At 48.9% G+C, this 115,343-nt stretch carries 96 protein-coding genes and 1 riboswitch (1 of these 97 running past the window's edge); of the genes, 44 read left to right on the top strand and 52 right to left on the bottom strand.

The window, feature by feature from the left end:
* Positions 1–423 carry the 5' portion of an ATP-dependent RNA helicase HrpA gene (gene hrpA / locus Q4491_RS04170; protein ID WP_303454947.1) on the bottom strand. It extends 3,501 nt beyond the left edge of the window, so the window shows 423 of its 3,924 coding nt (coding positions 1–423); it begins with the start codon at positions 421–423; its stop codon lies off the left edge, out of view.
* 198 nt (positions 424–621) lie between these two features.
* Here hrpA and Q4491_RS04165 point away from each other — a divergent pair, with 198 nt between their 5' ends.
* From Q4491_RS04165 to Q4491_RS04155, 3 genes are all read left to right on the top strand, one after another.
* Positions 622–1,083 carry a TerB family tellurite resistance protein gene (locus tag Q4491_RS04165; protein ID WP_192017140.1) on the top strand — a complete coding sequence of 154 codons (462 nt, stop codon included), beginning with the start codon at positions 622–624 and terminating at the stop codon, positions 1,081–1,083.
* A gap of 333 nt (positions 1,084–1,416) precedes the next feature.
* Entirely contained in the window at positions 1,417–3,105 is a 1,689-nt protein-coding gene (locus Q4491_RS04160; RefSeq protein WP_192017141.1) for an NAD-dependent malic enzyme, read from the top strand.
* Between the two features lie 203 nt (positions 3,106–3,308).
* Positions 3,309–3,995, top strand: coding sequence for a vancomycin high temperature exclusion protein (locus Q4491_RS04155; RefSeq protein ID WP_225445316.1), 687 nt, complete (start codon positions 3,309–3,311; stop codon positions 3,993–3,995).
* 59 nt (positions 3,996–4,054) lie between these two features.
* Here the strand turns inward: Q4491_RS04155 and Q4491_RS04150 are convergent, their stop codons facing one another.
* The 4 genes from Q4491_RS04150 to Q4491_RS04135 all read right to left on the bottom strand — a co-directional run bounded on the left by Q4491_RS04150 (position 4,055) and on the right by Q4491_RS04135 (position 8,137).
* Positions 4,055–4,702, bottom strand: coding sequence for a glutathione S-transferase family protein (locus Q4491_RS04150; RefSeq protein ID WP_192017143.1), 648 nt, complete (start codon positions 4,700–4,702; stop codon positions 4,055–4,057).
* Between the two features lie 14 nt (positions 4,703–4,716).
* A complete protein-coding gene (locus tag Q4491_RS04145; protein ID WP_192017144.1) occupies positions 4,717–5,919 on the bottom strand; it encodes a YbfB/YjiJ family MFS transporter in 1,203 nt (400 codons plus the stop codon).
* A complete protein-coding gene (locus tag Q4491_RS04140) occupies positions 5,909–7,732 on the bottom strand; it encodes an FAD/NAD(P)-binding protein (protein WP_303454937.1) in 1,824 nt (607 codons plus the stop codon). Before Q4491_RS04140 ends, Q4491_RS04145 begins: the two co-directional genes overlap by 11 nt.
* 279 nt (positions 7,733–8,011) lie before the next feature.
* Positions 8,012–8,137, bottom strand: coding sequence for a hypothetical protein (locus Q4491_RS04135; RefSeq protein WP_255557964.1), 126 nt, complete (start codon positions 8,135–8,137; stop codon positions 8,012–8,014).
* 431 nt (positions 8,138–8,568) lie between these two features.
* Here Q4491_RS04135 and Q4491_RS04130 point away from each other — a divergent pair, with 431 nt between their 5' ends.
* Complete coding sequence (locus Q4491_RS04130; protein ID WP_192017146.1) at positions 8,569–9,939, top strand: DASS family sodium-coupled anion symporter; 1,371 nt, start codon at positions 8,569–8,571, stop codon at positions 9,937–9,939.
* Positions 9,940–10,080: 141 nt separating this feature from the next.
* Here the strand turns inward: Q4491_RS04130 and Q4491_RS04125 are convergent, their stop codons facing one another.
* On the bottom strand, positions 10,081–11,058 hold the full coding sequence (locus tag Q4491_RS04125; RefSeq protein ID WP_303454931.1) for a Gfo/Idh/MocA family protein: 978 nt from the start codon (positions 11,056–11,058) through the stop codon (positions 10,081–10,083).
* Positions 11,059–11,307: 249 nt separating this feature from the next.
* Here Q4491_RS04125 and Q4491_RS04120 point away from each other — a divergent pair, with 249 nt between their 5' ends.
* The gene (locus Q4491_RS04120; protein WP_218384818.1) at positions 11,308–12,390 is read left to right on the top strand and encodes a ketoacyl-ACP synthase III; all 1,083 of its coding nucleotides are present in this window, start codon (positions 11,308–11,310) and stop codon (positions 12,388–12,390) included.
* Between the two features lie 158 nt (positions 12,391–12,548).
* Here the strand turns inward: Q4491_RS04120 and Q4491_RS04115 are convergent, their stop codons facing one another.
* From Q4491_RS04115 to Q4491_RS04095, 5 genes are all read right to left on the bottom strand, one after another.
* Positions 12,549–13,811: a DEAD/DEAH box helicase gene (locus Q4491_RS04115; RefSeq protein ID WP_303454927.1), complete on the bottom strand. Its 1,263-nt coding sequence runs from the start codon at positions 13,809–13,811 to the stop codon at positions 12,549–12,551.
* A gap of 105 nt (positions 13,812–13,916) precedes the next feature.
* Positions 13,917–14,831, bottom strand: a complete 915-nt coding sequence (nagK, locus tag Q4491_RS04110) for an N-acetylglucosamine kinase (RefSeq protein ID WP_192017149.1) — start codon at positions 14,829–14,831, stop codon at positions 13,917–13,919.
* A gap of 142 nt (positions 14,832–14,973) precedes the next feature.
* Complete coding sequence (locus Q4491_RS04105; RefSeq protein ID WP_303454923.1) at positions 14,974–15,702, bottom strand: tRNA-uridine aminocarboxypropyltransferase; 729 nt, start codon at positions 15,700–15,702, stop codon at positions 14,974–14,976.
* Between the two features lie 80 nt (positions 15,703–15,782).
* Positions 15,783–17,831 (bottom strand): methyl-accepting chemotaxis protein, encoded by a 2,049-nt coding sequence (locus Q4491_RS04100; RefSeq protein ID WP_303454920.1) that lies wholly within the window; start codon positions 17,829–17,831, stop codon positions 15,783–15,785.
* 245 nt (positions 17,832–18,076) lie between these two features.
* Positions 18,077–18,430: a DUF3802 family protein gene (locus Q4491_RS04095; RefSeq protein ID WP_027252261.1), complete on the bottom strand. Its 354-nt coding sequence runs from the start codon at positions 18,428–18,430 to the stop codon at positions 18,077–18,079.
* 291 nt (positions 18,431–18,721) lie between these two features.
* On the opposite strand from Q4491_RS04095, the gene Q4491_RS04090 reads away from it, so the two are divergent.
* Positions 18,722–19,081: a glutathione S-transferase N-terminal domain-containing protein gene (locus Q4491_RS04090; protein WP_192017152.1), complete on the top strand. Its 360-nt coding sequence runs from the start codon at positions 18,722–18,724 to the stop codon at positions 19,079–19,081.
* A gap of 168 nt (positions 19,082–19,249) precedes the next feature.
* On the top strand, positions 19,250–20,386 hold the full coding sequence (locus Q4491_RS04085) for a ParB/Srx family N-terminal domain-containing protein (RefSeq protein ID WP_192017153.1): 1,137 nt from the start codon (positions 19,250–19,252) through the stop codon (positions 20,384–20,386).
* Between the two features lie 42 nt (positions 20,387–20,428).
* On the opposite strand, the gene Q4491_RS04080 is transcribed toward Q4491_RS04085, so the two are convergent.
* The 7 genes from Q4491_RS04080 to Q4491_RS04050 form a co-directional block, all read right to left on the bottom strand.
* The gene (locus Q4491_RS04080; protein ID WP_192017154.1) at positions 20,429–20,806 is read right to left on the bottom strand and encodes a TonB-dependent receptor; all 378 of its coding nucleotides are present in this window, start codon (positions 20,804–20,806) and stop codon (positions 20,429–20,431) included.
* A gap of 181 nt (positions 20,807–20,987) precedes the next feature.
* Entirely contained in the window at positions 20,988–21,758 is a 771-nt protein-coding gene (locus Q4491_RS04075; RefSeq protein ID WP_192017155.1) for a GNAT family N-acetyltransferase, read from the bottom strand.
* Between the two features lie 55 nt (positions 21,759–21,813).
* On the bottom strand, positions 21,814–22,452 hold the full coding sequence (locus tag Q4491_RS04070) for an HAD family hydrolase (protein WP_192017156.1): 639 nt from the start codon (positions 22,450–22,452) through the stop codon (positions 21,814–21,816).
* Between the two features lie 44 nt (positions 22,453–22,496).
* Positions 22,497–22,877, bottom strand: a complete 381-nt coding sequence (locus tag Q4491_RS04065) for an STAS/SEC14 domain-containing protein (protein ID WP_303454908.1) — start codon at positions 22,875–22,877, stop codon at positions 22,497–22,499.
* 169 nt (positions 22,878–23,046) lie between these two features.
* Positions 23,047–23,583, bottom strand: coding sequence for a GNAT family N-acetyltransferase (locus Q4491_RS04060; protein ID WP_218384682.1), 537 nt, complete (start codon positions 23,581–23,583; stop codon positions 23,047–23,049).
* A 274-nt stretch (positions 23,584–23,857) separates the two neighbouring features.
* Positions 23,858–24,304 (bottom strand): YaiI/YqxD family protein, encoded by a 447-nt coding sequence (locus Q4491_RS04055; protein ID WP_192017158.1) that lies wholly within the window; start codon positions 24,302–24,304, stop codon positions 23,858–23,860.
* Positions 24,305–24,406: 102 nt separating this feature from the next.
* A complete protein-coding gene (locus Q4491_RS04050; protein ID WP_192017159.1) occupies positions 24,407–26,002 on the bottom strand; it encodes an ABC-F family ATPase in 1,596 nt (531 codons plus the stop codon).
* Positions 26,003–26,612: 610 nt separating this feature from the next.
* Between Q4491_RS04050 and Q4491_RS04045 the strand changes: the two genes are divergently transcribed.
* Positions 26,613–28,052 (top strand): glyceraldehyde-3-phosphate dehydrogenase, encoded by a 1,440-nt coding sequence (locus tag Q4491_RS04045; protein ID WP_218384684.1) that lies wholly within the window; start codon positions 26,613–26,615, stop codon positions 28,050–28,052.
* A gap of 112 nt (positions 28,053–28,164) precedes the next feature.
* Here the strand turns inward: Q4491_RS04045 and Q4491_RS04040 are convergent, their stop codons facing one another.
* The 9 genes from Q4491_RS04040 to Q4491_RS04000 all read right to left on the bottom strand — a co-directional run bounded on the left by Q4491_RS04040 (position 28,165) and on the right by Q4491_RS04000 (position 41,292).
* Positions 28,165–28,944, bottom strand: a complete 780-nt coding sequence (locus Q4491_RS04040; RefSeq protein WP_303454897.1) for a hypothetical protein — start codon at positions 28,942–28,944, stop codon at positions 28,165–28,167.
* A gap of 267 nt (positions 28,945–29,211) precedes the next feature.
* On the bottom strand, positions 29,212–31,440 hold the full coding sequence (locus Q4491_RS04035) for a TonB-dependent receptor (protein WP_192016633.1): 2,229 nt from the start codon (positions 31,438–31,440) through the stop codon (positions 29,212–29,214).
* 160 nt (positions 31,441–31,600) lie between these two features.
* The gene (locus tag Q4491_RS04030) at positions 31,601–32,917 is read right to left on the bottom strand and encodes a lysine N(6)-hydroxylase/L-ornithine N(5)-oxygenase family protein (protein WP_192016632.1); all 1,317 of its coding nucleotides are present in this window, start codon (positions 32,915–32,917) and stop codon (positions 31,601–31,603) included.
* 16 nt (positions 32,918–32,933) lie between these two features.
* Positions 32,934–34,682: an IucA/IucC family siderophore biosynthesis protein gene (locus Q4491_RS04025; RefSeq protein ID WP_303455096.1), complete on the bottom strand. Its 1,749-nt coding sequence runs from the start codon at positions 34,680–34,682 to the stop codon at positions 32,934–32,936.
* Entirely contained in the window at positions 34,682–35,605 is a 924-nt protein-coding gene (locus Q4491_RS04020; protein WP_303454891.1) for a GNAT family N-acetyltransferase, read from the bottom strand. Before Q4491_RS04020 ends, Q4491_RS04025 begins: the two co-directional genes overlap by 1 nt.
* Positions 35,598–37,376: an IucA/IucC family siderophore biosynthesis protein gene (locus Q4491_RS04015; RefSeq protein ID WP_218384693.1), complete on the bottom strand. Its 1,779-nt coding sequence runs from the start codon at positions 37,374–37,376 to the stop codon at positions 35,598–35,600. Before Q4491_RS04015 ends, Q4491_RS04020 begins: the two co-directional genes overlap by 8 nt.
* A gap of 230 nt (positions 37,377–37,606) precedes the next feature.
* Positions 37,607–39,589: a Fe(3+)-hydroxamate ABC transporter permease FhuB gene (gene fhuB, locus Q4491_RS04010; protein ID WP_192016628.1), complete on the bottom strand. Its 1,983-nt coding sequence runs from the start codon at positions 39,587–39,589 to the stop codon at positions 37,607–37,609.
* A 20-nt stretch (positions 39,590–39,609) separates the two neighbouring features.
* Positions 39,610–40,503, bottom strand: coding sequence for an iron-siderophore ABC transporter substrate-binding protein (locus Q4491_RS04005; RefSeq protein WP_303454884.1), 894 nt, complete (start codon positions 40,501–40,503; stop codon positions 39,610–39,612).
* Positions 40,504–40,524: 21 nt separating this feature from the next.
* The gene (locus Q4491_RS04000) at positions 40,525–41,292 is read right to left on the bottom strand and encodes an ABC transporter ATP-binding protein (RefSeq protein ID WP_303454882.1); all 768 of its coding nucleotides are present in this window, start codon (positions 41,290–41,292) and stop codon (positions 40,525–40,527) included.
* A 187-nt stretch (positions 41,293–41,479) separates the two neighbouring features.
* Here Q4491_RS04000 and Q4491_RS03995 point away from each other — a divergent pair, with 187 nt between their 5' ends.
* The gene (locus Q4491_RS03995; protein ID WP_303454879.1) at positions 41,480–42,703 is read left to right on the top strand and encodes an MFS transporter; all 1,224 of its coding nucleotides are present in this window, start codon (positions 41,480–41,482) and stop codon (positions 42,701–42,703) included.
* A gap of 334 nt (positions 42,704–43,037) precedes the next feature.
* Here the strand turns inward: Q4491_RS03995 and ppsA are convergent, their stop codons facing one another.
* Entirely contained in the window at positions 43,038–45,401 is a 2,364-nt protein-coding gene (gene ppsA / locus Q4491_RS03990) for a phosphoenolpyruvate synthase (RefSeq protein WP_192016624.1), read from the bottom strand.
* A gap of 221 nt (positions 45,402–45,622) precedes the next feature.
* Here ppsA and Q4491_RS03985 point away from each other — a divergent pair, with 221 nt between their 5' ends.
* Together Q4491_RS03985 and Q4491_RS03980 are read left to right on the top strand one after the other, a co-directional pair.
* The gene (locus tag Q4491_RS03985; protein WP_192016623.1) at positions 45,623–46,456 is read left to right on the top strand and encodes a pyruvate, water dikinase regulatory protein; all 834 of its coding nucleotides are present in this window, start codon (positions 45,623–45,625) and stop codon (positions 46,454–46,456) included.
* 291 nt (positions 46,457–46,747) lie between these two features.
* Complete coding sequence (locus Q4491_RS03980) at positions 46,748–47,500, top strand: hypothetical protein (protein WP_303454871.1); 753 nt, start codon at positions 46,748–46,750, stop codon at positions 47,498–47,500.
* A 278-nt stretch (positions 47,501–47,778) separates the two neighbouring features.
* On the opposite strand, the gene fruA is transcribed toward Q4491_RS03980, so the two are convergent.
* Genes fruA through fruB form a run of 3 tightly spaced genes read right to left on the bottom strand, consistent with a single transcriptional unit; the run spans position 47,779 to position 51,668 of the window.
* Positions 47,779–49,512 (bottom strand): PTS fructose transporter subunit IIBC, encoded by a 1,734-nt coding sequence (fruA, locus tag Q4491_RS03975; RefSeq protein ID WP_303454868.1) that lies wholly within the window; start codon positions 49,510–49,512, stop codon positions 47,779–47,781.
* 17 nt (positions 49,513–49,529) lie between these two features.
* Positions 49,530–50,519 (bottom strand): 1-phosphofructokinase, encoded by a 990-nt coding sequence (gene pfkB / locus Q4491_RS03970; RefSeq protein ID WP_237794439.1) that lies wholly within the window; start codon positions 50,517–50,519, stop codon positions 49,530–49,532.
* Complete coding sequence (gene fruB, locus Q4491_RS03965; protein WP_237794440.1) at positions 50,520–51,668, bottom strand: fused PTS fructose transporter subunit IIA/HPr protein; 1,149 nt, start codon at positions 51,666–51,668, stop codon at positions 50,520–50,522.
* Between the two features lie 301 nt (positions 51,669–51,969).
* Here fruB and cra point away from each other — a divergent pair, with 301 nt between their 5' ends.
* Positions 51,970–52,953, top strand: a complete 984-nt coding sequence (gene cra / locus Q4491_RS03960) for a catabolite repressor/activator (protein WP_303454859.1) — start codon at positions 51,970–51,972, stop codon at positions 52,951–52,953.
* A 58-nt stretch (positions 52,954–53,011) separates the two neighbouring features.
* On the opposite strand, the gene Q4491_RS03955 is transcribed toward cra, so the two are convergent.
* From Q4491_RS03955 to rsuA, 9 genes are all read right to left on the bottom strand, one after another.
* Positions 53,012–53,269, bottom strand: coding sequence for a bacteriocin immunity protein (locus Q4491_RS03955; protein WP_225445246.1), 258 nt, complete (start codon positions 53,267–53,269; stop codon positions 53,012–53,014).
* A complete protein-coding gene (locus Q4491_RS03950; RefSeq protein ID WP_303454855.1) occupies positions 53,250–55,640 on the bottom strand; it encodes an S-type pyocin domain-containing protein in 2,391 nt (796 codons plus the stop codon). The genes Q4491_RS03955 and Q4491_RS03950 overlap by 20 nt, the downstream gene beginning before the upstream one ends.
* Before the next feature lie 185 nt (positions 55,641–55,825).
* Positions 55,826–56,989, bottom strand: coding sequence for a lipocalin-like domain-containing protein (locus Q4491_RS03945; RefSeq protein WP_303454852.1), 1,164 nt, complete (start codon positions 56,987–56,989; stop codon positions 55,826–55,828).
* The gene (locus tag Q4491_RS03940; RefSeq protein WP_303454849.1) at positions 56,989–59,454 is read right to left on the bottom strand and encodes an ABC transporter permease; all 2,466 of its coding nucleotides are present in this window, start codon (positions 59,452–59,454) and stop codon (positions 56,989–56,991) included. Before Q4491_RS03940 ends, Q4491_RS03945 begins: the two co-directional genes overlap by 1 nt.
* Positions 59,435–60,106 carry an ABC transporter ATP-binding protein gene (locus tag Q4491_RS03935; RefSeq protein ID WP_237794445.1) on the bottom strand — a complete coding sequence of 224 codons (672 nt, stop codon included), beginning with the start codon at positions 60,104–60,106 and terminating at the stop codon, positions 59,435–59,437. Before Q4491_RS03935 ends, Q4491_RS03940 begins: the two co-directional genes overlap by 20 nt.
* Positions 60,107–60,476: 370 nt before the next feature.
* Positions 60,477–61,847 carry an MATE family efflux transporter gene (locus Q4491_RS03930; protein WP_303454842.1) on the bottom strand — a complete coding sequence of 457 codons (1,371 nt, stop codon included), beginning with the start codon at positions 61,845–61,847 and terminating at the stop codon, positions 60,477–60,479.
* Positions 61,848–62,049: 202 nt separating this feature from the next.
* A complete protein-coding gene (locus Q4491_RS03925; protein WP_218384718.1) occupies positions 62,050–62,706 on the bottom strand; it encodes a DUF2913 family protein in 657 nt (218 codons plus the stop codon).
* Positions 62,707–62,743: 37 nt separating this feature from the next.
* Positions 62,744–63,934: a Bcr/CflA family multidrug efflux MFS transporter gene (locus Q4491_RS03920; RefSeq protein WP_192016600.1), complete on the bottom strand. Its 1,191-nt coding sequence runs from the start codon at positions 63,932–63,934 to the stop codon at positions 62,744–62,746.
* 336 nt (positions 63,935–64,270) lie between these two features.
* Complete coding sequence (gene rsuA, locus Q4491_RS03915) at positions 64,271–64,960, bottom strand: 16S rRNA pseudouridine(516) synthase RsuA (protein ID WP_192016599.1); 690 nt, start codon at positions 64,958–64,960, stop codon at positions 64,271–64,273.
* Positions 64,961–65,240: 280 nt separating this feature from the next.
* Here rsuA and Q4491_RS03910 point away from each other — a divergent pair, with 280 nt between their 5' ends.
* Both Q4491_RS03910 and Q4491_RS03905 read left to right on the top strand, forming a co-directional pair.
* Positions 65,241–65,735 carry an N-acetyltransferase gene (locus Q4491_RS03910; RefSeq protein ID WP_027252305.1) on the top strand — a complete coding sequence of 165 codons (495 nt, stop codon included), beginning with the start codon at positions 65,241–65,243 and terminating at the stop codon, positions 65,733–65,735.
* A gap of 106 nt (positions 65,736–65,841) precedes the next feature.
* Positions 65,842–67,581, top strand: coding sequence for a DEAD/DEAH box helicase (locus tag Q4491_RS03905; protein WP_303454830.1), 1,740 nt, complete (start codon positions 65,842–65,844; stop codon positions 67,579–67,581).
* Between the two features lie 74 nt (positions 67,582–67,655).
* Here Q4491_RS03905 and Q4491_RS03900 read toward each other — a convergent pair whose 3' ends face one another.
* Positions 67,656–69,812 (bottom strand): TonB-dependent hemoglobin/transferrin/lactoferrin family receptor, encoded by a 2,157-nt coding sequence (locus Q4491_RS03900; RefSeq protein ID WP_303454828.1) that lies wholly within the window; start codon positions 69,810–69,812, stop codon positions 67,656–67,658.
* A 347-nt stretch (positions 69,813–70,159) separates the two neighbouring features.
* Here Q4491_RS03900 and rplY point away from each other — a divergent pair, with 347 nt between their 5' ends.
* Positions 70,160–70,438, top strand: coding sequence for a 50S ribosomal protein L25 (rplY, locus tag Q4491_RS03895; protein WP_192016596.1), 279 nt, complete (start codon positions 70,160–70,162; stop codon positions 70,436–70,438).
* An 88-nt stretch (positions 70,439–70,526) separates the two neighbouring features.
* On the opposite strand, the gene Q4491_RS03890 is transcribed toward rplY, so the two are convergent.
* Positions 70,527–70,778: a DUF1289 domain-containing protein gene (locus Q4491_RS03890; RefSeq protein ID WP_303454823.1), complete on the bottom strand. Its 252-nt coding sequence runs from the start codon at positions 70,776–70,778 to the stop codon at positions 70,527–70,529.
* Between the two features lie 449 nt (positions 70,779–71,227).
* Here Q4491_RS03890 and Q4491_RS03885 point away from each other — a divergent pair, with 449 nt between their 5' ends.
* The 5 genes from Q4491_RS03885 (at position 71,228) to Q4491_RS03865 (ending at position 76,358) form a co-directional block, all read left to right on the top strand.
* A complete protein-coding gene (locus Q4491_RS03885) occupies positions 71,228–72,319 on the top strand; it encodes a TRAP transporter substrate-binding protein (RefSeq protein WP_192016594.1) in 1,092 nt (363 codons plus the stop codon).
* 76 nt (positions 72,320–72,395) lie between these two features.
* Entirely contained in the window at positions 72,396–72,920 is a 525-nt protein-coding gene (locus Q4491_RS03880) for a TRAP transporter small permease subunit (protein WP_192016593.1), read from the top strand.
* Positions 72,921–72,930: 10 nt separating this feature from the next.
* A complete protein-coding gene (locus tag Q4491_RS03875; protein WP_218384723.1) occupies positions 72,931–74,214 on the top strand; it encodes a TRAP transporter large permease subunit in 1,284 nt (427 codons plus the stop codon).
* 139 nt (positions 74,215–74,353) lie between these two features.
* Entirely contained in the window at positions 74,354–75,748 is a 1,395-nt protein-coding gene (locus Q4491_RS03870) for a cache domain-containing protein (protein ID WP_303455094.1), read from the top strand.
* Positions 75,717–76,358, top strand: a complete 642-nt coding sequence (locus Q4491_RS03865) for a response regulator transcription factor (protein ID WP_303454816.1) — start codon at positions 75,717–75,719, stop codon at positions 76,356–76,358. The genes Q4491_RS03870 and Q4491_RS03865 overlap by 32 nt, the downstream gene beginning before the upstream one ends.
* On the opposite strand, the gene Q4491_RS03860 is transcribed toward Q4491_RS03865, so the two are convergent.
* Complete coding sequence (locus Q4491_RS03860; protein WP_303454813.1) at positions 76,355–78,793, bottom strand: DNA polymerase II; 2,439 nt, start codon at positions 78,791–78,793, stop codon at positions 76,355–76,357. The genes Q4491_RS03865 and Q4491_RS03860 overlap by 4 nt on opposite strands.
* Positions 78,774–79,547, bottom strand: a complete 774-nt coding sequence (locus Q4491_RS03855; protein ID WP_192016589.1) for a nucleotidyltransferase domain-containing protein — start codon at positions 79,545–79,547, stop codon at positions 78,774–78,776. The genes Q4491_RS03860 and Q4491_RS03855 overlap by 20 nt, the downstream gene beginning before the upstream one ends.
* 208 nt (positions 79,548–79,755) lie before the next feature.
* Here Q4491_RS03855 and Q4491_RS03850 point away from each other — a divergent pair, with 208 nt between their 5' ends.
* Positions 79,756–80,082, top strand: a complete 327-nt coding sequence (locus tag Q4491_RS03850) for an HI1450 family dsDNA-mimic protein (protein ID WP_192016588.1) — start codon at positions 79,756–79,758, stop codon at positions 80,080–80,082.
* Positions 80,083–80,142: 60 nt separating this feature from the next.
* On the opposite strand, the gene emrD is transcribed toward Q4491_RS03850, so the two are convergent.
* The 4 genes from emrD to Q4491_RS03830 all read right to left on the bottom strand — a co-directional run bounded on the left by emrD (position 80,143) and on the right by Q4491_RS03830 (position 85,152).
* Complete coding sequence (gene emrD / locus Q4491_RS03845; protein WP_192016587.1) at positions 80,143–81,351, bottom strand: multidrug efflux MFS transporter EmrD; 1,209 nt, start codon at positions 81,349–81,351, stop codon at positions 80,143–80,145.
* Positions 81,352–81,648: 297 nt separating this feature from the next.
* A complete protein-coding gene (gene ribA, locus Q4491_RS03840; protein WP_192016586.1) occupies positions 81,649–82,248 on the bottom strand; it encodes a GTP cyclohydrolase II in 600 nt (199 codons plus the stop codon).
* A gap of 271 nt (positions 82,249–82,519) precedes the next feature.
* The gene (locus Q4491_RS03835; protein ID WP_303455092.1) at positions 82,520–83,815 is read right to left on the bottom strand and encodes an alpha/beta fold hydrolase; all 1,296 of its coding nucleotides are present in this window, start codon (positions 83,813–83,815) and stop codon (positions 82,520–82,522) included.
* 131 nt (positions 83,816–83,946) lie between these two features.
* Complete coding sequence (locus Q4491_RS03830) at positions 83,947–85,152, bottom strand: patatin family protein (RefSeq protein WP_303454801.1); 1,206 nt, start codon at positions 85,150–85,152, stop codon at positions 83,947–83,949.
* A 365-nt stretch (positions 85,153–85,517) separates the two neighbouring features.
* On the opposite strand from Q4491_RS03830, the gene Q4491_RS03825 reads away from it, so the two are divergent.
* The 5 genes from Q4491_RS03825 (at position 85,518) to panP (ending at position 90,652) form a co-directional block, all read left to right on the top strand.
* Positions 85,518–86,144, top strand: a complete 627-nt coding sequence (locus tag Q4491_RS03825; protein ID WP_192016584.1) for a hypothetical protein — start codon at positions 85,518–85,520, stop codon at positions 86,142–86,144.
* A 386-nt stretch (positions 86,145–86,530) separates the two neighbouring features.
* Complete coding sequence (locus Q4491_RS03820) at positions 86,531–88,012, top strand: sodium-dependent transporter (RefSeq protein WP_192016583.1); 1,482 nt, start codon at positions 86,531–86,533, stop codon at positions 88,010–88,012.
* 2 nt (positions 88,013–88,014) lie between these two features.
* Positions 88,015–88,113, top strand: coding sequence for a MetS family NSS transporter small subunit (locus Q4491_RS03815; protein ID WP_120510723.1), 99 nt, complete (start codon positions 88,015–88,017; stop codon positions 88,111–88,113).
* Positions 88,114–88,352: 239 nt separating this feature from the next.
* Positions 88,353–88,865, top strand: coding sequence for a hypothetical protein (locus Q4491_RS03810; protein ID WP_192016582.1), 513 nt, complete (start codon positions 88,353–88,355; stop codon positions 88,863–88,865).
* A 125-nt stretch (positions 88,866–88,990) separates the two neighbouring features.
* Complete coding sequence (panP, locus tag Q4491_RS03805; protein ID WP_303454787.1) at positions 88,991–90,652, top strand: pyridoxal-dependent aspartate 1-decarboxylase PanP; 1,662 nt, start codon at positions 88,991–88,993, stop codon at positions 90,650–90,652.
* A 55-nt stretch (positions 90,653–90,707) separates the two neighbouring features.
* On the opposite strand, the gene hutZ is transcribed toward panP, so the two are convergent.
* Complete coding sequence (gene hutZ, locus Q4491_RS03800; RefSeq protein WP_192016580.1) at positions 90,708–91,253, bottom strand: heme utilization protein HutZ; 546 nt, start codon at positions 91,251–91,253, stop codon at positions 90,708–90,710.
* Positions 91,253–91,735: a heme utilization cystosolic carrier protein HutX gene (gene hutX / locus Q4491_RS03795; protein ID WP_192016644.1), complete on the bottom strand. Its 483-nt coding sequence runs from the start codon at positions 91,733–91,735 to the stop codon at positions 91,253–91,255. The genes hutZ and hutX overlap by 1 nt, the downstream gene beginning before the upstream one ends.
* Before the next feature lie 388 nt (positions 91,736–92,123).
* Here hutX and Q4491_RS03790 point away from each other — a divergent pair, with 388 nt between their 5' ends.
* The 12 genes from Q4491_RS03790 (at position 92,124) to Q4491_RS03735 (ending at position 105,072) form a co-directional block, all read left to right on the top strand.
* A complete protein-coding gene (locus Q4491_RS03790; protein WP_303454783.1) occupies positions 92,124–92,960 on the top strand; it encodes a hemin ABC transporter substrate-binding protein in 837 nt (278 codons plus the stop codon).
* Between the two features lie 85 nt (positions 92,961–93,045).
* On the top strand, positions 93,046–94,050 hold the full coding sequence (locus tag Q4491_RS03785; protein WP_192016643.1) for an iron ABC transporter permease: 1,005 nt from the start codon (positions 93,046–93,048) through the stop codon (positions 94,048–94,050).
* Positions 94,047–94,868: a heme ABC transporter ATP-binding protein gene (locus Q4491_RS03780; RefSeq protein WP_192016578.1), complete on the top strand. Its 822-nt coding sequence runs from the start codon at positions 94,047–94,049 to the stop codon at positions 94,866–94,868. The genes Q4491_RS03785 and Q4491_RS03780 overlap by 4 nt, the downstream gene beginning before the upstream one ends.
* A gap of 436 nt (positions 94,869–95,304) precedes the next feature.
* Entirely contained in the window at positions 95,305–96,309 is a 1,005-nt protein-coding gene (locus Q4491_RS03775) for a substrate-binding domain-containing protein (RefSeq protein ID WP_303454780.1), read from the top strand.
* A gap of 213 nt (positions 96,310–96,522) precedes the next feature.
* Positions 96,523–96,622, top strand: a riboswitch (cyclic di-GMP riboswitch).
* Positions 96,623–96,753: 131 nt separating this feature from the next.
* Positions 96,754–97,368 (top strand): TfoX/Sxy family DNA transformation protein, encoded by a 615-nt coding sequence (locus tag Q4491_RS03770; RefSeq protein WP_192016576.1) that lies wholly within the window; start codon positions 96,754–96,756, stop codon positions 97,366–97,368.
* A 197-nt stretch (positions 97,369–97,565) separates the two neighbouring features.
* Complete coding sequence (locus Q4491_RS03765; RefSeq protein ID WP_237794454.1) at positions 97,566–97,958, top strand: hypothetical protein; 393 nt, start codon at positions 97,566–97,568, stop codon at positions 97,956–97,958.
* Between the two features lie 90 nt (positions 97,959–98,048).
* Positions 98,049–98,660 (top strand): carboxymuconolactone decarboxylase family protein, encoded by a 612-nt coding sequence (locus tag Q4491_RS03760; protein ID WP_192016574.1) that lies wholly within the window; start codon positions 98,049–98,051, stop codon positions 98,658–98,660.
* A 15-nt stretch (positions 98,661–98,675) separates the two neighbouring features.
* On the top strand, positions 98,676–100,898 hold the full coding sequence (lpdA, locus tag Q4491_RS03755) for a dihydrolipoyl dehydrogenase (RefSeq protein ID WP_303454774.1): 2,223 nt from the start codon (positions 98,676–98,678) through the stop codon (positions 100,896–100,898).
* A 41-nt stretch (positions 100,899–100,939) separates the two neighbouring features.
* Complete coding sequence (locus tag Q4491_RS03750; protein WP_237028875.1) at positions 100,940–102,088, top strand: ABC transporter substrate-binding protein; 1,149 nt, start codon at positions 100,940–100,942, stop codon at positions 102,086–102,088.
* 57 nt (positions 102,089–102,145) lie between these two features.
* On the top strand, positions 102,146–103,840 hold the full coding sequence (locus tag Q4491_RS03745; protein ID WP_303454771.1) for an ABC transporter permease: 1,695 nt from the start codon (positions 102,146–102,148) through the stop codon (positions 103,838–103,840).
* Positions 103,806–104,462 (top strand): ATP-binding cassette domain-containing protein, encoded by a 657-nt coding sequence (locus tag Q4491_RS03740; protein ID WP_192016571.1) that lies wholly within the window; start codon positions 103,806–103,808, stop codon positions 104,460–104,462. The genes Q4491_RS03745 and Q4491_RS03740 overlap by 35 nt, the downstream gene beginning before the upstream one ends.
* The gene (locus tag Q4491_RS03735) at positions 104,455–105,072 is read left to right on the top strand and encodes a CDP-alcohol phosphatidyltransferase family protein (protein WP_303454767.1); all 618 of its coding nucleotides are present in this window, start codon (positions 104,455–104,457) and stop codon (positions 105,070–105,072) included. Before Q4491_RS03740 ends, Q4491_RS03735 begins: the two co-directional genes overlap by 8 nt.
* Positions 105,073–105,149: 77 nt before the next feature.
* On the opposite strand, the gene Q4491_RS03730 is transcribed toward Q4491_RS03735, so the two are convergent.
* Complete coding sequence (locus Q4491_RS03730; RefSeq protein WP_237794457.1) at positions 105,150–105,410, bottom strand: hypothetical protein; 261 nt, start codon at positions 105,408–105,410, stop codon at positions 105,150–105,152.
* Positions 105,411–105,622: 212 nt separating this feature from the next.
* The gene (punR, locus tag Q4491_RS03725; protein ID WP_218384744.1) at positions 105,623–106,525 is read right to left on the bottom strand and encodes a DNA-binding transcriptional activator PunR; all 903 of its coding nucleotides are present in this window, start codon (positions 106,523–106,525) and stop codon (positions 105,623–105,625) included.
* A gap of 131 nt (positions 106,526–106,656) precedes the next feature.
* On the opposite strand from punR, the gene punC reads away from it, so the two are divergent.
* The 6 genes from punC to Q4491_RS03695 form a co-directional block, all read left to right on the top strand.
* Positions 106,657–107,871 carry a purine nucleoside transporter PunC gene (punC, locus tag Q4491_RS03720; protein ID WP_192016567.1) on the top strand — a complete coding sequence of 405 codons (1,215 nt, stop codon included), beginning with the start codon at positions 106,657–106,659 and terminating at the stop codon, positions 107,869–107,871.
* A gap of 203 nt (positions 107,872–108,074) precedes the next feature.
* The gene (locus Q4491_RS03715; protein WP_237794458.1) at positions 108,075–110,540 is read left to right on the top strand and encodes a bifunctional diguanylate cyclase/phosphodiesterase; all 2,466 of its coding nucleotides are present in this window, start codon (positions 108,075–108,077) and stop codon (positions 110,538–110,540) included.
* Positions 110,541–110,620: 80 nt separating this feature from the next.
* Positions 110,621–110,965, top strand: coding sequence for a hypothetical protein (locus Q4491_RS03710; RefSeq protein ID WP_027252341.1), 345 nt, complete (start codon positions 110,621–110,623; stop codon positions 110,963–110,965).
* A gap of 247 nt (positions 110,966–111,212) precedes the next feature.
* On the top strand, positions 111,213–111,449 hold the full coding sequence (locus Q4491_RS03705; RefSeq protein WP_192016565.1) for a YdcH family protein: 237 nt from the start codon (positions 111,213–111,215) through the stop codon (positions 111,447–111,449).
* Between the two features lie 236 nt (positions 111,450–111,685).
* On the top strand, positions 111,686–112,918 hold the full coding sequence (locus Q4491_RS03700) for an OFA family MFS transporter (protein WP_303454745.1): 1,233 nt from the start codon (positions 111,686–111,688) through the stop codon (positions 112,916–112,918).
* An 837-nt stretch (positions 112,919–113,755) separates the two neighbouring features.
* A partial coding sequence (locus tag Q4491_RS03695) for a thrombospondin type 3 repeat-containing protein (protein ID WP_303454743.1) occupies positions 113,756–115,343 on the top strand: 1,588 nt, incomplete at its 3' end.

Raw genomic sequence — 115,343 nt, 5'->3', positions numbered from 1 at the left:
CCTACGGGGCTGAGTGTGGCCTATGGTTCCCGTGGTGCCCAGCCCAAGTTCGAGACAGATTTTAGGTAGCTGAGTGGTTTTACCTGAGCCGGTTTCACCCGCAACAATCACGACCTGGTGCTCGCTGATCGCCTTCGCAATGTCCTCTTTCTTCTGACTAACAGGCAACTGTTCAGGATAGGTAATCTGAGGACAGCTGCGGCGCCGGATGTCTACCGCTTGCATTGAGCGTGCGATATCCATAGCGATTTCATCGAATACCGTATGGCGAGCCTGTTCATTCTTTATCTTAGCGGCACCCTGCACTCTTTTGTGCAGACGGAAACGATCGCGGATCAGGCAATCTTTCAGTGCGGCTTTTAATGTTTTTTCATTATTGCGAACCTCGGTCCGCTCAGATTGAGACTTTGTAGACTGAGTCAAGTGATTTCCTGCTTGTATCAGTTGGTCGTTCAGGCTGAATGCAAGTCATCAAAAGGCCTGAACAAACGCATCATAAAACTGCCGCGATTCTAACACATAGTTTATCTTTCATCAGGCAGGCTAAAACTATCCCTTGCATTTTTTCTGCGAGCACTGCAAAGATAAAAGTATGACTGAGGCTGTTGAAAGGAAATGATTATGTTCCAGCAATTACGCGTACTCTTTCGTCAGGTAATGAATGAAGGTAGTGATGATGGCGCGGCGGTTGATACCCCATCCCTTCACCTGGCGATGGCTTCACTGCTCTGTGAAGTCGCAGATGCCGATCACAGCAGAGACCCCAGCGAGGAAAGTGCAAAAGTCCACCTGTTAGTCAAATTGCTTGAAGTGGATGACACACAAGCCAGAGCCCTGCTGCACGAAGCTCAAACCCGCAGTGAGCAGTCTGTGTCGGTTTTTGAATTCACCAATAAGCTGCGCTCACTGTCTGCGGAAGAGCGTTACCGCTTAATCGAAGCCATGTGGCAGGTCGCTTTTGCTGACGGCATTTTAGACCCGGTGGAAGAAGCCGTTATCCGCCAGGTTGCAGAGCTGATCTATGTTGACCATGCCACTTTCATTAAGGCTAAACTGTCCGCTCAGGCAGGCGCTTCCGAGTGATTCCTTTATGGAATGCCTAATACAGAAGACGGATAATGTAAATCGGGTGATTTTGGGGTAAATTTCTGATAATCACCCGCCATTCCAGTTAAATTCGCCAATAAAACACAACAACTCAGCTAATATAAGCCACAAACAGCCATTATCACCTGATAATGGCTTACTTTATCTCGCATTTTCCTTCATCAATAAGACATTCAACAAAAGTTGAAAATGTTGATCATTTTAACAAAATTTTTGAACTTTCTCTTTGAATATAACGAGTGATAGGTCTACGATGTGCCATCAATAAGAAGAAATGCCAAAATTTCAGCCAAAAACAGAGTCTATTGCATGAAAGACGATAAAAGACCCCTATATATCCCCTACGCCGGACCGGCCCTGCTAGAAACTCCTCTACTTAACAAAGGAAGTGCATTTTCTGTCGAAGAGCGAATGTTCTTCAACCTCGAAGGTTTGTTACCAGAAGCGATTGAAACCATTGAAGAACAGGCAGAACGTGCTTATCAGCAGTACCTGAAATTTGACAATGATATGGATAAGCATATCTATCTTCGCAACATTCAGGATACCAACGAGACACTGTTTTACCGACTGGTTGAAAGCCATATCACTGAGATGATGCCAATCATCTACACCCCGACTGTCGGTGCGGCATGTGAGAACTTCTCTAATATTTACCGCCGTGGTCGTGGGCTGTTCATTTCTTATCCGAACCGTGACCGCATTGAAGATATGCTCAACAATGCTTCCCGCCATAATGTCAAAGTCATAGTCGTGACTGACGGCGAGCGTATTCTTGGTCTGGGTGATCAGGGCATCGGCGGCATGGGTATCCCAATTGGTAAGCTGTCGCTCTATACCGCCTGTGGTGGTATCAGTCCGGCTTATACCTTGCCGGTTGTGCTGGACGTGGGTACCAATAACCCGCAGCGTCTGTCTGACCCTATGTACATGGGCTGGCGCCATACCCGTATTACCGGTAAAGAATACGAAGACTTCGTAGATAACTTCATTCAGGCAGTTAAGCAACGCTGGCCAGATGCATTAATCCAGTTTGAGGACTTTGCACAGAAAAACGCCATGCCTTTGCTGGATCGCTACAAAGATAAAGTCTGCTGTTTCAACGATGATATCCAGGGTACTGCTGCTGTAACTGTGGGTTCCCTTCTGGCAGCCTGTAAAGCGGCCGGCAGTAAACTGTCTGAACAACGTGTCGCTTTCCTGGGTGCAGGCTCTGCCGGGTGCGGTATTGCTGAAGCGATTATTGCGCAAATGGTCTCTGAAGGTATTTCCGATGCACAGGCACGCAGCCAGGTTTACATGGTAGACCGCTGGGGTCTGCTGCTTGACGATATGCCTAATCTGGTTAACTTCCAGAAAAAACTGGTGCAAACACGTAAGAGCATCAGTGAGTGGGAAACTGATGACAGCAATATTTCCCTACTGGACGTAATGCGTAACGGTAAACCGAACATACTGATCGGGGTATCCGGTGTACCGGGCCTGTTCAGTGAAGAAGTGATCCGTGAAATGCACAAGCATTGTGAACGTCCGATCATCTTCCCGTTATCCAACCCGACCAGCCGTGTAGAAGCCATGCCTGCTGATATCATCCGTTGGACGGACGGTCAGGCTTTGGTTGCCACCGGCTCGCCGTTTGAACCTGTTGTTTATAACGGTAAAACCTACCCGATTGCCCAGTGTAACAACAGTTATATCTTCCCTGGCATTGGTTTGGGCGTGCTGGCTGTTGGTGCCCGCCGCGTAACCGATGAAATGCTGATGGAAAGCAGCCGGGCACTGGCGGAATGTTCCCCCTTAGCCATTAACGGCCGTGGCGCTTTGCTGCCACCGCTGGAAGATATCCAGAATGTGTCTCGCTACATCGCTATGGCAGTGGCGAAGAAAGCAGTTGAGCAACGCAAAGCACCGAAAAACACCGAAGAGCGCATTAAAGAGAAAATTGATGCGAACTTCTGGGAACCGGGCTACCGCCGATACAAGCGGACATCGTTCTAATTATTCGCTTTTTTGATGAACAAACCCGCTACTGGCGGGTTTTTTATTTTTCAGCCTGCCATACTGATGATTTTCACGACAAGTATGACCTGATTTTTACACAACATTATCAACGGATTAAGGTACACTTAAGGCGTTAAGCAACCGTTATTTTTGCGTTTTGGGCCTCTATGAAGCTACCTACATTTCTGCGGTATACCGTCATGCTGATGATTGTACTGTTCGGATTCTTTCTGATACTCGACAGATGGGTAGCAGCGACGACGGCTGATCGTATCTATACCCAGATAGATCTCATCCCTGCCCGCACCGTTGGTCTTGTGCTGGGAACGAGTAAATACATAGCCCATAATCTCAATCCTTATTACAACTACCGGATGGATGCCGCGGTTAAGTTGTACCGGGAGAAAAAGGTCCAGATCTTTCTGTTAAGTGGTGATAACGCGCACCGTTCATACAACGAGCCATGGACTATGAAACGTGATTTGCTCAAAGCCGAGATCCCTGACGAAGTCATTGTGCTCGACTATGCGGGTTTCCGGACGCTGGATTCAGTTATCCGGGCTAAAAATGTGTTTGAAGCTAATAGTCTGGTCATTATTACCCAGCAATTCCATTGTGAACGAGCGCTGTTTATTGCCAGTCACAAAAATCTGAATGCCATCTGTCTGGCCGTTCCGGAACCTCGCGGATTCGCCGGATTCAAAATTCGGTTAAGGGAAGTGTTTGCGAGAGTAAAAGCCATACTGGATCTGTACATTCTGAACGAGCAGCCCCGCTTTCCCGGCCCCAAAGAGCCCATATTTACCAAACCGCCTCTGCAGCAAGTACAGCCTGAGCAGCCGACTTACTCAGCACCATTATCTCCTCTTCTTATCAACACGATCTGAGTTCAGACACACTGCCTGAGCAGTGTGTCTGTTTCTGTGTATACCGCAGTTGCCTTCAGCTAAACACCCGCTGAAATGAGTGTTTTAAAGTCCGGTTTTGCCGCTAATCGCTCTAAACTCACTGTCTGCAGCACTTGTTTGAAGGGAGAGTTTTCAAGGAAGAAGGCAATATTATCGCCCGCTGCATCATGAAAAATCTCACTATGGCGAAATTGCACGTACTCAACAGCCACATGGAGATAAAGTGTGGCCAGATTAGGTTGAAACAACACATCTTTTCCGGCGCTTCCTGCCTCTGCTTCCAGTTTTTGCAATGCTTTAACCAGTCCGGTTTTCCCCCGCTGGCTGAGTGCATTGTCTCCCTCAACAAAGCGTCCTAGCGCCACAGTTCTGAATGCTGACTCCATCATAGTTTTTGCCAATCCCATTACAGAAATCTCAAGGGCACTCTGGCTATCCACGGCGAGTAAGGCTTCGGGTTGATATGTTGCAATCAAATACTGGCAGATACATAAGCTTTCACTGAGCGAGACACCGTCATTCAGCGCCAGCGCAGGAATAATACAAAAAGGATTGACCTGCTCTAACTCTTCGGGAGATTGCCAGGGATCAACCCACATTAGTTGCAAAGCATCGCACCGGGACAGCAATGCCGTTGCTGTAACAACCCTCGAAAACGGTGAGGTTTCATTCAAGTAAAGTTTCATAGTCATTCCCTTGTTCAGGATACAGATTGCGAGACAGGTTCGCTTCCCTGTTGAGGAGGCGTGAAAAAGATACATGCAATTGATACAACTAGCGCGCAAGCACTAACGGCAAACAGAATATAGTACGAGGAAAGATGAGCGGCATAATATGCCATGATAAAACCCACCACCCCTTGAGAAATAGCAAAGGACAAGGTCATTGCGCTCCAGGCTTTGGTATGCAGTTCATAGCCGACAGATTCCAGTGTATAGGTCGAAACCAAAGTGACAGTGCCCGGTGTGAAAATACCCACCAGCAGAGAGGAGAAAAACAGCGCTAATGGGTGAGTACTGATTAAGGGAAGCGAAACACCCAGTGCCTTCAAAGAAAAAGCAATTAACAACGAGCGCCTTACTCCTGCATGATCACCAAGAAAACCCGTTAAAACAGGGCCGATTGCGGCTCCAATCCCGAACGTTGCCCAATAGAGCCCGCCACTGACAAACGACATGCCAAGCTCACGCACTATATAATCCACCCAAAAGAGAGTATGAGGCAGGTAGCCGATGGCATTAAAGGTATAGGCCAGCAAGATGAGTAGTACTGTCATCCCTTGCGGTCTGGACATGTTCCGGAAGGTTGCCGGAGCGGAACGACTGCCGGATAGCGGCTCTGTTGCTCCCCAGGCATTCCATGTCAGCACAGTAGTCACAAAAGCCACAACCCCCATTCCTATCCATGCAGAAACAACACTGTGATAGATAAGAAGCGGAATCAGTGTCCCGGATAACATGGCACCCAGGCCAATACCGGAAAACACCACGCCGCTGACACGAGTTTTGACCTTAGCGCTGTGCATTCTCACAATGACCGGCGGTGCGAGCACCATCAGCATGGCACCTGCGACGCCTGCCAGAGTGCGCAACACGTAAAACCACGCGAGAGGTGCGTCCTGAAACGCACAACCCAGATAGCTGATACTGCTTACCAGCATGGAGACTCGGATAACCTGGCCGACAGTAAAATACCTGATCAGAAAATTGGCTGCCGGCGCACCAAATATGTAGCCGATTAACGTTGCCGCTCCCAGATAAGTGGCGTCTTCCACCCTAAACCAACCGGCTTGTATCAGGGCTGGCATCAGAGCGATATAAGCAAAACGCCCAATGCCATTACCAATCAGTGTTGCCCCAAGGCCTGCGAAACTGTATCGGTTAAATATCGGATTACTCTGCATAGGAAAGTGCTCTTCGATTTTCAGCCATCAACGCAAAGAGCTGGTTTACAGCCTTTCCGGCATCCACAATAGCCGTAGAGTTCACGCCCGGTCTTGGAACAATAAACGTATAAAATTTATTGCCTTCCGTTGGAATACCAAGTGCCCACATATTGTCGTGAACACTGCCATCTTGGCTAATCACTTGCATTGTCTTAGTCACATCAATCCCGCCTGGATGATACTTACCGTTGTAATACAAACGCGTAAAACCTTTAGAGAGCAATTGTTTCCACAGTGCCGTTCCATCGTCTTTAGGGCTGTGCATCGAAATTTTTGCATGGACTAAAATATCAGCCCGTCGTTCATATTCAGGCCATACAGAAGACTGAAGCACTATCTGTTTACCCTCAGTATCCACTACAACATTGGGCGCAGGTCCCAAATCGAGATGTAAAATCCCACACTCTACCAGTGCCAACATCTCTTCCAGGCGCTCTTTGGGCGGGCCTACAGCTATCCGGTTCATAATTGGAATAAACACTGCATCTATCCAACGGTGAGAGTCTTCCGTCAATCCTTTGAAATCAATAGTGTCACGGATTAAATCCCTAAGATCACGTAAAACATCGCTGGCAGATTTTATTGGACTGTTCACATTTCCCCGCTGTGCTTCAAACAAATCATGTTCAATAAAAGTCAGCAGCCATTTCCCATACGCTTCTTTAGAAGAAAGTACTTTCATTGGTATTGGGGAAATTAGTCTTTGCCACGAAAATCTATCTTCCGGTTTAATTGTTCTGTTTATCAGCTCAACCCGTTTAGGCGGCAATGAAAAGAAATAACTGTTGCAGAATTTTTGTGATTCAATCGCTCCATATTTATCACGTACGTAAGCTTCATAATACGCATATTCCATGTCGTTAATTAAGAGTGGGAGTACGTCTTGGATGAAGTCTATAGAGCCTTTAACACGAAGCTTTCTCACCACATCAGCAGTCAAAAACTTTGCCTTGTATTGAGCAGAAGCGCCCTTTTGGTTAGTCGCTCGACCTGACAAAGGTAAGCCTGTTCGTGAATAAGCAATGATCTGTGGTTCATGCCCGGATGGGGCATACGCTAATCGGCCGTTATCAGAGCGGATAAACTCGCCTCCTCGACCTACCGTAAGCTCTGCCACAACGTCGCACATTGTCAACCCCATGCCTTTCACAGCAACGGTGTCGCCACATCGAATTTCTGATAGCTTTTCTTGAATCGGGTACGGGTCACAAATTTCTAAACCACTTTGTTCTTCTGCCAACTCGGGCTTAGTGTGCCCAGTTGTAATAAACACATAATCCAGTTTATGCCTAGTCTCATCTTCTGTTTTTACTGACCAGCCACCGTCAGATTCTTCAATATCCACAACCTCAAGAGGAATATAAGATATATTCAATCGGATTGAAGCAAATTCAAGAATGTAGTTAAAGACCCAGTTAAGGTATTGCCCGAACAGTTTTCGAGAGTAGTAACCGTCAGGATGTACCTCATCAGGGATATCTTTAGAAGGTCGCTGCTCACATAACCACTGATAAAACGTTGGTCCTGAGAGAATATTGCCAGCCTCAACGACAGAGTCATCTGCAAACATTGTGATTTGTTCTGCAACAGTATTAACTAACAAGTGATTAGGCTGATCTGTGGTATGGCATCCGGATCCAGGTAAATACGGGTCAAATATCAACAAATTAATTTCTGCGTCGATATTATTCATTGCTGAAGCAACAATCCTCTCAACAACACCCAGCCCTCTAGGGCCCACACCAATAACACCAACATTATTTACAGACAACTCAGCATCCTCAACAAACCATTAAGCAACAATTTTTATATACACATTGTGCATACATTGTTAACAAAGTGTCAAGTAATTACTCTAATTGGATGATATTGTAAAATTAAGTATCGAGAAGACAACTAAGGCCAAGATTGCTGCAGCGAACCATCACCACCGTCATAGGCGGTGGTGATGGGGATAACAGTAAAAAAACAACCCAGCCAAACTGACTGGGTTGTTGTGCATTTCGCTACGATGAAACAATACTGTTATCTCAATGATAAAACCGACTTTTTATTCCTTGCGCTGCCCCTTGTCAGGCAGTGAATACTGTCTCAGCATTTTCATACGTACGCGGCTCAAATGCTGCTGTGCTTCTTCCTGAATACGCTTCTTAAATGCTTTTTTTGTCGATGTCATTATTTGTTAACCTAGCTTGTTTTTTGTTCTATAAACCGCCGGCCGAAAGCCTAAGATCGATGGGCTTATTCAAGCACCAAGACCAAGCACCAGAAGATAATTGACCCGACCAGCTATCGCAAGCCAGACATAAGCAATTTTTTACCTGTGTTTGCTCATGCCTTGTTATCAATACATCGAACTCTAGTAAAGACAACATCGCCTGTTTTGTCATCGTCTCTACTCAGGCGAGCAGAAACATAATGGGTAGATTCCCACACATTCAAAAATCATGACCTCACAAAAGCCATGACAACTCAGCCCACACGTCACATTCGCGTTAACAAAGTATAAAAAAAATGCAACATTTCAGTTCGGCAGCACAACAGAAGCGAAAAACGCCTCGTGCCAAACCTACACCATAATTACAGTCAATCTGAAAGGAACCCAATATGACAGCCTTAGCACTGACACTTAAACAGTGGCTGTTTGACCGGAACAGCCTGATACTGCTTGCAGATATCGCCCTATTTTTCGTCCTGCTAAATACATTACCTGTTGAAAAAGAAGTAGCAACGGGTCTGAGTATTCTTGCTTTCGTCGCCGTACTCTGGCTGACAGAAGCGGTTCATGTCAGCATCACAGCACTACTCGTCCCCTTGCTGGCGGTCGGTTTTGGCGTTTTCAAAACCAACCAAGCGCTGGGTAACTTCTCCGATCCCATCATTTTCCTGTTTTTGGGTGGTTTTGCTCTTGCAGCTGCTTTGCGCAGTCAAGAATTGGATCAAGCCATCGCAGATAAAGTGCTGGCGATGGCGAAAGGAAAGATGTCTGTCGCCGTTTTCCTGTTGTTCGGTGTGACCGCTGGCCTGTCTATGTGGATCAGCAATACAGCAACAGTTGCTATGATGTTGCCTCTGGTGTTGGGTGTACTGGCTAAAGTGGATGCCAAAAACCAGCGTAACACCTATGTCTTCGTACTATTAGGCCTTGCTTACTGTGCCAGCATCGGTGGGATTGCCACTGTTATTGGTAGCCCGCCAAATGCCATTGCTGCCGCCGAAGCCGGACTGAGCTTTACCGATTGGATGGCCTTCGGCTTGCCTACCGCACTCGTATTGTTACCTTTGGCGATTGGCGTACTGTACTTCCTGCTCAAACCAAACCTGAACCACACTTTCGAGCTGAATCACAAACCAGTTGAATGGAACAATGGGAAGAAAATCACCCTTGCTATCTTTGCAATAACCGTTGTGCTGTGGATTTTCAGTAAACCCATCAATGGTATGTTAGGCGGACTGAGCAAGTTTGACACTCTGGTCGCGCTGTTTGCTGTCGCTCTGTTGGGTGCATCACGCGTCGTAAAATGGAAGCAGATTGAAAAAACAACCGACTGGGGTGTGTTGCTGCTGTTCGGTGGTGGTATCTGTTTGAGTAACGTACTGAAAGAAACCGGTACCAGTATCTTTCTGGCTAACAGCCTGAGCGGCTTCCTGGATCAGGCTGGCCTGCTGCTCACCATCCTGGTTGTGGCCGCTTTCGTGGTATTCCTGACCGAATTTGCCAGCAACACCGCCAGTGCGGCCTTGCTTGTCCCTGTTTTCGCTTCTGTGGCAGATGCTATGGGTATATCGCCAGTGATTCTTTCCGTGTTAATTGGTGTTGCCGCCTCTTGCGCTTTCATGCTCCCTGTTGCGACGCCACCTAATGCGATTGTATTTGGTTCTGGTCATATCAAACAAAGTGAAATGATGCGCGCCGGCGTTTATCTGAACATTGTTGCCATTGCTTTCCTTACTATGGTGGCTTACCTGTTCTGGTAAACGATTGCGCTGACAACCCTTATAATAATAACAATAGCAAAGCCAATCTCTTTTTCCCGGTGGCCAATTGGCCACCTTTTTTTTATTAACCTTTTTATTAACCTTTTTATTAAGCTTATGTTATCAAGCTGTGTTATTAACCTAGGAGTCAGCCGGATACCTTATACCGATAATCTCTCTGGCAACCGTTATTATGGTGTGTACGATACGGCTACGCTCCAGACCCGAGTGATAATAATCTTTACCTTCGATCAAACGTGCAAACTCCGCAGCTTCATACTGCATGGTATTTTTTGCCTGAAATCGTGACAGCGTCACATCAGATTCATCTCTGCGATGAATAACAATATTGCGGCATTCTGCTATGGTATCAATCACTAATGTCCCCAGCTCTCCTTGCAACTCGCAAGGTATCTTACTGTCACTCACTTTAGAGTGAGTAATGACGGTATCGAAATCACCGTAATGCAAAACCAGAGTACCATGAGCATCCACCCCAGAGTCCAGCAACGTACCTTGAGCCGTGAAGCTCTGAGGCTCACCGAACAATGCGATAGCGACACTCAATGGATAGATACCGATATCCATCAGTGAGCCATTAGCGAATTCAGGATTAAAGGTATTCGGGTTGTCACCGTTGAGATACTTATCATAACGGGATGAATACTGACAAAAACTGAAATACGCTTTACGCAGCCGTCCGATTTTACTCAGGCTGTTTCGCACCACGGCAAAGTTAGGGTTGTATGTCGTTTTCAGCGCCTCAAACACCACCACATTCTTCGCCTGAGCCAGTTCAATTAAAGCCTCAGCTTCCTGAATGTTGGATGCCATAGGTTTCTCAACCATCACATGTTTTCCGGCACGGATAAAGATTTCAGCCTGAGAGGCGTGAAAAGCATTGGGGCTGGCAATATACACAGCATCTATGTCATCACTGTTTGCCATTGCTTCAAGGTCATCAAAACAACGTTTAATCTGGTGCTTTCGCGCAAAATTTTCAGCACTTTCCATTGTTCTGGAATAGACAGCGACAGGATTGATCTTCCCTGTTTGCTGGGCTGCCTCTATAAAACTGTCAGTGATCCAATTTGTACCGACCGTTGCCACTCTTAACATTTGCCCAGGTTCCTCTCTGCCACTTTGTTTATTTCATTATGCACACAGGAAAATTCGGGTAAACGCCAAGGGTTTGATGATGAGCACAAATCCCTGCTTTGATAGCTTGGAGTCCGTTAGAGCTTGAAGTAAGATAACAGGCTGACTCAATGGGTTTTCACCGATGTTCCTGCATTTTCCCGTAGAGAAAGCAACCGAATTCATATTTTTGCAATTTTTATTTGCCTAAAAGTATAACCAGAACAGAGAATCGCTATGTACCACGCCGAAATCACTGGTTGGGGCAAGTGCCTGCCGCCAGCTATTCTGACTAATGATGAACTCAGCCAGTTTGTCGAAACCGATGATGAATGGATCCAGTCCCGTACCGGGATTCAGGAGCGCCGCATCAGCCACGTTGATACCTCGAAGCTGGCAGAGGTAGCCGGAGCCCGTGCACTGGCAGCCGCTGGATTAACAGCCAGTGATCTGGATTTAATCATCATCGCTTCCTGCTCACCTGACACACTGATGCCGAATATTGCGTCCAAAGTCGCGCTGGATCTGGGTGCCAAACGTGCCGCAGCGTTCGATCTGAACGCCGCTTGTACCGGTTTCATTTACAGCCTGGAAACCGCCACACGCCTGATTCAGGCCGGTAATTACCGTCATGCGCTGGTTATTGGTGCAGAACGTTTATCCTGGCTGATCGACTGGAGCAAACGCGACACCGCCGTTCTGTTCGGCGATGGTGCAGGCGCAGTGATCATCAGCCGTACTGAAGAAAAACTTGGCCTTCAGGAAGCGCAGCTTGGTTGTGATGCTGAAGGCCGTGATGTGCTGGCCATTCCTGACTTCGGCACGTCTATGGATCGCTTCAATCCGGATCCGGGTCACTTTACCTTTAACTTCGTTGGCCGTGAAATTTTCCGCCGCGCGGTACGGGGCATGGGTTCTGCAGCCAGTACAGTGCTGGAACGTGCTCAGTTAAACAAAGATGAGATTGATGTAGTCATTCCCCATCAGGCTAACAAGCGTATTATTGAAGCCCTGTGCGATCACACAGGCATTCCGCTGGAAAAAGCTTTCGTCAACATTCATCGCTACGGCAATACCTCTGCCGCGACTGTGCCAATTGCATTGTGTGAAGCGGTTGAAGAAGGATTCATCAAGCCCGGTAACACCATATTGTCGGCAGCATTTGGTGCCGGCCTGACCTGGGGGGCCTGCCTGATTAAATGGGGGCAGCGGGTAACGCCTGTCGCGCAATCAGATGCCGAACTGCCGCCTTGTGAGAAAACAGCGCGCGAGATTATGCAAAACGCGATTGACCACTGTACTGGTGTGAAATAATTACATTCTGTCAGCCGCAGTAAATATCCGCCTTCTGAGAAAGCAGCTTTAAACAATGACCACCGCCATAAGCGGTGGTTTAGGGGCGACAATTAAAAAGCCACTTAGTCACTAAGTGGCTTTTTCGCCTCAATGGGCAAATTCTAACGCTTGGAATTCTAACGTTTGGATGACTGACGCTTACCTCTGCCGTGATGCACTTTTAGCTGCTTTTTCATGCGGCGTTTATCGGCTGAACGGCCTTTAGGCGCGTGTTCAGGAGGCGAAATAGTCGGATTAGGCTCATAACCTGCCAGCCATTCTTGTGGTAAGCGCGTATCCAGCAGATCTTCTATCGCCTTTAACGCCCATTCTTCGTCCAGGCTCATCAGCGATACAGCCAGACCTTCACTGCCGGCACGACCGGTGCGTCCGATCCGGTGAACATAGTCTTCCGCTTTAAAGGGCATATCAAAGTTCACGACATACGAGAGCTGTTCTATATCCAGCCCTCTGGCTGCCACGTCGGTTGCAATCAAGGCCCGCACTTTTCCTGATTTAAAATCATCTAAAGCGCGCTGTCTTGCCCCCTGGCTTTTATCACCATTAATGGACGCAGCTTTAATACCATCCAGCTGTAATTCCTTCACCAAGGCATCCGATCCCTGTTTGGTTTTGGTAAACACCAGCACCTGTTGCCAGTTACGTGAGCCAATCAGATAAGCCAGTAATTCGGCTTTACGGTGTTTATCAACCGGGTAGACAATCTGCTGCACGGTTTCTGCAGTGGTATTGGCAGGGGTGACTTCGATGACAGAAGGATCCTGCATCATCTTATAAGCCAGGTTCTTTACTGCTTTCGAGAAGGTGGCAGAAAACAGCAAAGTTTGCCGCGGCGCTTTCATTCGCCTTAAAATACGCTGAATTTCATCCTGAAAGCCCATATCCAGCATACGGTCCGCTTCATCAAGCACCAGATATTCCACCTGACTGAGATCGATATTACCGACATGCGCGTGATCCAATAAACGTCCCGGGGTGGCAACGACTATCTCGGGGTGATCTCTGAGAGCTTTGGTCTGCATATTCATGCTGGTACCGCCATACACAGCCACAGATGTGAGAGGTAAAACAGCACAGAAGGCGTCCATGTTGTCCTGTACCTGCTGCGCCAGCTCTCTGGTCGGTGTCAGAATCAAGGCTCTGACTGGCGCGCCCTTACCCAGCCCCTGATTCTTAGCGGTTTGGCTGAGCATCCGATCCAGCATCGACAATCCGTAAGCAGCGGTTTTTCCTGTTCCTGTCTGTGCTGCAGCCAGCACATCCTTTCCCGCCAGCACAGCAGGGATCGCCAGTTGCTGTACCGGAGTCGGTTCTGTAAAGCCTTGCGTATTGATCGCTGAAAGAATTTCAGCCTGTAGCCCTAACTTGGAAAACGCCATACCGCTGCCTTGATCACGAAAAAGCAGGGATTCTATCCCCTGTTGCGGTGAGTTACCAATAAAAAAGCACCCTTGCGGGTGCCTTCAGCATAATAAGGGTATGGTTCAGACCGTTTCGATATTCAGGAAAGCCGCGCCACGGACACCGCCCGCATCGCCATGTTTGGCTTTGATGATTTTAGGTGCGCGGGCCACCGACAGCAGGTGCTTAGGCAAACGCTTTGGCAACTCATCATACAAGAGTTCGAAATTGGACAAACCGCCGCCCAGAACAACCACATGTGGATCCAAGCCTGTCAGCAGATTACCCAGACAAATGGCCAGCAGTTCAACAAAACGTTCAACATGCTCAACGGCATTCGCTTCACCTTGGTTGTAGTGTTTGATTATCTCAACCGCCGGGACTTTCTCTCCAAAATAATGCGCATAAAGCTGTTCAAAACCGCGCCCGGACAGATAGTTGTCAATACACCCTTTGTTGTCACAGCCGCATTGGAATAGAGGGGCTTTCTCACCCAGGTGAAACCAGGCATCAATGGGTAGACGCGTATGGCCCAGTTCACCGGCGACATGGTTTTTACCGGAAAACACTTTTCCGTTAAACACTAAACCACCGCCAAAACCCGTGCCCAGAATCAGCCCCAGCACAGACGGTTCATCACGCAATGCTTCATCCCATGCTTCAGACAAAGCAAAACAGTTTGCATCGTTATCAATACTGACAGTACGGCCAAGACGGCTTTCAAGGTCTCGACGCAGGTGGCGGCCTTTTGCAGCAGGGATATTGGACGTCAGCACTGTGCCATTTTCGGCGTCTTCCATACCTGGGATACCGATACCAATTTTCCCTTTACAGTGAAAACGTTCATCCGCTCTACCGATCAATTCCACCAGCGTCTCAATTAACGCCTCATAATCATCACCCGGCGTAGGTACACGTTCAGTGGCCACACGCTCAAGTTGTTCGTTGAAAGCACCAAATTCAATTTTAGTGCCTCCTACATCGAAGCCGTAATACATCGTTGTCTCCATTATTTTGCGCTGCAAAAATTATCCATTTATCAGCATATACAGACTGTGACACAAACCATATTTAGCAGTGTATCAATCAGCGCAAGCGCACAATTATATTAAGTAAGCAATGCAAAGCTGAAAAGCACGGTTACACACAAGCTTCGGAGAGCACCGCCTGCTTTAGGCGCGCCAAAGCCGAGTCTTCAGGCAAAGACCGGTTTAGTTTTCCGACCATATAATTTTCTCTGAATACATCAAACCAGAGATCCAGCATTCGGGCATTTTCCTGCTCACCGAAACCGGCCACGATCCGGGCCGCGACTTCTGCCGTACCCAGCTGATTGTCCTTGGCCGCTTCCCTTACCTGATAACGTGAACGTGACTCAGGCGTAATTGACAGCATAGGAAATTCGTTCAGATACGGGCTTTTACGAAACATTTTTTTCGCTTCAGACCAGCTTCCGTCAAGCAAAATAAACAATGGCCGTTTGCCGGCCGCAGGCACAACCTTGCTTGCGACACGCTCTGGGGTACCGTATTCCGCAGGAAAAATCACATAAGGTTGCCATTGGGGATCAGTCAGCACCGCAAGCATGGCGGGATCAGGCTCAGTTCGAGACCAGATAAATGCAAAGGTATCGATAAAAAGATCGGCAATCAGCCTGCCGGTGTTACTGGGCTTCAGAACTTCATCATCATACATAATCAGCATGAAAGCGGCGTCAGACTCAATCTGTGGTTTATGGCTGCAGATACAAAGGTGGGCTCTGAGCATGCAGAACTGACAACGCTCAACTTTTCCACCCCGTGCCAGAAATGGCCGTGTTGAACGGGCAAGACGCATTTCATACAGGTTATGAACAGCGTGGATACGCATAGCTAGACTACCAGGGAAAGAAAAAACGCCAGCATTCTACTGGCGTTAGTGACCCGGTGACAAGTCTATGCCTGCGGTTTCTAAACGGCAGGGTCCAGAATTTTATAGCGCGTCAGCATCTGGCTCTGCTCCCGCGCAATGTCAGACACAGTTCTGGCTTCCTCTACCAGCGTCGATAATTGCTGATTGTTGAGGCTGGCCTGGCTGGCGACTTCCTCAACACTTCGGCCCACTTCCATGGAAGCATTTTCCTGTTGTTGTGTGGCAGCAGAAATCGTGATCACTTTATCAGTAATCCGGGCAATGGCGCCTTGTATACTCTGAATAGCCGATTCAACCTCGCCACTCAGATTAATGGAGGCTGTCATTTCGCTACGGCTTTCCTGCATTGCCGTGTTCGCCTCTTCTGCCGCCTGGTGCAGCTCGGCGATAGTCCGGCGGATCGACTCGGTTTGCTGGTTGGTCTCACTGGCCAGTTTTCTGACTTCGTCGGCCACCACGGCAAAACCGCGTCCCTGCTCACCCGCCCGTGCCGCTTCGATTGCCGCGTTCAGCGCCAGAAGGTTGGTATTGTTGGCAATCGTGCTGATAAGCTCCACGACTTCTGTAATTTTGCCGACGTGTTCATCAAGCGAGATCATACAGGCCTCGTTTCGCGCAAACTGAACATCCAGAGACTGCAGTCTTTCGGTGCTGCGCGCAATAATCCCGGCCCCTTCTTGCGCCAGCGTATTGGCCGCTTCGGCTTCGGTTTCCGACTCAGTGGTACTTTGCGCGATTTCTTTGATAGAGGCTTCCAGCTCAGTGATGGCAGCAGCAATAGTGCTCAACTGATCACTCTGCTGACTGAGTGCGCGGCGAGACTGCGCCGAAGCGGCCTGACTGCGCTCAGCCGCCTGAGTTAAGGTATGGCCATTCTCACTGAGTTGCGCCATGGCATGGCTGTTGGTCCGATTTGACTGATTCAGCAAACTGGCCAGTTCGGCAAATTCTTTCGGTGCGTTTTCGTCTGCGATGACTGTCAGATCACCCACGCTGTTTGCCTTGATCACATCATCCAGACGCTGCAAAGAAAGGCGAACCGTTTTGCTGACCCAGGCGCCGGCTAGTAGCGCCAACAACAAACCGGCGACACTCAGTGCAATAAAAATCATTTTGGCATTGTCGCTGGCGGCCAGAACACCCTGTTCGCTTTCATAGATCATGCGCTGTGAACCTGTCTCCATATCTCCCAGCTTGAGCATGATTTTTTCCACCTGCACTTTTGCCTGATCGGCTTTTTCAGCCTGCGTCTGTATCAGGCGAAGCGTATCGAGCTTGAGCGCGACCATCCCCTGCTCGCTAAACAGCTCTTTCACCATATCAAACGGTACAGATAAACTGGAGTATTCCGCCAATTCAGGATTTAGTCGATTCAGCTCTTTCCACGCGTATAACATGCCTGACAAATTAGTCCGATTCAGATCTTTAGCGTACGCTTCGGCTTTTTTCAGATCGCTTTCAAACAACAAAGCCACCATGTTGTTTCCCATTTCCTGGGAATGATTAATGAAGTTAGTCACATGACCCATAGCCGCAGTATCGCCAGCGTACAACCCGATGCTGATCCTGCTCATTTCAGAGCGAACAGATGAAACAGCATAGTTCATCGTAGCTTTGTCAGATTCCAGCTTGGCTTGATTGGTCAGAATGTGCTGCTGTGTTTGTTGAATGGACGAGACGAGTTGATTAAATGTGGTGAGATCGCTTTCAAAAGCACTGACATCATTTTCAAGCCAGCTAATGCTATGTTCAGTCGCCAGCTGCTGCAATTCTGCTACGGCATCTTCTACATGCTGTTCATTACTTTTCAGTGTGTTCAGTGCCGTTTCAAGGGTTTCTATTGTCCGGCTATTTATCACTTCTGTCAGACTCTGGGCGGAAGCCAGTGATCCCTCTACCATTTCGGCATTCAGGGTTGCGACGGGTAATGCCTGCTGGCTCAGCGAGGCGAACTGCGTAGAAACACGGTTAAGCCCTTGATTACCAAAGAATGACAGCAATCCACCGATAACCACAAGAAGCAGAAAGACTGACTGTATCAGAACCACAACTGACAGCCTTGTCCGTTGAGTGCGTTTTTTTGTCATAATGAACCTTTGTCAATGCCACAATTTCTGCCCCAGCAAAACCAGTTCCAACACGTTACAGGACAATAATTGTGATCCTATTCTCATTAAATTCGCCGTTAACATACGGCTCAAATATGACAATAAAATGTCAAAGGTAAAAAATATGTAACGAAAGCCTGCAGTTAGCTAAATGTCAGCGACAAAAAAAGCAGCCTCAGCTGCTTCTGTGTTGCTTGCCGGATGTCGCTCTCCGAGCATTGTGTTCAGGCGTGTGAAGTTTGTTGACTTATCACACTGTCAAACAGGTTTTTGACCAGGCTGATATAATCTTCCAGGAAGGTAATTTGTTCAATTCCCGGGTTTTTCTGCCATAAGCCGCCTAGCATTTCCGCCATATCATCCAATACAGCATCGGCTTCCTGCATTAGCTTGAATCGAAACTCCGGTTCAAGATCCGGGTTCTGACCAAACACCGCCATCAGGTTTGTAGCGATCAGATCCGTGACAACATTTTCTACGGTTTCCTCACTTGCATCAGTACCGCTTACAGCAAACACACTCAGGTGTTCCGTAAAATACTCAATCAGCGCGTGATAACCATCAGATTCAACAACCATATCTTTTGCTTATTCCACCCAACACTACAGCAAATGATAGAGTGTCCAATTTGTTTTTCAAGCTCTGTGACACCAAGTGTGCTCAAGTTAACTATTTTATTTATCAATAAGAAACAGCTAATTTAGCCATCCGCCAGATGACTTTTGCCAGCACCAGCCTCCGAGCAGTTAACAACGCGGATTTTCGGTCTCTGCTGATACCATGCTGAAGTTGGAACACTGGTGACGTTAGGAGGGCTTTTACGTTACAATCCTGTCACTAAAATCTGAACTATAGAGATAAACATTCCAATGAAATTTGTTCGATGGTTCCTTGGCCGGATTATCCTGCTGCTCAATGTTGTATTTACGCCAAAATCCATGAAACGCTCTGCCCTTGAGCAAAGCGAAATCAATGTGGCGGCTGAAAAGCTGAAACTTTACCAATTTGATGCCTGCCCTTTCTGTGTCAAAGTCCGCCGCAGTGCCAAACGACTGGCTCTTCCTCTCAAAACCCTTGATGCGAAGAAACCTGCCTTCGAACAGGAACTGATTAATGGCGGCGGAAAACGTAAGGTACCTTGTCTGCGAATTGAAAAAGAAGATGGACATGTAGAATGGATGTATGAATCTTCTGACATTATTCAATATCTTGAAAAACGATTTGCCTGATCTTCCCGTATAACTAGAAGCCCGACTCTGATCGGGTTTCTAAATGACGACAGTTTTTTGACAGCCATCTGATACTTCCCCCGCCCGATTTCAGTATTATTTCTTATACAACGCGACCTTAGCTATTTGCTAAACTCAATTTGCTACCCTTATCAGTGAGGAGCTCTCATGCGATTACATCGTACTGCCTGCTTAGTTTTTGCTTCCATGTTAGGTGCTGCTGTCACAGGTTCTGCACTTGCAGCTCAGGAAGAAAAAGCAGCCGCAAAAGCACCCAGTCAGGCCGAAAGCGATGACAGCAACAAAAACAACGAGGATAATTCTATTCAAGTGGGCGACGTGCTGACGGTTAAACTGGATGCACTGTTACCAACACAACCTGTTCTTGCTTTTGACAGGGTGTTTGCCAGCCTGGGCCGTTACGAAGCACGCCCGGCCCAAATGTTTGATGACCTTTGCCTGACTAGCGGGGGCAAAGGTGTGAAAACATGGGATCACCAGTCTAAACCGACCGATCTGGAAAGCTATACTTGCCAAGAACCGCCAGGCAGCAATCAGGATGCCCTGCCTACCGTGCTGCTTGCGCCGGACGGTAAAACCCTTTACCTGCTCTCTGGTCATCATATTCTGACGACATTCTGGGATATGCCTAACGGTGGAACCAGTGTTCCTGTAAAAGTGAAAGTCACACAAAGCCTGGCCGGCGATGATATTGATGAAGTCTGGAATGCGATGAAAGAAGCTGGGCAATTCTGGCTGTTTGATACCCGTGGCGAAAAAATCAAACCTTCTGAGTTACCTGAGTATCTGGGTATGAAGCAGTTAAAGCATGATAAATATTTGTCACTGGTCTTTTTCTTGCGCAATATCGCTTACAGCGATCCCGATAAAGGCAAAACGGTGAACCCTCTGATCCGGCCTATGTCTATTCCCTATATGCAATATCACTGGGCCCAGTATCTGCGTAAAAAAATGAAGGTGTCGAGTTACGACCTTAACGACCCCGATGAATACACTGCTGCACTTAAAGAAGCGGCAAGCCTTATTGTGGCGGCGGCAGATGATGAAAACATTGCCTCATCAGGCAAAACTGCGAAAGAATTGGGTCAGTTTGATGAAGTCAATACCAAAGCACTGGATTCATTACTCACCCGGCCGACCTCAAGCTGGAGCTACGCATTAGCCTATCGCCAGCGTGAAAAAGAAGAATCCACACCAAAACGCATTCTTGAAGAGCAAAAAGCGAAAAAAGAAAGCGCCAAAAAAGAGGTTGCACCTGCAAGCGCCGAGAAAACTGAGAACTAAAGGCAATATTATGCAATCAGGGCGAAACTCACCTCGCCCTGATTACTGACTTTTGCCTGATGTCATAAACAAAACTGTCATCAGAATCATTCCCACCAATACTGCCACCGACGCCAATGCCAGAATCGGATCCAGCACATCCGCTTCAGCGACATTGCCATACAGTAGAAATAGCCCTACAACCAACACCAAAATGCCTGCCTGATGGACATAAAACTGAATCTGGGATAAAGCACTTGAGCCGTTTGTCAGCCATAATCGATGGCACAAACCATAGATGAAGGACACAACAAAAGCGGCCAGCATGATATGTGCATGTGTCACCCTTTGACCATGGTTATGAGAAGCAGCCATGTAGATGCCTAACAACAGCCCGAGGATAGCGTAGATAAAGCTGGTAATAACGTATTTCCGGTCCATGCGCCCTCCGACCTCATGCAATTCAGGCTGGATAGCACGAATTACCGGATGCTATCCGTCAAGATCAGAATAGATAAAGACATGGGTGATCGATGGATAATTTTCGCGTTTTTATCTCCGCCATCTTGCAATCAATCGTGGAAAATAGGCCGAAAAATGGTGACAGGCAGGTATTTGCCTGTCAGTGATTAACGTCAAGAAAGTATGGCGTCGTTTCTGCTATGAACCTAAAGCCGTGCTTTTCTACAATAGGCCGGCTCATAGCGGATGCATCGATAGTGAGGTAGCGAATTCCACGTTGTTTGGCATCATTAATCCTCCGGTGCAGTAACGCTGTGTAATAACCTTTGCTCCTGTATTCGGACAATGTGCTTCCCCCCCAAATGCCGGCAAACGGGCTGTCGGCGCTGTATAAAACCCAGGCCGACGAAACGGGAATATGATTATCATAGATAACATAAACAGCGACATCTTCTGGGCAAGCCTGCTTAATCTGGTGTAAATGAAAGGCATGACTTGTATGATCTGTACCCCACACTTTTTCCTGCACAGACATGGCTTCACGAATACCATCAAGATCATAAACTTCGGTTATGTCCGCAGTCACAGGCAAAATATTTTGTATGCTGTCTAATTCCAGCACCATAAAGGACTCAGAATCCTCCTGAGTAAAACCTTGTTCTATAAGGTGTTTGCCTATATTAGCGGGTGAGTCTGTGGAATAGGTTTTCCATTCAAAGGATTTCTTCTGTTCTGAAAAGAAGTGAATTTCTTTTTTTATCGCCGGCATTGCCTGCTCTTCATCAAAGTGGAAATACGTAATGTAGCTGCCCTGTGGCTCGGGTGAGACGCATCGGACAACCGACCCATTCACTTGCTTTTCATAGCCGGGCACGGATTGCCCTATACGTTCAAACTGATTGTATAAAGCCATAATTTCCTTTTTATCCATTTAGCTTCCTTGATGTGATGGCCGAATGCAGACGGCTTGTTATTAGTGTATCGCCCTACCGGTTAGTAATGTAGTACAGCGCCTGATCGTCACTGTGATAGTCATGAATGGTCTGACAGTGACTGACTTTATTCCCAACGATAACCAGATTAACACCCAGCTCCTGGCACGTTCGAACGTCCCATTCGGCATCACCGAAATAGGTCAGTTGTAAATCCGTATCGCCCGCTCTCTCCCGGGCGAGTTCCATGATACGAGCGCGGGAATAATGATCGTCTGATGACGCCATACTGACATCATTAATGTTAAAGCCTGCAGATATCAGCTTCATTCTTGCCGTTTCCCGCCAGCCACCTGTTGCCAGAGACACAATAAAGCGATCATCGCCCAGCAAACGATGAAAAAATGCTTTGGCTCCACTCACCTCTAGTGCAGGGCGATTGCTCAAACGCTCCCTGATATTCTGAATGAAAACCGCTTTTACTCGCCTCTCAAGATCAACAAGCTCTTCATCTGGCGCCTGAATTTCAATAAAAGTGCGAAGGATCCCCCTGTCGGTAGCATGCGGATAATCACTCCAGCTTTGATATAGATCCAGACCAGTTACCGACTTCACCGCCTTAACAAAACAACTTTCATCAAACTGGCTGGACTGAATTAATGTATCGTCCACATCAAACATTACATGATACATATAATTAATTTGTTCCTTCCGTTGGTATCCGGCTCCACAGACTCTCACGAGTCCGTGCCGAACCCTTCCAGCCATGCCTCGGCCTGGTCACGCTGATCGCGATTAAAGGATTTAATCGTCAGACCAGGAATCAAGAAACCTTCGGCTTCGCTGACTTTTTTGACCCAGTTTGTATCAGATAACACCGCTGCACGGTCAAATTTACGGATAAACCTCATCATTGATGGAAAGCGTGACAATTCAACACCAATCGCCCCCATGGAAGGCAGGTGATATTCCACTATATCAAACAGCATTTTGCCATTCTGAATATCTGATGACTTATTAAGCAGTTCATCTAACGCCGCTCTCATCTCTTCAGAATCCAGCTTACCGCTCATTTCAATGTCGAGCCTGTCATTACCCACTTTTTCAACAGTAAACATATTGCCTCCAACGTGTCATTGTGCAGCATTTACCTGTAAGTATTGCTCAAAAACCCCTTACACGAAGAAACTGTGGCGTCAGTCAGTAATAAGTCATCTTACAGGCCGTTATCATGGCAAAAAAGTAACAACGAACTTGCTGCTGTGTATTTGCAATAGTCAAACCCGCTCAAGCACGCCATTTTCTGGCAAGTAAACCATAAATCGCTGAATCTGACATTTTACCGTCGACAATCCACCTTTCTGCTAAATACCCTTCCTGTGAGAAACCCAGTTTTGTTAATACTTTTGCCGATCCTGTGTTATCCGGGTCAATTTCTACCTCCAACCTGTTGAGTTGCATTTCCTGAAAAGCAAACTGAATCAGGGCAGAAGCGACTTCCTGAACAAGGCCTCTGCCCCAGTGGGCTTTGGAAATACCAAAACCCAGCTCTGCCCTGCGCGAATCTTGGTCAATATTAAAGAGCATGCACTTGCCTAACAGCCGTTGCTCAGGCTGTTCATAAATACCCAATACCAGCTTTTCCGGCTCATCCAATGACGGTTTTGATGCCTGTATATAATCATTCGCCTCTTCAATGGATTGCCATGGGCTGCTATCCCAATATCTCATCACATCCGGATCAGAGAAAATATCAAACAAGGCCCCGGCATCACTCAGGGTCAGTGGGCGTAGTACGCATCTTTGGGTGGTCAGTTCAAGCACGGCTGTTCCTTATTTTTCATAATCAACTCATCAGCATGAATTTTATTCATCAAAATGCAGATGAAACAAGTTGTTTATTAAAAATAAGAGTCTGAGCGCATGGTATTTATTATTGTCCCGCCCGGTAAAGGGCATATCAGGCATAAAGAGCACGCATGGAGAGCACGTATGGAGAGCAAGCCTGGCATGAAGTGCAAAATCGAAATCATGCAATGGAAGAAAGAAGAATGGCAGGCCCCAATCAGCATAACAGGAGCCTGTATTACAGTGCTTATCAGCGAGCTTTTGCGAGGAAGACATCCAGTTTATTGGCAAATTGCTGTCTGTCAGCCTGACTGATAGGTGCCGGGCCACCGGTTTGGATACCGCTGCTGCGCATAGTTTCCATAAAATCCCGCATTTGCAGGCGCTGTTTAATCGTATCTTTACTGTACATTTCGCCACGTGGATTAAGCGCGTGACCACCTTTAGTAATGACCTCATCCGCAAGCGGGATATCGGCAGTAATCACCAAATCACCAGGCTCAAGCTGCTGAACGATATGATTATCAGCGACATCAAAGCCAGCCATCACCTGCACCGCTCGGATATGCGGTGACGGCGGGATACGGATGGCATGGTTCGCAACCAATGTCGTACAGACGCCTACCCGATGAGCGGCACGAAAAATGATTTCTTTGATCACATTCGGGCAAGCATCAGCATCAACCCAGATATTCATGATGGTTTCCTTAACTCTGGTTCAGGGCACATTGGCCGTTCGGCTTCCTATTTTGCATAAAAAAAGCCGCCCGGAAAGGCGGCTGTCTTTAAAAGTACGGGATTAGCACTCAATGCCTTGCTTGTGCAGGTACTCATCATAAGTACCGTGGAAGTCATTTACACCGTCTTTGGTGATTTCAATAATGCGGGTAGCAACCGAGGATACAAACTGACGGTCGTGAGAGACAAACATCAATGTTCCTTTGTAGTTTTCCAGCGCCAGGTTCAGAGACTCAATAGACTCCATATCCATGTGGTTAGTTGGCTCATCCATTAACAGGATGTTTGGCTTTTGCATGATCAGTTTACCGAACAGCATACGGCCTTGTTCGCCACCGGAAATCACACGAACTGATTTCTTGATGTCATTCTGCGAGAACAGCATACGACCCAGAATACCGCGAACAACCTGCTCGTCATCGCCTTCATTTTTCCACTGGCCCATCCAGTCCAGCAGATTCATGTCGGTGTCGAAATCAGCGGAGTGATCCTGCGCGTAGAAGCCGATATTGGCATTCTCAGACCACTTAATCATACCGCTCATCGGCGTCATAACGCCTGCCAGGGTATTGAGGAAAGTTGACTTACCGATACCATTTTCACCAATGATTGCAATACGCTCACCGACTTCTACCATCAGGTTAACGCCATTGATCAGGATGTTCTCACCATAACCCTGCTTCAGCCCTTCCACTTCCAGTGCGTTACGGAACAGTTCTTTTTCCTGTTCGAAGCGGATGAACGGGTTTTGACGGCTGGAGGCTTTCACTTCATCAAGCTGAATTTTATCAATCTGCTTCTGGCGAGAGGTAGCCTGTTTCGCTTTCGAAGCGTTAGCAGAGAAACGGCTGACAAACGTATTCAGCTCAGCAATTTGCGCTTTCTTCTTCGCATTGTCGGCCAATAGACGTTCACGGGCTTGAGTCGCTGCCACCATGTATTCATCATAATTACCCGGGAACAGGCGCAATGCACCGTAGTCCAGATCCGCCATATGAGTACAAACAGTGTTCAGGAAGTGACGGTCGTGCGAAATAATGATCATAGTGCAGTTGCGCTGCATCAGAACCTGCTCTAACCAGCGGATAGTATTAATATCCAGGTTGTTCGTTGGTTCGTCCAGCAGCATGATTTCAGGATCAGCAAACAGCACCTGAGCCAGCAGTACCCGTACTTTCAGACCAGGTGCCACTTCGCTCATCAGGCCAAAGTGCAGGTGCTCAGGAATACCCAGACCAAGCAGCAATTCACCCGCGCGGGCTTCAGCAGAATAACCGTCCATTTCAGCAAAGTCGGTTTCCAGATCGGCAACACGCATACCGTCTTCTTCAGACATTTCCGGCAGCGAGTAGATACGATCACGTTCCGCTTTGATTTCCCACAATTCTTTGTGACCCATAATCACGGTGTCAACTACAGTGAACTCTTCAAAAGCAAACTGATCCTGACCTAACTTCGCCATACGCTCGTTAGGATCTTTACTGACCACACCAGCAGAAGGCTCCAGTTCCCCACTCAGGATTTTCATGAACGTCGACTTACCGCAACCGTTAGCACCGATCAGGCCGTAACGGTTTCCTTCGCCGAATTTAACGGAGATGTTTTCAAACAGAGGCTTATCGCCAAACTGCATGGTGATGTTCGCTGTTGTGATCAAAATAGGTTCCTACAACAATAATCAGACATGAAAAAAGCTGCCTGATAGCATTGGCAGCTTTTCATCGGAAATTGGCGAGCATATTAACAGATGACGTGAGTTTTATCACGCTTTGTCTGTTCACTGAAGAAAGCGTCCGACAGTACACAGAGACGACAAAAGCGGCATTCTGCCTGAGCGCTACCAATGGCAAAACACTTTACTGACTAAAATATCACCGAATACTGAGAAAAAACTTACCAGCAAGCTGGTGACAGCGATTTCTGCAGGGCTTGACACCGTTTTGGCGGCGTCACCTGATTTTTTTTGTAAAAATACCAACTTTATTGAAGAGTTGTTCCCTGGCAGCCATTTTTTCTTGTTTTATTACAATCATCCTAATATTTCTTAAAAAATAAGTTATTTCTTACCTCACACTTATTCCAGCATATCACTCTGAGCAAACGACCAAGATCACAAGTTACAAAAGATCTAGATCACAAATACAAGTGATTAATTTTACTAGGATAATAACCCATGCACCGTTACAATCCCTGCCCATAAAAACGATAACAGCTCACAGGATAAATGCCTGTTTTTCTTCCCAATATGTGAAAGGTCCTAAGTAAAGATGAGTCCGGAAAATTACCTCCTAGACTGGCAAACAAGTCAAACTAATGCTGAATCCATCTCACCAATTCTTGGCCAGCTATATCGACAAAAAGGCGTCGAAGTGCTGTTGTTCGGTCGTCAGGTAGTCAATGCCTCTGTTATCGACCTGATTAAAGCCCACCGTGTTGGTCGCCGTTATACCGGCTCTGATATTTCCCCTTCCCTGACCCTGCCATTGGTCGAAAAGCTGAACGACATGGACCTGTCGCCTTGCCGTATCGATATTGGTCAGCTGGCACATGCGTACTGGAAAGATCACAATGACGAAAGCCATCTGGACGATTTCCTGACAACGGCACTGGCTGAATCCCTGAGCAGTACACAAACGCTGCAATCACGTGATGTCGTGCTTTATGGCTTCGGACGGATTGGCCGCCTGCTGGCTCGTCTGCTGATTGAGAAAAGTGGCCCAGGCTACCCATTGCGCCTGAAAGCGATTGTGGTCCGCGGTGGTAAACATGGCGATCTGGAAAAGCGCGCCAGCTTGCTGCGTCGTGACTCTGTACACGGCCAGTTTAACGGCAGCATTACTGTTGATGAAGAGCGTAAAGCCATCATTGTTAACGGTAACTACATTCAGGTTATTTATGCAAACAGCCCGGCGGATGTAGATTACACCACCTACGGCATCAACAATGCGCTTGTGGTCGATAACACAGGTATCTGGCGTGATGCTGACGGCCTGAGCCAGCACCTGAAGTGCCCGGGTGCAGCGAAAGTGCTGCTGACTGCGCCGGGTAAAGGTGAGATCAAGAACATCGTATTCGGTGTGAATGAAAAAGACATTCTGAGTGAAGATACCATTATCTCAGCCGCGAGCTGCACCACCAACGCCATTACACCGGTACTGAAAGCCGTTCATGATAAGTACGGTGTACTGAACGGGCACATTGAAACTGTTCACTCTTACACCAACGATCAGAACCTGATCGACAACTTCCATTCCGGCGAACGTCGTGGACGCTCAGCATCACTGAATATGGTACTGACTTCTACAGGCGCAGCCAAAGCGGTGGCGAAAGCACTGCCTGCACTGGCCGGTAAACTGACAGGTAACGCAATTCGTGTCCCTACCCCGAATGTGTCCATGGCCGTGGCTAACCTGAACCTGGATACTGATGTGTCTGCAGAAGAACTGAACATCTACCTGAGAAACGTCGCCTTGAATTCGGCTTTGTCTGGTCAGATAGATTACACCCAATCGACTGAGATTGTATCCAGCGACATAGTAGGCTCTCGCCATGCGGGTGTTGTCGATGGTGCGGCAACTATCGCACAAGATAAGCGCTGCGTGCTGTATATCTGGTATGACAACGAATTTGGCTACAGCTGCCAGGTCGTTCACTGTATGGAACAAATGATGGGCGTTCGCTATCAGACCTTCCCTGCACTGAAATAAGCCCTACACAATAATAACAATATTCTCTTGCTGAACTTTAGCCGCCTGGTAATAACTCACACAGGCGGCATTTTTATTTCCGTGGAACAGGAATCAGAAAAGCCAGTAACAATTAATCCGCAAAACCAACAACTACTTTTTCAATATCCGCTTCGCCGCTCACGCCTGTATAATCAGACAGATTATCTTCGATACTTGCATTACTGCCCTGGAAGTAGGTCTCGCCATCTGGCACTTGGTCAAAACTCACAGATGTTGCGGGTGTCGTACTTTGGTCGGCTAAGCCCACACTCGCGTTCACAGGTGTCGACGCACTGATTTGCGACAATGCCAATTCAAATGCGCTGTAGACGGCGTCTGAACCATTGAGATCACCGCTCAGGCTACGCTGGGGATTTTTAATTAAGTCAAAACGAAGTGCAGTTTTACCCGCATTATCCGTCTGCTCTATCGTGCCAACAGATTTAACACCCAGGCTTGTAATTCTTCCGCTTTCAGACTTAAAGTTCGGAGATTCATCGAACACAACAGTGTTACCGCCGCCCTGGACAAATATGTAATACAGGTTGGAGGTTGTATTTGTCCAGCCCGTCCCAATACGTTTCATTCGGACCTGAATATCGCCTTCATCAATATCGCCAGAATTGTTTAAATCAAAATTAACCGCCACGTCAAATAGCTGATCATCGGGTATGGTCGCTGATAGCTGATTGGCCAGATCAACTTGAATACTCATAGGTTCCGGTGTAAAAAACGAATCATTGACATCTGTTGTCACTATTGAGCCTTGCTGGCTTTCTTTAGTCGTCTGACTGGAACTGGATGAGTCGCTACCACAACCCGTTAACCCCATTGCAGCTAACAACAAATAAGATACTGATGATTTTCTCATTACTTTTCCTTTAATTAATTGTTGCTTTCACCCGTTTTTCTTGAAAAGAGTGATAAATACAAGCACTTTTTTGAAGCGACAAATTCTTGAGATGTATTCAATGCATTTAATTAAGAGTTGATGAAGATCACATCAGTAAAACTCACAGCTCAATAAACAACAAACATCAGAAATAGCTAATGGATGAATGATGCTCTTTCTAAAAAATAAAAAAACCGCCCGAGGTGTCGGGCGGTTTAAAGGCAGGATACATGTATATTTAACGGATCAGAACTTCACTTGGTAGTTCAGGGTGTAAGTACGGCCACGGCCTTTGTAGTCAAAAACTTCTGCAGGACCATAGCTTGAGTACCAACCCGCGGCACGCTGTCCCCAAACTGTACTGTATTCACGATCCAGCAGGTTCTGAATCCCGAAACCAAGGCTACCCACTGGTAACTGATAATTACCTACTAAATCAAATACTGTATAACCATTAATTTCATTGCCGGCTTCATCATCCAGATTAAACAAAGTCTGACTTTGCAGTTTCAGTGCGTAACTATCTTCAAACCAGGCCAGCCAAGCCCCAGCTTTTGAAGCACTTGCATAGTTGATAGATTGCTTCACCCAATCGTCATTAGCATTCTGCACTTCAGATTTCACCAGGTGTCCATTTACACCAGCCTGCAAAGCATTACTCACCCAGTAAGATGCCTGACCTTCCCAGCCATAAACTCGTGTCTTATCATCCAGGAGTTCAATGTTAAGCGTCTTTTTATTGGCGTTCACTTTCTTATCAGACTGAGAGTAATAAACAGCAGTCTGAATGCTCAAATCACTGCCATCATGGCGATAACCAATTTCATAGCTGTTGGTTTTAATGCCAGCCAGTTTCGAGTCATCGACATTGATGCTGCCAGTCAGGTTGTAATGGCCATTGGCATCCGGGCCATCATAAGTGCCAACACCGTAATATTTCGCTGGGTCTGACAGGTCAAAACCCTGAGAAAAATTCGCCCACACCTGATCTGTATCGGTGAGGTGGTAGATAGTGCCTAGATTGAATAAACCGATATCATAATCCGTTTCACCACCCGGTACCGCATCAGCAGACGTGCCATTACCATGGGCGATCGCAACTTGCGTACCTGAAGCAACAAAATCATCCACTTTGTTGTTCATGTACTGGAAACGATAACCACCTTCAACTGTCCAGTCTTCAGTGATCGCATAGTCCGCCTGAATGAAACCAGCGATAGAAGACACTTCGGTACCAGGATAACGGCCAATCATCGAAGCTTTGCGATTCACTAAGCCGCCAGAGTTATAACTGGTCTGACGGTCAAACAGCATCTGATTGCTGTCTAATTTATCGATATAGCCATCAATACCATAAGTCAGAGTCAGGTTATCCAGGGATTTGATCATCGCGGCACGAAGGCTGATCACGTCCGTTTCCTGCTCTGATGCCGCTAAATACGTTGAATAGATAAACGGAATAAAGCTCAGTGTTTCATTACGGTATGATGCCTGAACCAGTAACTCGTGGCTCAGAAAGTCAGTGTTAATGTAATCTACATTAAGCATCAGACGTTCGGTTGAGCCCTGACGATCAGACTCGAAACCGTCTCTGACATCAATCAGACTTTTATCACCTGGATTGCCTGTAATGTTTTTATTTACACCAGCCAGATCCTGACCGAAGTAAATACCATACGGGCTATCTTGCTCACTGCTGTAGTATTGAGCCAGAAGATTTACTGTTTGAGTATCGGTTGGCGTAATTGATAGCGTACCCAGTACATCAATCACTTCATTGAATTGGACAGAGCCCTGCGTAATGTCTGGTACAACGATATCGCCATTAGCATCGTAATAGCCCTGTGTTTCACCATAAACAACAGAAGCACGACCTTTTACCAAGTCATTGCCTCCGCTGACAGACTGGGCCAGTTTATAATCAAAGTCATCGCTACTATTAAAGCCAGATGTGGTACTGACGTAGCTCTCAAACTGTAGCTCATCACTTTCTGCTTTTTTAGTGACGATATTGATCACACCACCGGTTGCGCCAGCGCCGTAGATCGCAGTAGCGCCAGAAAGAATTTCGATACGATCAATATTAAACGGATCAATAGAATCCAACTGACGGCTGATGAGACGAGAAGAGTTCAGTGATACACCGTCTATCATCACCAGCATCGGACGACCACGCAGGTTCTGACCATAATTGGTTCTGCCCTGGCTGCTTACGTCCAGCGATGGAACCGCTGCAGCAAGAATTTCACCCAGACTTTTACCACCACGGTATTCTTGCTCGATTTGAGCATTGTCGATGTACCAGACAGTGCCTGGAATATCACTGATCGCTTTCGGTGCGCGGCTGGACACCACCACCATTTTTTCTTCCGTTGTCTTATATTCTTGAGCGAAAGCTGCGCTTGATACGAAAGTAGTGGCGGCCACTGCAGCTGCCACTGTCGTCAATTGAAACATCCCTTTTTTCACGGACATGATTACCACTTCTTGTTTTAAGTTAACTACCAATACAGAGTTTGATAATCATACTCATTTGCCACTTTATTTCCATATCCAAGGTAAAAAAAGTTCAATTTTTATGTATTTTTTTAAGGCCTTATATTTCATAAGGATATCTATAAGGCCAGATTGGCACTTAAGAAGCCTTGGCATACTCAGTGACCAAGCGCTCTGTTACCCATTCGATCATGCCCTTATCACTTTCAATATCGAAGACAGATTTTTGACAAAGCTGATTGATAATCCGCGCACTGCGCCATGCCATCAGGCTCAGTTGAGGCTCGGCTATACCATGACTGTGCATGCCGGCATTCACCGCAAAGATTTTATTGTCAGCGCTGCCTTTCCATTTCAATTCGAAATTAGCCGTCATGCCATATCGGCCTTTTTCATCCAATTCCAGTAACGGCAGAATGGATTTCAGACATTGTGGATACGGTGAACTGAAGCCGGTCGCCAGGATAATGATATCGGCTTCATGCGCTTCCACCTGCTGGCTCAGTGCATTGAGTGACTGAATAGCAAAACCACCAGACAGATTGTCAACGACATTAACCGTTCTGTGCGGCAGCAGTCGTACCCACTTGTCTTCTTTCAGGACATCAAACCGATAGTAAAGCTCGCGATAAATCGCTAACAAAGCTGCCTGTGTCACACCATCTGAAGTCAATTTCTGTGCATCAATTTCAGACTGTTTGACTGACGGCTCCAAGTCCAGGAATGTTTCGACATATTCAGGTGTGAAGAACTCATTGGTGAATGCCGCTTCGTCAAGTGGCTGGAAATTCGAACGACGGGATAACCAGTCCAGGCTTTTCACTTTGCCCCACTTACCGTTCAGCACGTTCAGGAAAATATCAGCACCACTCTGACCACCACCGACAACCATGACGCGCTTACCGGTAAAATCACGATCACGCAGCCCCATTTCAGCTGCATGAAACACCTTGTCACTGATGTGCGGCTTGGCACAATCAGGGATGAACGGCACCTTGCCTGTGCCGATACAAAGATTTTTCGCTAAGTAAGCACCATTCGTCGTTTCAATTTCAAACGCTTCTCCCGTGTACTCAATATTCTCCACACGGCTTGAGAACTGTACGTTTGATAACTGGTGTGCTGTCCAGGCCAGATAATCGGAAAATTCATGACGACTGATACAACTCAGCTCTGCAGACAAAAAACGATAAAACTTTTTCTGATCAACCAGGTATGACAAAAATGAGTATGGGTTTTGCGGATCAACAGCCGTCACCAGGTCTTTCAGAAACATGGTCTGCATATTGGTGTTGTCCAGCAGCAGCCCCGGATGCCAGGAAAAAGATTCACGACCTTCAAAAAAGCAGGCATTTAGCTCAGTTTTACTTTCAATAAGTGCCGCCACACTCAGATTGAACGGCCCTACACCCACACCCGCCAAGTCCAGACATTGTTTATGATTATTCATTTTCATTTCTATTTCCTTATTGTTATCGGGCTAAAACCAATGGGTTATCAAGCATGTCGTCCATGTCCGGCAACATTCGGGACGCACTGCTATCAGTGCTGTGTCTGAACTTCGCCAGATTTAATCCAATACGCAAAATTCGGGGTTTAAACAGATCCAGCCGCTCATACCGCTCTTCCAGTTCAGGATGCTGGGAAATATGCTCACCGATTCGATCGCCAAGCAAGCGATAGAACTGCTGCTCTGTGAATCCCAGCTTTTCAACTAATGGAGAGATAAAACGCAGTACTGTGACGAAATGACCCGTTTGCAAATCATGGATGATCAGCTCTTCAGGTAAGCGTACCGTCACGGCTTTGACCATAGGATCAAGTGAGTCCTGTTCGGGCAAATCACGATCAACCAGACGCATATCGCCTTGGAAATCTTTCAGCAGAATGCGTTTGGGTGCGAAATTTTCCATCACGATAGTAATATTCTGGCCGTGAGCAATCAGCGACACGCCATATTTAGTCAGCAAGTGATAAAAAGGTATCACGACAGCATCGAAAAGTTTGGTCAGCCATGCTTCAACAGACAACCCTGACGCTGCAATGTATTCGCCGATCAGCGGATTGCCCTGAGAATCAGACTCCATCAGGGCAGCCATCAAAATGGCAGATTCATTTGTTCTCAGCTTAGAGGCCAGAGATTCACGCCAGATAACACCCAGCAGTTCGTGATATCGGTATGGCGCTTTTTCCAGCAGCTTGTAATCCGCTTGCGCTGCATAAGCCGAAGCCGGTTCCTGCAACACTTCAGCCTCTTTACCCAGCAAGAGCGGATCGGTTTTAAAAACCTGATCGATCCAGTCTGATGCCAGCGGACCCGCCAAAATATAACGACCAGGAATACCCCGATAACAGGAAGTATTCATGATTGTCAGTGGTAACTTGATATCATAGCCCTGCGGCCGGGATACATTACTCAGGGTACGGATAGACAGTTGCGGCAAAAAGTAGTCGCCAAACTCACCAAGATACAGCAAAGATTTGTCGGCCATTTCTCGGACAAATAACAATGATAATTTTTGAGACCACTGCCAGGGATGCACAGGTACCAGAGTATAATCCTGCTGCTCTACCTCACATTGAGCTAATACACGCCCTAACTTCGCCTGTTCTGTTTCAGAGACCGCCGAGTCAACCAGATCCTGCCAATGGGTGCGTGCGTTGGTTGATTTTTGCAAAATCGAATGATGAACGGCAACCCAGCCTAACTGAAATGCACGTTGCGATTCCGGAGCGTAGAGGTCAAGATCATCCGTCCCCCACCCTCTGCGGCCTTTATTAAAAGCAAACTTCGGATGACCGTCGAAATAGGTCTGCTGCAACTCACAACTCAAACTGACCAGATCTTTCACTGTCATAGCCTGTTTTTTCTCTGCCAGCTTACAGTCACCCAGCAAGGTGGCATTCAAATCTTCAAAATGCTCGGCTAATGCTTCATCCGGTATGTTGAGCAGGCTTTGAATATCCATCATGAACTGAGTGGCTAGCAATGACCCGGTATCCGGCATGCGCGTGACAGTCTGCGGGTCAATCACCACTTGCCCCCAAATGTTTGCTTTTCCTTCGAACCGGTAGCTGACACCATGATCCAGATTCAGGGTAAACCCGTCTTCTGACACCTGAAACTGAAAAGCCTGCTCATAGGCAAACTCGCTGATCATCTTGGCCACAATGGCACGATTCGCCTGAGGCCAGTACTTTTGCAACGCCTGTTGAATCATCACCATTGTTCCTCAAAGAATGCACCACGCTCCAGCATCAGCAGCGCTGAACGTTTATGCGGAAAATTAAATTCAAACAGCTTCTGATAACCCACTTCTTTAATCCGGTTAAACAGGCGCTGGTTATCTGAACGGGGTTCAAGAACAATGCGAGTCGTGCGCACATCATCAATAAACAGATAATGACTGATTGCACGCATCCAACAGTTAAAATACCTCGGCCCGCGGAACTGGTCTTCACCCACTAATAAATGGATACCGCGATCATAAGGCTGCACGTCATAATAAGGGCTGAGTCTGTCTTCGCACACCCAGTAAGCCTCAACATAACCAAATGCTTCGCCGTTGAACTCACCAATCAGCGGAATAATGTGCGGGTCATTCAATCGGGACTGAGCAAACTCCGCCAGATCGTCTTTACTCCAGGCCTGCTCCCAGAAATGCGCGACACGGGGGTCATTCATCCAGCGAACAAATCGATCCAGATCCCGCTCCATATCAAAGACGCGAAAAGAGATGTCAAGATCGGCCTGATGATCAAAGCGCTGGTAAACAGTACCGGTTGGCATGACCGGACGCAGCGGATGATGGCGGTACTGGTTGTTTGTCTGCACTTCAATCAACGGAAAATGGCTCGATACCGTGTGGCGATGCCATTGCGCGGGCATCTGGTAAAACAGCGATTTATATAACGCCGCCCCTTCACATAACGGCAGCCATTTTGCCAGCTCGGCCAGAATCACTTCAGAGGCTTCCAGTTGAAAACATTTGCAGTCAAACTGTTGACTGAATTCGCCATCCAGATCAGCAACCAGCTGTTCTATCACCTGAGGATTGACAAAATCACTTTCCGATAGCGTCAACTGCACGCGAAGTGGGTTTTCGCTTCCTTCAACCACTTGAAACGTCTTTGCATTAAACATTCATGGCTTCCTTTACATTGATGAGTGGATTGGGCAGATCAAAGTAGATCACGGCTGGATCCGGAATGGAGTTTTCATTGAAATTCTGCAGGTAACAGAAGAAGTTTCCTTTGCAGCACAGACCTTCGTCATTGAGCACATAGTCGAGACAGGCGGAGTCGCTGACGCCCTGATCTTTAAGCGCTTCAAGCTGTTCGCGAAGAATGGCAATCAGCGTCATTTCTTCAATTTCAGCGCCAGCACAAATAGAACCGATGACGTTAAATGTAGAGTTAATAATCAGGTAGTAAGCAAAGTAGCGACGTACTTTCTCCTGGCTCCAGTAATTTTCGACATCCTGCCTGGTGTCGCTCAAGGCATCTGCAAATCGCTCGAAAGCCAGATCGGTATATCCGGTTCCCTGACAATCCCGGTAATACATGCCGACCGGAAAACCCTCTTGCAATTGCAGGACAATGTTTTGCTGGTGAGCCAGAAATACCACGCCATAGTTGGCCTGAAGGTTAAACAAAGGAATAACGCAATGCTCACAATACGCCTGGAACCAGGCTTTCGCAGCTTGCTCTGAGCTAATTTTCTGACTGGCGGCATAATCGGCAACCCGTGTTGCTAACAGGCTTTTGCCACCAAATGGATTTTGCTGTGCCAAGGTTGCCAGCACAACCGCTTCTTCATTTTCCTTGTCTGCTAACGGATTGTCACGAAACGCCACCAGAGATTCATCTATGGCTTTTCCGTTTTTATCAATCAGCCCCAGATAGGCAGGTTCCTGCATCAGCTGAAACCCTTTCCCGTTACCCAGCACATGCTGAATATCTGTATCTGAAAAGAGCTGATTCAAACGAGTACCACGAATCACTTCTTTGACCGACAGGTTACGAATTGAGTTTGTCAGTTTCACACTCAGCGAGAATTTCAGCATGTACGGCAAAGAAGGCGCGTACAATGAACGCGTCGACGAGGTTGGATACCAGTCGCATCCTGATTCCCCTAAGTCTTTAATCAACCCCTTCTCGCAGTATTCAATGACATCCGGATACTGACCAAATACTTGCCACTGCCAGGGATGCACTGGAAGCAGAACCTGATTATCAGTAAGCGATTCTAACAGTGCCTGATTAAACCTTGCGTCAGAGCGAATCAGCTCGGACATGCGCTCTGTGACGGATTGTTCAGCAGAGCTGCCAGACACAGTGATAGATGAATCAACAGCCAGCCAGCGAAGGGGAAAATGGCTGCCAAACTCAGGAGAAAACCGTTTCGCATCGTCTGTACTGAACTGTTCGCGACTCTTAGGAGCCGGATGAAAAGAGTGGCCAATCAGCAGCCCCTGCTCCGCTTGCTGAAAATTCAGCGCCTGGTTAAACAGCACCTCACCATAGGGGCTTTGGCTGGTAGCACTGTAGGTATTGTGGTGACTTTCCATAACACGTTTGATGAAAATATGTTTCTGTTCTTCTGTCACCAAACCAACCAGCGAGGGCTCTTCCAGAATAAGAGCGACCAGCTCTGGAAAGCTGATTTCACTGGATGTCCCGGCATCCAGCAAGGCCGGAAAATGATATTCATGAACACCCAAAGAAGAGTAATAACGAAGAGGAATACGAATTTGCTGCTGATTGGCTAGCGGAATCAGATAACTCGTACCTTCGCTTCCTGACTCAAACTGAATGGATGAACATTCTCTGGCAAGCGCATTTAAGAAACAGGCCGCGGCAACATCATGCTGATCCGAGGTTAAGTTTGCGCAGGATGTGTTATGTATTTTCATAATGAACTCATTGCATTAACAATTGCGTCAAATGCTAATGATTATCAAAAACATAATCAATACTTTTATGTTAATTCTATTTGAATTTTTTATATGGCAAATTCTGTGATCGAGACTTGGTATCTGACTGAGCTAAAAGTAAAAAAGCCAGCAATCATTGCTGGCTTTCTAAACAAATGCAGTGCTTTTTACCAAAACACACTCTGTGACTTAGATATCGACTGTAAACGCTACTTTCGCATCAAATACAGGAAATAACCGCCGCCTATCACTGAAGCGAGCAAGCCCGCGGGAAATTGCCAGGGGAACCATAGGTTTCGCCCTATCCAATCGGCAACCATCATCAGGCAACCACCCAGTAAACAGGCAACAATGAGTTGTCGGCTTGCCGTGTACTGGTTGAGGGTGCGCGCCATATGCGGGGCAAGTAACCCGACAAAACTCAATGGACCAATCACGATAGTGCAAAGCGTTGTCAAACCCGCAACCAATAACAGCAATAACTGCCTGACTCGCCGGCAATCCAGGCCGACACTGGTTGCACCGACTTCACCCAACCCAATCAGGTCGATCCAGCGACTCAGCGACAAAGTGACTATCAGCAGCCCGCCGACACCGATAGCCAGTAAGGTGACATCCTGAGCTGAAACCAAATAGGTGGAACCTGAAAGCCAGGTCAGCAAAGCGCGGACATTATCCTGCCCCGAGGACATCGCGATGCGCAGGAAAGCATCAAGGCCGGCACTTAATGCAATACCTGTCAGCAAAGTCTGCGTAGGTGCAAACTGATGCTTCTTGCCCATCAACCAGATAACTGCAGTTACGAGCAACGCCCCCGCCGTACCCAGCATGACTTGTTCATGACGTTCAACGGAAATACCAAGCAATGCACCGATAACCAGTGCCAGAGCGGCTCCTGAACTGATACCCAAGACTTCAGGGCTTGCCATGGGGTTGGTTGTCACACGCTGAATAATCGTACCTGCCAGGGCCAGACCAATGCCCGCAAGCAGAGCCACAGCCACCCGGGGGAAACGGTATTCCCAGACAGCGCCCGTAAAAGTCACGGACCAGCCTTGCTGCCCCTGGCCCACGGTGATCGCCAGGATCAAGCATAAAGATGCAAACACAGACAAAATCAGCACGGTCTTTTTAAAATCACGCTGATGGTAGTGAGCAGTACTTTCATCCCTTGCTCTAAGCTCGGACTGTAAGGTTTTTCGCCTCAGCAGCCAAAGTAAAAACGGTGAACCTAACAAGGCGGTCATGGCACCCGTTGGCAGCATCTCGCCGCCGACACCAGAGAATGGCTGAATGATGAGATCAGCCAGCAGCAGCATCAGCGAGCCAATCACCCCACTGAGCAGAATATTCTGATGCAACTTCCGGCTACCCAGCATACGCGCAACGGCTGGTGCAACGATGCCGACAAAACCAATCAGCCCTACTTCGCTGACCACGCTTGCCGTCATAAAAATGGCCAGCCCCAGACACAACACTTTAATCTGTTTAACGTTTATACCCAGCGAGCTAGCAACGCCATCGCCCAGTTGCAAAGACGCTAACGGGCGCTGCAATAACATTAAAGCAGCCAGCGGTAAGAGCGTCATAGGCAGCAAAGTCGTGACTGTATCCCACCCGTTTTGATTCAGCGTACCCGCACCCCAGACAAAAACAGACGACAAAGTCTGCTCATGAAGCAGTAACAGCATGGTATTGACAGAGCCAAAAAACAGGCTGATCACCATGCCAGCCAGTACCATATGAACAGGCGCGAACCCCCGTTTAGCCGACAGCAGAAACACCAGAGCTGTAGCCAGAGAGCCCCCAAGAAACGCAGGAAAAAATGAAGGTGTTGCTAAAGATGCCGGCAATAACAAGATACCCAGTACCATACCCAGCTCGGCACCAGAGGCCACACCCAGGGTCGTTGGCGATGCAATTGGGTTGCGTAACACAAATTGCATGACAGCCCCTGCAACTGCCAGGGAAAAACCACATAACACCGCAACCACCAGGCGAGGCAAATACGTCAGGTTAACAATAATGTGCTGGTAATTGGTGGGATCGTAATTGAGCAGCGTTTCCCAGAGTAATGGCAACCCTTGCGAATAAGGCACGGTAAGATTGAGCAGATAGCCAATAACGACTATCAGGCCCGGTATAATCAACAGCAGCCGGGTTTGTTGGCCCGAGCGCAGCAATGAATCCATCAAAGTAACCTGGGACGGCATTAGTTCTGTGTCAATGCTTGTGTAATGAAATCGCTAAAGCGCTGCGCTGAGACTAAACCACCAAAAGTCCAGATCGCAGGCAGCTCATAAACGGAATCCGAACGGGTAAACGCCATCACCTGCCAGAGTGGTGATTGAATCAGCTTCTTTTGCTCATCCGCTTTCAACGGGCCGAAAATCATCACATTCGTGTCTTGATGCTCAGCCATTTTCTCGATACCGGCTGTGGTGAATCCCCACATATTGGTCGGCTCCTGCCAGTCGTTTTTCAGCCCCATCGCCGTAATAGTGTCCTGAGTCAGAGACCCTTCACTATGAATACGCAGGGTTTTATCATTGATAAACCGAACAAACATCAAAGGTTTTTGCCCTGCCTCAGAAGCAAGGACTTTATCACCGTTTCGCTTGAGGCGAGCCGATACGGTTTCAATAACAGATTGCGCCCTTTGCTCTTTGCCCAGCACTTTTCCTAACTGCTGAGTCACCTTAACGGCATTGGCAAGCGGTGTTTTCGAATCGCTGTAAATGGTGTACACCAGTGTCGGCGCAATGGCATTTAGCTGCTGATAGACAGGGCTCATGTGATTGCTGACCAGGATAACATCTGGCTGCATCTCTGCCAGCAACTCCAGATTGGGTTCTCGCCGTGAGCCGACATTCATCGCTGAATCGGGCAATGCAGGCTCGCCTACCCAGGTACGGTAACCGTCTTTATCCGCGACACCTGCGGGTATCACCCCCAAACTCAGCACGGTTTCTGTCAGCGCCCAGTCCAGTGCCACCACTTTCTCAGGCAGCTCAGTAAATTCTGTTTCGCCTAACTCGTGCTTTATCGTCATCGCCTGACTCTGAAAAGTCAGTACGGTAAAAAGCAATGCGATAGTCTTTCTCACGGTCTTTCCCTGTTTTTATTGCTATGGAATGTAACTGATCGGTTGGCCGGTTTGCGGATGCGAAAACAGCGCCAGCTCCATGCCATATATCTTCTTGAGAACATCAGGGGTCATCATCTCTTCTGGCACCCCTTGTGCGATCACTTTACCTGAATGCAAAGCAATTAAGTGGTCGCTGAACTTGGCTGCCATGTTGACATCATGCAACACCATGATGACAGTCAATCCAAGGCTGAGATTCAATTCCCTGATTAAATGCAGCAATTCATATTGGTGGGCGACATCCAGCGCAGAAGTCGGTTCATCCAGCAAAATACACTTGCTCTGTTGTGCCAGCAACATGGCGACCCAGGCCCGTTGTCTTTCACCGCCAGACAAGGTAGCAACAAAACGATCAGCAAAGTGGGCCAGCCCCACTCTCTCAATCGCTTCATCGACTAACAGGTAATCGTGCTGGCTGTAACGACCGAATGCACCTTTCCAGGGATACCGGCCAAAACACACCAATTCGCGCACTGTCACACCATCTGTGATCGGTGGATGCTGAGGCAGATAAGCGACATTGAGAGCAAATGTCTTGCTGTCAAACTTCTGAACAGGCTGATCTTTGAGCAAAACTTGCCCGGCAGCAGGCACATTTTGCCGGCTGAGCAGTTTCATCAAAGTGGATTTGCCACAACCATTATGGCCGAGCAAAGTCGTGACTTTTCCGGGTTCAAAGGCCAGTGACGTAGGATGAAGAATCCGTTTCCCGTCCACATCAAAGGCAGCGTCAATGAGTTGATACATGAATGCGGTAATGTGTTGCACAACAGAGTGCACGAACTTTATCACAGCCTACTGTTAATGATAATAGTTTTCACAACCATTAATTAGATGTAGGATACCCATCACTAATCTCAAGTGAGAACGAGAACACTTCTCCTTTGCTTTGTATCACCTGATTTTCACACTCATTTCCAGTCAGGACAGGAACATGACGCACGATGCCAGCCGAACACAACGTCGCTTTCACCTTACCCTTATCGCGCTTATCGCTGCCTTAATGGGCATCGGACAAAATGGTTTATTAGTGTCACTTCCCTTTCTTGTTGAACACTCCGCATTTGGCTTACCCACCTGGTCGATTGTGATTGCGATTGGCAGTTTCCTGTTTCTGCCTTCGGCACCTTTCTGGGGCAGCTTCAGTGACCGGAACGGGCCAAAAACTGTCGTTCTTCAGGCGTTAGCCGGAATGGCGGTCAGTTTTCTGCTTCTACTCATTTTCACCGCCCTCAGCAATGAGTTCAGCGAACAAACCTACCTGTGGCTGGCCGGGCTTATAGTGGCGCGTATCATTTACGGCTGTACTGTGGCAGGTATGGTGCCGGCCAGTCAGCACTGGGCGATATTACTGTGCGGTGAAGGCAACCGCCTGCAAGCCATAACATCCGTCAGCATCGGGCTGAGCACAGGACGGCTGGTTGGCCCTTTGCTGGCGATGGGCGCTTTACAACTGCACACCTATGCACCACTGATGCTGATGGTCGCATTTCCAGTGATTGCCTTGCTTGGCGCCTGCTGGCTGCCCAAACCAGCTTTTACGCCGAAAGCGGATTCAGAAAAAACATCGCCGCCAGGCAAGTCACGCAAACTGCCGGAAATGACGCTGCTGCCGTTCTTACTGACAGGTTTATTGCTTTGCACGGTTGTTGCTTTGCTGCAATACAGCCTGTCGCCTTTAATTGAATCGATCACCATGTGGGCCACAGATGACATCAGTCAGGCTATTGGCTTGCTGCTGACTCTGAGCGCCGCGTTTACCCTGTTGACCCAGGTGCTGGTGATCAAAAAGAAGAAACTGGACATCGACACCATGTACCGGCTGGGCGGCTTTGCCCTGCTGGCTGGTTTCGTGCTTTTCCTCAACTCGGCTTTCTGGGTATTCACTATCGCCATGGTCGTGGTTTCCGTAGGCGCTGCACTTTTAGTGCCAGCATATACGTCAATGGCAACACAAACCAACCCGGAAAAACCCGGAAAGATCGCCGGCTTGATTTCGATGTCGCATACCCTGGGTTATGGTCTGGCATCTTTACTTGCCAGTACGGCTGTCATTTTCCCGCAATTACCGGTTTGGGTCTGTATTGGCTTCGCGGTTTTAGTGGCCGGGATTGCCTTTACCCGCCGGAAGGAAAAAGAGGCGGTGAGTGTTGTTTAAGGGTGGTCGCGAAGTGATCACAAATGTAGCGTTTGTGCGTTGCCCCCACCTCGCCTCCCCCCTTGAAAAGGGGGAGGAACTATTCGAGTGTGTTGTGAGTACGAAATTTCCCTCTCCTTGGCAAAACGAGGCCAGGGTGGGGTTCGTGAAGTGAGCACATATTTGGCGTCTGTGCCTTGTAACCCCTCCTAGCCTCTCCCTTGAAAAGGGGGAGGAACTATCCGAGTGTGTTTTGAGCACGGATATCCCCTTTGCCTGACAAGACGGACAAACATGAAAAAGCCCGCGACATGCGCGGGCTTATTTTTTCATTTCAGCTTAGCTGAACTTGTACTTATTTCTTACCCAGATGCAGCCAGGTTTCCACCACGGTATCCGGGTTCAGTGAAACAGAATCGATGCCCTGCTCCATCAGCCAGTCGGCCAGATCGTCATGGTCAGATGGGCCCTGACCGCAGATACCGACATACTTCCCGGCTTTACGCGCTGCTTTAATGGCCATCGACAGCATGGCTTTCACGGCTTCATTACGCTCATCAAACATATGGGCGATTTCACCTGAGTCACGGTCCAGACCCAGCGTCAGCTGTGTCATGTCGTTGGAACCAATCGAGAAGCCGTCGAAGTACTTCAGGAACTCTTCGGCCAGAATCGCGTTCGATGGCAGCTCACACATCATGATGACTTTCAGGCCATTCTCGCCGCGACGCAGGTCGAATTTCGCCAGCAAGTCAATTACAGAAGCCGCTTCGCTCACGGTACGCACGAATGGGATCATCACTTCAACGTTACGCAGACCCATGGTATTGCGAACACGTTTAATCGCTTCACATTCCAGTGCAAAACAATCCTGGAACTTAGGCGACACGTAACGCGATGCGCCACGGAAACCAATCATCGGGTTTTCTTCAACCGGTTCGAAGTTCACACCACCAACCAGATTGCGGTATTCGTTCGATTTGAAGTCTGACATCCGTACAATCACACGCTTCGGCCAGAATGCGGCAGCCAGGGTGGAGATCCCTTCGGTCAGTTTCTGAATGTAGAATTCAACCGGGTCGGAGTAACCAGCGATGCGGCGATCAATTTCAGCTTTCAGCTCGTCCGATTGCGCGTCATAGTTCAGCAGCGCTTTCGGGTGAATGCCGATCATCTTGTTGATGATGAACTCCAGACGCGCCAGACCCACACCTTCGTTTGGAATGCAGGCGAAGTCGAATGCACGATCCGGGTTGCCCACGTTCATCATGACTTTCAGTGGCAGTTCAGGCAGGTTGTCCACTTCAGAGCGGCGGATTTCGAAATCCAGTTCACCTTCGTAGATAAAGCCCGTTTCGCCTTGTGCACAGGAAACTGTCACGATCTGGCCGTCTTTGAGCAGCTCGGTGGCGTTACCACAACCGACAACGGCAGGAATACCCAGTTCACGGGCAATGATCGCCGCGTGACAAGTACGACCACCACGGTTAGTCACGATGGCAGCCGCTTTCTTCATGACAGGTTCCCAGTCCGGGTCAGTCATATCAGCCACCAGCACATCACCAGCCTGTACCTGATCCATTTGGTCGAGATGATTCACCACACGGACCACACCGGTACCGATGCGCTGACCGATAGCACGACCTTCAACCAGAGATGTACCCTGGCCGTTCAGGTGGAAACGCTCCATCACATTGGCATCATCACGGGAACGAACGGTTTCCGGACGCGCCTGAACAATCATCAGCTCACCGGTAATACCGTCTTTCGCCCACTCGATGTCCATCGGACGACCGTAGTGTTTTTCGATGATCATGGCTTGCTTCGCCAGAGCCTCGACTTCGGCGTCGGTCAGGGAGAAGCTGTTTTGCTCTTCGGCGGTTGTGTCCTGAATAACAACTTGTGTACCCAGGGCTTTACCTTCACCGTAAATCATTTTCTGAAGCTTAGAGCCCAGAGTACGGCGAACGACGGCAGGATTACCGGCAACCAAGGTAGGTTTATGTACGTAGAATTCGTCCGGGTTAACCGCGCCTTGCACGACCATTTCACCCAGACCTACAGAAGAAGTGATGAACACGACCTGATCAAAGCCAGATTCAGTGTCCAGTGTAAACATCACACCGGAAGAGGCTTTATCAGAGCGTACCATGCGCTGAATACCCGCAGACAGTGCCACACCTTTATGGTCAAAACCCTGGTGAACACGGTACGAGATAGCACGGTCGTTAAACAGAGAAGCAAATACGTGTTTCACGGCTTCGAAAACTGAATCGATACCGCGAACGTTGAGGAAAGTTTCCTGCTGGCCTGCGAATGAGGCATCTGGCAGGTCTTCAGCGGTTGCAGAAGAGCGTACAGCGACGGACAACATCTCGTCACCTTCACCCAGTTCCTTGTAGCACTGACGAATGTCCTGCTCAAGGTCGGCTGGCAACGGTGCTTCATACACCCATTTACGGATAGTATCACCCGCCTGCTTCAGCGCGTTCACATCATCGACATCCAGCGTATCCAGCAGATCGTAAATACGATCATTCAGGTTATTGGCTTCCAGAAACTGGTTGAATGCATAAGATGTTGTTGCGTAACCGTTAGGTACTTTCACGCCAGCATTCGCAAGATTGGCGACCATTTCGCCCAGCGATGCGTTCTTACCACCAACTTTATCAACGTCGTTCATTGATAAAGCATCATACCAAACAACATTCTGTTGCACGGGAAGTCTCCTTGTATTGGATCAGCTGTATAGTGTGGGCAAACTCTTAACGGAAACGATTGCTTTAGCATTCAAAAAAAAACTTGCTTCAGAATAGTAACCGTTCGAGACAAACTGCTGGCAAAACCTTGCTCAGCAGAACACTTACCCTGTAGGGTTATAGTTATAAATTGTATGTTGGCCTCAATCGTTACAGGATCATCTAAAGGACTCAACTTATTATGCGCCGCAAATCTGATTTTCGTGATGTGTTTTACGTTTCTGACGGTACAGCGATTACATCTGAAACACTTGGGCATGCCGTACTCGGTCAATTTAACCTCGAGATTCGCCAAACCACACTGCCTTTTGTTGAGTCGGTTGAACGCGCTCAGCAAGTCAAAGAAAAAATTGATGAAGCTCATCGGGTATCCGGCATCGAGCCACTGGTTTTTTACTCCATCGTTCTGCCTGAAGTAAAAGCCGTTATTAATCAATGTCAGGCCAAATTGTATGATGTGCTTGACGCTCTGGTGCAACCTCTGAGTAAAGATTTGAACATGCAACCCAATGCCATGCTGGGCCGCTCACACAGCATCAGCCGTGATGTGGCAAGCTATCAGGACAGGATCGCAGCCATCGAGTACACCCTGGCTCATGACGATGGAATATCCCTGAGTAACCTGGATAAGGCCGATATTATTCTGCTTGGCGTATCAAGATGTGGCAAAACCCCTACCAGCCTCTATCTGGCCATGCAGTTTGGCATTCGTGCAGTGAACTACCCCTTCATAGCTGACGATATGAACAGCCTCAGACTACCCAAAGGGATTGAGCCTTATCGTTACAAAACATACGGTTTAACCATAGATACAGAGCGCCTTGTCACCATACGCAATGAGCGCTACGCCAACAGCCAGTATGCCAGTGAAGGGCAATGTGAAAGTGAGTTGTCAAAAGTAGAGGCAATGTTCCGCCGCGAGGCGATCCCTTATCTCAACACCACCTCTCTGTCGGTTGAAGAGATCTCAACCCGGTTGCTGGATATCAGCGGCCTGAAACGCAGAATGTGTTAATAAAATAGTATTGATAATGTTATAAAATTAACTACGCCATTAACTAAACCATAGTGTCAAACTATGGTTTAGTGGTTTTCCTGCGTCACGAATATTTCTCCTCCCGATTTGCTGAGTGCATGCATTATCCCGCCGCCAGACAGCGTGTCTCAGCTTTGAGAGTGAAAAAACCTCGCAATTTGAACTAATTAATGAAAACTTTTCTGCGCCCCCCTTATTACTCAAAAAAGCTCCAATCGTTGAAATATGCTTACTGAGAAAGGAATAAATTAATCCAACTAGAGGTGGCAAATGAATAAGCCATTTTGGGGTTTTACGCTTAATCTGGGAATTATTGTAACGCTGACTGCCTGTGGTGGCAGCTCAGGCAGTGATTCTGGCGATGCATCAGGTGGCAGCGGTCAGCTTGAACACCAGGCCAGACTGACCTTCGTCAATACAGCCCGCGAGCAAGTGAATGTATTTGTGCAAAACGGCTCAGATGCGAGCACTACCAGTTTGTTCACCACAGGTAATATGCAAGGAGGCCCGATCAGCGACAGCACACATAGCGAGTATATGCACCGTTGGGGCGGCAGTTCAGCCCAGCCTGTCTCCATTGGTATCTGGGACACCAAATACCAGCTGGAAGAAGAACCGGCGCAGACAAATACCCTGCTCAACAATGGTGAGGACTGGTGGACGATTGTCTGGCTGGATGGGGAAACCACCAATAGCTTCAGAGTGACCTCTATCCGACGCGATAACGACGATGACGTACCGGATGATCAGTACGGGTTCAGAGTCTTTACCAACACAGACATCAAAATTGATTACCAGTCAGCTACAGCCACTGGCTCAACCAATGTTGCTGCAGGTAAAGTCTCGTCAACCATATTGATGGCAAGTTGTGGTGATAAGTTTGAAATTTCAGCGACCAAAGGTCAGGACGGCGAGGTGGTAGATCCGCAGCAACTGGATCTTTGTTTACCTAACCTGGAGCCAGGGGATACCTACCTGCTGATTACCAGTGATGACACCATTCTGTACACAGTCGAAGAATAATCGCAGGCAACATGCGATGGCAATAATAACAACATCAATGCATCCACGATGACATTGGGCAATCAACAATAATAATTGGGAAAAATGCGCATTCGCCAATACGGCAGTTTTTACTCGCACGGAGAGCCTACATACAACAAAGCGGTCGGTGTTCTCAGTCACTCTATGTCATGCGCTTTTTGGGGAAAGCAGAGTGCATAATGAGGATAAGCACCCACAGATTCAGTAGGCAGCGGTGGCAACGCCCCAGACATTTTATATGTCTGGGGCTCTTTTCATTATGCCGTCACCAGTTCCGCCTGTTCAGTGCGTTTCAAAAACGCATAGGTGGCCCCCGTCAGAATCGTACCTGCTGCAATCGCGACCAGATACATCAGCACAGGTGTAATGGCGTTAGGAATGAACAACACAAACAGACCACCATGCGGTGCCATCAGTTTTGCCCCAAACAGCATAGACAATGCACCGGTTAACGCGCCGCCAGCCATGCAGCTCGGAATCACTCGCATGGGATCACGAGCGGCAAATGGAATCGCCCCTTCTGAGATAAAACACAGTCCCAGCACGAAAGAGGCTTTACCCGCTTCCTGCTCAGGCTGTGAAAACTTACGCTTAGCCAGGAAAGTGGCCAGGCCCATGCCAAGCGCCGGTACCATACCGGCTGCCATCACGGCCGCCATCGGGCCATAGGTTTGGGATGCCAGCAGACCAACCCCAAAGGTATAGGCCGCTTTATTGACCGGGCCACCTAAATCAAAGCACATCATACAGCCCAACAGAATGCCCAGCAGCACAGCGTTGGTTGAACCCATGTTGTTCAAAAATTCAGTCAACCCGTTCATGGCCGCAGACACCGGACCGCCAACGATGTAGATCATCACCAGTCCGGTGATCAGGCTGGCTAGCAGCGGAATGATAAGAATGGGTTTCAGTGCTTCCATCGAAGAGGGTAAACGCACGTTTTCTGCAATCAGCTTGGCACTGTACCCCGCCAGGAAACCGGCAACGATACCACCAAGGAATCCGGCCCCGGTAGAACTGGCCAGCATACCGCCAATTAAACCCGGCGCCAGACCCGGGCGGTCCGCGATAGAGTACGCGATATAGCCCGCCAGCACTGGAACCATCAGTGCAAAGGCCGAGCCGCCACCAATCTGCATTAATGCCGCAGCTAAGGTGCCCTCTTCTTTGAACGCTTCAATACCGAACACAAACGACAGGGCGATAGCCAGACCACCGGCAACCACCAATGGCAACATGTGCGATACGCCCGTCATCAAGTGCTTGTAAGGACCGGTTTTCTCTTCTTTGGCTGACGGCGTGGCCGCGCCGGAGGCTTTACCATGAAACACGGAAGCCGAAGCAAAAGCATTGTCGATTTCCTGTCGGGTTTTCTTCAATGCGGCACCGGTACTGGTTTTATACAGTCGCTTTCCTTCGAAACGAGACAGCTCCACTTCTATATCGGCAGCAATGATCACCAAATCAGCCGCTGAAATATCTTCAGCCGTCAACTGGTTCTTGGCTCCCACCGAGCCACGGGTTTCGACTTTAATGCTATACCCCTGGCGTTTGGCTTCTTCTTCCAGCGCTTCTGCTGCCATAAAAGTGTGTGCGACCCCTGTCGGGCATGCCGTAATGGCAACAATGTGCTGAGCCGCAGAAGTTGATGCGGACTCTGCAGCGACGGGCTCCGCCTGCTCCAGCACAGTTGCCTGTGATACCGCCGATTGCAGGAAGGCATCAGGATCAGCCAGGCAGCCTGCCATGTCGCCGCGATACACTTTTTTACCAACAAAACGGCTCAGATCCACCGGGCAGTCTGCAATTACTACCACAGCATCTGCCTGCTCTATGGCGGTTTGTGACAGCGGTGTCACCGGCATAATACTGGACTGGGCTTCAATCTCAGCCTGCCAGTTCAGCGCTTTCGCGGCCTGTTCCATTAATCCGGCCGCGATGACCGTATTTGCGATTCCGCTCGGGCAAGCGGTCAGTATTGCTATCTTCATGTCGTCACCTTTGTCATTCAACAATTCACGTTTTGACCAACAGGCTGCTGGTTACTGATCTGAACACTTTCCAACGTTTGGTTAAGCAACCCGGCATCAGGTACGCCGACCCCTATCTGGGTCACTGCCAGTGCCGACAAAGCCGTCGCAAACGCCAGTGTTTCTTGTTTATTCCATTGATTGAGGTAACCCCAGCATAAGCCAGCCACCAGGGTATCCCCGGCGCCAACGGTGCTGACGACCTCCATGCCTGGCGGCTGTGAGTACAGCCAGCCAGATTCATCCAGCCACATCACGCCTTTTTCGCCCAGCGACACCACAACATTCGCTATATCCTGACGATAGAGCGTTTCCGCGGCGCTTTTCAGCTCAGCGGGTGTTTCCAATGTCTTGCCGCACCAGGCGGACAACTCTTCATCATTGGGCTTCACCAGCCAGGGCGAAGCCGTCAGGCCGGCTTTCAGGGCCTGATTACTGCTGTCAAACAGCACCTTTTTGCCCTGCTCTTTTAATCTTTTGATCCAGTCCGCACAAACTTGCGGGCTCAGTCCCGCCGGCAGGCTGCCTGCAATCACAAACACCTCATGCTGCTCGGCCAGCTCAAACAATTTGTTTTCCATGGCGACAACATCGTCCTGGCTGACTGTCACACCGGGAAAATTGATGTCACTGACACGGCCACTGGCTTCAACCAGTTTGACATTAATCCGGCTTGCTCCCTGTACACGGACAAACGCGTCTTCAATACCGTACTGGCTGAAGAGCTCACAAAACGGATCCTGATTTTCGGTTCCCAGCAAACCGGTCACAGTCACAGCAGCGCCCAGCTCGGCCAGCACACGGGCAACATTGACCCCTTTTCCTGCCGGGTGCAGAGATCCTCGTTCGACCAGATTGACCGTACCGGCCTCCAGCACGGATAAACTGCCGGTCAAATCCAGCGCCGGATTGAGATTGACCGCCACCACTTTGGGTTGGGTGTCATTTCGGGTTGCCTGAGTGTTCATCTATCTGCCCTCACCCAGTCCGGCAGCAATCGCATCACCGATGGCCGACAGGGCTTCAGGGGCATCCGAGCCGTCAGCCATAAATTCCAGTTCATGACCATGCTTAACACCCAGTGCAATCACTTTCATCAGGCTCTTGGCATTGACAGATTTACCGTCGCCCTGCAGATTTTTCACTTGAATAGCCGATTCGAATTTCTTCGCCACGCTCACCAGCATGGCGCCGGGGCGGGCATGCAGGCCGTGCGCATTACGAATCTTAAACACCGCTGTGTTAGCCTCATCGCTCACCGCTGGCTGAACGTCTGTCAACAAGGCCGGCAGTTGTGCCGCATCGGCTTCAAACAAGGTGTGCAGCTGGTTCTGATAGAGCTTTTGCGCCAGCAGGTTCAGCGGCTTATGACAGGCCGCGTTACAGGCTGCCAGCATGAGCAAGCCTTTCACCGGTTGTTCTTGGTGGGTGGATTGTTCTTGGTGGATGATGTCTTGTGACGGCGTCACAAAAGACATGGTCGTGCGGTTAACCCCTTTGCTGCTTCTGGCCAGCCACAGTCCCTGCCCCAGATACGAAGCGCCCTCAGCTATCACATCAGCAACAAATGCGTTATCGGCTGCCTGCTTATTTTTAATCAGGCCGGCTGCTACCGCTGTCAGCTGCAGCAAATCGGTCGCAGGAAAATGCAGGGCAATCAGTGACTCATCAAAATCGGCTTCCAGCTGAGTGTCACCGTTGAGCAGTGAGATTAAAGCCTCGGCAGTGTTAGATTGCCGGATCTGCTCTGCCACACCATCTGCCGACAGCACTTTCGTCAGTTGTTTCAGTATCCCGAGGTGTTCGTCCGATTTCGCAGCAATGCCAATCGCCAGATACACAGTATTACCGTCACCCCAGTTGACACCCTGCGGGTAGTGATGAATTTTCACCCCGGTTTGCTGAACAAGATCACGGGTATCGGTTGTCCCGTGAGGAATAGCAATCCCGCTACCGAGAAAGGTCGAATTTTGCGCCTCACGGGCCAGCATGCCTTTGACATAGCCTTCAGATACCAAGCCTTGTTGTGTCAGTTCACTGGCAAGGGCCGATATTGCCGCGGTTTTATCTCTGGCTGATTGATTCAGCACTATGTCTTGCTGCGTCAGTGACAACATATGTTTCACTCCCCTGTTTGTTCTCACCGGCTCTGGAGGCCGGATATACTGAGTGTTTTGTCTGATAACCGATTCATGCTCAATGACAACTTAAGTCAAGCTGAAACGATTCAGCAACGAGGTAAATAAAAAGTTTCAGCGATGTACCAGAGAGTATAGAATACCTGATAAGACAGTGCTGAAACCTTTCAGCCATGATGCTGGATCGATTCAGCAAGAATTGCAAACATTGGACATTGGATCCGTTTTCAATCTATGATCCACCACACACTTTGCCAGATTTTCGAGTGAATGAGACACGATGAAGCTAGATGAAATTGCCAGACTGGCGGGCGTTTCCCGCACGACGGCCAGCTATGTGATTAACGGCAAAGCCAGCCAGTACCGGATCAGTGAAAAGACCCAGCAAAAAGTCATGGCTGTGGTTGATGAACACAACTTCAAACCCGACCATGCCGCCAGCGCGCTGCGGGCAGGCAGCTCACGTTCGCTGGGCCTGATCATCCCGGATCTGGAAAACTCCAGTTACGCAAAATTGGCCAAGCTTCTTGAGCGTGATGCCCGCAAAGCCGGCTACCAGGTGATTATCAGCTGCTCTGACGATGAACCAGAGACAGAAATGAAAGTGGCGCAGACGCTGGTCGGGCGGCGTATCGACGCTCTGATTGTGGCGAGCAGCTTACCTGCTGACAATGCTTTTTACCGCCAGATCCAGGAAGCCGGTGTCCCGGTTATCGCGATTGACCGTGGATTGGATGATGAATTTTTTGCCTGTGTAATCAGTGAAGATCACGATGGTGCTTATGCGCTGACCGAGCAGCTCATACAAGCTGACACTGCTTCTATTGGCCTGATTGGCGCCGTGCCGGATCTGGGTATCTCGCAACAGCGGGAAATGGGATTCCATGCCGCCATCCGTGATCACCGGCCAGACATAGCCGTCAATACGCTGTATGGCACGCACTTCAGCCCTGAAGAAGGCCAGCGCCTACTGCAGACCTGGATTGACAGCGATCAGGTGCCGGACAGTATACTCATTACCTCCTACACCCTGTTTGAAGGCATGCTGGACTGTTTTCTGTCCCACCCCAAGCTGATGGCCACCATCAAACTGGCGACCTTTGGCGATCACAGACTGTTGGATTTTCTGCCAATGCGCATACATTCTCTGCCACAACAGTTTGAAGATATTGCTGACAGTGCACTGGAACTGGCACTCAATGCCACCGCGGGACGGTACCGCGCCGGCGTCGAAGTGATTCCGCGGCAGCTTAAAATTCGCTGAAGGTTAGATACACGCCACAATCAACGGAGTTGAGCTATTGTGGCGTGTAGCTGGATGATTATTCAGATTTGAAGCAGGGTAAGCCCTGCTCGGCGTACCAGCGTTTCAGCTCATCAATCACAGCCTGAGAAGTGTCTTCAATTCCACATTTGGTAGGATAGAACAACAAATCACACCCTTTTGGATGACGAACATGCTCTTCAAAAAAATCCGCCAATGTGTCGACGTCTTCCTCTTCGGCTTCAATGGTCTGCTCCAGAATTTCGAAGAACTCAGTTTCTGTGTAGTCCTGCAAGCTATTTTTCATTGTCAACATTGCGTCTCCCCTCAGTACCATGGATCTCCCCCCAATGCAGGCGAGGTGTCACCACTCTTAGATTGTCCAGGTCATATACCGCCCCGCCGTGCTGGATTTGCTCGACGTGGTGCAACGAGAATTTCTTTAATTTTTTTTCTTTTCCAGGCGCCCCCCAGTGAAACTCTTTTTCTGTCGCTGGCGCATTACCTTTACGAATGAGTGCCTGGTTACGACGATTAAACTGGCTCATCAGCTGTGGATCTTTAGCCACCTCCAACCAGAACGTAGACTGGAGTTCTGAAAAACGACTGAACTCTTTACCTCTCAAGGCATCTGCAATCGCGGTTGGAATATACTGCCCCTGACCCTCATTGGCCGCCTTGCCCAGCCAGTACCCGTCTTCCCATGGTACGTCTTTCCCTTTACCAGTAACAACACCTGGTTGATTACGCCGATCTTCTTTATAGACGATATAAATCGGCGCAATCTCAGAACCGTCAGGAAACACCAGGATCGCATCACTCCAGTGTGCTTCTTCTGCGGCAGGATAGGTTTCAACCGTCGGGGTTGGCATATCAGATATCGGTATGGTGTGAATATCGTCCGCCTCAAAACTGTCGTCATGATCCGGTGTCAGTTGCCACTCTGGCTTGCCCTCTTCATTCGGCGTCCAGGTAATATGCGGGCCGTTTTCCTCCAGCGCAACGGAGTAGCTGTTGGTCTTTTTATCCAGTCCGACATAACGCACCGGAATGCGGGTGTCATCCATGTGATACGCACGAACCTGCGGATAAGATTCGCCCGGCGCCGGGTCGGTCAGGCGGATGCGGATCCGACTTTGCACGCTGTCCAGGTTGTGCAGTTCTTCTTCGGTATGCTGGGTGTCGTCATCGTGCCAGATTTTTCGATGCATCATCAGCACTGAGGTAATGCCGCCGGAGGTCATCAGCCGATAGTCGTCCAACACACTGCCGAGCTTGCCGGCCAGCCTGGTGAGGGCGATGGCGGCGTCCTTGTTGGCCGAGCTGAATGCGTTATTGCCAACCGCGCCGCCGGGATTGGCAGCGCGCACTACCCGAGAGGCCATCTGCACCTCAAGAGAGGCCGCGACCGGATTAGCATGAGCCGGGCTGAAGAACCACGAGAACGGCCCGAAATGGGTGATCGGCTCTGGCGATGTACCTGCGTCTGTGCACCCTTTCGGGACGTCACAGGACTTGGCAAACACCGGCGCTACCACCGACTTGATACGCACGACGGGAATGTCTGCCGCCAGCCCGCTGGGGTACATCGGAATGATGCTGGTGTCTTCAATGCACGAACCGTCGTAGTGATAGCAAGTGTTGAGCGACTGATTAAAGTCTGTTGGTGGCACTGGCGGCCGTTCTCTGACCGGCTCGGGAGCAGCCACAGCATCCGGTGATTGTACTGTCAGAATATGTCCCGCCTCCAGCAACAAGGGGTTTTCTTCATAGCCTGGATTCAAATCCAGCAATTCGCGGGCGGTCAGGCCGTATTGCCGAGCAATATCAGACCATGATTCCCGCTGTCCGGTGGGCGGATCACGCTGTACCGTATGAGAGCTTGTTGACTCAGTCTGATGCTGCTCATTGTTCTTGTTCTCCCGCACAACAACAGGCTCTTTGATGGCATCCAGCAGCGCACCGAGATCGATTTTCACGCCGTTTTGTACCAGCCAGTCTTCACTCAGATTATCCAGATGCAGGCGGGTGATCCGCTCACGGCGGTAGACCAGATACTGATTGTCTGCCTTCTGCCCGCCCCGTTTCCACGGCAGCAAAATAGCACTCTGTACGCCATGGTGCAGATCATCGTGAAGCCGGTCGTGGGTTGAATACGTCGCCTGAAATGCCCAGCGCTGATTACCAAGAATCTGGTATTCCTGCACCAGCTTATCGTCACAAAAATGGTAGAAGTAACCCTGTGTGGGGTGGCCCAGACGACCGTCAATTTCCACCGCAGGCATAACAGCCACGAAGGCGTCCTGCGCCTGACCGGCTCCTTTGGGATGAACGGTCACCGGCTCAACCGGAGTCACACCCAGCGATGAGCTGGCGCGGATCACGTACAAATGTTTCGGCTCTTCAACCCTGACCTCTGTGGTGTGGCGATAGCCCTGTTCAATCGGTTTGATTTGCCAGTTTGTCCGCCAGTCTTCTGCTTCGGTGTTGCCTAACGCAAATTCGCAAGTGCTGTGCTGGTGCAATGACTCTGCCGAACAGGACAGATCAAAACTGTACTCGAACTGTGCCACTGGCTCCGGGTCTTCCCCTGCCGACGGCGGAGGTGCAAGGGTGGAGTAATCCTCAAGGGGCGCATAAGCCGCCCTGGGATATCTTCGCTTCACTGAATCGTCATCCGCACTCACAATGCCTCCTTAACAAAAAAGCAGCTATATCAAACATTTTGCGCAAGATTTTACCACCGGGAAGCGGTTGCGGTGTGACGGTTTTTGAGGGGGTTTGTCAGTGAAAATAACAGGTTGTTGGTTGCGAATTGCCGGTTTGGGTTGTGGAAATGAAAGAGGCGTGAGGTTTTAAGAAGCTATCTTAATCAATACCCAGTCAGTTCCATGAAACCTTGTCCGTTTTGGCTGCCGGAAGCGGTCACCGGGCCTTCCCAATACGGGAAAAGAAACGGCAGTAACTGATCTTCCCTTTGCGCCTGCACATCGAGATCGATCTGTTGTGCAGGCACTTGCAGATGCCAGCGGATCGGAATTTCCCTGCCGGATAGTGTGGCTGTCGCTATCGGTGTCAGCGATGCTTCATCAGAAGACAGGGCGATTGAACGGCCATCTGGCCAGCTCAGGCTGCCGAAGGCAAAAGGAACATGTTGAGTACTGCGGAGCTGATAAAGCATTAATGCGCGACCATCATCCAGATGGAGAGAAAACCAGTCCCAGCCGGTTTGATGCTCAGACATAGCCTGGCTGCTCCATTCTCGGTCAAACCAGCCCTCACCTTTCACCGCTATTGTCTCGCCGTCCAGTGTCACAACCCCGTCCAGTAACAAAAATGGCATGCTGTAGTAGTAAGACGCCAGCCGCGGATCCTTGGGGTCTTTCTGGCTGTAACCCGCCTTACCCTGTCTGACCAGGTTGCCATAGCTCCGGATATTGAGCGTTGCGGCCATGCTGCTATCGCTCATGCTCGTATCACTATTAGTGTGAGCATCGGTGTGGGCATCTGAATGACTGTCTGAAAACGTCAGGGTGGCGGGAAACGGCGATGACTCCTGCCCCTGCCAGCGCCAGTTATCCAGCCAGAGACGATACGGTTCTCCTTCCACACCGGCCTGACCAATGCCGCCGCGGGCAAACCGCTCTGCCTGCCAGCGTTTCTCCGCCGTCGTCACCACCGCATGCGCCATAAACCGCTGCGTATCTTGCCAGCCGATGGCATTTTCAGAGTCTGAAAGCGGCTGAGTAGCGATGCGAAATAACGTCCATTGCACCGCAATCCACTGGCCTTGTGCCGTTTCCAGATTGGCCGTCAGATACCACCATTCGGTGCGAAACCCCGGATGGCTCAAGTGATCCCTGGGAAACACCAGAGGCTGACCGGGCAAGACCTGTTCAAAACCCGTCTGGCTCTGCTGCGACAGTATGTCTGCTGCCCGGTTTTCTGGCACAGTCGTTGGTTCGCACCCCGATACGCCTGACAGGAGACACAGAACAAAAACAAGCGGTTTGAACCGCGCATCAGCAAGCAGCATCAAAATGCCTCCCTGAGCGACAGCATGGCTGAGCGCTTAACCAGTCGCCACACCGGCCAGGCACCGGCCAGCAGCAAAGCTGTCAGCGCCGTCCCGAGTGTCAGCAGGTACTGAAGCGGGAAAAACTGCACAGGCATGGTCCAGCCAAAAGAATACTTAAGCACCACATCGATCAGCAGTTGTGCCAGCAGCAAGCCAAGGGGTAAAGCAATCATTGCCGTCAGTACGCCAATAGCAGCTAACTGCCCCCCGCCCAGCAAGGCCAGTTCTTTACCTGTCATGCCCATACAGCGCAGTAAAGCAAACTGTCTCTGCCGTGATAGCTCACCTGCGATTGTAGCAACAAACAAGCCACCGATTGACACCAACAACGTGAGTTTACCCAGCGTGGCTGTGACGACGAAAGTGCGGTCAAACACCGCCAGTGCCTGTGCCATGATATGTGCGTTATCGCGAACCTGATTAGACTTCAGGCCAAATGTTTCCTGCAAGCTGTCCTGAAACACGGAGGTGTGATCTTTGTTGTCCAGGTGGATGGCAAGACTGACTTTGCCATCCTGCTGGAACAGCCTGTGCCATTGCTCATCAGACACAAAGATCTGGCTGTACGGGTTGCCGTAATCATAATAAATCCCGGCCATCAGCCAGTTCTCTCCCAGCCTTAACGGTAAATCAACACGCTGGCCGGGCTGCCATCCCCTTTTCAGCGCCAGAGATTCACTGGCCAGAAACACTTTATCCGTGCCGTTGTTCTGCAGCGCAGACCAGTAGCCGTCTAGATGTTGCTTCATGGGCAGCGACTGTTTTTCACCGTCTGAACGGCCAACACTGAGCACCTGCAAGGTGTGTTCTTTCAGCTCGGCAGAGACTTCCTGTCGCCAGCGCCACCAAAGCTCGGTCACTTCCGGCTGTTCAGCAGCCCAGTTTGCTATTACCGGAGCCTGAGCCGTGGCAGGCTGCACATAGATATCGGCAGCCAGCCTCTGGCCCAGCCAGGTCTGAGTTGCCTGCCGAAAGCTGCCAACCATGGTATCCATGCCTATGGTGGCTGCCAGCGCCAGCATAAACGCCATCGCCGCCACGCCCCGGTAACTCAGGCTGGCGGCGGCATCACTGAAAAACCAGCGCAACCGTGGCGATTTCAGCCATCTGGCAATGGCTTTAAAGGCCGCCCACAGTATAAATGGCATGATCAAACCCGCCGCCGCTAACAGACAGCCAATCAGCACAAAGCCGGCAAACTGGCTGTGATCGACAAAGTAGACAATGATGGCAGCAATAATAAATACGCCGGACATGCCTGCCTGCCAGATAAACTCTCGCCAGCTGCCCCGTACCATAGTCATATGCGCAGTCAGCCTGATCGGTTGGGTACGAATCAACCTCATTAACGGCCAGCCACAAGCCAGCAAAGTACCCAGAACAGCGATAACCAGACTCAGCGCCCCCCATTGCCAGTGCCATCCCGTTGTCAGCGCAATATTCGCCTGATAGAGATCACTCAGTGTCATGGCGACAGAAGGCAATAACTGACGGGCCAGAAACAGCCCCAGCAGGTTGCCACCCGCGACGCCAATCATCAGCCAGATGACCACTTCAATACACAAGGCGCCCGCCAGCTGTCTGCCCGTCACGCCAGCCTGACAGAGTAAGCCAACCAGAAACTGACGCTGGGTTAACGACAATGACATGGCCTGATAGAAGATGAACAACCCGACGACAAAAGCCAGCATCCCCATAGCAAACAAATTAAGGTGAAATGCCCGGGTAAGCGGTTCCAGCTGTGCACTGTCGTTTTCCGTCAGGAGCAGACCGCCGGGCAACAGGGTATTGATATCCTGTTGCTCCTGAGCGCTCAATGCACCGCACAGCACGGCAGTGAAGCCGGAACGGGGAAATAACTGCCTGACCAGCCCCATATCAGCCAGTAGGCGCGAGCCCTGAATCCGGTTGTTGCCCACCAGCACCAGACGTCCGACTGCATCGCCAGAATCCAGCCTCAGTAGCTGGCCCTCTGTCAGTCCTTTTACCGCGGCCAGTTCGCGATTTATCCATATCGGATAAGGCTTTTGTGTCAGGGACAGTGCGCCCGTCAGCTGACCATTAGACTGAGCGAACGGCAACATAACAAACGGGTCGATACCTGCCAGCGTCAGCTCACCGGCTTCAGCCGTCTGAATCCTGTGGGTTTCGAGGGGGACACATTGTTTATACCCCAGTCGCCTCAGCTGAATGTAAAAGCCCTGAGGCACAGTCATTCCTGCCTGATGATGACGGATGGCATACTGAAACGGGTTATCAAATAACAGCTCGCCTTGCCTGTAGCTCGCTTTGGCCTGCTGATTGACCGCCAGCACGCCGACGAGCAGAGCAACGCCCATCATCAACCCCAGCAGCAAGAGCACTATCTGAAGAGGGTGGCGCCGGTAATGCCCCCACAAAGCATTAAAGACGGGGCTGCGCATTCAGTACGCCCCCTTTCAGCACTATGCTGGAATTCATGTAGGAGGCAACCTGCTTGCTGTGAGTCACCAGCAGCAAGGAGCAATTTAGCTGCTCACAAAGTCCGGTCAGCAATCGCATGACAGCCTGAGCATTGCGCTCATCCAGACTGCCCGTCGGTTCATCGGCCAGCAGGATGTCGGGCTCCATATATAAGGCCCGCGCAATGGCCGCCCGTTGCTGCTGACCACCTGACATTTCCTCCGGATAGCGCTTAAGTAGAGGTTTTAAATCCAGTGCAGAGACAATCGCTCGCCACAATTCAGGCTTTTCCGGCCAGCCTTTCAACTGGCGGCAGAATTGGATATTGTCTTGTGTTGTTAAAGTAGGAAGCAAATTAAACTGCTGAAAAATAAGGCCAATATGATGACGGCGAAAAGCCGTGCGTTCACGTTCTGTCACGGCATGAATCGGGGTATCTGCCAGCCAGATTTCACCTTGGTCTGCCTTATCCAGCCCTGCAATAAGATTGAGTAATGTACTTTTTCCTGACCCGCTTTCCCCCATCAATGCAACCTGTTCGCCCCGCTGTAATGTCAGTTCGGCTCCCTGAAGCACAGAATGAAACTCATTGCCATCCTGATACCCTTTGCAGAGATCAATCAGTTTCAACATCCTTTTTCTCCAAGCGTGAATCGAATGATGCCAAACCACCTTTAAATATCATGGGCAGACAGCCAATAGTGACTATGCTCTCACATTGGAAAACGGATTAATTTACGTCATATCAAACAAAGCTCATTGCTACTGAGGTGTTCACTTCAACACTCATCACTTAGTGTAGTATATAGCGCCAGCAGGCTTGTTCCTGTCACATTGCGCCAAGCCTCTCTTTTATAGAGCAAAAAAAAGCACCGCCAGGATGGCGATGCTTATAATTTTCTGTTGGTGTTGTGGTCTACCCAATCAGTCATCCTTTGTCTGAATAAAGAAAAAACTGATTATCATGCGATAACATCCGGATCGGAAGTTATGGGATGAAACTTTAACCTGCCACCAAATTATTCATCCAGGCTTTTGAGCGTATGCGTATGCTGGAACCGATGATTTTCACCACTTCCTCCAATACCAGCATGGCGTAAACCCATTCCAGCGGAAGTTTCAGCACAAAGGCACAAAATGCAGTCAGTGGGATCCCTATCATCCATTGCGCCGCAATATCCTGATAAAAGCAAAAACGAATGTCGCCACCTGCCCGTAACACGCCAACTATCATGGTCATCGGCAAGCTTTTCACTATCATACCGACGCAAAAAATCATGAAGAAATGTTCGGTCAACTCCCGGGTTTCCGCTGTCATGGCAGCAAACAAATCCAGTACAGGATCGCGGATCAGAAACATCAGTCCAGCCGTGACCACAGCAAAGCCAAAATTGATCACAGTGACGGCCCAGGCCTGCCGGTAAGCCTGATCCATGTTACTGCCGCCCAACTGATTGCCAATCAGTACGGCTGATGCATTGGAAATACCAATCAGCATCGCCAGCGCCATCGACTCGATAGGCGTCATCACCGATAAGGCCACCAAACCATCGACACCGGCCTGCCCGATAATGACGTGATACATGAAGATCCCGCCCGACCAGGCAAGATGGTTAAAAGTAGTAGGCAGCGACAGTTTCAGGAAGCGGTTTATCATCTGAGCATTAAGTACTTCAGGAAACAGCGACCAGCGCAGCGCAATCGGGTGATCCTTGAGATGCAGATAACCAAATAGCAGCGCGATTTCGACCAGACCGCTGATCGCCGTGGCCCATGCTGCACCGGCAATACCATAAGCCGGCATCCCCAGATTACCGAAAATCAGTACCCAGTTCAGGAACAGGTTAAGCGCAATGCCTACGGCACTGAACAGCGTGCTGATCGCAGGCTGATGCATAGCCCGTAAACCCACAGAGACACTGCTGCCCCACGACACAGCGTACAAACTCACGGCGGTAATTTGCAGATACTCAGCGCCCCGGGCAATCACCTCCGGGTTATTTGTCGCCAATCCGATAACCTGCTCAGGAAGCACAAGAAATACCAGCGCAGCCAGTGTGGCGACCAGGGTTGTCATGGTCAGCGTAAGCGCAACACTTTGCTTCATCCCGTGCTGATTGCCAGCACCCCAATACTGGGCCGCCAGTAATGCCCCCCCCGTCGTCACACCAAACAGCATAATAGTAACGACAAACAGTGCCCGGCCAGCAATACCAATTGCCGCCACATCCAGCTCATTTAACTGACCCAGCATCAGAATATCGACCAGGCTACGGCTGGAAAACAGCATAACCTGTAAGGCAATAGGAAAAGCAATCGCCAGCAGGCGACGGACAAACACCCCTTCAAATAAAGGAGAAGCAGATGGCGACATACATATTCCTGAAAAATAAGGAGAGCATAAGAAAAGCGACAGGCCCGGATTTTATACTGGCCCTTTCAAATCACAAGTTGAAGTCACAAGTGAATGACAACCTGAACCGACCTGTTATTTACTCTATCTGACAGGCTACAAACCGTGATAAACATAATAAAAATATAAAAAATGCAGCGACTTCGCTGCACTTTAATGTCTCTTACTCTGCTGCTCGCGTGGGAAGTTCGGGAAGATAGTCACCTGCATTATCAGGATAAAGAATATATTCACCGTGGTATTTCACCAGCGACTTATAGTCAGTAACCTTGTACAGCAGTAATCCTTGCTGATAGGCCAAATCAATGCATTGCTGGATATTGCCGCGAACATAAACAGACAATGGCTTAGCCAGTCTTCCTGCCTCATCAAATGCTTCATTTGACTGCTTCGCACACACCACCAATGACGCCTGACCATCGGTGTGGTGCGTCACTTTTCGGTTCACTTCGTATTCTGTCGCCACCACCCAGTCGAGCTGCAGCAGCGCACTGTAAAACCTGTCCAATTGTTCAGATTTCACCGGACTGGTGGTGCCTTCTTCAGTCAACACACCCGACAGCGCCCATGCGAGGTGTTCAAACTTCAGCTTCAGCTGTGCCTGCTTACCCATACTGCGAGCCATCTGCTGCCAACCCAGCAATGTTTTCGCCACACAATGATCATAGCGTTGCTGTTTAATCACTTTGGTGATCCAGGCACTCATAAAGTGCGTTTCACTCACCGGATTGTTGGGAGTTTTGCCTGCTGTAACAGAAGACTCCAACTCAGCCAGACCTTCATCCACCAGTTTGTTCAGCTCTTGATAAAACGCAGCCATAATTTTCTTTCAAATACTCTTATTCAATCACAGGTCATCAGGCGTCTTTCGCCAGTCCCCAATAAAACAAGCAGGCTAAGACTGCACAAGCGGCCATCGTTCCTGCCAGCGGCCAGGCTGTGGTATCTGGCATCGCCGCTACAATACCGCCCACCACAGTACCTGTGCCGAAACGCATTGTACCAGCCAATGACGAAGCCGTACCCGCCATATGCGGATACTTGGCTAACAAACAAGCCATTGAATTACTGGCAACGGTAGAAATCGCGCCCACAAACAGCATTACCGGTACCACAACGCCCCACAGACCGAGTTCAAGCACCTGTCCTGCAATCAACCCTGCCCCGGCGATCAATTGAATGATCAGGCCCAAACGCAGCATATAATGCGAGCCCATTTTACGTACCAGCTTGCCATTCAAGGTGGTCATGACAATCAGACAGATCACGTTCAGACCAAACAACAAGCCAAAGTTTTCGGTGCTGACATGATAAAGATCGATGTACACAAAAGAGCCGACAGTGAGGAAAACGAACATCCCCGAAAACGAAAAACCGCTGCTCACCACCAGACCGAGCGCGGGGGCTGATGTCAGCATGCGCGCATAATTTCTGAGTGTGGAGCCTAAGTTAAACGGCAGTCTTTTTTCAGCTGGCAGGGTTTCGGGGATCATTTTTAACACGGCCAGAATGACAAGCACCGAAACCAGTGCAAGAAACCAGAAAATGGAACGCCAGCCGAACCAGACAGACAGATACCCACCTATCATTGGCGCGGCCAATGGCGCAATTGTCATCACTAAGGTGACAAAAGACATGGTACGGGCGAACTCTTCCCGTTCAAACATATCCCGCACCAGCGCCTGAATGATAACGGCGGCAGAGGCACCGGCAAAGCCTTGCGCGGCACGGATCCAGGTCAGTTCATTGATGTTATGGCTCATTGCACTCACCACTGCCGCCAGTGCGAAAAGCATCACACCGATTATCAGTACCGGGCGACGGCCGTAGCTGTCTGAAAGCGGGCCATGAATAAGCTGTCCAACGGCAAAACCTGCGGTATACGCTGTCAGGGTCACCTGCACTAAACTGGGGCTCACGCCCAGATCTTTCGCGATAGTTGGCATAGCAGGCAGGTACATATCAATTGCCAGCGGTGTGAGTGCGGCAATTGCCCCCAGGATGAGGATCAGCGAAAAGCTCAGGCCTGGACTGTCAGATTTATTCATAAACCACTTATTAGCATATTTAAAAGGAGAGGAAGTGATTGTACGACAATTTCCGCTACTTAAATCTTTCCCGACAGGAAATGATAAGTTTCTTTTTATAGTGTACTAGCGAAAAATTGTGATGCGCGTTATCACAAAGTTCAAGTATTGACCAAAAAATCGCATCTATGTTGCCTGACAGCGAATTTTCGCTGTTTTTCTCTGCAGCCTGAAAGAACAAATAGCAGGTATTAAAAAGGCGTCGATACCCCTACAGGGCCGACGCCTTCTCGCTTTACCGCTAAGTCGTTTTACCACTAAGTCGCTATAACACTGAGTCGCTAAGCCGCTAACAGATTAAAAGCTGGCGATTTCTTCTTCCGTTAGAGGACGATACTCACCAGGTTCCAGATCTTCATCCAGCACGACAGCGCCAACCTGCTCACGGTGTAACGCCACCACTTTATTGCCGATTGCAGCGAACATGCGCTTCACCTGATGGTATTTCCCTTCAGAGATAGTGATCAGTGCTGCGCACTCCTCAAGAATCTCCAGTTTTGCCGGTCGGGTCAGATCTTTCTCGCCGCGCAACTGTACACCTTCGGCGAACTCCTTGATTGCAGAGGCCGGAATTGGATCGGCCGTTTCCACGTAGTACACTTTCTCGCAAACGTGGCGCGGCGAGGTGATGCGGTGTGACCACTGGCCATCATCCGTCAGCAGCACCAACCCTGTGGTATCCGCGTCCAGTCTACCCGCCACATGCAGTTTTTCCGGGCTGACTTCATCGAGCAACACAAAGACGGTCGGATTAAAGTCATCCACATGCGAACAAACGTAACCCTGAGGTTTGTTCAGCATAAAATATTTCGGGCCCGTCATGTGCAGCGTGCTGCCATCAAACTCAACGTCACAGTCATCCGTGATTTTCAGCGCACCGGTTTTGACGATGTCGCCATTCACTTCTATTCTTTTTTCTTTGAGTAATTTACCGGCTTCCTTGCGAGTAATTCCCAGGGCGGTACATAAAAATTTGTCAAGCCGCATTGCAGGCTCCGAGTGGTGCAAAAGCGCCATTATAAAAACCTGGCCTGCGTGATGCACGAAAAATCTCAAACCTGAGCCGGCTGAAGCGATATCACTAATTGCAACCCTTGATCACAAATTTTTACATCGCATTGCCTGAACTGCCACTAAGCTCAAAAAGTAGAACATTTCTCCATTTTCACGGTCTTCACTTATAGACAGAGGGCATGAGTTATCCGTATAAACACCTTGAACAACTCACCACTGTGCCATGAAAACACCGAACAACTAAGGTTGACTTATGAACATCTCACTTGTAGCGCCTAGCCTGTCTTCTGTGGACATGCTGCTTACACTAGTTGGGGAACTCTTTGAATATGAAGTCCTGCCACAAAAGCGTGAGCAAACCACACAGGCAGTACACCAGATGTTGAACAATCCTGAACTGGGTCAGGTTTGGTTTATAGAAATTGAACATGAAGGCAATACTATGATTGCCGGACATATTATCCTGAGTTACAGCTTCAGCCTTGAGCATGGCGGACGAATAGCCCTGATAGATCAGTTCTACCTGAAATCCGAATGGCGCCAGCAAGGAATAGGCACTGAGCTCATGCCTCAGATTGAACATCACTGCGCAGAAGCCGGTGTGCATGCACTGACTCTCGAAGTGAACATAGGTAACAAAGGCGCCCGCAGCTTCTATGAGAAGCACGATTTTATTCCGCGCCGCCAGTTCTGCATGATGACCAAAACCATCAAGCCCACGAAACTGCCACTGAACATGGCTTCCTAATGATTGACCACCGGGGCTCATTTCTCTGGGCCCTACTCCGATTACTTGTCTAACACCAAGAAAAGCCGTTACACTCCCCTTCGCTTTCCACTAGTGACCGTGATTGATGTATACGCTTCGTCCTTATCAGCAAGACTGTGTCAAAGCCACAGTTCACTACTTCCGTAAACACAGCTCACCTGCAGTCCTGGCTCTGCCAACCGGGGCAGGGAAAAGCCTGGTCATCGCAGAACTCGCCCGGATAGCCCGCGGCCGGGTACTGGTGCTTACCCATGTCAAAGAGCTGGTTGAACAAAACCATGCCAAGTATGAAAGCTACGGCCTGAACGCGTCCATTTTTTCAGCCGGGCTGGGCCGGAAAGAAACCGATCAGCAAGTCGTTTTTGCCTCCGTGCAATCTATGGTCAACAGCCTTGAGCAATTCAACGATGAGTTTTCCTTGCTGGTCATTGATGAATGCCACCGGGTGCCTGATGATGAAAACAGCGCCTATCAGCGGGTTATCCAGCATCTCCAGCGTATCAACGCTGGTATCAAAATCCTTGGCCTGACAGCCACGCCGTACCGGCTGGGCATGGGCTGGATTTACAAATACCACACGCGGGGGCAAGTGCGGACAGAGCAGGATCGCTTCTTCCGTGACTGTATTTTCGAGCTGCCTATTCGTTATCTGCTTGATGAAGGCTTCCTGACCGAACCCAGCATCATGGACATGGCCGTCATTGGTTATGATTTTTCCAGTCTTAAGCCTGCCAACAACGGTCACTATAAAGAGGCAGATCTGGATGCGGTGATCGCCAAGTCGTCCCGCGCCACCCCAATGATCATCGATCAGGTGATCGATTATGCCAAAGACAGAAAAGGAGTGATGATCTTCGCCTCTACGGTCAATCACGCCAAAGAAATCATGGGTTATCTGGCCGGTGAGTCTGCCGCGCTTGTGGTTGGCGATACTCCGCTGGAAGAGCGGGATCGCATCATCACAGGGTTCAAGAATCAGCAGATCAAATACCTGGTGAACGTTTCCGTTCTGACAACAGGGTTTGATGCACCGCATGTGGATTTAATTGCCATTCTGCGCCCGACAGAATCTATCAGCCTCTACCAGCAAATTGTCGGCCGTGGTCTGCGGTTAGCCGAAGGCAAATCGGACTGTCTGGTGCTCGAATATGCCGGTAACTGTTATGACTTGTACCAGCCGGAAGTCGGCGATCCCAAACCTGACAGTAACAGTGAAGTGATCATGGTGCCCTGCCCGGCTTGCGGCTTTAAAAACAGCTTCTGGGGCAAACTCGACCCGGCCGGTTTTCTGATAGAACACTATGGCCGCCGCTGTCAGGGCTATTTCGAAGATGATGACGGAGAGCGTGAAGAGTGTGGCTATCGCTTTCGCGCCAAATTCTGCGAAGAATGCGGTACGGACAACGACATCGCCGCCAGACGCTGCCATCAGTGTGATGCGGTAATGGTCGATCCGGACAAAAAACTGCGTGATGCGCTGAAACTTAAAGATGCAATGATCATGAAGTGTACCGACATGAAGCTGGAACCGGGCAAGAACCAGTACGGCAAGCCTCAGCTGAAAGTGACCTACTTCAGTGAGGAAGACGGCCATATCAGCGAAGTCTGGACATTAGCCAATAAAACACAGAAAAGTGATTTTCTGAAAAAATTCATCAATCCCCATCTGGTCGATCGCCACCGGCCCTTTACCGATACAGCGCCAACACGTGTTGCCAGCAATGAACACAGGCTGCGCCCGCCGGAAATCATTATTGCCCGTAAAAGCGGCCGCTTCTGGGCGATTCGAGATAAGTTGTTCGATCTGGATCAGTACAAGCAGTAAGTCTGATGATTCAGAATGAACAAAGCCGCACAGTGATGTGCGGCTAAATTCAGACAGTGAATTCCATCAACAAATCAGAATGCGTAATCCACATTCACACCCCAGTTGCGACCTGGTTGCGTGTGACGACCCAAGCCGGGTTCACTTGCTGTAAAGCCTTCAATGTCCTGATAACGCCAGTATTTTTTGTCAAACGCGTTAAACAAGCCAGCACGAAGCACCAGATCTTCGGTTGGTGTGTAATAAGCGGTCAGGTCAACCACAGTGTAGCTTGGCGCATCAACATTAGTATCACTCGACCAGTCTGAACCAGATTTCGATGCAACATAAACCGCATTGACCTCACTGCCCCAATCACCACTCGGTGCGTCATAACCAAGACCCACAACCGATGTAAACGGAGCGACAGAATCTAAGGCCTCACCTGTCTTTTTATCTTCGCCTTCCTGGTAAGCCAGAGATACTTTTGCGTAAGTACCGCTTGGCGCGTTCAGAGCTTCGTCCAACCAGAGTTCAGATGCGAATTCAGCACCATAAATTTTAGCCGAGTCTAAGTTTTCATTACTGGTGATTTGAATACCGCTGACAACCTCAGTTTGGGAAGCAATGAAATCTTTATAGTCGGTGTAGAAAGCCGCGATGCTCATCAAACCGATGCGCCCCTGTGTTCTTGCACCAATTTCGTAAGCAAGGCTTTTCTCTGATTTCAGATTCGGGTTGGCAACAATCTTGTAACCAAGCGCACTGTTATCTTTATCTTCATACATTTCACTAATAGTTGGTGAACGGAAGCCCTGACTGATCTGAGCGTATGTATTGAAACTCTCCGTCCAGTGATATACCGCCCCCAAACGACCCGTGACAGCATCACTTTCATGGTCTGACAGACCAGAAGAGGAAGCTGGTTCAGCCTGATAGTTGTCGTAGCGGAGACCGCCTGTCACCACCAGCTGATCCTGCATTAAATACAGTTGATCCTGCAGGAAAATACCGTATTTCACAGATTTTGCATTTGGCACTTCTACAGGACCAGGTTTCTCTGTCCCTGCATCCAGGAAATAGTCTTTATAATCCAGCTCGAACTCATTTTGTACAACACTCAAGCCATAAGTCAGCTCATGACGAGTATTGGATAACGCAATGGCTTTATTAAACTGTGCATCAAACTGAGTGCTTGAATCTTCACCGCCACGGTAGCGATTCCGATTACCATATCTATCAGTATGATCGTAGTTATCGTGTTTACTTTCACTCTGCTGCCAGTTCAACGCCCAGCTCACGGAATCCGCAACAGCAAGATTGGCCTGCCATTCGTGGTTCAGCCCCAATCGGATCCGAGCATCTTCATCATGACCTCGCACATTGGTATAAACAAAACCCGGCATGAAACCGCCACCAGCATCGTAATTTTCCTGGCTCAGAATTTGGGCATCTGTATCGCGTGTATAATATTCTGCAACCAGACCAACCCGGTTGGCGTCGTTCACCTGGACATACACTTTGCCAAGCACGTTATGCGATGCAAAAGTCAGCGGGTTCGCCTGCCCACGACTGCGACCTTCAATATCAGCCCCATCACCATGCGCTTTTGTTTCATGGCCATCCCGATAGGTATAAATCAGCAAACTTTCAACAGCACCGGTACGATTCGCTGCTTCAATCGTTGCTTTGTATTGATCACTGCTGCTTGCGTAACCCGTTTTGACAGCCAGATGATTGTTTTCTCCAGTCTGTAATACATCTTCAGGATTTTTCGTTCTCAGCAAGACTGTACCGCCAATGGCATCACTACCATAGAGGCTTGAGCCCGGACCTTTGCTTACTTCAACAGCGGTTAAAGTATCAACCTCGAATCCATTTGAATACTTGCGCATCTGGTCGGCACCCGGATTATACCCGGCAGGCTGCTCAACATTATCAACCATGACTTTCACGCGATTTCCGGAAACACCACGCACAGTGAAATCAGAAATCCCGAAGCGGCCATTGCCATTCACCTGGACACCGGGCTCATACTTCAGCGCATCTTGCAGATCATTCGCCAGGTTCTTTTCCATGTCCTCGGCAGTGACTTTCGATACAGACCCCGGCACATTCATAATACTTTGCTCGGTGCGCGTTGCCGTAACCACCATTTCATCTGTATAAGATTTTTTTTCCTGAGCATGCAATGAAGGAGAAAGGGCCAGCAATACAGAGCTGGCAATCAGTGAGAGTTGTTTGTGATTCATATACCCTGCTATCAATTTTTTTTATCAATTAGATTCGTTATTGGTAAAGATTATACAAAAACAAATGATAATTACTATCAATCTCAATGTTATTTATATCACAGTTGGGCAATTTTATTGGAACTAAGTCCAATTTATGAAACTTGTTGGGTGTATTTTGTTGCAAGTAGAAAAGAGCTATGCATGGGATGGTTCTGATGATTTTTTCGTTGTTTAAAAGGCTTGTCAGGATTTTTTCTTGTCAGTTTCATGAGGGAGTGTTAGTATCCGCGCTCAATTTGACGGTACTCAGTAAGGTCGCATTACTGAAATACCTTCTTTTATTCACTCACTTAAGAGTAGTTATCATGAAATTTGAAGCACAAGTACGTTCAGACCTGGGTAAAGGTGCGAGCCGCCGCCTGCGTCACACTAACAAATTCCCAGCGATCATCTACGGTGGCACTGAAGCTCCAGTTGCAATCGAACTGAACCACGATGACGTGATCAACCAGATGGATAAAGAAGGCTTCTACGATGCCATCACTCTGGTAATCGACGGTAAAGAAGTGAACGTTAAGCCACAAGACATCCAGCGTCACCCATTCAAGCCAAAAGTTCAGCACATGGACTTTATCCGCATCTAATTGCGGTTGGTGTGAAAACGCTGAAGAAAAAAGCGCCTCAGGGCGCTTTTTTTGTGTCTGGTGATTTTGCATGAAACGAAATGAAATTCTAGAACAGATCTTGCTGTGGATTGTCTGGCTCGTTCGCGGCCTGCATTTCCAGATCTCGCTTGCGCTTGAGTAAACGCAGGTAACGTTGCCGGCATAATTTGATCACATGCCGTTTTTGATCGTTGCTCATCACCTGCCAGTGAAATCGCTCTTCTCGGCTTCTCAGGCAACCTTTGCAATACCCTCTGTTATTCACCTGGCAGACACCAATACACGGGCTGGGAATGGTAAAAAGTTCTAACTGCTCCATATCCCCTTCTCTGCTATCTGCGTGCTATACGGTGAAAGGTTCATAACAACCACAAACTGCTTAAATTGCATACAAACTGATAGTAACGACTTTATGCTGATAACGCCAGTCGGCCAAGGGTACGCTCGGGTGAAGTAATGCCGATCTGTCATCAGTGAGCCACTTCACACCCATCACAAATAGTTAACATAATTACCTATGTCTTTTCTACGTAGTTTACGTCACTCACTAAAGCACATGACGCACTAAGTATTAGTTATTTATCAAACAGTTAAATTTAACCAAAAAGATAACCTACGTGTTAATACGTAATACCTTAGTCGCTATTTATCACGATCTTATTTGATCTCCACTCAGTGTTATTGCGCTTGTTCAGGCCTATAGTTTGTTCAATGCTTTGATTGCATAGGGATTATCCCGCTATCACAATAACAATGAGGACGTGAAACATGAGTCTGGTAAAACGCACTGTACGCAATGCTCTGGTGGCAGCCAGCGCGGTTGCGGTTTTACTTTCCAGTACCGCCGCTTATTCCGCAGAAAAAGTCTATCGCCTGAAGCTGGCTGAAACCTGGGGCGCAAACTTTCCTATTTTTGGTGACACCACCAAAACCATGGCCGAGATAGCAGAGAAAATGTCTAACGGCCGTTTGCAGATCCGAATCGATTCTGCCAATAAACACAAAGCGCCGCTGGGCGTGTTTGATATGGTAAAAGCCGGCCAGTATGACATTGGCCACTCGGCGTCTTACTACTGGAAAGGCAAAGTACCGAATACCCTTTATTTCTCCACTATGCCCTTCGGTATGGTCGCGGCCGAACAGTATGCCTGGTTCTATCACGGTGGCGGCATGGAACTGATGGAAAAAGTCTATGGCCCTCATAACCTGCTGTCATTCCCCGGTGGTAACACGGGCGTTCAGATGGGCGGCTGGTTTCAGAAAGAGATCAAAACGACTGATGATCTGAAAGGCCTGAAAATCCGTATTCCGGGCTTTGCCGGTGAGGTACTGGCTAAGTTAGGTGCCAGTCCGACCAATATTGCGCCGGGCGAGCTCTACACAGCACTTGAGCGCCGTACCATTGATGCGCTGGAATGGGTGGGACCGGGCCTGGACCTGAGAATGGGTTTCCACAAAATCGCACCTTATTACTATACCGGCTGGCATGAGCCTGCAACTGAACTGCAATTTCTGGTTAACAAACAATCCTGGGAGCGCCTGCCGGCTGATCTGCAGGAAATTCTGCGCGTTGCGATGCGCCTCTCTGCCTATGACATGTATATCTTAAATACCCACGCCAGTGCTGAGAACTGGTCAACCATGAAGGAAGAATATCCGAACATCAAAGTCATGAACTTCCCGGATGACGTCATGGCAGCCATTCGCCAGGCCAACGATGAATTGCTTGAAGAGCAGGCCAAGAGTGATCCTCTGGCAAAAGAGATCCTGGATTCACAAGCGGCCTATCTGAAAAAAGCCCGTGAATGGACGCTGATTGCTGATAAAGCCTATCTCGACAGTCAGGCTGAACAGAAATAACACTAAAGTCATGCACCGGTCTGTCCGGTGCATACTTATTTATCAGTCTGGAATGTTGCCTCGCGACGGAGTTATTATGCGAAGCTTGTTAGCCTTCGAAAAAATCATCAACCGGTTTTCTGATTTGCTTGGCTGGATGGCCAGCACTCTGTTTATCATACTGATGTTCAACGTTTTTTATGATGTTGTTATGCGGTATGCCTTTAACCATGTTTCTATTGCCATGCAGGAGATGGAGTGGCATCTGTTCTCTGCCGTTTTCCTGCTGGGCGTTCCCTACGCACTTAAGGCTGGCGGCCATGTGCGGGTAGATGTTTTCTACGAACGTTTCACTCTCAAAACCCGCGCCATTATCGACCTGCTGGGGACACTCTTTTTCCTGCTGCCATTCTGTATCCTGGTGTACTGGTATGGCGTTGATTATATGAAAGAATCCTACTCTCTTGGTGAGTCCAGCGGCGACCCGGGCGGTTTACCTTATCGCTGGCTGATTAAAGGCCTGATCCCTCTTTCTTTCCTGTTTATGGCCATTTCAGGGATCGGAATGCTGCTGCACAACATTAACCGGCTGGTAAACCCAAGCCTGTTCCACGAAAAATAAGGAATATTCCGTGGTTGGTATCATCATGTTTATCGTTGCCCTGTTTGCCCTGTTACTCGGATTTCCAGTGGCATTTACCTTCGGCGGCATCGCACTGCTGTTCGGCGTCTGGGCAGAAGGGCCGGAAATCTTTGCATTCATGCCGTTTCGTATCATGAGCATTATGCAAAATACTGTGCTCATGGCCGTACCGCTTTTCGTCTTTATGGGCCTGGTGCTGCAAAAAACCCGCCTGGCAGAACAACTGCTGGAGTCCATGGGGAAACTTTTCGGTAGTGTTCGCGGTGGTCTGGCTATCTCAACAGTATTAGTAGGATCGCTGCTGGCCGCGTCAACCGGCGTGGTCGGGGCTTCTGTTGTCGCAATGGGCCTGATATCCCTGCCTGTTATGATGAAATATCAGTACAGCAAAGGCCTGGCGACAGGCACAATTTGTGCTTCAGGTACCCTGGGTCAGATCATCCCGCCATCCATCGTATTGATTTTGTTGGGTGACGTACTGGGAATTCCGGTTGGCGATCTGTTTCAGGCCGCTATCTGGCCCGGCCTCGCACTGGTACTGGCTTATATCGTTTACATCGTCATTTACAGCTGGTTGAATCCGGAAGCCACCCAGCCGATGGAACGGGATCCCGACCAGTCTCGTCAGCAGGAAGTTATCACGGCACTGAAAGCCGTGTTGCCGCCTCTGGCGCTGATTATCGTGGTGTTAGGGTCAATTTTTGCGGGTATCGCCACCCCTACCGAGTCTGCTGCTTTGGGCGGCATGGGGGCGGTTTTGCTGTCGCTCATTTACCGCCAGTTCTCATGGCGCATGCTGTATGACAGTGCATTTGAAACCGTCAAAGTAACCGCCATGGTGTTTGGTATCCTGCTGGGTGCGACAGCTTTCTCTATGGCATTCACCTACACAGGCGGTGATTATCTGGTCGAAGAGTGGATGCTGTCTTTACCCGGTGAAGAATGGAGTTTCCTGATCCTGACCATGCTCATCATTCTGATTCTGGGATTTTTCATCGATTTCGTTGAAATCTGCTTTATTGTGGTGCCGATCCTTGCGCCTATTGCCGATGCTATGGGGATCAATATGCTTTGGTTTGCCATTCTGATTGCCATGAATCTGCAAACCTCCTTCCTGACTCCGCCCTTTGGTTTCAGCCTGTTTTACCTTAAAGGCGTTGCGCCTGACGGTATTACCACGCGGGATATTTATAAAGGTGTTATGCCCTTCATTACCATTCAGGTTCTGATCCTGGCCTCTGTCTTAATATTCCCTGGCTTCTACGGACTGTAGCCTTGCGATGAAACCCCAAAAATCTAGAGCTAGCCGGCACTTTTTCCATAAAGTGCCGCTATTTTTCTTTGATATCCCCAACAAATTGTTAACATTCAAGACAACTATGCAATCGCTCAAAAGCCCTACGTTTGCAACTATGCCCCTGAAAGTGAAGCTGATCTTACTGACACTGCTCCCATTACTGCTGATCAGCGCTGCGATCAGCTGGATTGCTATCCATCAGGCAACCTCACTCGGGCAAAAAGAAATCGCCACTTTTCGTGCCAGCCTGATCGCATCTAAAGAGCAGGCATTGAAAGACACTGTCGATCTTGCCCTCGATAGCATTAATCACATCTATCAAAACGCCGCAGCCAATGATGAAAAAGCCAAGGCGGAAGTAAAACGTGTTCTGAACGACCTGAGATACGGCAATGACGGCTATTTTTTTGTTTACCATGAAGATGGCACCAATCTGGCCCACCCTGTTTTGCCTGAACTGGTCGGAAAAAATTTATTGAATTTGCAGGATAATAATGGCAATTACCTCATTCAGGCACTGATAGAAAAAGCCAAGTCTGGCGGTGGTTTCCATCAGTACCTCTGGCATAAACCCTCCAGTGATTTAATCGTGACAAAGCTCAGTTATGCGGCATGGTTGCCTAAATGGCGCTGGATGATAGGTACCGGCCTGTACATTGAAGATGTCGCCCGCCAAATGGCCAAGGTCGAACAGGGAGTACAGGCTAACATTCGGACGACCTTCATTTCTGTCATTGTTCTGGTTGCCATCACCACTCTGATCATTCTGATCACCACGCTGGCGATCAACCTTCATGAGCACAGGTTAGCAGACAGCCGCTTAAAAGAGCTGGCGTATAAAACTGTCATGTTTCAGGAAGAAGAGAAAAAGCATGTCGCCAGAGAACTCCACGACGGGGTGAACCAGTTGCTGGTTTCCTGCAAGTGCCATCTGGAATTGCTTCAGGACAAAATAGCCAGATCAGACATCGAACAGGCCATACGCCATCGAGGTCTGAGTGAATCCTCCCTGTTGCAGGCCATTGCCGAACTGAGGCGTATCTCGCACAGTCTGCGTCCCAGCTCGTTGGATGACATAGGACTGACTGCGGCACTGGATAACTTGCTCAGTGATTTTTCCGCTTCGACCGGCATACGTGTCAATCGTTCTCTGACACTTGGCAACGCCAGCCTCTCTACAGATATGATGACGACGCTATACCGGGTGGCTCAGGAATCACTGGTGAACATCAGCAAGCATGCTCAGTCTGACGCTATCGATGCAGAACTTTCAGTGATACAGGAAAACTTGCAGTTTATTATTCGCGATAACGGGACGGGATTTAATGTGCAACACGCCATGAATGGCAAAGGAATCGGCCTTCGCAACATGCGTGAACGGCTGGAATTTCTTGGTGGCGAGTTGGATATCAGCAGTGAACCGGGGCAAGGAACGGAAATTTTGGTCAACCTCCCTCTGAAACAAGGACTGGACATTTATGGCAAAAATTCAAGTGCTGTTAGTGGATGACCATCAGGTCGTCATGGAAGGATTTAAAGCACGGCTCGACAACGAAGCCAACATCGAAGTGATTGCAACAGCAAATAATGGCGATGAAGCGCTGAAAAAAGCCGAGCAGTGCCAACCCGATGTGGTACTGATGGATATCAGTATGCCGGAAATGAACGGTATTGAAGCCACACGCCATTTCCGTCACCATTTTCCTGAGATCAAAGTGCTGATCCTGACCATGCATGACAATCGCGAATACATTCTTCAGGTCATGCAGGCCGGTGCAAGCGGTTATATTCTCAAAGAAGTTTCCGCACAGGAAATGGTGCAAGCCATAGAAGCCGTGCATCAGGGCGGACGGTATTTTTGCCGACTGGTCGCCGATACCTTATTCGCCGCGCCCATTGTGCAGGCTGAGCCTGCTGAAATGGTGCTGGCGGCATTAAGCCGGCGTGAGGAAACTGTACTGCGTCAGGTGGCGCTGGGCAAAAGCAGTAAAAAAATTGCGATGGAACTGGGGATCAGCACCCGAACAGTGGAAACCCACCGTCAGAATATCAAGCATAAACTCAACATGCACTCCACGGCTGAGCTCACCGCTTATGCCGTGAAAGAAAATCTGATTTAGAACAACCCCAGTTGCGGTGCAATAATGTCGTCAAAATGCCGTCCGATAAACGGCAGGATCCCATCTGCAATCGGCTTCAGCTGTTTGTCTATATAATGGTCGTAATCAATCTGGCTTTGTCTGGCTTCCACCGGTTCCGGGCCATGTGTGGTGATGACATATTCAATCCAGCCGCCAGTCTGATACTGCAATGGTCGGCCCAGCTGCTGATTAACCTCGTCGGCTCGCCGGGCGGCCCGGACATGGGGCGGTACATTCTTCTGATACTCAGACAAGTGACGGCGTAACCTTTTGCGGTACACCAGTTTGTCGTCAAATGCTCCCTGCCCGGTCATTTCCACGTAAGCACGTACATACTCTTCCACGTCTTCGTCATGAAACACTTTACGGTAAAGAGTCTGCTGAAACTCCTGTGCTAAGGGAGTCCAATCGGTGCGGACCGTCTCCAGCCCTTTAAACACCATCTCTTCAACACCGCTTCGAATCACAAGACCGGCATAACGCTTTTTACTGCCGGTTTCCTGTCCCCGAATCGTCGGCATCAGAAATTTGTGGTAATGGGTTTCGTATTCCAGCTCAAGAGCGGAGGCAAGATTGTAATGCTCTTGCAGATGCCTGGCCCACCAGGCATTGATATCAACCACCAGCCGGGCACCGATGGCATCCGCATCCTCACCGCTGTGGGCCTTTTTCAGCGACACAAACGTCGAATCCGTGTCGCCGTATATCACCTCATAACCCTGCTCTTCAATGCGCTCACGGGTCAGCTTCATAATTTCATGACCCCGCATGGTGATCGAAGAGGCCAGACGATGATCAAAAAAACGGCAGCCTGAGGAACCCAGTACGCCATAAAAAGAGTTCATGATAATTTTTATCGCCTGCGAAAACGCTTTTTCACCGTCTCTTTTCGCCTGGTCGCGTGCGGCCCACAGCGCTTCGATCATTTCGGGCAAAAAATGTTTCTGCCGGTGAAAGCGGCCGCCCCGAAAGCCAGCAATGGCCTGCTGCTCAGATTTCCCCTCATCCAGAAGTAAACCTTCAACCAGCCCCATGGGATCGATACAGAATGTGCGGATTATCGACGGGTACAGCGATTTGAAATCCAGCACCAGCACCGAGTCATACAAACCCGGTTTCGAGTCCATCACATAACCGCCGGGGCTGGCTATCCAGTTTTCGCTTTCAAGATTAGGGGCAACATAACCGGCGCGATGTAACTGAGGTAAATATAGGTTGGTGAATGCAGCAACCGAGCCGCCGACTCTGTCCAGCTCGACGCCCGTCAGCCGGCTACGTTCCAGCGCAAAATCCAGCAAGTGTGTTTTTTCGAAGATCCGGGTAACCAGTTTACAGTCCTGCAGGTTATAGCGTGCCAGTGACACTTTATCTTCGCGGAACATCTGATTAATTTCAGCCATGCGATCGTACACATTGTGAATAGCTTTGCCTTCGCCGAGCAGTTCTTGTGCGACCGATTCCAGCGACCAGGAACGAAAGTTATAAGTGGCCGTTTTCAGCGTATCAATACCGTCCATCACCACCCGGCCCGGAATGGTGATGAAACCGGCATTCGGGTTCTGACTGGACTGGCGCCAGTGCGGCGTCTGCCTGCCACGGCCAAGCCGCAAAGGCAATTTGTGCCATTCTGCACGCCGCAGTAACAAGCGCCAGTCAAAATCCACCACGTTCCAGCCGATAATGACATCAGGATCGTAGCGGATAAACCACTCCTGCATGGCCACCAGCAGGGCTTTTTCATCCCGGACCCATTCAATCCATGTCAGTTGCTCTTGCTCTGCGTTGAGTGGCTCTCCTACCATAATCACCCGGCTGTCAGCCTCGCTGTGCAGACCGACAGAATACAAAACGCCCTTCTCTGAACATTCAATATCCAGTGAGACTACAGACAGTGAAGGCAGATAATCCGCCGATTTGGTTTTCACCTGACGAAATTCGGTATACCCGTCTCTGATAACAGCATTCCCTGCAAAGGCAATTCCACCGCGGATGAAACGCTCCATCAGATAACGGTCAGCAAGCCGGATATCATCTTCAAACACTTTAATGCCTTCTGCTAACAACAATGCGCCAATCCGAAGGCTGGAGCTGATCGTAGCACTGTAGCAGGCCGACATGGTCTGGTGCTGAAAGTCTTTCATGTCCAGCGTGCGCCAGTTGACTGAAAAACCGTGTTGGGTAAGTACAGTGTCTGCCCTTTCCTGCTCGCTGGCCGGAATAAAACACACGGGACTTTCACCGTCGATAATCAGCTGGCAAGGTCCTTGGTCCGTTTTCACCCAGATAACAATCTGAGTCTGCCCTTGCCTGTCCCGGCTTTGACGGGTGAGCACGAACCCCTCAGCTTGCTGAGATAAAGAATGTGTATTTTGCCCAGGTGGAACGTGGGGATGCTTAGCCGATTTTGCGTTCAATTTTATTCCACTCATCAACAAGCCACTGGCCAAAACCCTGCATCAAAAACAAGGAGGCCTTTTTAGGCACTTGTGTCCGGCTCATCAGAATATACGCACGCTCAACGTCGACAGCTTTATCAGGGTAATTTTTCAAAAACAGATCTGTGGCCTCTCTGACTGACAGGGCCAGCACTTTTTCCCGGTGAAACACAAGCGTATATGCCGTCCACAGCATTTTCTTCCCTATATATTCACAGTAGTCAAGGTAATGCTCAGGCACCCGTGTTTTCAGGATTTTCTCCCGGTATTCAATGAGGATGGGTTCAAAAGGCCCATTTAATGATTTTGCCGCGTCCCAGCTGGGTTCGAAGGCACCAAAGCGTCCGGACAAGTCATCGCCCTTAAGGCACACACAGCAATGTCTGAGCCAGAAACCCCACTGAAAAATACCGTCCAGTGACAAGACATCACGCGTAATGGCGAGCCTGATATCCAGACGTTTCACTGCCCTGTAACGCCTGGCAATATGAGTGCTCAGGCTGTGCAGCCTGCTTTTTTCCAGATCGTTCAGTGGCCGCTCAAACACCAGAGTCAGGTTCAGATCGGACTGCCCGGGCACAGCATCACGACGTGCAACGCTACCTGCAAGGTATACGCTGTGAAGTGTGTCTTTGAACAGGACACCGAGGTGTTGCAAAGTCTCATTAATACAGGGTTGAAACACCGGTTGAAAAGGCCGGTTGTTATCAATGACGGGAAGAAAAGTTGGCAATATCTGTTTCCTGGAGCACCGCACTGTCTGCCAGCATCATAGCATGAAAGTGGCAGCCTTAAAGTTGGCGGCAGGCTTAAACGCTGCAATCTCAACCAACTAAGGCCTGCTCGCGCCTGCTACAGCACAATCGTCTGTATCATAGCCATCAACAGGTGGCCTTGGTATACTCCCGGTTCTATTCAATAAAACTGATATTGACCCAAACATGGATAACTTAGACCTGATTTCATACGACGACGTTATTGAAGCTGCCTACGATATTTTTCTGGAAATGGCACAAGACAGTCTGGAACCCGCCGATGTCTTGCTGTTCACGGCTCAGTTTGATGACCGTGGTGCTGCAGAGGTTGTAGAAACCGGAGAAGACTGGCCAGGCCATGTTGGCTTCGCTGTTGATGGCGAAGAATATGCAGAAGTGCGGATCGGGCTGGTGAATGAAGCCAGCGATGAATTAGATGACGTCTTTGCCCGCATGCTGATAAGCCGTAATCCGGACAATAAATTCTGCCACATCTTGTGGAAACGCGACTAATCAGGTGATTAAGCCAGATACAACAAAAAACGGTGCTGATATCAGCACCGTTTTTTTAAATCATACCAATACAGGCGTTTCTTCCTGCTGACAACGTCTGACCCAGAGCAGACTGGCAATCGCCATCAGCACCATGCACGTCATTATTGCGCCCAGACTGAACTGGTCTTTTGCACTCAGCATAGAGGCCACCAGCGTCGCAACACCCGCGCCTAAGTTTTGCAAACCACCCAGCACAGCCCCTGCCGTACCGGCATGGAAAGGAAAAGGCTCCACCGCTGCTGTTGTGGTAACAGGAAAAACAATCCCGGAGCCAATGAAATACAAAAATGCGCCGCCAATCAGTGAACTAACAGTGACTAACCCTGCCATCCCAGGCAACAAAATGGTTATCGCACCGAAGCCAAGTGCTGCCAACCCGACATAAAGCACCCGCTGCTGGCCCATATGCTTGAGCAACAAAGTCGACATCCAGGAGCCCAGCAGATATCCCGGCAATGGCATAACAAATAGCCAGCTCACTGTCGTCGGATCCAGCTTCAGTACATTACCCAGTAATACGCCAGCGGCAGCTTCAAATACAGCCAGCCCTGAAAAGGTTGCCACTAAGCACATGACATACCCCTGAAATTTACGATTACTCAGCACATATTTGTAGCTGACTGTCACACGTTCTACCCTGCGCTTCTCAGCAGGCAGGGTTTCGGTGAAGCGGGATAAAATGATCAAGGTAACGGCAGCACCCAACGCCAGTAAAAACACATAACTTGCCGACCAGCCAAATGCCTCGGACAGGTATCCGCCCAGTACCGGCGCAATCAGCGGCGAGAAAATAATGCCCATGCTGACCAGGCTGTTTACTTTGTGCAGCTCTGCACCTTCGTAACAGTCCCGGGTAATGGTTCTGCACATTGCGCCACCGCACCCGGTTCCCATGCCCTGAATAAAACTGGCAAGCAGAAAAACTTCAAACGAAGGGGCAAACAGCGCCAGTATTGTGCCGAGTATGAAAATACACATACCGGCCAACATCACAGGCTTACGTCCAATCCGATCCGATAAAGGGCCGTAGACGAACTGAGACAGGCCGTACGGAATGAGATACGCGGCCATCACAGCCTGCAAGAAAGCGGGCTTAATGCTGAATACCGCTGCCATTTGTGGGATCGCTGGCACGTACATGGTTTGGGTCATTTGCCCAACGGCGGCCAGAATAATAATCAGGAACAACATTTTTGCCACACTGGCAGAATAAGATTGCCTTTGCACAACCTCACTCCTTACAACAATACAAAGAAAAAGATAAGTTCAAGTCATCATAAGTCAATGCGGAGAGTGAACGTTGAGAAATGGCTGCAGAATCGACCATTTGCATCAAGTAGCCTTATGACGAGCTTTCGAGCGGGATAGTAATGGCAGGAAAGGCAAACAACAAGTAAATCCTAACCTAATCAGCACGATACTTTATTATAATTCGGATTATAAAAACTAATCTTAAAATTGCGGTTTTACGGGCAAAAAAAAGCGAGCATTTCAGCTCGCTTTACAATCGGCTTTTATCCGGTTTCAGTCAAAATGAAAACGGTGTTTACCACGGCTGGCTTTGGCACGAAGGTAATTTTCATTGCCCTCTTTCAAGTGTGCTTTTGTACCCACGACTTCTTCAATCGAAATGCCTAAAGCTTCCAGGTCCTGAATTTTTTTCGGGTTATTAGTGATCAACCTGATGCTTTCAACACCTAGTGCTTTGAGCATTTGTGCCGCTTCGGAAAAATCCCGGAGATCATCACCAAATCCCAAATGATTATTCGCTTCGTAGGTATTCATACCCTGGCTCTGCAGCAGGTAGGCATCGATTTTGTTATACAAACCAATACCACGGCCCTCCTGACGCAGATACAAGATAATGCCACCTTCTTCAGCCATCCGTTCTATGGTTTCATCTAACTGCTCACCACAGTCACAACGTGACGAATGAAAAACATCCCCGGTAAGGCATTCAGAGTGCATCCGAACCAAAGGAGGGAGTTGTTGTTTATCTGCATCACGGAAAATAAGCGCAACGTGCTCTTTTCCTGAAGCTAGGCCATCAAAAGAGAGAATATCGGCAGGGATATGGCTTTTCGTACCGACTTTAAAGGGGACTCTGGCCCTTACATTTACCATTTTGTTTTATTACCTCTCATACAACCACAGTCTGACGACAATTGATTGCTATGTTATCTACCGACACAGTTCATTAGACCGCTGACTTCAATGCGCTGTTGGTATGCATGTGGCGCTGATGATATCTAAAATTATGACACTAAAACAGTCATCACCGTTGACTTATGCTCCGGTGCCACCCACTAAAAGTGTTATAACATAACAATTAAGTCATGAGCAATAATGATTGTTGTCAGAGATAAAGGGCCCTGCATACCTCAGAGCCTCTGTTCTAGCCCTGAAACTGATCGTGAATCTCCTGACTAAAGCGAAGTAAGGTATCAAGGATACGCTCACCATCCGCCCGCAGCCCGTTATGCTCGAACTCATTCGTCATCCAGGCTTTACTGTTTGGGATACCGGCCAGAGTGTCACGGCTGTAATCGAATTCCACGTACATGTCTTCGACATAAACCGCTGCAGCCAGCGGGACCTTGTTAGCGGCCAGCTGACTGGCATCATATAACGCTGGCCAATCTGCTTTTTCTGCCAGAATAGCTGCCGCTTCTCGCAATGGTTTCAGGGTGTCGAGCTGCTCAAACATCCACGGATAAACCATTTCTCCGGTAAAACAAAAATCTTGGCCGGGCTGATAATGACATTGCGGGTATTCATCGCGCACCCGGTGCGCAGACCAGCGGGACGCCTGATGCTGACAATAAATTGATTCGTGCAAAATCGCATAAATCGGATTGGTCTGGTAAGACTGCTCCGCCAGCATGGCGTTAAGGAAGCTATAGCTGAGTTCCGGTTGCCCGCTCACCTCGACAAATGCACTCTCCAGCTGATAATAGAGCGCCAGATCCCCGCCACTTCTGCCGAGATTGATGCCAATCAGCTGAAACTGCTCAACAGTAAATCGTTGCCCGTTCGGCAGAAAAACATCTTGGGTCAATACATGATCCGCAATGCGATTACACAATGCCTGAGCGGCAGGAAAACGCTGAAAGAAAGCCGCATTTTTATCCAACACCCGGCGATAGGTTGCCCGGTACACCTCATCAGCATGGCCAGAAATTGGAGGAATTCCGCCAGTTACACAGGCGCTCACCAGGCTGTCCGGGTAAAAAGAAAGATAATGCAGAGCACAAAACCCGCCAAAGCTTTGCCCAAGCAGTGACCATTGTTTGATCCCCAATGCTTCCCGAATGGCTTCTGCGTCATGCACTATATTATCTGCCCGAAAATGGCTCAGGTAATCGGCTTGCTGCTGCGCCGTTAACCCTGCCAGAGTCTGCGCATGGACCGGCTCACTCTGTCCGGTGCCCCGCTGATCGAGCAGCAGGACTCTGTAATCTTTCAGTGCCCGCTTCAACCAGCCACTTTCGGCCTCCGGTCTCGGTGATGGGAAACCCGGGCCCCCCTGCAGATAAACCAACCAGGGTAAATCGCTGCTTTCCTTGCCTCTCGCCACCACTTCACGGGCAAATACACGAATCTTTTGGCCTTCAGGGTGGTGGTAATCCAAAGGCAGTTGAAAAACGTGGGGCTGACAGAACATGTCCCCAATATAAAAACCTGATTGCATCATTTTCTCCATGTACCAACGGAGGACTTTCCGTCTCTACCTGGTGCCATGTGCCAAAGGATGGTCACTGTCACCGGTTATGGCCATCACGCTACTGGTACGTCATTGTGTATCGAGTACTGAAAATCAGGTTATTGCCTGACTGTCGTTTTGTTGTTCAGCATATCAGCAAAATACACCAAAAATTCACGGCCGATTTCCTTACCTTGCATGTAATCCAGATTCAAATCCTGCTGGCTGCTCAACAAAGCCTTACTATGCAGGGCTTTTTGCGGCGCAATCTGGATCACTTTCAGTTCCTCAGGAGGATGAATAAGGAAACCATTAACATCTTTGTAGGTTTGATAGTAGCGGTTGAGCATATCAAACACTTCAGAACGTTTACCGGTTAAGGACAGAAAACGCTCTACATTCAACCCACTGAGCCATTTACGGTAACCATTCACCGCTTTTTTCTCTTCTTCGAGCTCTTTATTCATTTCATCGGCTGCGATCATGCCTTGTGTTTCTTTATCCAGCCACAAACGCTTCCAATTATCGAAACGGTCGGTCAGTTCATGACGCACCGCTTTCACGCGGTCGAGAGATTCATTCAGGCTGAATCGCTCAATATATTCCGGCAGGGCAACTTCGATGCGCTCTCTCCAGTCATCCAGCACCCCCGGTGTTTGCTGTATCATCTGCAAAGGTTCGGTACGAACCACTATGACCAGCTCAGCCCCTCGCTTCCAGGCTTCCTTCACAGGTACAGCCGCACTTACTCCGCCATCGACCCATTCAAGTTCATTCAGACTAACGGGTAGATTATAAAGCAGTGGAATGGCACAGGACGCGCGCAGTACATCACGCCAGTTGTCTTCGTACATAGGCAGGTAGATATCCTGCAAGGTATCTTTGCGCGTGGCACAGGCAAGTGCCTGACGATACGTCAATACGCGACGGGCCGTCGAGACATCTAAAGGCGTTTTGCCATTGAGGCCAATCTGATCAAAGGCCCAGTCCAGATTCATCGGCTTTTGCTGACTCAGATAATGGTAGAGATTAAAAAACTCTTGTTGGGTAGTCAGGTTAACGATGAAGTCATGGCCAAACCTGGGTTGGCGGCTGATGAAAGAGGAAAGGTTCAGCGCGCCGGCAGATGTACCGATGTAGAGTTCGAACGGGTCAAATCCGGCTTCCAGAAAGGCATCAAAAACACCGGCAGTGAAAATGCCGCGCTGCCCGCCCCCTTGAACCACCAGTGCAATTTTTTGCTTTTTTGATTCCGACAATTTTGCAGAAAATGTGTCGACAAGACTGCCATCCAGATCCCCGAGACTAAAAGGCAAGTGATTCATACACCTAACTCACTCTGTTAAAAAACAAAAACCTTCCCCTCATTTCATTGTAAGGCGAATGCTCAACAACAGGAGAAAAATAATAACAGGGTGATATATAACGATTAATGCGTTATTGCCGTCAACCCAAATCCGAAAAGGACTATCATAATGATAACGGCAACGGTTAACGCCATTTTAAATTCAGGGGTTAAATGATTCATATACGCTCCATATTTACTATCACTGTGAGTGCGGGCTACCAGCACCATTCACTGGTACTAACACTAGCAGATTGTAGGGCTGAGCGTGCACCTTGACCATACAATAAACATGGTTTTAGGGCGACTATCACAATTATTTGATACTGGCGCAAGGAAGGAAAAATGGCATTAAATAACAATCATTTATTCATAATGTGCATTGTCTCTGCTCTGGCAATCACACCTGAAACACAAGCGAGTTCGCAAAAACCAATCTATGTGACGCCGTATTGGGGTTACTCCTTTCCGGATAGTATTGAGTCTGAGGGCGGGATGACAATATCCCCGGATAACGTGGGTCTTTTCGGTGTCACCATTGAAGGTAATTACGGAAAACAATCATTATTCAATGGCCGGATTGGATTTACTGCACAGCACATGAAAATGCAAACCAAAGGCTTTGATGACGACGGCAGTGCAACGTTTTTTCATTTTCAAAGCAGCAGCCATTATCGCGTAGCCCCTATGCTTACCAGCTTTATCGGCTTAAGTCTGGGTGGGACACTCATGGATGTCAGTTGGTCAAAACAGAATATTTTATTGTCGGGCGGCGCCTTTTTTGGTTCTGACTTTTTCATCAATAACAACACCAGAATTCGGTTAGAAGCCAGATGGTTAGCCAGCCGTGTTGACGGAAACACCACTGCTGATTGCCAAGGTACGGCAGGAATACAAGCCTGTGACGTGAATATCGATAGTGACTGGTTGAGTGTGTATCAAACCAATCTTGGTGTCAGCTTTGTGTTCTGAAAGAAAATAGTAAACTACTTACTTAGTACAATTAGTCTTCAAAATGTTGCAAAAGTCTAATTTTTGACTATTTATTAGTCATCGACGCTAAAAAATTAAAATAAAACAATTCACTCAATAATCACAGCATTACGGTGTGATCGTCTAAACATTTCGTTAACAACTTGTTATTTCCACAGTACGGAGGAATAAGTCAATAGTAATGCCTATTTATAACCAATAGTCCAAAACTTACTGTCTATTGCGCTGGTAAGTATCAGTGGTTAATCTCGTTTTAACTGCGTGGGGTTTCAAACCAAATTCCACGATACAGGAAGTAAATACTTAGAATAAAAAACTTAATAGATACTGTTTCATAGAGAAAAACAGTACACAAGGAGATACTTATGAAACGCGAACAATGGGGAACCCGAGCCGGATTTATTCTGGCAGCCGTGGGTTCTGCTATAGGATTAGGGAATATCTGGCGTTTCCCCTATATGGCTTACGAAAACGGCGGCGGCGCATTTTTTATTCCATACCTTTTCGCCATGATAACGGCCGGTATTCCATTCATGATTATGGAATTCAGCCTGGGACATAAGCTGCGTGGTGCAGCACCAAGAGCGTTTTCCAAGCTAGGTGTGAAACTGGAATGGCTGGGCTGGTTCCAGGTATTCATTGCTTCTGTCATCGCCGTTTATTACGTCGCTGTTATCGGTTGGGCCATCTCATACCTGGGCTTTGCATTCACTCAAAGCTGGGGAAGTGATACTAACGCTTTCTTCTTTAGTGAATATCTGAAACTCGGGGATAACTCGCCAAGTAATCTGGGTGGACTGCAACTGCACATCGCCATTCCGATGATCATCGCTTGGGGTATCACATTCGCGGCTATTTTCACCGGTGTTAAAGGTGGTATTGAGCGCGCGAGCAAAATCATGATGCCTTTGTTGTTCCTGATGGTGTTGGCGCTAATTGCCCGAGTTATTTTCCTGGATGGTGCACTGAACGGTCTGAACTACCTGTTCCAGCCTGATTTCAGCAAAATCCTGGATGCAAAAGTGTGGTCTGCTGCCTATGGGCAAATCTTCTTCACCCTGAGTGTCGGTTTTGCCATCATGATCGCCTACTCCAGCTACCTGCCTGAGAAATCTGACATCAGTAACAATGCCTTTATGACGGTATTGATCAACTGTGGCTTCTCTATGGTAGCGGGTATTCTGATTTTCTCTGTGCTTGGCTATATGGCTCAGGAACAGGCTAAACCGCTTACTGAAGTCGTTTCTGCCGGTGTGGGTCTGGCCTTCGTCACCATTCCTGCGGCAATAAACCTGTTACCGGCTCCGTATATTCTTGGCCCGGTGTTCTTCCTGGCTCTGGTTGTTGCGGGTTTGAGCTCACACATTTCAATCATTGAAGCTGTGACCTCGGCGGTAATGGATAAGCTGAAATGGTCGCGTAAAAAAGCAGCTTCCGTAGTTTGTGGAGTTGGCTTTATCGTCTCGATGGCGTTTGCAACCAATGGTGGCCTGCTGCTGCTGGATCTGGTTGATTACTTCATCAACAACGTTGCCCTGCTGGCAAGCTGCCTGATTGAATTGCTGGTTATTGGCTGGCTGCTGAAAGTCTCTGACATTCGCAGCTATGTGAACAGCATTTCTGAGTTCTCTATCGGTAAATGGTTTGAAATTTGTATCCGCTTTATCAGCCCAATCATGCTGGCAATCATCCTGGGTACGAACCTGACCAACACCTTTAATAACGGCTACGGTGGTTACGAAACGTCTGATTTGCTAATGCTGGGTTGGGGCCTGGTAGCAGCGATGTTTGTGATTGCAGTGATTATCAATGTTGCATCTAAACCACTAGAGAATAAAGAGGTATAAGTATGACTGCTGGTGCTATCATCATGATGCTATTCGGCCTGGGTATTACCTGGGGAGGCGCAGCTTACTGCATCTCAGTAGCGATGAAAAACAAGGGGTAACCCTTTGCTAACAAGAGGCCTGCGGGCCTCTTGTTGTATTCTCCTCAGACATATTACAGTTGATTCACACTCAAAAGTGCGCTTTGATTCATATTCGTTGAACGATGTGAACGAATGATACCAAGATCTCTTTCCTTTCAGACGCTTCTACCGCTACAATTTGCCAAAATACTCCGAAAGCTTGAACACCATGATGACATGGCGTTAATAGCTTCTATCAAACAGTTCAAGGAAAGACCATGAAGTTTCCAGCTCTTGTTCTCTCGTTCGCCCTGCTACCTACTACTGCTTTCGCTTCCACACAAACTTGCGAAAGCAATAAATACCATCAGTACATTGATGCTTCTCTTGAGTGGTACCAGAACCTGGTCCAGCTGACTGTGCAAAAAGATCCCGATTTACAGGAAGTCGGCGACTGGTTCATGGAAGGAAGAACCCACCATTTTGAATTGAAACGTGAAGCCGTTGACTGGTACCTGGCAAACGATAAAAGCCATTTAGACCTGTCACAATCTGTCGAATCCTGGCTTAAGCTGACTCAGCAAGACATTAAAACACTATCTGCCCAGCAAGGTAGCCTCGGCGATTACGCGAAGAAAGTCTTTGAGGATCGTCAAAGCACGCCACATCCCAAAAATTATGAGCTTCGCAGCGCTTTTGCCGACCTGTTAACCCACCCGGATGACATTGATAAGCCACTCAAAGAATACAACCGACAAATGAGCGCTATTGCTGCCACTCAGTGCGAATAACGCTCAACCGACTGGCACCGGACGTGACACGTTCGGTGCATTCTGATAAAAATTTCAAGACAATTATCCTCATTTCCAGTAAATTAGCCGGATTTGCCGACGTTAACTAAAAGTAACAACTCATTATGGCAGTGGAAAACAGACAAGCTGAAGCATCTCTTGATACCCTGCACCGTATCTTTACCGTGCCGGAAGCCCCCGACTCCACGCTTGGTCGGATCGAGAAAGAGATCTCCGAAAACCTCAACGCCTTTTTACAGACTCACATTGCCGCCCAGGAAAAGCCGCTGACTGAAATTGAAAAAGATTTCTCTTGTGCTTCTGTGCCAGAGCAACCCAGTTTTGTCTCTGAACATACACATTTCTTACTGGAAAAATTGGTTGCTCAGTCTGTTCACACATCCGCACCCACTTTCATTGGTCATATGACATCGGCTCTGCCCTACTTTTTGATGCCGCTGTCAAAGATCATGATTGGCCTCAACCAGAACCTGGTGAAAATCGAGACCTCAAAGGCCTTCACGCCACTTGAACGGCAGGTACTGGGGATTCTCCACAATCTGATCTACGGTGAAAGAGATGCGTTTTATCAACGCTGGATGCACAGTGCTGAACATTCTTTAGGCGCATTTTGTTCGGGCGGAACAATAGCGAATATCACCGCACTATGGGTTGCCCGTAACAACCTGCTAAAGCCAGAAGGTGATTTTAAAGGGGTCGCGCAGGAAGGCCTTTTTCGGGCGATGAAACATTACGACTATGATGATCTGGCTGTACTGGTGTCGGAACGCGGGCATTATTCACTGAAAAAAGCCGCCGATGTACTCGGCATTGGCAGAGACTGCCTGATTGCGATCAAAACCGACGAAAATAATAAGATCTGTACCGAAGATCTGCAGAACACCATCGAAAGTCTCAAAGCCAAAAATATCAAACCCTTCGCGATTGTTGGCGTTGCCGGAACGACAGAAACAGGCAACATCGATCCGTTGGATGAATTAGCCGATATCGCTCTCGCGCACAATTGCCATTTCCATGTTGATGCGGCCTGGGGTGGTGCGACCTTGATGTCCAATAAATACCGTCCATTACTGAAAGGCATCGAGCGAGCAGATTCAGTAACCATTGATGCCCATAAACAGCTGTATATCCCTATGGGTGCGGGTATGGTGATTTTTAAAAATCCCGCCTCTATGGCTGCAATTGAACATCATGCAGAGTACATACTCCGTAAAGGCTCCAAAGATCTTGGCAGCCATACGCTTGAAGGGTCCAGAAATGGTATGGCGATGCTGGTGTTTGCCAGCCTGAATATTATCAGCCGCCAGGGATATGAATTACTGATCAACAACAGTATCGAGAAAGCCCGCTACTTTGCTGAGCTGATCAAATCTGACCCCGAGTTTGAACTGATATCAGCACCAGAGCTGTGCTTGCTGACTTATCGTTACGTGCCTGAAGATACACAAAAGGCGCTGGCTATTGCTAACGATGAAGACAAACAGGCCATTCACGAAGCCCTGAACGATCTGACTCAGTACATCCAGAAACGTCAGCGTGAATCGGGTAAGTCTTTTGTCTCGCGAACACGTTTGATGCCAGAACAATGGGATCGCCGGATCACTACAGTCTTTCGTGTGGTACTGGCTAACCCTCTGACAACACCAGACATTCTGAGTGATGTGCTCAAAGAGCAGAAGCAACTGGCATTAACCAGCCAGCAAAGCTTGCCAAAGATTAACGCAATAACAGCGCGCATTCTTTCTCAAGCCAATCTCAGTCATTAAAACGCACCATAAAAAAACGGACAGTAAACTGTCCGTTTTTTTGTATAAATAGCTATCAGGCTGACTTTACATCATCGCTATCATCAATGCGCTTATGCCCTTCCGTCAGGTGGACAAAATCGATCAGATCATCACCAGTCACTTGAAATGCCTGGCCGAAACCTTTAACAAACAGGCCGTGAGTCGGCTCTAGACGGAATAGTTTGAAATCCTCCAGGCCACTCAGCCCGTCAACAATCTCACCGAAACGCGCTTTTAACGCTGTAACACCCAATTGCCAGCGCTCAGTGTCACGTTCTACCAGTACAACATTGGCTTCGAATGTTAAACGGGTACGTGCATAAATCGTTTTAGAGGTTGCTTCATCTTCGATCATCATCAGAGATACCTGCGGATTTTCCAGCAGATTTCGGGCATGTCGGGCGATTTTCGAAATGAGCACATAGTATCCGTCATCCAACAAAGCAAATGGCGCATAGCTCACATTCGGCTTTCCTTCTGAGTCTACTGTTGCCAACTGCAGTGTCTGACAAGCATCTCTGAACGCCTGAATTTGTGGCTCCAGACGGTTTTGCAGACGTTCTTGTTTCACTTCGCTCATTACACTTCTTCTCCAACAAAAGCCTGTTTCAACGAATTAAATTTCTCAACTTGCTCAGGGATAAGCTGTCGCTTTTCATCCCTGCCAAGGTAAATTTTAAAAATACACTCACCATTGTCTGCCAGAAAACCAATGAAATAACTTTCATTTCCTTGCATAGGTTTACTGACTAAAACCACATCCGACACGCGATCAAGCTTCAGGTGGCCATGCATTTCACCCGCTTTCCCAATCAGATTGTAGTATCCACGCGCTTCTTTACCTTTCGGAAATGGCGCCTTTACTTCAAAGATTGATCCCATAGAGTGAACAATGGTTGTCATCATTCCCCACTCCGGCAGCACCTCTAAAATAGCCTGAGCATGCTCCCCTGCAATATGGGTAACAAGTTCATCCGGTAAGGCCAGGATGATTTCGCCCTCAGTCACACCCAGCTTTTCCGCTATCAGCACTGCGTGCAAATTCGGGTTTTCTTCCAGCATCGCACCAACTTCTGTTTTCAGCGTTGCCAAACTGAATTTCTCAAACACTCACGCTCTCCTTCATCATGCTGCTTGCAAAGTCGGCCCTCATAGCCTGTCAGCCTTATCGGCATGCAGAAGCACAGCAACACACAAAAAATAATGATAATTAATTGTATTTGTAAAAATGATAAGGTGCTCTATGTCCTTTTGCAAATGATAATTGATATTGTTTAGCATTCATGGATAATGACGCGATTAATAATAATTATCACTTGTGATAACAATATCATTTGTGTGATATTGATTTTCATCTGTATTTCATTTGAGATATTTTGTCAGAACTCCATAAGCAATTGATATTGCTTTGATTTATCAAGACTATCTGCAATCACATTGAGGGATTTTCATGAAACGCGCCGTACTGTCTGTTGCTCTTTTCTTCGCTGCCACATCTGCATGGGCAGAAGAACGAATAATCAGTGCAGGTTCCGGCATTACCGAACTCATAGTGGCAATGGGCGCAGAGAGTCAGCTTGTTGGTGTCGATATCACCAGTAAAGCTTATACCGGTAATGGCATTCCAACCCTTGGTTATCACAGACAGCTTTCCGCGGAAAGCATCATCGCGCTGACGCCCGACCGGGTCGTGGGTTCTAAAGAAATGGGGCCTGAAACTACACTCTCTCTGCTTCGCCAGGCGGGTATCTCAGTCGACATCCTTAATTCGGGCGATACCATTAATGATCTACTCAAGCGTGTCGAGCAAGTAGGTCAACTCACGGGGAAACAGGCCCAGGCAACACAGCTAAACAGCCAGATTCAACAGCAAGTGAAGCGAATTGAATCGCGTCTGGCAGACAAACACACACCTAAACGTATTCTCTTTCTGACCATTCATGCCGGGCGAGCACCTATGGTTGGGGGACGCCACACCACTGCGGATACGGTTATCAGGCTCGCAGGCGGCATGAATCCAGCGGCTACAGCCATTGAATCTTACAAACCCTTATCTGCGGAAGCTATGGTGGAGATGCAACCTGATATCATCCTGCTAAGTACTCATGCCAGCCAGTCGATAGGCGGACTCAACGGTCTGATAAAAAGCATACCCTTACTGGCAGCGACACCTGCTGGTCAGAACAATGCGTTATATACCATTGACGGTACTGCCCTGATTGGCGGCTTGAACCTGAAGAGTCTTGAAGAAGCCGAGCGATTGAATCAGGTTCTGTATGGCCAGTAAAACCATGTCTGACCCAAGCATGTCTCATTCAAGGATGCAACGCATCCGTCTGTTGTCATTACTGCGATTGCCAACGTCAGCCATCATGCCCTCGACATGTCTGTTACTGGCCATTGCGGCATGTTGTTCCATCATTGTCGGACCAATGGCTATCTCGTTCTCCGACATCTGGCAGGTTATTCTGCCGGGGCAGCAGAAAGTGGCTCCCCATATTGAGTTGATTATTCAGCAAGTTCGTTTACCACGCACACTGCTGTGTATTGCCATCGGCGCTGTGCTGGCGCTTTGTGGCGCGGTCATGCAGGGACTGTTCCGAAACCCGCTGGCTGATCCCGGCATTATAGGCGTTGCCGGCGGAGCAAGTTTAGGCGCTGCATTAGCCATAGTCTTGTTCGGCTCACTGGCAGCGTCATTCCCGCTGCTGCTTACCCTTGGAACCGTACCGGTTTTTGCCTTTGCAGGTGGCGCTATCACAACCTGGGTTGTGTACTTTCTCGGTACAGATAAAACCGGCACCTCTGTCACAGTGATGTTGCTTGCTGGCGTGGCGATTGGCGCTTTATCCGGTGCGGCGCTCGGGCTGCTGAATTTCTATGCCGATGATCAGGCACTGCGTGATCTCTCACTGTGGACTATGGGTTCTTTGGCGGGGGCGACCTGGCCAGGTATTGCCCTGTCTTTTGTTACTCTAGCCACCCTGTTCTGCCTGTTCACTCGCCAGGCAAATGCATTAAATGCCCTCTTATTGGGCGAATCTGAGGCTCAGCATTTAGGTGTCAATGTACAAGCATTGAAACGTTTACTGGTTCTATTGTGTGCAGCCGGCGTTGGCGTGGCCGTCTCGCTCTCCGGTGTGATTGGCTTCATTGGACTGATTGTGCCGCACCTTGGCCGCATGTTAACTGGCCCTAACCATAAAACACTGTTGCCCCTTTCCGCACTTCTGGGCGCACTGATCCTGTTGATTGCCGACATGCTAGCCCGCGTTGTCGCCGCGCCCGCCGAGCTGCCGGTAGGTATTATCACAGCCCTTCTGGGCGCGCCATTTTTTATCGTCCTGCTTACAAAACAGCGAGGTCGTTTGCAATGATCCACCACATAATATGTCAACCCAAAAAGCAAGCTGCCAGAAACCTGCCAGTGGCAATATCGGCCGAGAAACTGTCGCTGGCACTGGGCGGTAAAGTGTTGCTCGATAATCTGAGCATTAGTTTTCGCAGTGGTGAGCTGACCGCTTTACTCGGACCTAATGGTGCCGGTAAGAGTACTTTGCTGAAAGTGTTATCGGGGGAAATGCATGCCAAAGGCAATATCTACATCTTTGGTGAGCATCGTAAAAACTGGGATGCCCACCGTCTGGCGCATCATATGGGCGTGCTCCCTCAGCACAGTACGCTGTCTTTTGGTTTTACCGCTCAGGAAGTTGCAGAATTGGGCACTATGCCCTTAAAGCTCAGTCTGAAAGAAAGCCAGCACATAACGCGTCAAAAAATGGCCGATGTGGGTATCAGTCATCTCAGCCAGCGGCTTTATCCTTCACTTTCCGGTGGAGAGAAACAACGTGTCCACTTTGCAAGGGTACTGACGCAACTCAGCGCTGCCGGGGATCAATGTCTATTAATGCTGGATGAACCCACCTCTGCATTAGATCTTGCCCATCAGCAAACCTGCTTAAGTCTGGCAAAAAAAATGGCAGACAATGGCGCCGCGGTCATTCTTGTTATTCACGACCTGAATCTCGCTGCTGAGTATGCCGATCGTTTGATCTTACTCAACCACGGTAAAATACAAGCAGATGGCGATGCCTGGCACACATTAACAGCGGAACATATCCAATCCGTGTATGGTGCCCCTGTTATCATAGAGACTCACCCGCGCGGGCATTTCCCTGTCGTCCTGTCGGCATAACGCCACAAACCATGAGGCACATTCAACTGTGCCTTCTGCTGATTTTACACCACTAAAATTGCGTACAATTGTTGCATCCTATTATTGACCTCTATCAAGAATCATTCCACTCAACAAGAGAAACGTTGCACTGTGCGTGAGTCTCAGTAAAATGTGATCGCAAGCGATTAACCGATGAAACGAAGCGTAATGGCGGTCAAACTTTTATCCGGTTTACGCTCCCTTGGGCGATAGCCTTCGGGTTCTCTTTTACAGTGCGTTGTGGGTATCTTTTCAAGACATTGTCAGATGGCACAACACCGATAGAACATGATTAACGACCAGGCCTGAGTCATTCATTTCTTGCCGCTTTCTTATGCATAAAGCGGCTTTTTAACGTCTGGCCAACATTAAGACTCAAAGAGGCCCAAAGGGCCTGAAGACTAGAAGAACAACTATGGCAACCATTAAAGATGTTGCACGTATGGCTGGTGTATCGACAACCACAGTTTCACACGTGATCAACAAAACCCGCTTCGTAGCGGAGGCGACACAGAAGAAAGTCCTGACTGCAGTTGAGGAGCTGAATTATGCGCCTAGTGCTGTCGCACGCAGCCTGAAATGCAACACGACCAGTACAATCGGCATGTTGGTGACCAAATCGACCAATCCATTTTTTGCAGAGTTGGTGCATGGTGTCGAGGAATACTGCTATAAGGCAGGATATACGCTGATCCTTTGTAACACTGAAGGTAATCTCCACAAGCAAAAAGATTATCTGCGCATGCTGTCTGAAAAACGCGTCGACGGGCTACTGGTCATGTGCTCTGATCTGGATGATCAGTTGCTGGAACAATTAGAACGACAGCCTGATCTGCCTATGGTGATCATGGACTGGGGTCCGGCCCGCCCCAAAACGGACAATATACAAGATAACGCTGAGCTGGGCGGTTACCTGGCAACCCGCCATTTTATTGACAATGGACACACTAAAATCGGCTGCTTGTCTGGCCAGAAAGATAAATCCACCTGCCGTGAAAGGCTGAAAGGTTTTAATAAAGCGATGCGCGAAGCGAGTCTGACTGTCAATGAAGGCTGGATTCTTGAAGGTGATTTCGAATGTGAATCTGCAGTTGTTGCAGCCAATGAATTTATTGCTATGAAAGATCGTCCAACAGCCATTTTTTGTTTCAATGACATTATGGCCATGGCATTAATCAGCACGTTTGAGCAAGCCGGCGTGAGAGTGCCTGAAGATGTTTCTATTATCGGTTATGACAATATAGATCTGGCCCCTTACTTCTCCCCACCCTTGACCACTATCCACCAGCCGAAGCGGCGTTTGGGCAAAACGGCAGTGGGAATCCTGATGGAAAGAGTGAAAAGCAAAAGTCACGATTTCCAGACATTTGAAATCAATCCGGAATTAGTTGTCCGCCATTCTGTAAAACGAATCACGTAAAAAATAAACGATTTTCCTCCATGTGATGTAGCGTACAGCCGATATTAATTTGACTATCGGCTATTTGCATATGGAATATTACTACGCCATGGGGGAATTAATGAGACAATGCATCGCATTCTGTAAAATTTATACGATTTTTATTGCGATTAGCCTCACAATTTTTTTGTGCGATCCATATCAAATTAGTCTTATTGATATATGATTAAACAGTCACGAACAAGGCAAACCATTTGAAAGAATGGGACGCAAAGCTTCCGGCCTAAAAGTAACTGCTTGATTAGCTTTTACTCATGGTAGCGGGGTTGCCGATGGATGAAGTGAAGATTATAGACTGTTTTTGTCATAACTATGACAAAGCATTCATAATCTTGTGCATAATTGAATCCTCGCTCCTTTGTTAAGTGACTTCTTTTGTTGAAAATAATTGCCGAGAAAAGAAGCATGGACAAACCATTACTGAAAGATTCAATTCGTTTATTTGAGAAATTTGGTCAAATAAAATCTCGCTCTATGTTTGGCGGGTTTGGCATTTTCGCAGGTGAAACGATGTTCGCTCTAGTTGTTAACAACAAGCTGCATCTGCGCGCTAATGCGAGAAATGAAGAAGCCTTCAAACAAGCAGACCTCAAACCGTACGTCTACCAGAAACGCGGTTTTCCTGTTGTTACGAAGCACTATGCCATTCCGGATAACTGGTGGGAAACCCCTGATGTTATCCTGGAACATGCAGAACGTTCTCTGAATGCTGCCCAGGCGGATAAAGAGAAAAAACTGCAGGCTAGCCCTAATCGCATTAAAGATCTGCCTAACCTGCGTCTGGCCAATGAGCGTATGCTCAAAAAAGCCGGTATCAGTTCTGTTGATCAACTCTTCGAGGTCGGTGCTATTGGTGCTTTCCAAGCGTTGCAGGAATCTCATCACGAGTCATTGAGTCTGGATCTGCTCTGGGCATTGGAAGGTGCAGTCAGTGGTAAACACTGGTCTGTTATTACCCCACAACGCCGAAATGAGCTATTGTCAAAGCTGGAAACATCAGCTTCAAGTGCTCATCATTAAGGTTTCCCCTGTCAGTGTTTCATTACCTGTGATGAACGCTGACGGTTTATAACCTGCTTTCCAGCCCTGACGCTCCGTCAGGGCTGTGTAAAATGAAGACTCAACTCACAAACGCAAGTTACAAGATTATCAGTTAGCTTCCCTTCAGCTCTGTCACCTTTAGAATGTATGTTTTGCCACCACCCAAGGGAGGTTTCATGCGTTCGTCATCGCCGTTTCCGGGTCAGACTGACAACATCTTCAGAGACAAATTCTGTAAATGGCCAAGACTGATGCGTTACCTGGTCTTCATCAGTTTGTTACCTCCGGCCTTTCTTGTCGCACTTGTGCACACTGACGCAGTTAACGTTAACGAGGTGCTGATCCCCAGCATTATTGCTTCTGCGCTCAATATGCTGCTTTTTTTCTGGGGCATCATATTGAAAGTCAAAGCACGTAAACACTGGTACCGAAATTATCATATCGGCAAAACCATGCTCATTGCACTTCTACCTGTAATAGCAAGCAGTTATTTGTTGCTGGAACAGCACGAACCTAAAACAGCGGCGAACCACCTTGCCCCTCGCAGTGTTCAACTTTCAGTCAATTAACAACAAGAACACACAAATTTGACTGTTTTCTGAAATTTGTCCGGGTATCCGCGGTCGTGTTATTAAATCGCTTTATCCGGAGAGCTTCAGGTGCGCATCACCACAAAACAGCATTATTCGATCTTAATCCGTCCACTGCTCTGGCTGCAGACACGGCACTTTGGCAAACCCCTGAACCCGGCTTTGCTTTGGGGACGCCGCCCCTTCCTCTTTTATCTGGTTGCCAGTTTTTTTGGCTATCTCGACCGAAAGCGATCCCCTGTATCCGATGTGATACGTTCCTTGGTTTGTGTACGTGTTTCACAGTTAAATGACTGCGCATTCTGCATAGATGCCAACGGTATGCGACTGGCGCAGCGGTGCCAGTCTGTAGAAAAAGTACAATCTCTGCCTGATTGGCAGCAAAGCCCGCTGTTCGATACACAAGAAAAAGCTGTTCTTGCATATACAGAAGCCATGACTGTAACAGGCATGAAAGTCACATCAGCAATGATTGATGACCTCAAACAGTGGTATGACGAAGATGCTATCGTTGAGTTAACCGCATTAGTCAGCTTTCAAAACCTGTCTGCGAAATTTAATACTGCGTTAGATGTCCCTTCTCAGGCGTTTTGCACTATTCCTTTAACAAAGGATCATAAACACACTGAGCAAAAACAAGAGCCGTCGAATGGCAATGCAAACCAACAGCAACGCAGATAATCAATGATGAAAAATATGAAAAAACCCTTATTGCTGACATTCATCGTCAGCGCCATCGTGGCCTGGTTCGCTTTCGATCTCGGCGATTATTTCACTCTGGAACAGGCTAAGGTTTACCAGCATTCGTTACAGGCAACCATTACCGCAAACCCTCTGCTCTCCAGCGGACTTTTCTTCCTCATTTATGTTGTCATGACGGCCTTGTCCTTCCCTGGGGCTGCCATCATGACGCTGCTTGGCGCTGCACTGTTCGGTTTCTGGTGGAGCCTGCTTATCGTCTCTTTTGCCAGCTCCATCGGAGCGACACTGGCATTTCTGGCCAGTCGGTTCTTATTGCGAGACTGGGTGCAATGCAAATTTGGCCTGCGTCTGGCCGCGATTAATCGTGGCATAGAAAAAGACGGCGCTTTTTACCTCTTTACGCTGCGTTTAATTCCCGTCGTTCCCTTTTTTCTGGTAAACCTGCTGATGGGCCTGACACCTATGCGCCCGCGTCAGTTTTATTGGGTAAGCCAGTTAGGTATGCTGCCAGGTACCGCTGTCTATCTAAATGCCGGGACACAGCTGGGTGAGATTCAGTCGCTGTCCGGGCTGATTTCTTTGCCTGTTCTGCTGTCCTTGGTTTTGCTGGGTATTTTTCCCTTTATCGCCAAAGCAATCATGGCCTTCGTCCAACAGCGGAGGGTCTATCAAGGCTGGCAAAAACCTGAGCGTTTTGATCAGAACATGGTTGTGATCGGTGCCGGTGCCGGCGGGCTGGTCAGCGCCTATATTGCCGCAGCCGTCAAAGCCAAAGTCACTCTGATTGAAAAACACAAAATGGGCGGTGACTGCCTGAATACCGGCTGCGTACCGTCTAAGGCGCTGATCCGGGCCGCACATACTCTGCATACTATCACCCGGGCACCGGAGTTCGGGATTCGCAGCCAGCCAGCCCAGGTGGATTTTCCTGCTGTCATGCAACGTATTCACCGTGTTATCAAAGGGATAGAACCGCATGATTCCGTCGAACGTTACTCTGAGCTTGGGGTAAACTGCATTCAGGGCGAAGCGCGTATCCTTTCTCCCTGGGAAGTGGAAGTCAACGGCACACGCATCACGACACGCAACATAGTTATAGCCACCGGTGCCCGACCTGTTGTACCGCCCATCGAGGGTATTGAAAAAGTACGCTATCTGACCTCAGACACCTTGTGGTCCATCACAGAGCAACCCAAAAAGCTGCTTGTACTGGGTGGCGGCCCGATTGGCTGTGAGCTGGCACAGAGTTTTCAGCGCCTGGGCAGCCAGGTCACTCAGGTTGAAATGACAGATCAGCTCTTGGTCCGGGAAGATGCTGATGTGGCAAAGCGGGTTCAGGACAGCCTGATGAAAGACGGCGTAGACATTAAACTGCAACACAAAGCAGTAAAATTTGACGCTGCAACGTCGGATTCCGGCGAAGCCCTTCAGTATGTCATCCTTGAGGATAATCACGGACAGCAGCATCAGGTTGAATTTGATGCGGTCATCCTGGCGTTAGGCCGTGTGGCCAATGTTACAGGTTTTGGCCTGGAAGAACTTGGCATCACGCTGAACGAACGCAAAACCATAGACGTTAACGAATACCTGCAAACCCGCTATCCCAATATTTTCGCCGTCGGAGATGTTGCCGGCCCGTTCCAGTTAACGCATGCCGCCGCACACCAGGCTTGGTATGCGGCTGTAAACAGCCTGTTCGGACAGTTTAAGTCATTCAAAGTGGATTACCGTGTCCTGCCTGCCGTGACTTATACGGCTCCCGAAGTCGCTCGTGTGGGCATTAATGAGAAAGAAGCACAAGCTCAGGGCATAGACGCGGAAACCACTCAGTATGAATTGAATGATTTAGATCGCGCAATTGCTGACGGTGAAGACTATGGTTTTATTAAAGTATTGACCCCAAAAGGGAAAGATACCATCCTCGGTGCCACCATTGTGGGTAACCAGGCCGGAGAACTTCTCGCGGAGTTTACCCTGGCAATGAAACACGGGCTTGGATTGAACAAAATTCTGGGTACGGTTCACCCTTACCCCACTATGAGTGAAGCCAATAAATACACAGCAGGTGTATGGAAAAATGCCAATAAACCGGAACGGGTTTTGGCATTGCTGGAGAGATTTCATCGCTGGCGGCGAGGTGGCGACAACGGCCATCAACAAAAATCACAGAGCGACAATCTGAAAGCTCATCTGCAGGAAAGTAAGGATCAGCAATGAAAATGGCATGGATAACACTTGGGTTGGCAATCGCAGCGGCTATGCCTGCTCTGGCAAATGAAGCACAAACTGAAACCTCGCCCATCGCCGAGATGAGCTGGGATGCGATTGAACAAGAAGCGCGCGGACAGACTGTTTTCTTCAATGCCTGGGGAGGCAGCCAGCCCATCAACAGCTATTTAAGATGGGTTGCCCGCGAAGTAAAGAGTCGTTACGACATTACGCTCAACCATGTCAAAGTGGCCGACATCGCTGAAACCTCACAGCGACTGTTAGCGGAGAAAGCGGCCGGCAAACAAACCGGCGGCAGCGTCGATATGGTTTGGATCAATGGCGAAAACTTCCGCACCATGAAAGCCAATCACTTATTGGATGGCCCGTTTGTCGCCCAGCTACCCAACTGGGAGCTGGTCGATAAACAACTGCCCGTCTATGAAGATTTTACCGAAAGCACAGAAGGTCTCGAAGCCCCCTGGGGGGTAGGACAACTGGTCTTCATCCATGACAGCCAGACATTAAGCAACCCACCCAATAGTTTTGCTGAACTGTTAAGTCTGGCCGTCGCCTTTCCGGGCAAAGTGACCTACCCGCAGCCGCCTGCATTTCATGGCACCAGTTTTTTAAAGGCCGCATTGATTGAGCTGACCAACGCGGCGCCGGCGCTCTATGAGCCCATTGACCCGACAACGGATGAAAAGAAATTCGCTCGCCTCACAGCGCCTCTCTGGAAGTACCTCAATCAGCTCCATGCCGTTGCCTGGCAGCAGGGAAAACGCTTTCCGGCCAGTTCAACGGAAATGATGCAACTGTTAGATGACAGGCAGCTTCTGGTCGCCATTACGTTTAATCCGAATGAAGCCAAAGCCGCAATCGAGCGCGGCGATCTGCCTGAATCAGCCAAGGCATTTGCCTTTGAGCAAGGTGCCCTCTCTAACATTCATTTTCTGGCCATCCCCTGGAATGCCAGCGCAAAAGCAGGTGCCCGGGTTGTGATTAACTTTCTCATGAGCCCTGAAGCGCAACAACGAAAAGCAAATATTCAGATCTGGGGTGATCCTGCCGTGCTGACACCGGAGGCTATGGGAGCCGACCAAGCACAAAGTTTAGAACTGTATCGTGCAATCCCTGAGCCACACCCTAGCTGGCAAACTGCGCTGGAGGCCGCCTGGCAGCAAAAATATGGACACTGAGCGTTTCCTGACACCCTGTAAGTTTATCCCTGACACCCATTAGGCGAACGTTGCAATATGTTGTACTTGATGTTTATTGCCACGCTGTTGATCTGCTGTTTGCCGTTATTACCGGGCCTGTTCGGCATTTTGCTGCCAGCCCTGTCCTGGTTACCCTTTGCTGGCCTGACTCAGCCCGGGCCACAGGCTTTCTATCAGGCATTGGCCTGGCCCGGTTTGTCTGCTTCTGTTCTGCTGACGCTTTCCACTGGCGTCATCAGTACTTTATTGGCATTAGCTTTTACCTTCTTGATCCTGCAGAGATATTGGGGCTCCCGCCGCTGGCTGAGTATAGAATCCTGGCTCTCTCCGATGCTGGCGATTCCGCATGTGGCCTTCGCGATTGGCTTTGCTTTCACCTTTTCATCCACGGGGATCATCACCCGTTTCGTCTCAGCATTGGGCGGCAATCCCGGTCAGTTTTCTCTGCTGCAGGACTCTTACGGCATAGGGCTCACCCTGGCTCTGGCGATCAAAGAGACTCCATTCCTGTTATTAATGAGTATCTCTGTCCTGCAGCAACTGAATGTCGGCCGCTTGCTGGCTGCAGGCAATGGCCTGGGCTATAACCGGGCATCAACATGGATCACCATTATACTGCCGCAATGGCTCCCCAGGATGCGACTGCCGATCTATGCCGTGCTGGCTTATGGCATCTCTGTGGTAGACATGGCCATGATTCTGGGCCCGACCCGTCCTCCCACTTTTGCCGTTCTGGTCTGGCAGTGGTTCAATGAGCCGGATGTCGCTTTGCTGCCCAGAGCCGCTGTCGGCGCATTAATGCTGCTCATGCTGGGCCTTTGCCTGCTTGCTGTGTTTCGCGTGCTGGAATGGCTGATTCTGCGTGGCTTTCAAGGCTGGCAATATGCTGGCCATCGCGAGCAACGATTGCCAGGGCGTTACTTTCACTGGCCGTTAATAGCGGTGCCGCTGCTTGTCATTCCTGTTCTCATGCTCTGGTCCGTGGCGCTGCGCTGGCGGTTTCCGGATCTGTTACCAAGCCGGTTCAGTGTGCAATTCTGGCAACAGGAAACCGCCGTGTTTACCGATCTGGCGTCTACCAGCCTGATGCTGGCCGGTATCAGTACAGCGATTGCGCTTTGTCTGGCCATTGGCTGTCTGGAATACAGGGACAAAACAGGAACCGGTATCCCAGGCTGGCTGATAGCCATGCCCATGGTGTTGCCACAGGTTTCTTTGCTGTTCGGTATTCAGGTCACCACTTATATGATCCCCGGCCAGCATCACCTGCTATGGGTGATATGGAGCCATGTGCTTTTTGTGTTTCCCTACCTGTACCTTGCGCTGGATGGCCCATGGCGCAGTTTTGATCGCCGGTATACGCAAACAGCCAGTAGCCTTGGCTTATCGGAGTTCCAGGCCTGGTGGCGAGTCAAGCGTCCTATGCTGATGCCGGCAATTTGTCTGGCACTGGCCGTAGGCTGTAGTGTCAGCCTGGCTCAGTATCTGCCGACACTCAGTCTTGGTGCAGGCCGGGTCAGCACCCTGACCACAGAAGCCGTTGCGCTCGCCAGCGGACAGGACAGAAGAGTCAGTGCGATTTACGGACTGCTGCAGGGACTGGTGCCCTTCATGCTCTTCGCGCTTGCCACTTTCGCAAGCCGTTACTATCAATCGAGAATGACCTCCGGAACATACACAAGGAATGCAAAAGCCAATGTGCTTGTCAGTCAAAAACCTCACTATAAATAATGGACATCAGCGGTTGCTCAGTTCGCTGACGCTGTCGGTTGAGCAGGGACAGGTACTGACGATTATGGGACCCAGCGGCTGTGGGAAGTCGACCCTGTTGGGTGTGATTGCCGGCCATATTCCGCCCGACTGTCTCTATCAGGGCGAGATCAACCTCAATAACAGATTGCTCAATGAACTGGCTCCGGATAAACGGCGCATTGGCCTGCTGTTTCAGGATGATCTGCTATTCCCGCACCTGAATGTGTGGCAGAACCTGGCATTTGGTTTACCGTCCAGTGTGAAAAAGCCTGAACGTAAAACCAGAGCTTATGACACCTTAGCTGCGTTAGGCCTGACAGAACTGGCCTCTCATTGCCCGAGCCAGATTTCTGGCGGACAGCGCGCCAGGATCAGTCTGATGCGTTGTCTGCTGGCAGAGCCGGACGCCATCTTACTGGATGAGCCTTTCAGTAAACTGGACAAAGATCTGCGTATCCAGTTTCGCGACCTGGTGTTTAAGGAGATCCGGCAGCTGAATATCCCAGCGCTGATGGTCACCCATGATCAGGATGACGTGCCACCTGACGGTCAGGTATTGCACTGGCCCGCCGCGCTGAAGGAGGAACAGCCCCATGCTTGATCGCTACGCCATCAAATTCATCAAAGCGCCGGTTAACTGTGTAGGCTTACTGCTGGCGAAAACGCCTTTCACCGCCAATCAAATTACAGTAGCCGGGTTTGGTATTGGGCTGCTGACATTGCCTGCACTCCTCTACCAGCAATATTGGCTGGCACTGTGTTTTATCATTATCAACCGCATTTTTGACGGTTTGGATGGCGCTCTGGCCCGGCGCAGGGGCATCACAGACTGTGGTGGTTTTCTGGATATCACACTGGATTTTCTGTTTTATTCTCTTGTGCCCTTTGGCTTCATTCTGGCAGACCCGACGCAAAATGCAGTTGCTGGTGCGTTTTTGATCTTCGCCTTTGTCGGCACAGGTTCCAGCTTTCTGGCTTTTGCCATCATGGTAGGTAAGCGCGATATTGATAATCCGGTTTATCAACACAAATCTTTGTTTTACTTGGGAGGTTTGACTGAGGGCACAGAAACTATCGCGTGTTTTGTTCTCTTTTGCCTGTTCCCGGCACATTTTGCGCCCATCGCTTGGATTTTCGGATCACTGTGCTGGGTGACAACCGCAACACGGATCTGGGCTGGCTATCAGACCCTGAAAACACCGGCCGGATAGCACCGGCAGAAACACGTGTCAGCAACAGAAAACGGCGACCCAGGCCTGCCCAGCCGCCGTTTTCAGTCACCAGTCCTCTAGCTGAAGGCCGGTATGCTCTGATTGTGTTTTCCCTGCCGGCTGTGAAATTTATTAATTTCGATATCAATAGCGTTATAGCTGCTGTTCATCAACTCGCCCAGACATGCCGGAGAATCAGGATTCTGACTTTGCAGAAAAGCCGCCAGCAGCTTGACGTCATCAGGTCTGGGGCGATAGCTCAGGTTCGGAAAGGCCTGGTAGATATAATCAATAGCGATTGCCAACAGCTCGCTATTCTTTTCTGTCGTTCTGTTCATCGTCAACACAGTATTTTTATTCATCTTCATCGGAAGTAATGGATTTGACGAAGGGCATCCTAAGCGGTCTGAATGAAAGAATTATGACTTGGCGCTGTTTTTAGGATTTTTTTATCCTCTCGCTTGTTTTTCATACCAATATTCACGTATTCAATCTGTTGTTTTAAACGAACAACATCGACTGAGCGCTTTGAATACTGTGTTTTTTTCTGCTATCGCATCCACTCTCGGTGCAATTGTTCGCTATCTCCCAGGTACTCCAGCAGCCAGCTCAGGGCGGGGTTAAGGCTGGCTTTGTTCCATGCCAGACAGCAGGGACTGACCGGCGGGGCATGAGGGAGCGTGCGGGCCACCAGCTTGCCTCTTTTCAACTTGGGGGCGGCCATATGTTCCGGCACAACGCCTATGCCCAGCCCGGCTTCAAGACACTGAAACGCGCTGGACCAGTCCGGCACCATAATGCGGCGCTGATTATTCATCAGCCAGGTTGTGCGCTTAGGTAATGTACGTGAGGTATCTTCAAGACAGATAGCGGGATACTTAGCCAGTTCTGAGTCTGGCAGAGGCAGCGGACTTTCCGTCAACGGATGATCCGGCGCCATCACAAACACCCAGTGCAGGTTTCCCATATCGGTGTAATCGAAATCCCCGCTGACCGGAATGGCCGCCGTCGCCCCAATCACCAGATCTGCCCGGCCGTCTGCCAGGGCGTCCCACACCCCGTTATAGACCTCCATCGTCAGATGCAGCTCAACATCCGGGAACGCCTGATAAAAATCTCGTACCATAGTGCTGACACGGCTTTGTCTGACCACAGTGTCCAGTGCCACCGACACATTTTCAGCCCAGCCATTGGCAACACGTTGTGTCTGCAACTTAATGTGCTCCATTTGCTTGAGCAGCTGTCTGGCTTCTTCAACAAAGTACTGGCCTGCAGGAGTCAGGCTGACCTGCCGGTGATGACGCTCAAACAAGGTTACAGACAATTTATCCTCGATTATCCTGACCGTGTAGCTGATTGCGCTGGGCACTTTGTGCAACTCTTCTGCTGCTGAGGAAAAGCTGCCCCGCCTCGCAACAACATCAATTACTTGCAAATCATTGAAAGAAAACATATATCCTGCTACTTAATTACGCGTGATGTTGAATCAAATTTTTTGAAAGCAATGTTGAAATTTTAGCGTTTCACAGCACAAATCACCACGCTTACAATCTGATCACTGAAAAAACTTCTGGTTTCAATAAAATGACGACAAAACCAACTACCGTTACGCTTGCCTGGTTTGCATTACTTAGCATGCTCGGCTTTCTGGCCACCGACATGTATCTGCCTGCTTTCACCGCCATGCAGGCCGATCTGAATACCTCATCCAGCCTGATTGGCATGACACTCGGCCTTTTTCTGTTAGGCATGGCCATTGGTCAGCTTATCTATGGCCCTCTCTCTGACCGCTTAGGCAGAAAAAAAGTATTGCTGGGTGCCATGTTGTTGTTCAGCCTCGCCACCCTGGGTTGTGCAATGGCACCGAATGTGGAAACCCTGCTGGCATTCCGTTTTCTTCAGGCGCTGGGTGCGTGCAGTGCCACCGTGCTCTGGCAGGCTATTGTCATTGACAGGTATGAAGGAAAGCTTGCCGAAAAAGTGTTCGCAACTATCATGCCTTTGGTCGCCCTTTCACCGGCCCTTGCGCCTTTAGTTGGCGCAGCGATTCAGTCACATTTTGGCTGGCGTGCTATCTTCCTGAGCCTGATTGCCTTAGGTGCCGTGTTAGCACTGATGACGACCATGCAGCCTGAAAGTGCCAAGGGTGAAAAAAAGCAGGGCAACGTCTTGTCAGAACTGGCAATTAACTATACAAGCCTGCTCAAGTCAAAAAAATTCATGGGTAACATGCTCATTTTTGCAGCCTGCTCTGCTGCTTTTTTCGCCTACCTGACAGGGTCACCGTTTATCATGTCTGCTATGGGCTACTCAAGCGAAGATATCGGCTTAAGTTATGTGCCGCAGACTATTGCCTTTTTGATTGGCGGCTATGGCTGCCGGGCACTGCTAAACCGCATGGAAGGTAAAAAGCTGCTGCCTTGGCTGCTGAAACTGTTCATCGGCAGTGCGCTGGTCATACTGTTGATCACTGTGCAGCATAAACCCGACACCATCTGGCCCGTTTTACTGCCTTTCTGTTTTATTGCAGTTGCTAACGGTGCGATATACCCCATTGTGATCAGTAAAGCCCTGGAAGACTTCAAGCACTGCAGCGCAACCGCGGCCGGGGTGATGAATTTCCTGCAAACATTAGGTTGTTTTGCGGCCAGTTCACTGGTTGCGGCTTTTGCCGATAAAGGATTGAGCATTGTTGCCTTTAGCATTGCCGGCACCTGTGTCTTCGTTCTGATCGGGTTCGCTTTTGTTGTCAGCAGCCAGCGCCAGCAACTGATTGAGGCACAATCCACTCCAAACTGATCATTTTCTTTCTATCACGGTTCTTCAATTGCAGGCAGCCCCTGATGCTGCCTGCATTTTTCATATTCAAAAATATTGTCTATTGTTCATCGATAAGCCAAAAAATTCCTAATACGCATGAAATGCGTGTTATGCATGCCCAGAAAACCGTCACTATACTGTTCTCTTAGGGACTCTGCTCTATCATGGATGATGGATGATATATGAAGAGAAATGTGATTCATTCGAAAATGCTGCTGTTCTTTTTGCTGCTTTTTATCTTTTTGCTGTGTCTTTTTTTTCTTAATGGCAGTCCTAGCGCTAACCCAGAGAGACGGGGACATCCTATTACACACGCCTCTTCACGGCTTGATAACCACACATTATTGTCTGACGGGTATCAATTTCTGGCAGAAGAATGGGAAAACGCCAGCACACTTCACTCAATACTGAACCAGCTCAGTGTGAGTCAGTTTATCTTTAACAATCTGTATTCACGGGAGAAACTTGAAAAATTCACGCTGTTTTCACTGATCTCTTTCGGCTTTCTTCTCGGCTGTCTGGTACTGGCCTGGCACCTGCATAAAATGCTTCGCCATGAAAAACGCCTGAAAGGCGAGTTACACGACATGGTCAAAAAGTTCAGCCATGTACTGAAACATGCTCCGGACGGCATGGTTCTGCTCAAGCAGGACAACACTGTACTCAATATCAATCAGTCCGCTTGCCAGATTTTGAACACCTCAGAACAACAGGCTTCACACCAAGAGATTACCGCTTTGGTTAACGATCCCGAAGCCAGTAACAAGCTGGCTGGATTACTCAGTCAGGTACACGGCAAGATGAATCAGGGTGATAACCAGCCCGTCAGTCAACAGATCACCATCAACACTACGTCTGTACAACACCTTGAAATCATTGCGAGCGAAACCGCTTACAATGACGGTAATGAGATTTTGTTAAATATCAGGGATGTCACTGTATGGGTTGATCGTGAAGAAAAACTGAAAAGCTTGTCCCGCGCCCTGGAGCAAAGTGACGACTCTATCATCATCACCAACGAAAAAGGGATCATCGAGTATGTAAACCACAGCTTTGAAAAATATAACGAGCTCGATGCCAACGAGCTGATCGGCAGTGATGCCGCGCACCTGATTCTTACCGCTCTGCAAAATCCGGCAGAACTGGCAAAATTGCAGCAACAGCTGGTCAAAGGCCAGACAATCAACCGCATCATCTCGCACCGCAAGAAAGATAACAGTCTGGTGTATATGGAAAAACGCATTTCTCCTATTCGCAATAACCTGGGGAAAATCAGCCATTACATCACAACAGGGAAAGATATTACCGACAGAGTGCTGTTTGAAAGCAAACTCAAACAATTAGCGCACTTTGACATACTCACCCAACTGCCAAACCGATTGATGCTGCAGCAGCAGATCGATCACCTGCTCCAGCAATCGCCCTGCCCTGTCATTGGCCTGCTCACCCTCAACCTGGATCGCTTTAAGCAAATCAACGATTCTCTGGGTCACGACACCGGCGATCAGGTGCTGCTAGCCGTCAGCGAACGTCTGCAGACTATTTTGCGTGAAAATGACATGCTGGCGAGATTAGGCAGTGATGAATTTGCCATCCTGGTAGCATCAGATAACCGGCTGCCCGCTCTTGAACACCTGGCCGAGCGTATCCTTCGTCATCTCAGCGAGCCGATGACACTGGGCAGTAAAGAAGTGGTGGTCGGTGCCAGTATTGGTATCACCTACAGTGACAGCATCCATTCGACCAGCGAAACCTTGCTCAGGCAGGCAGACATTGCGCTGTATAAAGCCAAAGACAACAAACAACAGCAACAATACCGGGTTTATAACCGGCAAATGGGTGCCAACAGTGTCAAACGTTTGGAAATGGAAGCTCAACTGAGGCAAAGCTGCGGCACTGATCGCTATCAGTATTACTATCAGGGCCGGTTTGACTCACGGACCCGTCAGCTTTGCGGAGCGGAAGCGCTGCTACGCTGGGTCGATGATGACAACCGCATCCAGTCACCCACTGAGTTCATCCCTATTCTGGAAACCACAGGTCTGATTATCGAGGTTGGTGAGCATTTGATTCAGCAGGCTTGCAAACAATTACGCCAATGGCAGTTACAAGGCCACTGGCTGCATTTTGCCCTGAACATTTCAGCCCGGCAGTTGCTGAATTCTGATATTGTCAGTACTGTCAGCAAAGCGATACAGAATAGCCAGTGTGACCCTAGTTTTTTAGAGCTGGAAATCACAGAGAGTGTCGTCATGTCTGACGTTAAGCTGGCATTGAATAAGTTACGTCAGATCAACGCGCTGGGAGTCAGAATTGCCATTGATGATTTTGGTACCGGCTATTCCTCCCTGGCCTACCTCAGTCGGTTTCCGATTCAGATACTCAAAGTCGATCGCGAGTTTGTCCGTGATTTACCCCTCAATAAAGAATCTGTCACCATCACTAACGCTATCGTTGAGTTGGCCCATAATCTAAATATCAGCGTGGTGGCAGAAGGTGTAGAAACCAAAGGACAGGCAGATTTCCTGGCAAGCATAGGTGTAGAAGAATTTCAGGGATTTCTGTACTGTAAGCCACTGCCGCTATCAGATTTTGAAACAAGGTTTTTGCTGCCAGTTCAGAATACGAAAGAACATTCTACCTACTGAGTCAGATTACCTCAGTTTGTAAACTTTCACTTCTGCCAAGAGCCAATTACAATACGCTCAGTATGGGCGAGGATAGAAACATGGATTTTAGCGATTATCTGGAAACGGTGCTTAAGCAACGTCAGCAACAGGCCAATAAACCGGTCCAAAATAAGCAGCAACCTGTCTGGCTGCAACAGCGTATGGAAGACAAAACCAGCCAAAGTACGGCACGTGATGCAATAGCCAAAGCCCAGGAGGATGCCTCTGTTCGAGCCGAACAGGAAACCAAAGCCCCTCATGTCAGAATTAATGGCCGCTACATGTCACAGGAAGAAGCACAGGCTAAAGCAAAATTGCAAACTCAGGCAGCGCCTGCTAATGCCGACAGAATTGCCTATATTGAATCGCTCAAAAAAACACTACGTGCCAAAAAGTATCAATAATCACCCGACTGCTTCCCGCCAGCTTGTGACAACGTCACTATAGCTTTGTGCCTTTCATCTGATTTTCAGCCTCAGTGGGGTTGAAAATAACCTCATTCGACTATGCTTAAACGAGTAAACATTTTTAACTGCAAGGGATGCGCTGACCAGCAGTAATCTCTGACCAATAAGCAAATAGTTGAACGTTTATAAAAACAATGACGAAAAAGCAGGGCTTTCATTCACTAAAATTTATGGAGTGACAGACATGTTAGGTGAAAATCACGCACTCTTCATTGAGTTCCCCGAAATGCAGGACAAAATCACAGAGTTGAAGACCTGCGACGAAAGCTTTAAGGCCATGTCAGACCGATATCACCAGCTTGACCATAGAATACGGGGATTGGAATGCAGCAACATTCCCACCGAAGATCACCACTTCACCCAACTGAAAATGGAGCGTTTGCAGCTTAAAGACAAAATTTACAACATACTCATGAACTGAGGTTGTCAGCTTTTCCCTGGCTCCACCCTCTGCTATCCAGGGGGTGGAGAACCTTCCCCGCCAAACACCATCATCACCTGCCTCAAGCAAGCTATTTGTAACAAAACATTGCTGTCCGGTATTTTAATAACATTTATTGATAGAATCCGCGCCCTCAACAACAAATACATCTTTTTTTGATTGCTACCAAGAAAAGTTTAGTAAAGCAGTTGCCGTTCCGGCATTTAGAGAGACCTATGAAAACATTTGATCGCGCCAAGCAAATCCTGCTGGCAGGGTTCTGTATTAACTTGTGTATGGGCATTTTGTATGCCTGGAGTGTATTTAAGAAAGCCTTAGTGGTAGACCTTGGCTGGTCAAACGCCGATGCGTCCCTGCCCTATACCGTTGCTATCATTACCTTTTCTCTCTCATTGTTACTAGCCGGTATTCTTCAGGACAAAATCGGTCCGCGTAAGGTCTTGCTGCTCGGCACGACCATGGTTGGCCTGGGTATGATTGTATCCAGCTTTGCCACCACACCACTGCTGCTGGTGCTGACTTTCGGGGTATTGACAGGTTGCGGTATTGGCTTTGGCTATGCCTGTTTAAGCCCTTCAGCAATGAAATGGTTCCACCCTTCGAAGAAAGGCATGGTAAACGGACTGATCGCGGCCGGTTTTGGCCTGGCTGCTGTGTATCTGGCGCCGCTGACATCATCCCTGATTGCCGATTACGGTATTAATCAGAGCTTTCTGATCCTCGGCATCGCTGTACTGCTGGTCGCTGTCCCTCTGGCATGCACTATCAACAACCCACCGGAAGGCTACCAGCCGGAGGCGCCATCTGCCGTCGCGGCCTCTGCCAATCTGGCACCAGCTGTTAACATGACCTGGCGCAGCATGGTGAAAACACCCCAGTTTTACTCCTTGTGGGTGATGTACGCCTTTGCCTCCGCGGCAGGCTTGATGATTATCGGCAATATTACTTCTATTGCAGCGACTCAGGCCGATCTCTCTGACGCGGCGTTTCTGGTGGTGATTCTGGCTGTGTTCAACTCAGGTGGCCGTATCGCTGCCGGTATACTGTCAGACAAAATCGGCGGCGTTAAAACGCTGATGATTGCCTTTATCATGCAAGCCATCAACATGGTGATGTTCGCCACCTTCGACAACGAGTTCAGCCTGATTGTCGGTGCTGCCGTTGCCGGGGTTGGCTACGGTACTCTGCTTGCCGTTTTCCCATCGATCACAGCCGATTTTTATGGCCTGAAGAATTACGGTGCTAACTATGGAGTTCTATACACTGCGTGGGGTGTCAGTGGCTTCATTGGCCCAGTGGTAGCCGCCGTAGCAGTCGATATGACCGGCACCTACACGCTGGCCTATTCTGTGTGTTCTGGCATGCTGGCAGTCGCGGTACTGTTGTCATTCATCACCAAGCCTGTCACCGCACAAGTAGCTAAAGAGAAGCTAGCGACAGCCGCATAACTGTACGCCTGACTCTTACTGAAAAGCACAGCCAGCCGGCTGTGCTTTTTCATTGTCACTTTTTCAGAACGAGAAACGGGACAGACAAAAAAAACCCGGTTCCAAAGGGACCGGGCAAACAAATAGTGGTGAAAATGTTCCTGATGGGAACAGGATATGCGCTATTAGCGTACCGCTCTGGAAGACTGTGCGATTGGCTTAACAACATTCTTCACGGGTACTCAGGTAGCAAATAGTTAAGGCGTCCGATTTTTGGTTTGATTAAGCATTTTTTCAATCAAATCACTAAAGTCGCGTATTCGAGTGATGAATCGATTGAGACAACCAAATTCAAATATTTCCTCTTTACAATCTGCCCCATCCTCATTGATCCCACCATCATGCTGGCATACGCCACCGCTGGACTCCAGAATCGTCAACTCGGGCGCTTTTCTGCTCTGAATTCAATCTGTTTTTATTGGATAACAACACTAGTTTTTAAATAAAACCATTCACAAACCACCCTTTTATCATGGCTAATCGCAAAGAAAAAAACGAGGAATAATAACAATTCACACATTAGCAAACTCACCGTGTAATACCGAAAATGCGTGCTAGGCTTTGAGCCAAAGGATGAAAACAAGCCACTCGTCCTTTTAACCCCGGTGAGATTCTTCTGTATTCAGAATTTGGTGTCTCTGAGTGAATACCACCTTTCTGGTTCAGGGTGAAGTTCATGTGGTGATCATTCGGTATGGGTTTAGTTTTCACGGTTGAATCTCACTGACTTCAACCGGTAAGAACACATCATCAGTCAATATCATTTCACCCTGGCTTAATCCATCACAGGAAGGATGAATGATGAAAGATAACAAACGTTTTATCACGTCGTACCGAAGCGTATCGGGCATGCTAACCGTACTGCTCATGGCTATCTCTGTTTCAATACCTGAAAAAGTACAGGCAGCCTCTGATTACATTGAAAGGGCCTCACTTTTTGCCAGTGATGCGAGTGCTGATCGAAGGTTTGGAAGAGATGTGGCGATTGATGGCGATACCATGGTCGTCGGCCAAGTGAATGGGGAGCGTGCCTATGTTTTCGAACGAAATGGTTCGGGTTGGTCGGAACAGGCGATCCTGACTCCCAGCGATAGTCTCGGGGGAAATTTCGGAGTATATGTCGCTATCCATGGCGACACAATCGTTGTCGGCGCACCGTATCAAGCAGGATTCACTGGTGCAGTTTATATCTTTGTCCGCGCTGGCAATCAGTGGACTGAACAACAAAAACTCACACCAACCAACCCTCAAACCTTCGATCGGTTTGGGTCCGCCATTGCAATCCAAGGTGATCACTTGTTAATCGGCACACCACAAAAAGACAGCCATGGCACGGACAGCGGCCAGGTGGACTATTACCTGCGCACGGGGACAAACTGGGCATTATCGCAACAATTGGTTTCAAACGACATTGGGGCTGGCGATCTTTTTGGTCGCTCTATCGCACTTCACGACCAAACCGCTGTTGTTGGGTCACCCCGTGGAGACGGCAATTTAGGAGATGCCGAAGTCTTTACGTTAAGCAACGGAGTCTGGTCTGAGCAGCAATCCCTGAACAATCTCGGAGGGACTGCCTATGAGCAATTCGGATCCAGTGTTGCCATTCATCAGGACACAATTGCAGTTGCTATCCCATCTGTTCAGAACTCGGCAACATCCAATACTGGCGCGATATCAGTATACACCCGTAACGGAGGCAGTTGGTCTTTACAGGCAACGCTGACATCGGATACGCCATCCTCCACTCAATCTTTAGGCATTGATGTTGCATTGCAGAACAACAAGCTATTCGCAGGCACATTGAGCCCAGATCCTGCTGAAGCTGAAGTCATCGCATTTGAACGAACCGGTAACACGTGGACGATTGTTCAGAAAATTTCAGCTTCCAGTGGGCTCTTTAGCGATGTGTTCGGATACAGTACAGATGTTGATGGTCATACACTCGTAGTTGGTGCTCCTGGTGTCGATTTATATCAGCCTGATCAAGGGAGTGTTTCAGATGCCGGTGCTGTTTATGTGTTTGAGGCTGACCGCGATGAAGACGGTATTCCTGATGGCACAGACAACTGCCCTGAGATTGCCAACCCCGGTCAGGAAGATGCAGACAATGACGGTATCGGCGACCTCTGTGATGCGCACCTGTTGCGGTTTTATCTGCACGGTTTGAACGTGCCCGGTACCGCAGGCGGGTTTACCATGAACCTGACCGCACCGGCCACACCAACGCCGCTGACACTCAACCTGATCAACGCACCGCAGTGGTATAGCGAACCGGCACTGGACGGCAGCTTTGAGGCGGGCCACTTTACCCTGTCTTTCCCCTGCACCCTTGGCCTGAGCTTACCCACAACCTATGGGCTCCATCGGACGGCACCGGACGGCACAA

It is taken from the genome of Photobacterium sp. 2_MG-2023 (assembly GCF_030547675.1).
Taxonomy (GTDB): Bacteria; Pseudomonadota; Gammaproteobacteria; order Enterobacterales; family Vibrionaceae; genus Photobacterium; species Photobacterium arenosum.
Note: the sequence above shows the minus strand (reverse complement) of the source record. Positions and strands in the feature narration are given on the sequence as shown.

Excerpts from the sequence above, each read along its gene's own strand:
- Q4491_RS04165 (WP_192017140.1), top strand. The coding sequence starts at position 622 with ATGTTCCAGCAATTACGCGTACTCTTTCGTCAGGTAATGAATGAAGGT.
- Q4491_RS04160 (WP_192017141.1), top strand. The coding sequence starts at position 1,417 with ATGAAAGACGATAAAAGACCCCTATATATCCCCTACGCCGGACCGGCC.
- Q4491_RS04155 (WP_225445316.1), top strand. The coding sequence starts at position 3,309 with ATGCTGATGATTGTACTGTTCGGATTCTTTCTGATACTCGACAGATGG.
- Q4491_RS04150 (WP_192017143.1), bottom strand. The coding sequence starts at position 4,702 with ATGAAACTTTACTTGAATGAAACCTCACCGTTTTCGAGGGTTGTTACA.
- Q4491_RS04145 (WP_192017144.1), bottom strand. The coding sequence starts at position 5,919 with ATGCAGAGTAATCCGATATTTAACCGATACAGTTTCGCAGGCCTTGGG.
- Q4491_RS04135 (WP_255557964.1), bottom strand. The coding sequence starts at position 8,137 with ATGACATCGACAAAAAAAGCATTTAAGAAGCGTATTCAGGAAGAAGCA.
- Q4491_RS04130 (WP_192017146.1), top strand. The coding sequence starts at position 8,569 with ATGACAGCCTTAGCACTGACACTTAAACAGTGGCTGTTTGACCGGAAC.
- Q4491_RS04125 (WP_303454931.1), bottom strand. The coding sequence starts at position 11,058 with ATGTTAAGAGTGGCAACGGTCGGTACAAATTGGATCACTGACAGTTTT.
- Q4491_RS04115 (WP_303454927.1), bottom strand. The coding sequence starts at position 13,811 with ATGGCGTTTTCCAAGTTAGGGCTACAGGCTGAAATTCTTTCAGCGATC.
- nagK (WP_192017149.1), bottom strand. The coding sequence starts at position 14,831 with ATGTATTACGGCTTCGATGTAGGAGGCACTAAAATTGAATTTGGTGCT.
- Q4491_RS04105 (WP_303454923.1), bottom strand. The coding sequence starts at position 15,702 with ATGCGTATCCACGCTGTTCATAACCTGTATGAAATGCGTCTTGCCCGT.
- Q4491_RS04100 (WP_303454920.1), bottom strand. The coding sequence starts at position 17,831 with ATGACAAAAAAACGCACTCAACGGACAAGGCTGTCAGTTGTGGTTCTG.
- Q4491_RS04095 (WP_027252261.1), bottom strand. The coding sequence starts at position 18,430 with ATGGTTGTTGAATCTGATGGTTATCACGCGCTGATTGAGTATTTTACG.
- Q4491_RS04090 (WP_192017152.1), top strand. The coding sequence starts at position 18,722 with ATGAAATTTGTTCGATGGTTCCTTGGCCGGATTATCCTGCTGCTCAAT.
- Q4491_RS04085 (WP_192017153.1), top strand. The coding sequence starts at position 19,250 with ATGCGATTACATCGTACTGCCTGCTTAGTTTTTGCTTCCATGTTAGGT.
- Q4491_RS04080 (WP_192017154.1), bottom strand. The coding sequence starts at position 20,806 with ATGGACCGGAAATACGTTATTACCAGCTTTATCTACGCTATCCTCGGG.
- Q4491_RS04075 (WP_192017155.1), bottom strand. The coding sequence starts at position 21,758 with ATGGATAAAAAGGAAATTATGGCTTTATACAATCAGTTTGAACGTATA.
- Q4491_RS04070 (WP_192017156.1), bottom strand. The coding sequence starts at position 22,452 with ATGTATCATGTAATGTTTGATGTGGACGATACATTAATTCAGTCCAGC.
- Q4491_RS04065 (WP_303454908.1), bottom strand. The coding sequence starts at position 22,877 with ATGTTTACTGTTGAAAAAGTGGGTAATGACAGGCTCGACATTGAAATG.
- Q4491_RS04055 (WP_192017158.1), bottom strand. The coding sequence starts at position 24,304 with ATGAATATCTGGGTTGATGCTGATGCTTGCCCGAATGTGATCAAAGAA.
- Q4491_RS04045 (WP_218384684.1), top strand. The coding sequence starts at position 26,613 with ATGAGTCCGGAAAATTACCTCCTAGACTGGCAAACAAGTCAAACTAAT.
- Q4491_RS04040 (WP_303454897.1), bottom strand. The coding sequence starts at position 28,944 with ATGAGAAAATCATCAGTATCTTATTTGTTGTTAGCTGCAATGGGGTTA.
- Q4491_RS04035 (WP_192016633.1), bottom strand. The coding sequence starts at position 31,440 with ATGTCCGTGAAAAAAGGGATGTTTCAATTGACGACAGTGGCAGCTGCA.
- Q4491_RS04030 (WP_192016632.1), bottom strand. The coding sequence starts at position 32,917 with ATGAAAATGAATAATCATAAACAATGTCTGGACTTGGCGGGTGTGGGT.
- Q4491_RS04025 (WP_303455096.1), bottom strand. The coding sequence starts at position 34,682 with ATGATTCAACAGGCGTTGCAAAAGTACTGGCCTCAGGCGAATCGTGCC.
- Q4491_RS04020 (WP_303454891.1), bottom strand. The coding sequence starts at position 35,605 with ATGTTTAATGCAAAGACGTTTCAAGTGGTTGAAGGAAGCGAAAACCCA.
- Q4491_RS04015 (WP_218384693.1), bottom strand. The coding sequence starts at position 37,376 with ATGAAAATACATAACACATCCTGCGCAAACTTAACCTCGGATCAGCAT.
- fhuB (WP_192016628.1), bottom strand. The coding sequence starts at position 39,589 with ATGGATTCATTGCTGCGCTCGGGCCAACAAACCCGGCTGCTGTTGATT.
- Q4491_RS04000 (WP_303454882.1), bottom strand. The coding sequence starts at position 41,292 with ATGTATCAACTCATTGACGCTGCCTTTGATGTGGACGGGAAACGGATT.
- Q4491_RS03995 (WP_303454879.1), top strand. The coding sequence starts at position 41,480 with ATGACGCACGATGCCAGCCGAACACAACGTCGCTTTCACCTTACCCTT.
- Q4491_RS03985 (WP_192016623.1), top strand. The coding sequence starts at position 45,623 with ATGCGCCGCAAATCTGATTTTCGTGATGTGTTTTACGTTTCTGACGGT.
- Q4491_RS03980 (WP_303454871.1), top strand. The coding sequence starts at position 46,748 with ATGAATAAGCCATTTTGGGGTTTTACGCTTAATCTGGGAATTATTGTA.
- fruA (WP_303454868.1), bottom strand. The coding sequence starts at position 49,512 with ATGAAGATAGCAATACTGACCGCTTGCCCGAGCGGAATCGCAAATACG.
- pfkB (WP_237794439.1), bottom strand. The coding sequence starts at position 50,519 with ATGAACACTCAGGCAACCCGAAATGACACCCAACCCAAAGTGGTGGCG.
- fruB (WP_237794440.1), bottom strand. The coding sequence starts at position 51,668 with ATGTTGTCACTGACGCAGCAAGACATAGTGCTGAATCAATCAGCCAGA.
- cra (WP_303454859.1), top strand. The coding sequence starts at position 51,970 with ATGAAGCTAGATGAAATTGCCAGACTGGCGGGCGTTTCCCGCACGACG.
- Q4491_RS03955 (WP_225445246.1), bottom strand. The coding sequence starts at position 53,269 with ATGTTGACAATGAAAAATAGCTTGCAGGACTACACAGAAACTGAGTTC.
- Q4491_RS03945 (WP_303454852.1), bottom strand. The coding sequence starts at position 56,989 with ATGCTGCTTGCTGATGCGCGGTTCAAACCGCTTGTTTTTGTTCTGTGT.
- Q4491_RS03940 (WP_303454849.1), bottom strand. The coding sequence starts at position 59,454 with ATGCGCAGCCCCGTCTTTAATGCTTTGTGGGGGCATTACCGGCGCCAC.
- Q4491_RS03935 (WP_237794445.1), bottom strand. The coding sequence starts at position 60,106 with ATGTTGAAACTGATTGATCTCTGCAAAGGGTATCAGGATGGCAATGAG.
- Q4491_RS03930 (WP_303454842.1), bottom strand. The coding sequence starts at position 61,847 with ATGTCGCCATCTGCTTCTCCTTTATTTGAAGGGGTGTTTGTCCGTCGC.
- Q4491_RS03925 (WP_218384718.1), bottom strand. The coding sequence starts at position 62,706 with ATGGCTGCGTTTTATCAAGAGCTGAACAAACTGGTGGATGAAGGTCTG.
- Q4491_RS03920 (WP_192016600.1), bottom strand. The coding sequence starts at position 63,934 with ATGAATAAATCTGACAGTCCAGGCCTGAGCTTTTCGCTGATCCTCATC.
- rsuA (WP_192016599.1), bottom strand. The coding sequence starts at position 64,960 with ATGCGGCTTGACAAATTTTTATGTACCGCCCTGGGAATTACTCGCAAG.
- Q4491_RS03910 (WP_027252305.1), top strand. The coding sequence starts at position 65,241 with ATGAACATCTCACTTGTAGCGCCTAGCCTGTCTTCTGTGGACATGCTG.
- Q4491_RS03905 (WP_303454830.1), top strand. The coding sequence starts at position 65,842 with ATGTATACGCTTCGTCCTTATCAGCAAGACTGTGTCAAAGCCACAGTT.
- Q4491_RS03900 (WP_303454828.1), bottom strand. The coding sequence starts at position 69,812 with ATGAATCACAAACAACTCTCACTGATTGCCAGCTCTGTATTGCTGGCC.
- rplY (WP_192016596.1), top strand. The coding sequence starts at position 70,160 with ATGAAATTTGAAGCACAAGTACGTTCAGACCTGGGTAAAGGTGCGAGC.
- Q4491_RS03890 (WP_303454823.1), bottom strand. The coding sequence starts at position 70,778 with ATGGAGCAGTTAGAACTTTTTACCATTCCCAGCCCGTGTATTGGTGTC.
- Q4491_RS03885 (WP_192016594.1), top strand. The coding sequence starts at position 71,228 with ATGAGTCTGGTAAAACGCACTGTACGCAATGCTCTGGTGGCAGCCAGC.
- Q4491_RS03880 (WP_192016593.1), top strand. The coding sequence starts at position 72,396 with ATGCGAAGCTTGTTAGCCTTCGAAAAAATCATCAACCGGTTTTCTGAT.
- Q4491_RS03870 (WP_303455094.1), top strand. The coding sequence starts at position 74,354 with ATGCCCCTGAAAGTGAAGCTGATCTTACTGACACTGCTCCCATTACTG.
- Q4491_RS03865 (WP_303454816.1), top strand. The coding sequence starts at position 75,717 with ATGGCAAAAATTCAAGTGCTGTTAGTGGATGACCATCAGGTCGTCATG.
- Q4491_RS03850 (WP_192016588.1), top strand. The coding sequence starts at position 79,756 with ATGGATAACTTAGACCTGATTTCATACGACGACGTTATTGAAGCTGCC.
- ribA (WP_192016586.1), bottom strand. The coding sequence starts at position 82,248 with ATGGTAAATGTAAGGGCCAGAGTCCCCTTTAAAGTCGGTACGAAAAGC.
- Q4491_RS03835 (WP_303455092.1), bottom strand. The coding sequence starts at position 83,815 with ATGCAATCAGGTTTTTATATTGGGGACATGTTCTGTCAGCCCCACGTT.
- Q4491_RS03830 (WP_303454801.1), bottom strand. The coding sequence starts at position 85,152 with ATGAATCACTTGCCTTTTAGTCTCGGGGATCTGGATGGCAGTCTTGTC.
- Q4491_RS03825 (WP_192016584.1), top strand. The coding sequence starts at position 85,518 with ATGGCATTAAATAACAATCATTTATTCATAATGTGCATTGTCTCTGCT.
- Q4491_RS03820 (WP_192016583.1), top strand. The coding sequence starts at position 86,531 with ATGAAACGCGAACAATGGGGAACCCGAGCCGGATTTATTCTGGCAGCC.
- Q4491_RS03815 (WP_120510723.1), top strand. The coding sequence starts at position 88,015 with ATGACTGCTGGTGCTATCATCATGATGCTATTCGGCCTGGGTATTACC.
- Q4491_RS03810 (WP_192016582.1), top strand. The coding sequence starts at position 88,353 with ATGAAGTTTCCAGCTCTTGTTCTCTCGTTCGCCCTGCTACCTACTACT.
- panP (WP_303454787.1), top strand. The coding sequence starts at position 88,991 with ATGGCAGTGGAAAACAGACAAGCTGAAGCATCTCTTGATACCCTGCAC.
- hutZ (WP_192016580.1), bottom strand. The coding sequence starts at position 91,253 with ATGAGCGAAGTGAAACAAGAACGTCTGCAAAACCGTCTGGAGCCACAA.
- hutX (WP_192016644.1), bottom strand. The coding sequence starts at position 91,735 with ATGCTGGAAGAAAACCCGAATTTGCACGCAGTGCTGATAGCGGAAAAG.
- Q4491_RS03790 (WP_303454783.1), top strand. The coding sequence starts at position 92,124 with ATGAAACGCGCCGTACTGTCTGTTGCTCTTTTCTTCGCTGCCACATCT.
- Q4491_RS03785 (WP_192016643.1), top strand. The coding sequence starts at position 93,046 with ATGCCCTCGACATGTCTGTTACTGGCCATTGCGGCATGTTGTTCCATC.
- Q4491_RS03780 (WP_192016578.1), top strand. The coding sequence starts at position 94,047 with ATGATCCACCACATAATATGTCAACCCAAAAAGCAAGCTGCCAGAAAC.
- Q4491_RS03775 (WP_303454780.1), top strand. The coding sequence starts at position 95,305 with ATGGCAACCATTAAAGATGTTGCACGTATGGCTGGTGTATCGACAACC.
- Q4491_RS03770 (WP_192016576.1), top strand. The coding sequence starts at position 96,754 with ATGGACAAACCATTACTGAAAGATTCAATTCGTTTATTTGAGAAATTT.
- Q4491_RS03765 (WP_237794454.1), top strand. The coding sequence starts at position 97,566 with ATGCGTTCGTCATCGCCGTTTCCGGGTCAGACTGACAACATCTTCAGA.
- lpdA (WP_303454774.1), top strand. The coding sequence starts at position 98,676 with ATGAAAAAACCCTTATTGCTGACATTCATCGTCAGCGCCATCGTGGCC.
- Q4491_RS03750 (WP_237028875.1), top strand. The coding sequence starts at position 100,940 with ATGCCTGCTCTGGCAAATGAAGCACAAACTGAAACCTCGCCCATCGCC.
- Q4491_RS03745 (WP_303454771.1), top strand. The coding sequence starts at position 102,146 with ATGTTGTACTTGATGTTTATTGCCACGCTGTTGATCTGCTGTTTGCCG.
- Q4491_RS03740 (WP_192016571.1), top strand. The coding sequence starts at position 103,806 with ATGTGCTTGTCAGTCAAAAACCTCACTATAAATAATGGACATCAGCGG.
- Q4491_RS03735 (WP_303454767.1), top strand. The coding sequence starts at position 104,455 with ATGCTTGATCGCTACGCCATCAAATTCATCAAAGCGCCGGTTAACTGT.
- Q4491_RS03730 (WP_237794457.1), bottom strand. The coding sequence starts at position 105,410 with ATGAACAGAACGACAGAAAAGAATAGCGAGCTGTTGGCAATCGCTATT.
- punR (WP_218384744.1), bottom strand. The coding sequence starts at position 106,525 with ATGTTTTCTTTCAATGATTTGCAAGTAATTGATGTTGTTGCGAGGCGG.
- punC (WP_192016567.1), top strand. The coding sequence starts at position 106,657 with ATGACGACAAAACCAACTACCGTTACGCTTGCCTGGTTTGCATTACTT.
- Q4491_RS03715 (WP_237794458.1), top strand. The coding sequence starts at position 108,075 with ATGAAGAGAAATGTGATTCATTCGAAAATGCTGCTGTTCTTTTTGCTG.
- Q4491_RS03710 (WP_027252341.1), top strand. The coding sequence starts at position 110,621 with ATGGATTTTAGCGATTATCTGGAAACGGTGCTTAAGCAACGTCAGCAA.
- Q4491_RS03705 (WP_192016565.1), top strand. The coding sequence starts at position 111,213 with ATGTTAGGTGAAAATCACGCACTCTTCATTGAGTTCCCCGAAATGCAG.
- Q4491_RS03700 (WP_303454745.1), top strand. The coding sequence starts at position 111,686 with ATGAAAACATTTGATCGCGCCAAGCAAATCCTGCTGGCAGGGTTCTGT.